General features: G+C 65.5%; 112 protein-coding genes, 1 tRNA gene and 2 pseudogenes (2 of these 115 running past the window's edge). 57 read left to right on the plus strand and 58 right to left on the minus strand.

Annotation, left to right across the window (positions count from 1 at the left end):
• From NED97_RS17190 to NED97_RS17205, 4 genes are all read right to left on the minus strand, one after another.
• Positions 1-450 carry the 5' portion of a response regulator gene (locus tag NED97_RS17190; RefSeq protein ID WP_252488242.1) on the minus strand. Its footprint begins 6 nt before the window's first position, so the window shows 450 of its 456 coding nt (coding positions 1-450); its start codon is at positions 448-450; the stop codon falls past the left edge of the window.
• A 147-nt stretch (positions 451-597) separates the two neighbouring features.
• Complete coding sequence (locus NED97_RS17195; protein ID WP_252488243.1) at positions 598-1,650, minus strand: M24 family metallopeptidase; 1,053 nt, start codon at positions 1,648-1,650, stop codon at positions 598-600.
• Positions 1,647-3,512: a UvrD-helicase domain-containing protein gene (locus NED97_RS17200; RefSeq protein WP_252488244.1), complete on the minus strand. Its 1,866-nt coding sequence runs from the start codon at positions 3,510-3,512 to the stop codon at positions 1,647-1,649. The genes NED97_RS17195 and NED97_RS17200 overlap by 4 nt, the downstream gene beginning before the upstream one ends.
• Before the next feature lie 140 nt (positions 3,513-3,652).
• Positions 3,653-3,838, minus strand: a complete 186-nt coding sequence (locus tag NED97_RS17205) for an HVO_0416 family zinc finger protein (protein ID WP_252488245.1) — start codon at positions 3,836-3,838, stop codon at positions 3,653-3,655.
• A gap of 161 nt (positions 3,839-3,999) precedes the next feature.
• Between NED97_RS17205 and ubaA the strand changes: the two genes are divergently transcribed.
• Positions 4,000-4,857: an SAMP-activating enzyme E1 gene (gene ubaA, locus NED97_RS17210; protein WP_252488246.1), complete on the plus strand. Its 858-nt coding sequence runs from the start codon at positions 4,000-4,002 to the stop codon at positions 4,855-4,857.
• Positions 4,858-5,166: 309 nt separating this feature from the next.
• Here ubaA and NED97_RS17215 read toward each other — a convergent pair whose 3' ends face one another.
• The 4 genes from NED97_RS17215 to NED97_RS17230 all read right to left on the minus strand — a co-directional run bounded on the left by NED97_RS17215 (position 5,167) and on the right by NED97_RS17230 (position 8,229).
• Complete coding sequence (locus NED97_RS17215; RefSeq protein ID WP_252488247.1) at positions 5,167-5,706, minus strand: GNAT family N-acetyltransferase; 540 nt, start codon at positions 5,704-5,706, stop codon at positions 5,167-5,169.
• 413 nt (positions 5,707-6,119) lie between these two features.
• Entirely contained in the window at positions 6,120-6,905 is a 786-nt protein-coding gene (locus NED97_RS17220; RefSeq protein WP_252488248.1) for an SDR family oxidoreductase, read from the minus strand.
• A gap of 162 nt (positions 6,906-7,067) precedes the next feature.
• Positions 7,068-7,526 (minus strand): Tfx family DNA-binding protein, encoded by a 459-nt coding sequence (locus NED97_RS17225; RefSeq protein ID WP_252488249.1) that lies wholly within the window; start codon positions 7,524-7,526, stop codon positions 7,068-7,070.
• A gap of 181 nt (positions 7,527-7,707) precedes the next feature.
• Positions 7,708-8,229, minus strand: coding sequence for a TRAM domain-containing protein (locus tag NED97_RS17230; protein ID WP_252488250.1), 522 nt, complete (start codon positions 8,227-8,229; stop codon positions 7,708-7,710).
• A gap of 201 nt (positions 8,230-8,430) precedes the next feature.
• Here NED97_RS17230 and NED97_RS17235 point away from each other — a divergent pair, with 201 nt between their 5' ends.
• From NED97_RS17235 to NED97_RS17255, 5 genes are all read left to right on the plus strand, one after another.
• Positions 8,431-9,222: an electron transfer flavoprotein subunit beta/FixA family protein gene (locus tag NED97_RS17235; RefSeq protein WP_252488251.1), complete on the plus strand. Its 792-nt coding sequence runs from the start codon at positions 8,431-8,433 to the stop codon at positions 9,220-9,222.
• Positions 9,219-10,172 (plus strand): electron transfer flavoprotein subunit alpha/FixB family protein, encoded by a 954-nt coding sequence (locus NED97_RS17240; RefSeq protein ID WP_252488252.1) that lies wholly within the window; start codon positions 9,219-9,221, stop codon positions 10,170-10,172. Before NED97_RS17235 ends, NED97_RS17240 begins: the two co-directional genes overlap by 4 nt.
• Positions 10,173-10,376: 204 nt before the next feature.
• Complete coding sequence (locus tag NED97_RS17245) at positions 10,377-11,645, plus strand: ABC transporter substrate-binding protein (RefSeq protein WP_252488253.1); 1,269 nt, start codon at positions 10,377-10,379, stop codon at positions 11,643-11,645.
• Entirely contained in the window at positions 11,645-14,119 is a 2,475-nt protein-coding gene (locus tag NED97_RS17250; protein WP_252488254.1) for a methyl-accepting chemotaxis protein, read from the plus strand. Before NED97_RS17245 ends, NED97_RS17250 begins: the two co-directional genes overlap by 1 nt.
• A 49-nt stretch (positions 14,120-14,168) precedes the next feature.
• Entirely contained in the window at positions 14,169-15,011 is an 843-nt protein-coding gene (locus tag NED97_RS17255) for a polyprenyl synthetase family protein (RefSeq protein WP_252488255.1), read from the plus strand.
• Between the two features lie 14 nt (positions 15,012-15,025).
• Here NED97_RS17255 and NED97_RS17260 read toward each other — a convergent pair whose 3' ends face one another.
• Complete coding sequence (locus NED97_RS17260; protein ID WP_252488256.1) at positions 15,026-16,129, minus strand: DUF373 family protein; 1,104 nt, start codon at positions 16,127-16,129, stop codon at positions 15,026-15,028.
• 179 nt (positions 16,130-16,308) lie between these two features.
• On the opposite strand from NED97_RS17260, the gene NED97_RS17265 reads away from it, so the two are divergent.
• Both NED97_RS17265 and NED97_RS17270 read left to right on the plus strand, forming a co-directional pair.
• Positions 16,309-17,304 (plus strand): radical SAM protein, encoded by a 996-nt coding sequence (locus NED97_RS17265; RefSeq protein ID WP_252488257.1) that lies wholly within the window; start codon positions 16,309-16,311, stop codon positions 17,302-17,304.
• Positions 17,305-17,609: 305 nt separating this feature from the next.
• Entirely contained in the window at positions 17,610-18,341 is a 732-nt protein-coding gene (locus NED97_RS17270) for a hypothetical protein (RefSeq protein ID WP_252488258.1), read from the plus strand.
• A 32-nt stretch (positions 18,342-18,373) separates the two neighbouring features.
• Here NED97_RS17270 and NED97_RS17275 read toward each other — a convergent pair whose 3' ends face one another.
• A complete protein-coding gene (locus NED97_RS17275; protein ID WP_252488259.1) occupies positions 18,374-19,687 on the minus strand; it encodes a helix-turn-helix transcriptional regulator in 1,314 nt (437 codons plus the stop codon).
• A 156-nt stretch (positions 19,688-19,843) separates the two neighbouring features.
• Between NED97_RS17275 and NED97_RS17280 the strand changes: the two genes are divergently transcribed.
• Positions 19,844-21,127, plus strand: coding sequence for a DUF7096 domain-containing protein (locus NED97_RS17280; protein WP_252488260.1), 1,284 nt, complete (start codon positions 19,844-19,846; stop codon positions 21,125-21,127).
• 76 nt (positions 21,128-21,203) lie between these two features.
• The gene (locus NED97_RS17285; protein ID WP_252488261.1) at positions 21,204-21,710 is read left to right on the plus strand and encodes a type IV pilin N-terminal domain-containing protein; all 507 of its coding nucleotides are present in this window, start codon (positions 21,204-21,206) and stop codon (positions 21,708-21,710) included.
• A 27-nt stretch (positions 21,711-21,737) separates the two neighbouring features.
• On the opposite strand, the gene NED97_RS17290 is transcribed toward NED97_RS17285, so the two are convergent.
• The gene (locus NED97_RS17290) at positions 21,738-22,361 is read right to left on the minus strand and encodes a methyltransferase domain-containing protein (RefSeq protein ID WP_252488262.1); all 624 of its coding nucleotides are present in this window, start codon (positions 22,359-22,361) and stop codon (positions 21,738-21,740) included.
• Positions 22,362-22,600: 239 nt separating this feature from the next.
• Between NED97_RS17290 and ahaH the strand changes: the two genes are divergently transcribed.
• From ahaH to NED97_RS17330, 8 genes are all read left to right on the plus strand, one after another.
• Positions 22,601-22,933, plus strand: coding sequence for an ATP synthase archaeal subunit H (gene ahaH, locus NED97_RS17295; protein WP_252488263.1), 333 nt, complete (start codon positions 22,601-22,603; stop codon positions 22,931-22,933).
• Positions 22,920-25,166, plus strand: a complete 2,247-nt coding sequence (locus NED97_RS17300) for a V-type ATP synthase subunit I (RefSeq protein ID WP_252488264.1) — start codon at positions 22,920-22,922, stop codon at positions 25,164-25,166. Before ahaH ends, NED97_RS17300 begins: the two co-directional genes overlap by 14 nt.
• Positions 25,167-25,430: 264 nt before the next feature.
• A complete protein-coding gene (locus tag NED97_RS17305; RefSeq protein WP_382207340.1) occupies positions 25,431-25,685 on the plus strand; it encodes a hypothetical protein in 255 nt (84 codons plus the stop codon).
• Positions 25,686-25,705: 20 nt separating this feature from the next.
• Positions 25,706-26,287: a V-type ATP synthase subunit E gene (locus NED97_RS17310; protein WP_252488265.1), complete on the plus strand. Its 582-nt coding sequence runs from the start codon at positions 25,706-25,708 to the stop codon at positions 26,285-26,287.
• Positions 26,284-27,351: a V-type ATP synthase subunit C gene (locus NED97_RS17315; protein WP_252488266.1), complete on the plus strand. Its 1,068-nt coding sequence runs from the start codon at positions 26,284-26,286 to the stop codon at positions 27,349-27,351. Before NED97_RS17310 ends, NED97_RS17315 begins: the two co-directional genes overlap by 4 nt.
• On the plus strand, positions 27,348-27,683 hold the full coding sequence (locus NED97_RS17320; protein WP_252488267.1) for a V-type ATP synthase subunit F: 336 nt from the start codon (positions 27,348-27,350) through the stop codon (positions 27,681-27,683). Before NED97_RS17315 ends, NED97_RS17320 begins: the two co-directional genes overlap by 4 nt.
• Before the next feature lie 2 nt (positions 27,684-27,685).
• A complete protein-coding gene (locus tag NED97_RS17325; protein ID WP_252488268.1) occupies positions 27,686-29,449 on the plus strand; it encodes an ATP synthase subunit A in 1,764 nt (587 codons plus the stop codon).
• A 2-nt stretch (positions 29,450-29,451) separates the two neighbouring features.
• A complete protein-coding gene (locus tag NED97_RS17330) occupies positions 29,452-30,864 on the plus strand; it encodes an ATP synthase subunit B (RefSeq protein WP_252488269.1) in 1,413 nt (470 codons plus the stop codon).
• Between the two features lie 87 nt (positions 30,865-30,951).
• Here the strand turns inward: NED97_RS17330 and NED97_RS17335 are convergent, their stop codons facing one another.
• Complete coding sequence (locus NED97_RS17335) at positions 30,952-31,224, minus strand: hypothetical protein (protein WP_252488270.1); 273 nt, start codon at positions 31,222-31,224, stop codon at positions 30,952-30,954.
• A gap of 70 nt (positions 31,225-31,294) precedes the next feature.
• Between NED97_RS17335 and NED97_RS17340 the strand changes: the two genes are divergently transcribed.
• From NED97_RS17340 to NED97_RS17355, 4 genes are all read left to right on the plus strand, one after another.
• On the plus strand, positions 31,295-31,516 hold the full coding sequence (locus tag NED97_RS17340; RefSeq protein ID WP_345781210.1) for a zinc ribbon domain-containing protein: 222 nt from the start codon (positions 31,295-31,297) through the stop codon (positions 31,514-31,516).
• Between the two features lie 107 nt (positions 31,517-31,623).
• Positions 31,624-32,400 (plus strand): endonuclease/exonuclease/phosphatase family protein, encoded by a 777-nt coding sequence (locus NED97_RS17345; RefSeq protein ID WP_252488271.1) that lies wholly within the window; start codon positions 31,624-31,626, stop codon positions 32,398-32,400.
• Positions 32,401-32,515: 115 nt separating this feature from the next.
• Positions 32,516-33,271, plus strand: coding sequence for a V-type ATP synthase subunit D (locus NED97_RS17350; protein ID WP_252488272.1), 756 nt, complete (start codon positions 32,516-32,518; stop codon positions 33,269-33,271).
• A gap of 7 nt (positions 33,272-33,278) precedes the next feature.
• Complete coding sequence (locus tag NED97_RS17355) at positions 33,279-33,698, plus strand: DUF6276 family protein (protein WP_252488273.1); 420 nt, start codon at positions 33,279-33,281, stop codon at positions 33,696-33,698.
• A 47-nt stretch (positions 33,699-33,745) separates the two neighbouring features.
• Here NED97_RS17355 and NED97_RS17360 read toward each other — a convergent pair whose 3' ends face one another.
• The 4 genes from NED97_RS17360 to pepF all read right to left on the minus strand — a co-directional run bounded on the left by NED97_RS17360 (position 33,746) and on the right by pepF (position 38,147).
• Positions 33,746-34,138 carry a DUF5811 family protein gene (locus NED97_RS17360; protein ID WP_252488274.1) on the minus strand — a complete coding sequence of 131 codons (393 nt, stop codon included), beginning with the start codon at positions 34,136-34,138 and terminating at the stop codon, positions 33,746-33,748.
• 58 nt (positions 34,139-34,196) lie between these two features.
• Positions 34,197-34,676, minus strand: coding sequence for a pyruvoyl-dependent arginine decarboxylase (locus NED97_RS17365; RefSeq protein WP_252488275.1), 480 nt, complete (start codon positions 34,674-34,676; stop codon positions 34,197-34,199).
• 306 nt (positions 34,677-34,982) lie between these two features.
• Positions 34,983-36,212, minus strand: coding sequence for a proteasome-activating nucleotidase Pan2 (gene pan2, locus NED97_RS17370; RefSeq protein WP_252488276.1), 1,230 nt, complete (start codon positions 36,210-36,212; stop codon positions 34,983-34,985).
• A 141-nt stretch (positions 36,213-36,353) separates the two neighbouring features.
• Complete coding sequence (gene pepF, locus NED97_RS17375; protein WP_252488277.1) at positions 36,354-38,147, minus strand: oligoendopeptidase F; 1,794 nt, start codon at positions 38,145-38,147, stop codon at positions 36,354-36,356.
• A 95-nt stretch (positions 38,148-38,242) separates the two neighbouring features.
• Between pepF and NED97_RS17380 the strand changes: the two genes are divergently transcribed.
• Together NED97_RS17380 and NED97_RS17385 are read left to right on the plus strand one after the other, a co-directional pair.
• Positions 38,243-39,637, plus strand: a complete 1,395-nt coding sequence (locus tag NED97_RS17380) for a M28 family peptidase (RefSeq protein WP_252488278.1) — start codon at positions 38,243-38,245, stop codon at positions 39,635-39,637.
• Positions 39,638-39,716: 79 nt separating this feature from the next.
• Positions 39,717-39,878: a hypothetical protein gene (locus tag NED97_RS17385; protein ID WP_252488279.1), complete on the plus strand. Its 162-nt coding sequence runs from the start codon at positions 39,717-39,719 to the stop codon at positions 39,876-39,878.
• A 24-nt stretch (positions 39,879-39,902) separates the two neighbouring features.
• On the opposite strand, the gene NED97_RS17390 is transcribed toward NED97_RS17385, so the two are convergent.
• Entirely contained in the window at positions 39,903-40,148 is a 246-nt protein-coding gene (locus tag NED97_RS17390; protein WP_252488280.1) for a hypothetical protein, read from the minus strand.
• Between the two features lie 70 nt (positions 40,149-40,218).
• Positions 40,219-41,073: a tRNA pseudouridine(38-40) synthase TruA gene (gene truA / locus NED97_RS17395; protein WP_252488281.1), complete on the minus strand. Its 855-nt coding sequence runs from the start codon at positions 41,071-41,073 to the stop codon at positions 40,219-40,221.
• A gap of 149 nt (positions 41,074-41,222) precedes the next feature.
• Here truA and NED97_RS17400 point away from each other — a divergent pair, with 149 nt between their 5' ends.
• Entirely contained in the window at positions 41,223-41,486 is a 264-nt protein-coding gene (locus NED97_RS17400) for a glutathione S-transferase N-terminal domain-containing protein (RefSeq protein ID WP_252488282.1), read from the plus strand.
• 18 nt (positions 41,487-41,504) lie between these two features.
• Here NED97_RS17400 and NED97_RS17405 read toward each other — a convergent pair whose 3' ends face one another.
• Both NED97_RS17405 and NED97_RS17410 read right to left on the minus strand, forming a co-directional pair.
• Positions 41,505-42,308 carry a creatininase family protein gene (locus tag NED97_RS17405; protein WP_252488283.1) on the minus strand — a complete coding sequence of 268 codons (804 nt, stop codon included), beginning with the start codon at positions 42,306-42,308 and terminating at the stop codon, positions 41,505-41,507.
• Positions 42,309-42,393: 85 nt separating this feature from the next.
• On the minus strand, positions 42,394-43,764 hold the full coding sequence (locus NED97_RS17410; RefSeq protein WP_252488284.1) for a sulfatase family protein: 1,371 nt from the start codon (positions 43,762-43,764) through the stop codon (positions 42,394-42,396).
• Positions 43,765-43,928: 164 nt separating this feature from the next.
• Here NED97_RS17410 and NED97_RS17415 point away from each other — a divergent pair, with 164 nt between their 5' ends.
• From NED97_RS17415 to NED97_RS17425, 3 genes are all read left to right on the plus strand, one after another.
• Positions 43,929-45,416: a sulfatase gene (locus NED97_RS17415; RefSeq protein WP_252488285.1), complete on the plus strand. Its 1,488-nt coding sequence runs from the start codon at positions 43,929-43,931 to the stop codon at positions 45,414-45,416.
• 103 nt (positions 45,417-45,519) lie between these two features.
• Positions 45,520-48,075, plus strand: a complete 2,556-nt coding sequence (locus NED97_RS17420) for a heavy metal translocating P-type ATPase (protein WP_252488286.1) — start codon at positions 45,520-45,522, stop codon at positions 48,073-48,075.
• An 88-nt stretch (positions 48,076-48,163) separates the two neighbouring features.
• Positions 48,164-49,411, plus strand: a complete 1,248-nt coding sequence (locus NED97_RS17425; RefSeq protein WP_252488287.1) for an MFS transporter — start codon at positions 48,164-48,166, stop codon at positions 49,409-49,411.
• A 27-nt stretch (positions 49,412-49,438) separates the two neighbouring features.
• Here NED97_RS17425 and NED97_RS17430 read toward each other — a convergent pair whose 3' ends face one another.
• A complete protein-coding gene (locus tag NED97_RS17430) occupies positions 49,439-49,927 on the minus strand; it encodes a cupin domain-containing protein (RefSeq protein WP_252488288.1) in 489 nt (162 codons plus the stop codon).
• Positions 49,928-50,022: 95 nt separating this feature from the next.
• Between NED97_RS17430 and NED97_RS17435 the strand changes: the two genes are divergently transcribed.
• From NED97_RS17435 to NED97_RS17445, 3 genes are all read left to right on the plus strand, one after another.
• The gene (locus NED97_RS17435) at positions 50,023-50,814 is read left to right on the plus strand and encodes an HpcH/HpaI aldolase family protein (RefSeq protein WP_252488289.1); all 792 of its coding nucleotides are present in this window, start codon (positions 50,023-50,025) and stop codon (positions 50,812-50,814) included.
• A gap of 495 nt (positions 50,815-51,309) precedes the next feature.
• Complete coding sequence (locus NED97_RS17440) at positions 51,310-51,756, plus strand: response regulator (protein WP_252488290.1); 447 nt, start codon at positions 51,310-51,312, stop codon at positions 51,754-51,756.
• 83 nt (positions 51,757-51,839) lie between these two features.
• Positions 51,840-53,303, plus strand: coding sequence for a lipase maturation factor family protein (locus NED97_RS17445; protein ID WP_252488291.1), 1,464 nt, complete (start codon positions 51,840-51,842; stop codon positions 53,301-53,303).
• 217 nt (positions 53,304-53,520) lie between these two features.
• Here the strand turns inward: NED97_RS17445 and NED97_RS17450 are convergent, their stop codons facing one another.
• Both NED97_RS17450 and NED97_RS17455 read right to left on the minus strand, forming a co-directional pair.
• A complete protein-coding gene (locus NED97_RS17450; protein ID WP_252488292.1) occupies positions 53,521-54,198 on the minus strand; it encodes a hypothetical protein in 678 nt (225 codons plus the stop codon).
• A 392-nt stretch (positions 54,199-54,590) separates the two neighbouring features.
• Entirely contained in the window at positions 54,591-54,968 is a 378-nt protein-coding gene (locus tag NED97_RS17455; protein WP_252488293.1) for a DCC1-like thiol-disulfide oxidoreductase family protein, read from the minus strand.
• Positions 54,969-55,136: 168 nt separating this feature from the next.
• Here NED97_RS17455 and NED97_RS17460 point away from each other — a divergent pair, with 168 nt between their 5' ends.
• The gene (locus NED97_RS17460) at positions 55,137-55,316 is read left to right on the plus strand and encodes a hypothetical protein (protein WP_252488294.1); all 180 of its coding nucleotides are present in this window, start codon (positions 55,137-55,139) and stop codon (positions 55,314-55,316) included.
• Between the two features lie 20 nt (positions 55,317-55,336).
• On the opposite strand, the gene NED97_RS17465 is transcribed toward NED97_RS17460, so the two are convergent.
• Positions 55,337-56,656 carry an aminotransferase family protein gene (locus NED97_RS17465; protein WP_252488295.1) on the minus strand — a complete coding sequence of 440 codons (1,320 nt, stop codon included), beginning with the start codon at positions 56,654-56,656 and terminating at the stop codon, positions 55,337-55,339.
• A 113-nt stretch (positions 56,657-56,769) separates the two neighbouring features.
• On the opposite strand from NED97_RS17465, the gene NED97_RS17470 reads away from it, so the two are divergent.
• Both NED97_RS17470 and NED97_RS17475 read left to right on the plus strand, forming a co-directional pair.
• Entirely contained in the window at positions 56,770-58,014 is a 1,245-nt protein-coding gene (locus tag NED97_RS17470) for a hypothetical protein (protein ID WP_252488296.1), read from the plus strand.
• A 423-nt stretch (positions 58,015-58,437) separates the two neighbouring features.
• Positions 58,438-59,595 (plus strand): DegT/DnrJ/EryC1/StrS family aminotransferase, encoded by a 1,158-nt coding sequence (locus NED97_RS17475; RefSeq protein WP_252488297.1) that lies wholly within the window; start codon positions 58,438-58,440, stop codon positions 59,593-59,595.
• Between the two features lie 75 nt (positions 59,596-59,670).
• Here the strand turns inward: NED97_RS17475 and NED97_RS17480 are convergent, their stop codons facing one another.
• Positions 59,671-60,099, minus strand: a complete 429-nt coding sequence (locus NED97_RS17480) for a universal stress protein (RefSeq protein WP_252488298.1) — start codon at positions 60,097-60,099, stop codon at positions 59,671-59,673.
• Positions 60,100-60,238: 139 nt separating this feature from the next.
• Between NED97_RS17480 and NED97_RS17485 the strand changes: the two genes are divergently transcribed.
• Entirely contained in the window at positions 60,239-61,606 is a 1,368-nt protein-coding gene (locus NED97_RS17485) for a GntP family permease (RefSeq protein ID WP_252488299.1), read from the plus strand.
• 90 nt (positions 61,607-61,696) lie between these two features.
• On the opposite strand, the gene NED97_RS17490 is transcribed toward NED97_RS17485, so the two are convergent.
• The 4 genes from NED97_RS17490 to NED97_RS17505 all read right to left on the minus strand — a co-directional run bounded on the left by NED97_RS17490 (position 61,697) and on the right by NED97_RS17505 (position 65,630).
• Complete coding sequence (locus tag NED97_RS17490; RefSeq protein ID WP_252488300.1) at positions 61,697-63,007, minus strand: nickel pincer cofactor-dependent isomerase, group 22; 1,311 nt, start codon at positions 63,005-63,007, stop codon at positions 61,697-61,699.
• Positions 63,004-64,035 carry a 4-hydroxythreonine-4-phosphate dehydrogenase PdxA gene (gene pdxA, locus NED97_RS17495; RefSeq protein WP_252488301.1) on the minus strand — a complete coding sequence of 344 codons (1,032 nt, stop codon included), beginning with the start codon at positions 64,033-64,035 and terminating at the stop codon, positions 63,004-63,006. Before pdxA ends, NED97_RS17490 begins: the two co-directional genes overlap by 4 nt.
• Complete coding sequence (locus NED97_RS17500) at positions 64,028-65,281, minus strand: four-carbon acid sugar kinase family protein (protein ID WP_252488302.1); 1,254 nt, start codon at positions 65,279-65,281, stop codon at positions 64,028-64,030. Before NED97_RS17500 ends, pdxA begins: the two co-directional genes overlap by 8 nt.
• A gap of 208 nt (positions 65,282-65,489) precedes the next feature.
• Positions 65,490-65,630, minus strand: a complete 141-nt coding sequence (locus NED97_RS17505) for a hypothetical protein (RefSeq protein WP_252488303.1) — start codon at positions 65,628-65,630, stop codon at positions 65,490-65,492.
• A gap of 323 nt (positions 65,631-65,953) precedes the next feature.
• On the opposite strand from NED97_RS17505, the gene NED97_RS17510 reads away from it, so the two are divergent.
• On the plus strand, positions 65,954-67,726 hold the full coding sequence (locus tag NED97_RS17510) for a Na+/H+ antiporter NhaC family protein (protein WP_252488304.1): 1,773 nt from the start codon (positions 65,954-65,956) through the stop codon (positions 67,724-67,726).
• Positions 67,727-67,967: 241 nt separating this feature from the next.
• Positions 67,968-68,195, plus strand: a complete 228-nt coding sequence (locus NED97_RS17515) for a hypothetical protein (protein ID WP_252488305.1) — start codon at positions 67,968-67,970, stop codon at positions 68,193-68,195.
• An 830-nt stretch (positions 68,196-69,025) separates the two neighbouring features.
• Here the strand turns inward: NED97_RS17515 and NED97_RS17530 are convergent.
• From NED97_RS17530 to NED97_RS17560, 7 genes and pseudogenes are all read right to left on the minus strand, one after another.
• Positions 69,026-69,288 (minus strand): annotated as a pseudogene (locus NED97_RS17530) (DUF7563 family protein); the annotation flags it as partial.
• 356 nt (positions 69,289-69,644) lie between these two features.
• Positions 69,645-69,717 (minus strand) — tRNA-Arg (locus NED97_RS17535).
• Positions 69,718-69,809: 92 nt separating this feature from the next.
• Complete coding sequence (locus NED97_RS17540; RefSeq protein ID WP_252488307.1) at positions 69,810-70,097, minus strand: HalOD1 output domain-containing protein; 288 nt, start codon at positions 70,095-70,097, stop codon at positions 69,810-69,812.
• 215 nt (positions 70,098-70,312) lie between these two features.
• Positions 70,313-71,215 (minus strand): phosphogluconate dehydrogenase (NAD(+)-dependent, decarboxylating), encoded by a 903-nt coding sequence (gene gnd / locus NED97_RS17545; RefSeq protein WP_252488308.1) that lies wholly within the window; start codon positions 71,213-71,215, stop codon positions 70,313-70,315.
• 138 nt (positions 71,216-71,353) lie between these two features.
• Positions 71,354-71,782 (minus strand): hypothetical protein, encoded by a 429-nt coding sequence (locus NED97_RS17550; RefSeq protein WP_252490648.1) that lies wholly within the window; start codon positions 71,780-71,782, stop codon positions 71,354-71,356.
• A 90-nt stretch (positions 71,783-71,872) separates the two neighbouring features.
• Positions 71,873-72,337 carry a CopD family protein gene (locus tag NED97_RS17555; protein ID WP_252488309.1) on the minus strand — a complete coding sequence of 155 codons (465 nt, stop codon included), beginning with the start codon at positions 72,335-72,337 and terminating at the stop codon, positions 71,873-71,875.
• A gap of 135 nt (positions 72,338-72,472) precedes the next feature.
• Entirely contained in the window at positions 72,473-73,027 is a 555-nt protein-coding gene (locus tag NED97_RS17560) for a metal-dependent hydrolase (RefSeq protein ID WP_252488310.1), read from the minus strand.
• 145 nt (positions 73,028-73,172) lie between these two features.
• On the opposite strand from NED97_RS17560, the gene NED97_RS17565 reads away from it, so the two are divergent.
• Complete coding sequence (locus NED97_RS17565; protein WP_252488311.1) at positions 73,173-73,712, plus strand: hypothetical protein; 540 nt, start codon at positions 73,173-73,175, stop codon at positions 73,710-73,712.
• 9 nt (positions 73,713-73,721) lie between these two features.
• On the opposite strand, the gene NED97_RS17570 is transcribed toward NED97_RS17565, so the two are convergent.
• The 3 genes from NED97_RS17570 to NED97_RS17580 all read right to left on the minus strand — a co-directional run bounded on the left by NED97_RS17570 (position 73,722) and on the right by NED97_RS17580 (position 75,106).
• On the minus strand, positions 73,722-74,222 hold the full coding sequence (locus NED97_RS17570; protein ID WP_252488312.1) for a VOC family protein: 501 nt from the start codon (positions 74,220-74,222) through the stop codon (positions 73,722-73,724).
• A 112-nt stretch (positions 74,223-74,334) separates the two neighbouring features.
• Positions 74,335-74,556: a hypothetical protein gene (locus NED97_RS17575; protein WP_252488313.1), complete on the minus strand. Its 222-nt coding sequence runs from the start codon at positions 74,554-74,556 to the stop codon at positions 74,335-74,337.
• Positions 74,557-74,623: 67 nt separating this feature from the next.
• Positions 74,624-75,106: a deoxyuridine 5'-triphosphate nucleotidohydrolase gene (locus tag NED97_RS17580; RefSeq protein WP_252488314.1), complete on the minus strand. Its 483-nt coding sequence runs from the start codon at positions 75,104-75,106 to the stop codon at positions 74,624-74,626.
• A gap of 243 nt (positions 75,107-75,349) precedes the next feature.
• On the opposite strand from NED97_RS17580, the gene NED97_RS17585 reads away from it, so the two are divergent.
• Positions 75,350-77,317, plus strand: a complete 1,968-nt coding sequence (locus tag NED97_RS17585; protein WP_252488315.1) for an aconitate hydratase — start codon at positions 75,350-75,352, stop codon at positions 77,315-77,317.
• 191 nt (positions 77,318-77,508) lie between these two features.
• Here the strand turns inward: NED97_RS17585 and NED97_RS17590 are convergent, their stop codons facing one another.
• Positions 77,509-77,841: a DUF7344 domain-containing protein gene (locus NED97_RS17590; RefSeq protein WP_252488316.1), complete on the minus strand. Its 333-nt coding sequence runs from the start codon at positions 77,839-77,841 to the stop codon at positions 77,509-77,511.
• Between the two features lie 300 nt (positions 77,842-78,141).
• Positions 78,142-81,066: a bacterio-opsin activator domain-containing protein gene (locus NED97_RS17595; RefSeq protein WP_252490649.1), complete on the minus strand. Its 2,925-nt coding sequence runs from the start codon at positions 81,064-81,066 to the stop codon at positions 78,142-78,144.
• Between the two features lie 524 nt (positions 81,067-81,590).
• On the opposite strand from NED97_RS17595, the gene NED97_RS17600 reads away from it, so the two are divergent.
• Complete coding sequence (locus NED97_RS17600; RefSeq protein WP_252488317.1) at positions 81,591-82,511, plus strand: LLM class oxidoreductase; 921 nt, start codon at positions 81,591-81,593, stop codon at positions 82,509-82,511.
• A 25-nt stretch (positions 82,512-82,536) separates the two neighbouring features.
• Here the strand turns inward: NED97_RS17600 and solA are convergent, their stop codons facing one another.
• From solA to NED97_RS17620, 4 genes are all read right to left on the minus strand, one after another.
• Positions 82,537-83,667 (minus strand): N-methyl-L-tryptophan oxidase, encoded by a 1,131-nt coding sequence (gene solA / locus NED97_RS17605; protein WP_252488318.1) that lies wholly within the window; start codon positions 83,665-83,667, stop codon positions 82,537-82,539.
• Between the two features lie 35 nt (positions 83,668-83,702).
• Positions 83,703-84,104: a hypothetical protein gene (locus NED97_RS17610; RefSeq protein WP_252488319.1), complete on the minus strand. Its 402-nt coding sequence runs from the start codon at positions 84,102-84,104 to the stop codon at positions 83,703-83,705.
• Between the two features lie 276 nt (positions 84,105-84,380).
• Positions 84,381-84,839, minus strand: a complete 459-nt coding sequence (locus NED97_RS17615) for a hypothetical protein (protein WP_252488320.1) — start codon at positions 84,837-84,839, stop codon at positions 84,381-84,383.
• A 152-nt stretch (positions 84,840-84,991) separates the two neighbouring features.
• Positions 84,992-86,230: an MBL fold metallo-hydrolase gene (locus NED97_RS17620; RefSeq protein WP_252488321.1), complete on the minus strand. Its 1,239-nt coding sequence runs from the start codon at positions 86,228-86,230 to the stop codon at positions 84,992-84,994.
• A gap of 180 nt (positions 86,231-86,410) precedes the next feature.
• Between NED97_RS17620 and NED97_RS17625 the strand changes: the two genes are divergently transcribed.
• On the plus strand, positions 86,411-87,346 hold the full coding sequence (locus NED97_RS17625; RefSeq protein WP_252488322.1) for an NAD-dependent epimerase/dehydratase family protein: 936 nt from the start codon (positions 86,411-86,413) through the stop codon (positions 87,344-87,346).
• A gap of 9 nt (positions 87,347-87,355) precedes the next feature.
• Here the strand turns inward: NED97_RS17625 and NED97_RS17630 are convergent, their stop codons facing one another.
• The 4 genes from NED97_RS17630 to NED97_RS17645 all read right to left on the minus strand — a co-directional run bounded on the left by NED97_RS17630 (position 87,356) and on the right by NED97_RS17645 (position 90,355).
• Positions 87,356-87,706, minus strand: a complete 351-nt coding sequence (locus tag NED97_RS17630; RefSeq protein WP_252488323.1) for a hypothetical protein — start codon at positions 87,704-87,706, stop codon at positions 87,356-87,358.
• Between the two features lie 95 nt (positions 87,707-87,801).
• Positions 87,802-89,289 carry an MATE family efflux transporter gene (locus NED97_RS17635; RefSeq protein ID WP_252488324.1) on the minus strand — a complete coding sequence of 496 codons (1,488 nt, stop codon included), beginning with the start codon at positions 89,287-89,289 and terminating at the stop codon, positions 87,802-87,804.
• Entirely contained in the window at positions 89,286-90,008 is a 723-nt protein-coding gene (locus NED97_RS17640) for a TetR/AcrR family transcriptional regulator (protein ID WP_252488325.1), read from the minus strand. Before NED97_RS17640 ends, NED97_RS17635 begins: the two co-directional genes overlap by 4 nt.
• A 68-nt stretch (positions 90,009-90,076) precedes the next feature.
• On the minus strand, positions 90,077-90,355 hold the full coding sequence (locus NED97_RS17645; protein ID WP_252488326.1) for a hypothetical protein: 279 nt from the start codon (positions 90,353-90,355) through the stop codon (positions 90,077-90,079).
• Between the two features lie 117 nt (positions 90,356-90,472).
• Here NED97_RS17645 and NED97_RS17650 point away from each other — a divergent pair, with 117 nt between their 5' ends.
• Together NED97_RS17650 and NED97_RS17655 are read left to right on the plus strand one after the other, a co-directional pair.
• Complete coding sequence (locus NED97_RS17650) at positions 90,473-90,865, plus strand: 30S ribosomal protein S6e (protein WP_252488327.1); 393 nt, start codon at positions 90,473-90,475, stop codon at positions 90,863-90,865.
• Positions 90,866-90,888: 23 nt separating this feature from the next.
• Positions 90,889-91,323: a DUF7112 family protein gene (locus NED97_RS17655; RefSeq protein WP_252488328.1), complete on the plus strand. Its 435-nt coding sequence runs from the start codon at positions 90,889-90,891 to the stop codon at positions 91,321-91,323.
• Between the two features lie 43 nt (positions 91,324-91,366).
• Here the strand turns inward: NED97_RS17655 and NED97_RS17660 are convergent.
• Positions 91,367-91,881 (minus strand): annotated as a pseudogene (locus tag NED97_RS17660) (PadR family transcriptional regulator).
• Positions 91,882-92,303: 422 nt separating this feature from the next.
• Here NED97_RS17660 and NED97_RS17665 point away from each other — a divergent pair.
• Together NED97_RS17665 and NED97_RS17670 are read left to right on the plus strand one after the other, a co-directional pair.
• A complete protein-coding gene (locus tag NED97_RS17665) occupies positions 92,304-92,732 on the plus strand; it encodes a DUF5807 family protein (protein WP_252488329.1) in 429 nt (142 codons plus the stop codon).
• A gap of 97 nt (positions 92,733-92,829) precedes the next feature.
• Entirely contained in the window at positions 92,830-93,528 is a 699-nt protein-coding gene (locus NED97_RS17670) for a hypothetical protein (RefSeq protein ID WP_252488330.1), read from the plus strand.
• 43 nt (positions 93,529-93,571) lie between these two features.
• Here NED97_RS17670 and NED97_RS17675 read toward each other — a convergent pair whose 3' ends face one another.
• Both NED97_RS17675 and NED97_RS17680 read right to left on the minus strand, forming a co-directional pair.
• Entirely contained in the window at positions 93,572-94,873 is a 1,302-nt protein-coding gene (locus NED97_RS17675) for a DHH family phosphoesterase (protein WP_252488331.1), read from the minus strand.
• Positions 94,874-94,943: 70 nt separating this feature from the next.
• A complete protein-coding gene (locus tag NED97_RS17680) occupies positions 94,944-95,393 on the minus strand; it encodes a universal stress protein (RefSeq protein ID WP_252488332.1) in 450 nt (149 codons plus the stop codon).
• A 100-nt stretch (positions 95,394-95,493) separates the two neighbouring features.
• On the opposite strand from NED97_RS17680, the gene NED97_RS17685 reads away from it, so the two are divergent.
• Positions 95,494-95,952: a universal stress protein gene (locus tag NED97_RS17685; protein WP_252488333.1), complete on the plus strand. Its 459-nt coding sequence runs from the start codon at positions 95,494-95,496 to the stop codon at positions 95,950-95,952.
• 6 nt (positions 95,953-95,958) lie between these two features.
• Here the strand turns inward: NED97_RS17685 and NED97_RS17690 are convergent, their stop codons facing one another.
• Positions 95,959-96,522, minus strand: coding sequence for a GNAT family N-acetyltransferase (locus tag NED97_RS17690; protein WP_252488334.1), 564 nt, complete (start codon positions 96,520-96,522; stop codon positions 95,959-95,961).
• 2 nt (positions 96,523-96,524) lie between these two features.
• Entirely contained in the window at positions 96,525-96,893 is a 369-nt protein-coding gene (locus NED97_RS17695; RefSeq protein WP_252488335.1) for a universal stress protein, read from the minus strand.
• Between the two features lie 152 nt (positions 96,894-97,045).
• On the opposite strand from NED97_RS17695, the gene NED97_RS17700 reads away from it, so the two are divergent.
• The 8 genes from NED97_RS17700 (at position 97,046) to NED97_RS17735 (ending at position 104,971) form a co-directional block, all read left to right on the plus strand.
• Positions 97,046-98,443, plus strand: coding sequence for an ATP-binding protein (locus NED97_RS17700; protein WP_252488336.1), 1,398 nt, complete (start codon positions 97,046-97,048; stop codon positions 98,441-98,443).
• A gap of 56 nt (positions 98,444-98,499) precedes the next feature.
• Positions 98,500-99,276, plus strand: a complete 777-nt coding sequence (locus NED97_RS17705) for a PHP domain-containing protein (RefSeq protein ID WP_252488337.1) — start codon at positions 98,500-98,502, stop codon at positions 99,274-99,276.
• Between the two features lie 62 nt (positions 99,277-99,338).
• Complete coding sequence (locus NED97_RS17710; protein WP_252488338.1) at positions 99,339-99,764, plus strand: DUF2237 family protein; 426 nt, start codon at positions 99,339-99,341, stop codon at positions 99,762-99,764.
• 451 nt (positions 99,765-100,215) lie between these two features.
• Positions 100,216-100,539 (plus strand): hypothetical protein, encoded by a 324-nt coding sequence (locus tag NED97_RS17715; protein WP_252488339.1) that lies wholly within the window; start codon positions 100,216-100,218, stop codon positions 100,537-100,539.
• A gap of 78 nt (positions 100,540-100,617) precedes the next feature.
• Complete coding sequence (locus tag NED97_RS17720) at positions 100,618-101,442, plus strand: MBL fold metallo-hydrolase (protein WP_252490650.1); 825 nt, start codon at positions 100,618-100,620, stop codon at positions 101,440-101,442.
• 57 nt (positions 101,443-101,499) lie between these two features.
• The gene (locus NED97_RS17725) at positions 101,500-102,222 is read left to right on the plus strand and encodes a helix-turn-helix domain-containing protein (protein ID WP_252488340.1); all 723 of its coding nucleotides are present in this window, start codon (positions 101,500-101,502) and stop codon (positions 102,220-102,222) included.
• A gap of 86 nt (positions 102,223-102,308) precedes the next feature.
• Positions 102,309-103,754 (plus strand): APC family permease, encoded by a 1,446-nt coding sequence (locus tag NED97_RS17730; RefSeq protein ID WP_252488341.1) that lies wholly within the window; start codon positions 102,309-102,311, stop codon positions 103,752-103,754.
• 8 nt (positions 103,755-103,762) lie between these two features.
• Positions 103,763-104,971, plus strand: a complete 1,209-nt coding sequence (locus NED97_RS17735; RefSeq protein WP_252488342.1) for a M20 family metallopeptidase — start codon at positions 103,763-103,765, stop codon at positions 104,969-104,971.
• 90 nt (positions 104,972-105,061) lie between these two features.
• Here NED97_RS17735 and NED97_RS17740 read toward each other — a convergent pair whose 3' ends face one another.
• The 4 genes from NED97_RS17740 to NED97_RS17755 form a co-directional block, all read right to left on the minus strand.
• Positions 105,062-106,333 (minus strand): NRAMP family divalent metal transporter, encoded by a 1,272-nt coding sequence (locus tag NED97_RS17740; RefSeq protein WP_252488343.1) that lies wholly within the window; start codon positions 106,331-106,333, stop codon positions 105,062-105,064.
• 140 nt (positions 106,334-106,473) lie between these two features.
• Entirely contained in the window at positions 106,474-107,451 is a 978-nt protein-coding gene (locus NED97_RS17745) for a DUF5787 family protein (protein ID WP_252488344.1), read from the minus strand.
• Between the two features lie 40 nt (positions 107,452-107,491).
• Positions 107,492-107,812, minus strand: coding sequence for a DUF677 domain-containing protein (locus tag NED97_RS17750; RefSeq protein WP_252488345.1), 321 nt, complete (start codon positions 107,810-107,812; stop codon positions 107,492-107,494).
• A 487-nt stretch (positions 107,813-108,299) separates the two neighbouring features.
• Positions 108,300-109,253, minus strand: coding sequence for a winged helix-turn-helix domain-containing protein (locus NED97_RS17755; RefSeq protein WP_252488346.1), 954 nt, complete (start codon positions 109,251-109,253; stop codon positions 108,300-108,302).
• Between the two features lie 135 nt (positions 109,254-109,388).
• Between NED97_RS17755 and NED97_RS17760 the strand changes: the two genes are divergently transcribed.
• The 3 genes from NED97_RS17760 to NED97_RS17770 all read left to right on the plus strand — a co-directional run.
• Positions 109,389-109,934 carry a hypothetical protein gene (locus NED97_RS17760; RefSeq protein WP_252488347.1) on the plus strand — a complete coding sequence of 182 codons (546 nt, stop codon included), beginning with the start codon at positions 109,389-109,391 and terminating at the stop codon, positions 109,932-109,934.
• 115 nt (positions 109,935-110,049) lie between these two features.
• Positions 110,050-111,279 carry a translation initiation factor IF-2 subunit gamma gene (locus NED97_RS17765; protein ID WP_252488348.1) on the plus strand — a complete coding sequence of 410 codons (1,230 nt, stop codon included), beginning with the start codon at positions 110,050-110,052 and terminating at the stop codon, positions 111,277-111,279.
• A 16-nt stretch (positions 111,280-111,295) separates the two neighbouring features.
• Positions 111,296-111,469: the start of a PIN domain-containing protein gene (locus NED97_RS17770; protein ID WP_252488349.1), read on the plus strand. It continues 213 nt past the right edge of the window; the window shows 174 of its 387 coding nt (coding positions 1-174); the start codon lies at positions 111,296-111,298; the stop codon falls past the right edge of the window.

Below are 111,469 nucleotides of genomic sequence, written 5' to 3' on the forward strand. Positions count from 1 at the left end.
CGCCGGAACGGGCGGTAACTTCGCGGCCTTGACCCAGAACTCCTCGACTGACCGAGCGAGCGAGACGAACTCGTCCTGGCTGTCGGGCTTGGTGAGATAGGCGTTCGCGCACAGGTCGTAGCTCTCGCTGATATCCGTCTCGTCGTCCGAACTCGTGAGTACGATCACCGGAAGCATTGTCAGCGCCGGATCGTCCCGAATCTCCTCGAGCACCTCGAATCCGTTCGTTCGGGGGACGTTCAGATCGAGCAACAGCAGATCTGGGAAGGGAGTAGCGTCGGCATCTTTTTTATCTGATAAAAACTCCAGCGCCTCGGTGCCGTCGGCGACGGAATGGAGCCGAATTTCGTCGGACACCACCTCGAACGCCTCCTCAACGAGTCGGACGTCCCCGGGGTTATCCTCGACGAGAAGAACGTCGATTGGTTTGGACGGGGTCGTAGTTCTCATACGTATGCTTACCCGGACGTTGCAATAAGAACGGTTACTATACACGTTGGATATGGCTGTATCTGCGACCCTGCGATATACACGGAGTTCGAATACGTTCCCGGAAGAACGTACGGTCTGACCGAAAGAGGTCGCCGAACGAGTTTCTCACTCGAGCGTGTTCGACGGATCGAGCGACCGGGACGGCGCCTCCGGCCAATTGACCCCGTCGGGACCGATTTCGAGGAGATCCGCCACGTGAACGCGGCCGTCGTCGAGTCGAACGCCGGCGTCGAGACGCACTACGGTCCCGGAAGTAACCTCGTGGCTCCCTCGAGACGGTCGTTCGTGAGGTTCGAGACCGACGCCGGCGACGCGCGTCTCGATGCCGTCGTCGTCGTCGAACCCGAACGCCCTGACTTCGGCCTCGAGGTCGGCTTCGACGGCGGTGACCGACTGCGGGTCGGCCGTAAGCAGGGCCGCCGCGGAGCGAAGCGCGCGGGTAACGCCGATGTGGGCGCGTCGCTCCCGCCCCCCGTCGCCGTCGACGACGAAGGTGCGAACGAGTCCGCCGTGGTACCCTCCCGGTTCTCGAGGTGCGACCTCGAGGACGATCGAGTCGTCGGGTCGGATCGCGTCCGCTGTGGCGGTCGAAACGGCAGTGTTGCCGGCCGGAAGCGCGCCGGCCGAGACGACGGCTTCGTCGACCGCCGTCCGCAGGCGAGAGTCCGTCAGCCTCTCGCCGTCGACCGTCAGCCGCCCGTCGACGACCGTCGCATTCGTGAGCATCGACGCCGCCCGCCGAACTCCCGCACTCGCAGCCGCCTGCGCGGTCTCGATCCGCTCGCGCTCGGAATCCGTCTTCGTCGCTCGAGTCCGGGCGACGACGTCCGACGAAGCGAGGGAAAACTCGGCTTTCTCGAGGTAGAGTGCGGCGTCGTGGGGAATTCGCGCCGGCGTCAGCAGCGTCCCCGCGAGGCCGCCGTCGGTCAGCCGCTCGGCCAGCGCGTCGGCCGGATGCGTCGAGACCGCGTCCGCCGAGCAGACGTGCCACTCGCGGCCGTCGAACGCGATCGCGAGATAATCCGAGTCGAGCGCCGGCCGGCAGTAGTGGATCGTCGGGTCGCGAACCGCGCCGGCGTGGACGAACGCCGTCGCACTGCGACGCTCGAGGACGCCAGCCAGCGCGTCCTCGAGGTGATGCGTACCGCCGCCAGTCACGGCGCTTCGGCTTCGATCTCGTCGGCTTCGGGTTCGGGAGCCTGGGCCTGCTCGAGCAGTTCCTCGAGGGTCATATCGGTCAGGCGGTTGTTGAGCAGGACGTCGATCGGCAGCGTCGGCGCGCCGTCGACGAGGTTCTCGAGGACGAAGAGCTGTTCGCGGGCCCGGGACATGCCGACGTAGAAGACGCGGCGTTCGTTGTCCGTGAGCACGGGAACGGGCGAGGTCGTCTTGGTGAACTCCTCACAGCCGGGGACGTCCTCGGGGTCGTCGACGGTCGCGACCATCTGTTCGACGACCTTCTCGGTGAGGTCGGTCCCGATGAAGACGTGGTCGGCCTCGCGACCCTTCGCGGAGTGGATAGTGCCGACGCGGACCCGATCGGTGGCCATCCCCTGGTACTCGCCGATGCCGAAGTACGAACGGATGCTCTTCTTCTGGAAGTTGGTGACCTTCCGGACCATGTCGGCCGCCGAGGCGGGATCGGGCATGAAGGGGGCGTGGTCCTCGATGACGTCGCCGGGGATCATGAGCTCCTCGAGGTCCTCGATACCGGTCTCCTCCTGTCGCTCGTCGATGGTATCGAAGAGGTCGTCGCGCTCGTTGGTGCCGAACGCCGACTCCTGGAGCATGTCCGCGAGTCGACGGGCCTGGAGCCCGTCGACGTCGTCGCCGCGGTCGATCGCCTCGACGGCGCGGACGTACTGGGTGAGCCGGTCGGTCCACATCCGCTGGTCGGTCAGCGACCGGAACGGCACGCCCTCGGTGATGAACTCGTCGATGAACTGGAACATCTGGTAGCGCGCGCGGAACAGCACCATGATCGTTCCGTCGCCCTCGACGAGCGCGCGCCGGACCATCCGAACGACGTCGAGCATCGACGCGTTCGCACGGGCGTCGACCGAGCCGCCCTCTTTGCGGGGCTTCAAGTCCTTGTCCTGGCGCTGGTCGATGTGGCGGATCTCACGGTTGACCGCGTTGAGAACGTTCGAGGGGAGTCGGTAGGAGTTGGGGAGGATGACGTCCTCGTCGACCTCCTCCTCGAGCAGGAGCGCGGGGTCGGCGCCCTGCCAGGAGTAGACGACCTGGTCGTCGTCGCCGGCGATCAGGACCTGCTCCATGTGCGGTTTCCACTCCTCGTAGACGTCGTACTGTAGCGTGGTGATGTCCTGGAACTCGTCGATCACCAGGTAGTCGACGCTCGGCAGCAGGGAGCGCTGTTTGACGCGCTCGAGCATGTCGGCGAAGCCGATCTTTCCCTGCTCGCCCTTGTAGCTGCGCCAGGCGCGGATCGCCTCGGGAACGTCGATCCGGTCGTCGTCGGAGGGCCAGGTCGGCGTGTACTTGTTGCCCTCCTGTGCGTTCGGATCGATTTCGGGTGGGAGTCGTACCTCCTCCTGGTCCCACTGGAAGGGAACGTCGTACCAGTCCGTGACCTCGCGTCGGGTTCGCTGGAGCCACTGGCTCGTGGCGATGACCTTGTTCCCGATCGTCGTCGAGCGAGCGGTCCGCCGACCGGCACCGCTGTACTCGTCTTCGTACTCGATGCCGTACTCGTCGCAGAACTCTTCCTTGTCGGACTCGCCGATAACGTCGCTTCGAGAGAGATCGAGCAACTCGTAGGCCTTGGCGTGCATCGTACAGACGTTGCCCTGCAGCGCACGCGGACTCTCGTCGAGTCGCTCGGCCAGTCGTTCGCGAACTTCCTGTGCAGCCGCCCGTGTGTACGAGACGACGAGAATGTCCCGGAACGTGACCCCCTCTTGCTCGAGGATCTCTTCGACGTGATCGAGGAGGGCGGTCGTCTTCCCGCTCCCCGGACCACCGAACAGCCGGGTGACCTTCGTCTCCGTAGTAGCCATTGTAGCTGTTCAAGAGCGCAATACCCATAAGTGACGTGGGTTACGGTCAAAAAATCGCGTTCCGGATCGGTGACCAACGTGAACCGATCGGGACTCTCTCGAGTCCGACTCGTTCCGGACGTCCGTGGCAGTTCGGACGGTTACGGCGACGGTTCCCATCCACAGACGGTACAGGAGCTGGCGGACTGCTCGTGAAGTCCGCCGCAGTCCGGACACTGCTTCTTGTTATACTCCTCTTCCCACCCGATTCGTTCTACCGTGTGACCGCGGTCTGCGAGGAATTCGTCGAAGACATCGTCACCGGCACCATTGGGTGAGGTTGCCATAGCTATGTCAATGCACACCACGCTATTAAAACACCCGATTCACACAGAGATCTGCCGGATCTTTGCGGAGACCGGCAGCCTGTATCGGGTTCCAGCGGGTAATCCGGTACGCGAGTCGATCGACCCGCGAACTTTTCTCGCTCTCGCCCCAACGGTCGACCATGAGCGAGCTGCGCCTCGACGCGACTCAACTGGATCGCTACTCGAGACACGTAATCATGGACGAGATCGGGCCGGACGGACAGCAGCGCCTGCTCGACGGAAGCGTCCTCGTCGTCGGCGCGGGCGGACTGGGCTCGCCGGCGATCCAGTACCTCGCGGCCGCGGGCATCGGACGGCTGGGGATCGTCGACGACGACGTCGTCGAGCGCTCGAACCTGCAGCGCCAGATCGTCCACGGCGACGACGACGTCGGCCGCCCGAAGGTCGACAGCGCGGCCGACTACGTCCGTGCGCTGAACCCCGACGTCGAGGTCGAGCCCCACGAGACTCGCATCACCGCGGACAACGTCGGCGAACTGGTGAGCGACTACGGCGTCGTTCTCGACGCCAGCGACAACTTCGGAACCCGGTACCTGCTCAACGACCACTGCGTTCTCACCGGGACGCCGCTGTCCCACGGCGCGATCTACCGCTTCGAGGGGCAGGTCACGACGTTCACGAACGAGCGCGGCGAGGCCGAGACCGGGTCGGAGGACGGCGACTCGCCGCCGTGTTACCGCTGCATCTTCCCCGAGGCGCCCGAGCCCGGCACCGTTCCCGACTGCGCCACGACCGGCGTGCTGGGCGTCCTCCCCGGAGCCGTCGGCTGCATCCAGGCCACCGAGGTCGTCAAGTACCTGCTCGAGAAGGGCGACCTGCTCGAGGGACGCCTCCTGATGTACGACGCGATGGGCATGACCTTCGAGACGGTCGACGTGCTCGCGAACCCCGAGTGTCCGGTCTGCGGGGACGATCCCGAGATCGAGTCGGTCGAGGACGTCGCCTACGAGGGGAACTGCGGAATTTCGGCGGACTGAACGGCTCGGTCGGTTGGCATCGGACAGCTTCGATCGCTAAACGATCGGACGCGATCAGCGGTGTTTCGACGTTCCGTTTCGGAGGGTCGTGGCGCGCCCGTGATGGGCGTTATGCGGAGAGTGCGAGTCGTACGAGCGGACTTCTGTCAGCTATCCACGGTACGGGTAGAGCCGTGCTGAATAGAAGGCGCATATCTCGCACGAAGCGGTGACGACGAGGATCAACCGGCTCGATTGGACAGCAGCTGATCCGAAGAGACCAAATTGAACACGACGGCGTACACCGGAATCGAACCGACGGGCCGAATTTTACCGACGCTGTTGTTGCCACTCGGAGGAGAGTAATCCATACAAGATACAGTCGTGGTACTCTCCTTTGACGAAATCTTGCTCTCGTCGCCTCCCCTCCTTGACGAAGCCAATCTTCTCCACGAGATGTTGGGCTGGCTCGTTGAACTCGATCACCTCTGCCACGAACTTGTGAAGCCGACAGTGGTCAAACCCATACTCGACGAGTAGCTCGACCGCCTCGGTTCCGTAGCCTTCGCGGGAGTAGTCTGGATGTATCCAACAACTTAGTTCCGCAACGCCTGCGGTCTCATTCACTTCCGAAAATCCGACTAAGCCAACAGGCTCCGTCTCGGTGGCGACGAGGAAGCGAACGGCGGACGATGATTTCGAATCCGAAGAGAAGACGGAGCGAATTTCGTTCAGGGGATATGGTCTGGACGGCTGCATCGTCTTCCATATCTCGGGAGAATTGACGGTCTCATGGATGAACTCCGTGTCTTCCTCTTCAACCGTACAGAGCGACACTGAATTACCGATAAGAAAGGCTGGCCCAGACATGAACTACATCGACTGTAGCTTCACTTAGCGATTGTGAATTGGTGGTTGACGTCGGTCAGAACGGGGCGTGTCGCTGCGAGATGCACCTTCTGTATTCAGCACGCAGCCTCTGGCACATACCTGCTCGTCCCGAACGGAATGCACTTACGGTGACGACAGGGATTTCCACACCCTCCCCGACCGATTCGTTCGGTCGCTCCGCTCCCTCACTCATCCACCGGAAGACGCTTTGCGTCTTTTAGGCCTTCGTTCGTTTCACTCACGAAGACCTCGCACAGTGTCGCCGATCGACAGCGCGCCACCTCATAGGGTCGGTTGTAACTGTTTACCGGTCATTCGCCGGAGCGGGTGTCGAATGACCGGAAATGACTTACGACCGATCCTATCAGTGCGGATCGTCGGCTCCCTGTGATCTAACTCCGCAGCAGGCCGCCGTCGATCGGCACCTCGACGCCGTTGACGAAGCTCGCACGCGGACTCGAGAGGAAAGTAACGACCTCGCCGAGTTCCCGCGGGTCGCCGATTCTATTCATCGGGATCTCGGTCGCGAGGTCGGCCAGCCCCTCCTCGTAGTCGCCGTAGTTGCCGCGGTCGATTCGGGCCTCGACGAGTTCCTCGATACGCGGCGTCTCGATCGTCCCCGGCAGCACCGCGTTGGCCCGGATCTCGGGGGCGAACTCTCGGGAGACCGTCTTGACCAGTCCGATGACGCCGCGCCGGACGGCGTTCGACAGCAGGAGGCCGTCGGCGACCTCCCTGACCGTCCGGGAGGTGATACAGGTGATCGTCCCGTGGTCCGAATCGAGTAAGTGCGGATGGGCCTCCTCGATCGTCCAGACGACGCTCATCACCAGCAGATCGTACGCCTGGTACCAGTCCTGCTCGCTGGTCTCGAGGAAGGTCGTACTCGGCGGCCCGCCGGCGGAGGTGACGAGGTGATCGAGTCCGCCGAACTCGTCGACCGTCTCGCTCACGAGCCGAGAGACGTCGTCGGGATCCGTGATGTCGGTCTCGACGGCGAGCACCTCGCCCGCCGCCGTCTCGGCGATCTCCTCGCGTGCCGCCGCGAGCCGCTCTTCGTCGCGGCCGCAGATCGTTACGTTTGCGCCCTCCTCGGCGAGCGCCCGGGCGCTCGCGAAGCCTAGCCCGCTCGAAGAGGCGGTCACCAGTGCGACGTTGCCGTCGAGATCGAGGTCCATACGGCGACAGACGGCTGCCGGATACAAATACTGTCGGAGAGAACTGTTCGAAGAGCGGTCGCAACTGGTCGGACACCGTCTCACCGACTTCTGTCCGACAGTAACGCCCACCGTGCTCTGGCAAGCGCCCGCGGCCGATGACAGCTCGAGGTTGTTGGGGCGCTACTCCTGGTGACGAACCTGGACGACTCCCTCCGAGGTGACGCTCACGGTCAGCGACGCCGCGACCTGTCGTCCGGAGATGGCGTTGCCAGCGGCGTCGCTGACGACCTTCATCAGGTCCGGGGCACTGTGGTCGACCTTGACGCCGGCTTCGTCACAGGCGTCGTAGACGAGCTGTGGAACGTCGTAGAGGTCCGTCCCCTCCGGGACGCGAACGCGAACCGGGGCTCGCAGCGCTTCCGCGAACGCGACCGTCTCGCGCGCCTTCGCGACGTTTTCCCGGGCGCTCGCCTCGATCGACGAGACGTTCGCGCGGGAGGTCCCGAGCGCGTCGGCGATGTCGGCCTGGGAGACGTCGCGTTCGCGCAGCGCGAGCACCTGTGCCTGCCGGTGGGTCAACACGCTGGTTTCGGGCTCGAAGCCGATCTCCTCGAGCAGTTTCTCGACGTCATCGATCACGGGAATCGCCTCCACCGGAACCCGGGGCTCGCGTCAACATATCAGTTGCTAGCCGTCGGTAGGATCAAAGCTTCCACGGTCGCGGCCGACGATCCCGGCTCGAGACGTCGTTGCAGAGAAGAAAAGCGACGCTGCGTTCCAGATCGGAGCTGTCCACTCCTGTCCGTTCGAGGGCGGTCGATCAGGAACCCCAGAAGTTCTCGCGACTGCCGAGACGTTCGCGGGAGTAGGGGCGACTGCTATCGCGTTCGTCCTCAGCCTCATCCGCATCCTCGTCCTCCGCTTCGGATTCGCTGTCGGCTTCGTCCCCGTCAGCGTCGTCCGTTTCGTCTTCGAGTTCGTCTTCTTCCTCGTCGGCGTCCTCCGGGTCCATCGGAAGCAACTCGAGTTTCTCCGCGCGTGCGTGATTGCTGTGGACGCGCGTGATCTCGACGCGAGCGCGTGCCTCCGGGAGGATACCGTCGACCATCACGATGAAGCCGTCGTCGGTCCGGCCGACGCCGGCACCGCTCTCGTGCATGTCGACGACGTCGACGATGACCTCCTCACCGGACTTGACAGGCTGGGTTTTGAGGTCGTCGATCGGCTGATTGTAGTGGTTGCACCACTCCTTACCACCCCGGTCACCGTAGTGCTGACAACCCATTCCCGAGATGCGTTCGGAGAAGCTCGGACAGTCGTCAGCGAGTGGACAGTCTGCCATAAGACGTAGTACCGGTGGCGTCGTTAAACCGTTTCCGTCTTGAAAGCGCCGGTTAGCCCCGTACATCCGACGCGCTGACGACACGATCCGACACGAACGCGGCCCGAAGCCGGATTTCCTCGCGGAGATGTCGAATCAACTGGGACTGCGTGACACGGTGTTTCGAAAACGTTTACGGGAGGGGCGTGTGAGCAATAGATGATGAAGATCCTCGTTACGGTCAAAGAGGTCTCGACCGTCGAAGACGAGTTCGAGATCGAGGGTACCAGCATCGCCGAGCAGTATCTCGGCGCCGATCTCAACGAATGGGACGATTACGCGATCGAAGAAGCCGTCCAGATTCAGGAAGCCGGGATCGCCGACGAAGTCGTCACGGTGACGATCGGACCCGAAGATTGCGAGCAGACGATCCGGCAGGCGCTCGCGAAAGGCGCCGACCGCGCCATCCGCGTCTGGGACGACTCTCTCGAGGGCGTCGACCTGCTCGACGTCGGCGCGAAGACGGAGATCCTCCGGGCGGTCGTCGAGGCCGAGGATCCCGACCTCGTGCTGACCGGCGTTCAGTCCGGCGACGACACCTGGGGTGCGACCGGCGTCTCGCTCGCCGAAGACCTCGGTTTCGAGTGGGCCGCCGTCGTCAACCACCTCGAACACGACTTCGAGGACGGCCGCGCCTCCGTCCGCCGTGAACTCGAGGGCGGGGTCGAGGAACTCACCGAAGTCGAGATTCCCGCCGCGCTCACGATCCAGACGGGGATCAACGAACCCCGCTACGCCAGCCTGCGCGGTATTCGTCAGGCCCAGCGCAAGGAACTCGACGTCCAGTCACTGGCCGATCTCGGCGTCGACGAGAGCGCCGTCGAGGCCGAGGTCACGGTGACCGAGATGTACGAGCCCGAAAGCGAAACCGACGCGACGGTCTGGGAGGGAAGCGCGGAGGAGACCGCCGCCGAACTCGGAGAACTGCTCCGCGAGAAGGGGGTGGCACCATGACGGACGTCCTCGCAGTCGCGGACCACCGCCGCGGCGAACTGCGCGACGTCAGCTACGAGGTCATTACCGCTGGCCGCCAGCTGGCGGACGACACCGGCGGCGAACTCCACGTCGCGGTCATCAGCGGCACCGTCGACGAGTTCGGCGACAAACTCAACCGGGAGGGTGTCGACGCCGTCCACACCGTCGACTACGGCGAGGAGTTCAATCACGACGTCTACACGCAGGTCCTCACGCAGCTCTACGACGAACTCGCGCCGCAGTACGTCCTCGCACCCAACAGCGTCAACGGCCTCGACTACGCCCCCGCGGTCGCGAACGCGCTCGAGCTCCCGATCGTCACCGACACGGTCGGCCTCGAAGCGGACGGCGACACCCTGGTCGCGAATCGAGAGATGTACGGCGGCAAAGTCGAGGTAACGACCGAGCTCGAAGGAACGGCCGTCGCGACGATCCGCGGCGCCGAGTGGTCGGGCGCGGAGGGAACCGGCGACGCCTCGATCGAAGCCTTCGACGCGGAGATCGACGAGGACGCCGTCGGTTCCACGGTGACGGGATTCGAGGAGGTCGGCGGCGGCGACGTCGACATCAGCGAGGCGGAAGTGCTCGTCTCCGTGGGCCGGGGCATCGAAGAGGAGGAGAACCTCGAGATCATCCGCGACCTCGCGGACGCGCTCGACGCGACGGTCTCGTCCTCGCGACCGATCGTCGACAACGGCTGGCTGCCGAAGAACCGGCAGGTCGGCCAGTCCGGGAAGGTCGTCACTCCGGACGTTTACGTCGCGATCGGCATCTCGGGCGCCGTCCAGCACGTCGCCGGGATGAAGGGGTCGGACACGATCGTCGCGATCAACACGGACCCCAACGCGCCGATCATGGACATCGCCGACTACGCGATCCACGACGACCTGTTCGACGTCGTTCCGGCGCTCACGGAAGAGTTCCAGTAAGTCACACCGCGTACAGTCGCCATCCGGGGGTCACTCCGAGTGGTACCTCGTCGGTTATCTACCAGAGATTTCTCCATCCACACCGCGCATTTGTCGTGTAGCTCGCCAATAAGGGCGAGAACCGCGCCGTAGATGTAGAATATCCAATATATGTTTTGGCGATTGTCCAGTAAAACTATATATTAGTGATTAGATACGGATCCTATGTCAGTCCGACCGAAGCGCCGGGAGCTCCTGTCGGCCGTCGGCGTCGCCGGGTTCAGCGGCCTCGCCGGCTGTCTCAGTAGCGTCTCCGGGCTCGACGTCCGTGACGGCGACGACGGAGACGGCGGCGGCACCGATCGAACACTCAAACTGGGGATAATGCAACCGATCAGCGGCGATCTCGGCTCTGTGGGGGAACCGATTCGAGACGCCGCGTTGCTTCCGATCAGTCAGGTCGAAGCCGAGATCGACCTCGAGATCGAGTACGAAGTCGTGGATACGGAGACGTCTCCCTCGGCGGGCGTTCAGGGCGCCGCTCGCCTCGTCAGGGACGGCTATCCGATGGTCAACGGACCGGCAGCCTCGGACGTGACGCTGCAGGCGACACAACAGGTACTCATTCCGCACCGGGTCGTCAGCTGTTCGCCGTCGGCGACGACGCCGACGATCACGGCGTTGAACGACGCCGGCCTCGTCTTCCGAACGGCGCTGTCGGACTCGTTACAGGCCGTCGTCCTCGCGGAGCAGGCGGTGACGGATCTCGGCCGCGAGACGGCGGCCACGATGTACGTGAACAACGACTACGGCTGGCAGTTGAGTCAGGCGTTTACGCAAGCGTTCCAGGCGACTCACGACGGGACGGTCACGGCACAGGTTCCGGTGAACGAGGAGAGCGACTCCTACGCCGCGGAACTCGACGAAGCTAGAGCGGACGATCCGAGCCTATTGGTCGTGATCGGCTACCCCGAGACGGGCGCGCAGTTGTTTACCGACTTGGGTGACGACAAAGACGAGATCGACGTGCTCGTCACCGACGGACTACGAGACGGGGAGCTTCACGAAGAAGTCGACCGCTCGATCGACGGAATCCGTGGAACGGCACCGCTGGTCGGCGGTCCCGGCGAGGGGTTCTTCACCGAACTGTACGAGGACGCGTACGACGACGAACCGGGTATCTTCACGGCTCACGCCTACGATTCGACGGCCGTCCTCTTGCTCGCCAACGCCTACGCCGGGCAGAACGACGGAACGGCGATCAGAAACGCCATGCAGACGGTCACTAACGGACCCGGCGAGGTGATCGACCCGGAGAGACTCGCCGAGGGCATCGAGCTCGCGGCGCAGGGGGAGAACGTCGAGTATCAGGGCGCCTCGAGTTCGCTGTCGTTCGACCAGAACGGTGACGCGACGGATGCGACCTTCGAGTACTGGGAATTCGACCGGAACGCGGACGGCGGAATCGCCGAGATTGACAGGGTGAATACGTGATGTCGATACTCGCAAAACTGGTACCGTCGTTCGTCAGACGGCGATACCTCGCGAAGTTCGTGATATCGATTCTGGCGGTCGTCCTGGTTATCGGCTCGGTCGGCGCCGTCAGTTACGTCGCGATCGACGAGACGGTGAGAGCCGATTCGAACGAGCAGATCGAGTCGACCGCCGAGTTGCAGGCGGGCGGGATCGGCGACTGGACCGAGTCGATGCGCGTCCAGACGCGGACCGCGTCGGCCTCACCGGTGTTACAGGCGGGAGATCCGCAGGAAGTTCAGGGTGAGATCGTCGAGGCGCAAGCGGGGATGTCCGTCGACGTGCGGGCGATTCACTACGTCGACACCGAGAGCGGCGAGGTCGTCACGAGCACGGACGCGAAACTTCGCGGCGAATCGCTCGACGGCGTCGAAGATCCGTGGGCGACGACCGACTTCGAGAGCGAACTCGCGTTCGACGGCGCGGTCTGGAACTCCGACGCGGCCTACGAGTCGCCGTCGCTCGACGACCAGGTAATGGCCTTCGCCAGTCCGGTGTCCGAACGCGACGATCGCGTCGTCGTCGTCATCGGCACGCTCGAGTACCGCGTCCAGCAGCTCCAGCAGGAAGGGGCGTCGTCGTCGACGGCCATCGTCGACGCCGATGGAACGCCGGTCCTGCAGGCCGCGGACGCGTCGATCGACGAAACGTCGGTCGACGAGGAGGCGCTCGAGGCCGCTCTCGGCGGCCGGCCGACGCGCGTCGAGGACGGAGAATTCGTTCGAGCGTACACGCCGGTCGGCGACACGCAGTGGGTCGCCGTCACGAGCGTTCCGATCGAGCAGGCTTACGGCGTCGCGACCGACGTCGGCACCAACGTCATCGCGATGGTACTCGTGAGTCTGGTCGCGCTCGGACTCGTCGGAATCGTTCTCGGTCGACAGACCGTCGTCCCGCTAGCCGAGTTGCACGATCGGACGAAAGAGATGGAGGAAGGGAACCTCGACGTCGATCTCGAGACCTCCCGTGCCGACGAGATCGGCCGGTTGTACGACGGCTTCGACAGCATGCGCACCTCGCTGCAGAATCAGATTCAGGAGGCCGAAGCGGCGCGCCAGGACGCCGAGCACGCTCGCACCGAGACCGAGACGATAAACCGCCACCTCGAGGCGAAAGCCGACGAGTACCGCGACGTGATGGAGCAGTGCGCCGCCGGCGATCTGACCCGGCGGCTCGATCCCGAGAGCGAGAGCGAAGCGATGGCCGACATCGCCCACTCGTTCAACTCGATGGTCGACGAACTCGAGGAGACGACCGCACACGTCAAGACGTTCGCCACCGAGGTCGCGACGGCGAGCGAAGAGGTGACGACGAGCGCCGAGGAGGTGAGATCGGCGTCCGAGCAGGTGACGGAGTCCGTTCAGGAGATCTCCGACGGTGCGGATCGGCAGAATCAACACTTGCAGGCGGTCTCGACCGAAATGGGAGGGCTCTCGACGACGACCGAACAGATCGCGGCGTCGTCGAACGAAGTCGCCGATATCGCCGAGCGGACGGCCGAAACGGGCCGACTCGGCCGCGAAGCGGCGCAGGAGGCGATCGACGGAATGCACGAGATCGAGGCGGAATCGACCGAGGCCGTCGAGGCGATCGAGGCGCTCGAGGCGGAGATGGAACAGATCGACGACCTGGTCGAGTTCATCTCCGACATCGCTCGCGAAACGAACATGCTCGCGCTGAACGCCAACATCGAGGCATCACGCGGTAGCGCCGGTGGCGAGGATGGTAGCGGGTTCGCCGTCGTCGCATCCCAGGTCAAAGAGCTCGCGGAAGATACGAGAGAGACCGCCGAAGACATCGAGAAGCGACTGGAGCGAATCAACGAGCGGACCGACCGCACGGCGACGGAAGTCCAGAAAACAGCCGATCGCATCGCGACGCACGTCGACTCCGTCGAGAACGCGGCGGCAGCGCTCGACGAGATCGCGGACTACGCGAGTCAGACCAACGACGGCGTGCAGGAGATCTCCGCGGCGTCCGAAGAGCAGGCCGCGTCGACCCAGGAAGTCGTCGCGATGGCGTCGGCGGCGACCGACATCTCCGAGACGACGGCACAGGAGGCCCAACACGTGGCGGCCGCCGCGGAGGAGCAGACGTCTGCCCTCACCGAAGTGTCGGAGAACGCGAACTCCCTGGCCGGACAGTCCGCACACCTGAGCGAGGCGCTCGACCGCTTCGAAACCGATCGAGGGGCGCAGTCCTGGGCATCGGGCGCCAACGTCGAACTGGCCTACGAAGAGGAGGCGTCGACGTCCGACGCAACCCTCGAGGGACTCGAGACGGAGGACCGAACGGTTGACGACGAGTCCGACGGCGAAAACGCCGACTCGGGTGGCGCAGACGACGCGGATCCCGGCGCGGAGACGGAAGTTGATACGTCGGCGTCCGCGCGAACCGAGCAGTCGTTCTCGTTCGATCGGGTCGACGAGACGTAGGTTCGGCGGAACCGTCACCTACTTTGTAACCCTGTCCTAAGCGCTGGCAATGGAACGGCTGGAGCGTCGTCGGGCGCTGATCGAGGAGCGTCTCGTCGAAGTAATCGACGGCGTCGAACCGGACGCACTCAGAGACGAAGTCCGACACACGGCGCTCTCGGGCGGCAAACGCGTCCGCCCGATGGTCACCCTGCTCGCCTGTGAAACCGTCGGCGGACGGCCGGAAGATGCTGTCGGCTTCGGCGTCGGCATCGAACTCGTTCACAACGCCTCGCTGGTCGTCGACGACATCATCGACCGTTCGGACCTGCGTCGCGGGACGACGAGTGCGTGGGCCAAGTTCGGTTACGGGCCGGCGATCATCACGAGCGACGGCTTGCTCGGCGAGGCGTTCGCCCTGTTTTCGGCGGATCCGAACGCCACCCAGGTCGTCGCCGAGGCGATGGTCGAACTCGGGATCGGCGAGGCGACCGAACTCTCCGCCCAGCCGACCAACGAAGAGGAGTACATGACGCTCGCCAGACGAAAGACCGGCGCGCTGTTCCGGGCCGCCGCCGAACTCGGCGCGATCGCCGCGGACTCGGACCCGTTCACCGTGGAGGCACTCGGCGAGTACGCCGAACGCGTCGGCGTCGCCTTCCAGATCAGGGACGACGTCCTCGACGCGGTCGCGGCACCCGAAGACCTCGGCAAGCCGACCGGACACGACGCCGCCTTAGAGCGGCCCTCGGTCGTCCAGGTGACCGATCTCGGACCCGAGGAGGCGAACGCTCGCGCCAGAGCGGAGGCCGACCGGGCGATCGACGCCCTCGAGCGCGTCGACGTCGTGGATAACGGGGCGCGAGACTACCTGCTCGAACTCGCGGAGTTCGTCGTCGAACGCGAGCAGTAATCGCCGGATTCGGGTCAGGCGCTGTCGGTCCGGCGCGTCTCTTCTTCCGAGAAGTGTGATTCCGCGACCGCGAAGGCGAGCGTGCTCACGATTCCGAGCAGCGTCCCTGCCGTAAGGGCCGTCGCGAGGACGGTGATACCGACCACGTCGAGGAAGAACGCGCTCACCGCGTAGAGGACGAGCGCGATCGAGACGACGTAAAACGGCGCGTTGAGGTAGCGCCACTCGAGTCTCCCCGCGATGTACTCGTCGGTGATCTGTCCCAGACTCGTGGTAACACCGGCGGCGGCGAACCACTGGATCGAGCCGTACAGCAGCGCGGAGAGCATGACGGGGACGCCGACCTCGCCGGCCGCCTCGGCCTGGACGCGCTCAAGTTCGTTCACACCGCTGACCCCGCCGAGCACGAGCAACGCGGCGGCGACCACGTAGGCGAGCAGCGTCGTACGGCCGGCGTACAGCGATCGGCGGGCGCGCTCGACGCTGTCGTCGAGTCGCTCGCCGAGGCCGAGTCCTCTCGAGATGAGATAGAGACCGAGCAGCGTCGAGGTCATACCGAGGACGACGGCGGGCATCTCGAGCACCGTTCCGGCCAGCGCGAGCGGGTAGATGAGCAGGAGGATTCCGAGCGGGATGAGCACCGTCCCGCGGGTCTCGGGATCGTTCAGCACCTGTTTGAACGTGTAGTACATCGACTCCAGATTCTGGGCCTGCCTGACGACCACCCGACGGACGCCGTCGATGGGGACCCGCGACCGGATCACCGGAATGACGGACTCGTCCTGCGCACCGTCGGTGACCACGAGTGCGGTGACGTCCTCGGCCGTCGAGAGACTCGCCAGGACGGTGTCGACCTCCTCGCCGACCTCGCGGTTGGCGTTGACGTCGCCGTCCTCGTTGCCGGTGACGACGGCGACCTCGACGCTCTCGCCGCGGTCCGCCAGGTCGTCGTAGATGTGCACCCCCTGGAACGCGACGTTGACGTCGGAGTCTTCGGGGTCCGCTGTCGCGAGCGCGACGGCTGCCTCCTCGACGGCGTCACGGCCGATAACCGGGGTCGTGAAGTCGGTCTTCCGACCGAGGTCGTCGTCGAGGTCGACACACAGGACCAGCAGCATCGTTTCGTGGTTGCACGCCGCGGTATTTCCATCTTCTGGGACCCGCCGGCGGCGACTTCGGCGGAATCGCAAGCGAACCTGTCTGATCCGCAACCGACGCCAATCGTGTGAACACCACACAGCATTCAGCGGCGGCGTTTCGCACAGTTTTTGAGGCTCGGCCGGCTACGTCCCATCGAATGATCTCGAAGGGCTGTGAGCAGTGCGCGAAAGGCGGCAAGATGGTGCTGTTCGTCTACGGTTACTGCGACCAGCGCGACTGCTTCTACTGCCCGCTCGGCGAGAACCGCAAGAACGTCACCGACGTCTACGCCAACGAACGGCAGGTCGAATCCGACGAGGACGTCCTCACCGAAGCCCACCGGATGGACGCGCTCGGCACCTCGATCACGGGCGGCGAGCCCCAGGAGGCCCTCGAGCGGACCTGTCACTACCTCGAACTGCTGAAAGACGAGTTCGGCGAGGACCACCACACCCACCTCTACACGGGTATCACCGGCGGCCGCGAGAACATGCGCCGCCTCTCCGAGGCCGGCCTCGACGAGATTCGCTTCCACCCGCCGCTCGAACTGTGGGGCGAGATGCACGGTACCGAGTGGGAAGAGATCCTCCACATCGCCCGCGAGGAAGGGCTCACGCCCGCGTTCGAGATTCCCGGCATCCGCGCCGAAGAGGAGTTCCTCGAGTTCTTAGACGAGGGCGCGGCCGACTTCTGTAACATCAACGAGTTCGAGATGTCCGACGGGAACTACCGCCGGATGCAGGAGAAGGGATTCGAACTCAAGGAAGGGCACATGAGCGCCGTCGACAACGACCGCGACGATATTCTCGACGTCATGGGCGACCACGAGAAGGTCTACTTCTGTACGTCCGTGTTCAAGGACGCCGCCCAGCACCGTCGTCGCCTGAAACGGGCCGCCCGGAACGTCCGTCGGGAGTTCGACGACGTCACCGACGACGGGACGCTCGTCTACGGGAAGACCCGCGCCGACCCCGAGCGGTTCGCCGACCTCGGCGTCCCCGAGGAGTTCTACACCGTCAAGTCGAACCACGTCGAGGTCGCCTGGTGGCTCTTAGAGGAGATGATCGACGAAGGCGATCTCGAGGAGGGCGAAATCGTCGAGCAGTATCCGACCTACGACGGACAGGTGGTAGAGCGGACACCGCTGGCGTAGTAACCGTACCGCGAACGAGCAGCGCGAGTGAGCGGCTTTTAACGTAAATTTTTAGAGGGGCGGTGTGCGGTGGGAGGGGCGAACGGCAACCGAAGGGAGCCGTGAGCAGCACGAACGAACTCGACGAGTAAAGCGGTCGCGACGCAGCGTTCGGGTCAATTGTGTACCGCTTAAATTCGTTTCACTGCGCTGAAATCCGATAGAACGGGCGTCTCGAGGCCGTGTTGGCTGGATTCTCGTCGAACCCGGTATCGGCGCTTATCGAAGCTGTAATAATGAGAGTCGTCCCGGTACGACCGGCCACGATGCAATTTCGAAAACTCGCCGTGGTGGCGGTTGCACTGCTCGTGGCCCTGTCTGGGTGTGCTGCCCTCGACGGGGCGATGACCGACGATCAGTCGAACGAGACGGACGACGAGACGGAACTCGAGGACGTGGACGACGACGAGACGAACGAGAGTAGCGATGACGACGACGGACTGGAAGAGGCTGACGACATCGACGAAGGAACGGCGGAACCTGACGACGAAGACGGAACGGCGGAGGCGGAGTGGGAACCGCCGAAGGAACCGAATCGACCGATGGAGGACGAGCGCGAAGATCGGATCGAATCCGTCGAGTTCGTCGACAAGGAGCCCGCCGAGGACGGCGAAGGCTACTCGAACTTCAACCTCGAGGTCGTCGCCAACACCAGCATGGAGAACGTCGACCCGCCGGAGCACGGTGACGTGGTCGGCGAACCCTACTTCTTCGTCAAGATCAACGAGGGTGCCAACGACCAGAAGATCGTCGAACGGACGGGGCACGTCGACATGGACGAAAACGGGACGTTCCACATCGACGTGCGGCCGGCCGGCATCGAAGAGTTCGGCGAAGGTTCGCTGACCGTCGAAGTCTTCCTGATGGACGAGGACAAGGACTGGGACGACATCTACGACGCCGTCGAGACGCAGATCCACTTCAACCCGGAACCCGAGGCGGACGGTAGCGATACCGACGACAACGCTGACGACGATTCGGAGTCGAACGAGAACTGATCGCGCCGGAACGGTCGGATCCGACGACGAGGTCAATCGATTTCGGTCGGGTCGATCTCGGGCAGCGTGATGAGGTTCTCGCGGCCGATTCGGAGCTTCTTGATGTCCTCGTCGTCGTCCATCTTCGAGAGGAGCTGTGACACCTTGGCGTTCGACCAGCCCGTCTCCGAGACGATCGAGGCCTGCTTCATTCGGCCACCGTTCTTCCTGAGCAGTCGAAGGACGCGCTCTTCGTCGCTCAACAGTTCGGGATCGACCTCATCGTCCTCCTCGGCATACGCGAACTCCTGGCTCGTATCGTCGGGCTGGTCCACGGCTTCGGGGGCGGGCTCCGGCGACGAGCGTGTCGCCGATTCGACACCGGTTTCGTCCGGCGGATCGCTTCTGCTCGAGGTCTCGGGGGTATCCTCCGTGTCCGACCACGGCGTCCGCTCGAGCGGGGGGATCGCCGGCCATTCGTGGTCGGACGACCGGCGTGCGAGGGCGTAACTCGTGGTGCCGACGGCCACGACGAGTAGAAAAACCCCGCCAACGAGCCAGCCCGTACTGGGAAGCAGGACGCCGCTGCCGGGACCGGAACCGCCATTGCCGCCGGCACCACGGAGGAAGACGACCTCGAGTTCGTCCTCGCTGAACTGGTACGGTCCGTCGATGATCAGTGCGCCGTTTTGCGGACTGACCGGGAGGTTGTAGTCGTGGAAGCCGTAGTTCGGCGGCGACTGAACGACGAGACGCTGTTCGTCGGCGAGTTTCGAGAGCCAGAGGCCGTCGTCGGTCTGGAACGCATCGCCGAAGTAGATCCGATTCTCGTCCATCGTCGCGAAGTTAGTCCAGGTGAACGAGTAGGCGAGAACGCCCACCCGCGTATCGTCTTCGAACTCGTCGCCCTCGGGGGACTCGAGGCGCGGCTCCTCCCAGCCGTCGTCCTCGATCGACATCTCGCGGTCGGTCGCCTCCTCGGCAGTTTGGACGTGGGGCTCGAACAGCTCGCGGTCGTAGGCCGCGTCACGGTCGCCGGATTCGATCGCGTCGGCGTACTCGAGGAACGCCTCGACGTCCTCGTCGTCGGTCAGGAGGAATCGACTTTCGATCGTCCACTCGGCGTCGCCGCTCGTGGTCACGTTGATCCGGATTATCTGCGCCGGATCGGCGGCGGGTGGGGATTGCTCGTTGACTGTAGCCTGGCTTCCAGCCGCGGCCGCGGCCGTCGATTCCAGCTGTGATTCCGCCGGAGCGTGAGTCGTCGCTGCTGGTGCGGACGCCAACGATTCGGCGGCCACTGCCCCCGTGAGGGAACCGACGAGAAGGGCCACCAGCGCGAATGTTACCGCGGCGGATAACCGCATGTGTATGACCCGGTGGTCTCTCAGAGGAAAAAACACTTTCCATACGAAAATAAAACGTTACAGATAAGACTGAACGATTTCCGCCACTCTCTAACGTTCACGCGCCCCCGGAATTGGCCGACCATATTTTATATCAGGAGTGTTTACAGTGGAGCGATGAACAGCGCGACAGCCGTCCTCCTCGCGTTGCTACTCGTCGTCTCGCTTCCTGCGATGGCCGTTACTGCGGCCGATTCTGGAGCGGGAAGCGAGGGGGACGATCTGGCCGGTGTCGGCGAATCTCCGCAACAGGAGAATTCCCAGCGCGTTACCTCGGTCCAATCCAATAACACGACGAACTACGCCGCTCCCGTCGAAGCCAACAATACGACGAACCGCCTCCAGCTCGACGGCGAAATCAGAAGCGAACACACCGATCACAGCAACGACCTGGGTACTGCACTCGCCAGCAGCGATGACGAGCTCCGGGTCGATCACGAACAGTACCGCCTGCTCGACAGCGAGTTCGACGACGCCTCGAACGAAGAACGGGCAGAGATGATTCAGGCGGCCTACGATCAGCTCAGAGAGCGAGCCGACGGACTCGAGTCTCGTGAGCGCCAGGCCGTTCGGGAACACGCCGACGGCGACCGCTCGACCGCCGAGCTGATACAGACACTGATCCGAAATCACAACGAGGCAGCGCTGCTTTCGAGCGTTCTCAGCGATCTACGGGAACGAAGCAGCCGAGTGCCCGGCTATTCGATCTCGACGCAGCAGGCGCGTGCGGTCGACAAGGTGTTCGACTTCCACCAGACGTCGATCCGCAGCGACCTCGAGTCGACGATGCGAACGAATCAGCGGACGGAGCTGCTGATCCGGACGTCGGAGAACGGATACAGCGTCTCGACCGTCGACAGCAGAAACTACCTCGTCGAGACGACTCGGTTCGATCACCGAGACACCGACGAACCGGACCAGTTCGCAAACATCGAAACGTCCGAGGCGCTCGACCGAACGATGGAGTTCTATCCGTGGGCAGATACGCACGGCTCACCGCACTTCCAGGACCACAGCTCCGAGAACCTCTACTGGCTCGACGTCGGACACACCCAGGGAGCGCTCGAGGTGTACGTCGACGGCGGAACCGCGAGCGTCCACCGCGAGGTTCAGCAGTTGCGCGTCGCGGCTTTGCCCGTCACTGACGAGACGAACTGGATCGAGAACGACCTCGAGATATCGGTCGCCGAGACGCCCGCAGGCGGACCGGCGAAGGTGACGGTAACCGGCGCAGACGACGACGACCCGCAAAACGCGACGGTTACGATCGACGGAACCGAAGTCGGGGAGACCGGCGCCGACGGCACGCTGTGGATCTTGCCGCCCGCGAGCGAGTACGACGTCGAAGTGGAGTCGGCGGGCGAAACCGTCGAAGTGACGGTTTCGGGCGACGAGGACTGAACAGGACGAGTTCGGACAGCGTACGAACTGCGGAATCGGCCGGGAATTTATGTACGAAGGCGCGGCCAGACGAGCCGTGTCTCCGACGTCGGTCGACCGATCCGAACGGGCAAGCAGAATCAGCGGGCGTGGAATCGCCCCTCTGATCGGTATCCTTCTGCTCGTCGGCATTACCGTCGCGCTGGCGACCGTCGTCGTGATCGGCGCCAGTACGTGGACCATCGAGCCGGTACGCGTGACCGCGGCGTTCGAACTCGCGGTCGACGGCGATTCGGGGACGGTCACGATCGAATACGTCGCCGGGGACCCGATCGACGTCGGCGAACTCTCGGTCACCGTCGTCGTGAACGGAGAGTCGCTATCGGAACAGCCGCCCGTTCCCTTCGTCGGGGCGGACGGGTTCGCCGGAACCCCGCGCGGGCCGTTCAACGCGGCGAGCGATCAGACGTGGACGACGAGAGAACGAGCGGCGTTCACCGTCGCCGGAACGAACGAGCCACAGATCGAGTCGGGTGATTCGATCACGGTCACGGTCACCCTCGACGGTCAGCGCGTCGGCTCCTCCGAAACGACGGCGACCTAACGGTCGACTCGCAACGCGGGCCTTCGACTACTCCGGAGCGCGTCCGATCGTCGTGATCGCGACCTCCGGCTCGTACTCCGGCCCCATGAACGCGTGTTTAACTTCCTCGAAGCCGGCGGTCTTGAACATTCGGTCGGCCTCGTACTCGTCGTAAAAGAGCATTATCGCGTCCGCCAGTTTCTGCGTCACGGGGTTGTCGGGATAGTTCGGCCCGACGACCAGTACCTGTCCGCCGGGTTTCAGCACGCGTCGGAACTCGCGCAGGGCGAGAATCGGATTCGGCCAGTACTCGATCGAGCCCGACGACCAGACGACGTCGAACGTGTCCGTCGCGAACGGCAGCCGTTCGGCGTCGCCGCGGTGGAACTGTACCGGCGGCGCCCGCTTCCCGAACTTGGCGTACGCCTGCTCGAGCTGGTGTTCGCTCTGGTCGATGGCGTACACCTCGTCGACGTGCTCGAGCAGCCCCTCGGTCGCGAAACCGGTGCCACAGCCGACGTCGAGGACCGTCATTTCGGGGTCGATGTCGAGTAGTTCGAGAGCGTCGTTTCGCATCTCCTCGGTCCAGACGAAGGGGTTCACCCGGTCGTAGACCTTCGAGAGGTACTTGTAGAACAGCCGGGCACGGGCCTTGTTCTCGAGAACTCCCATCGGGAGTGGCTTTCGATCCGACTGGCATATGTCTGCTGTTCCCGGACGAACAGCGGCGTTCGGAGAGACTATCGCCTGTGAGCCGGCGCGTTGGATTCGCCGGCCGCTCTCGCCGAATTCCACGAACAGTTACAGCGGACGGGATAATCACCGACTACTGGCGACTGAGGCCGCGATCGGCTGGGATACTTTCGCAACTACCATATACGCGTTGCCGCAAACGTTCCCTTGCTTAGAGTATGCCGAGGCCAGAGGTTCTCGAACGAATTAAGTCGGCGGAGGAAGAGGCCGACGAGATCGTCGCATTGGCAGAGAACGACCGCGACGAGCGGATAGCCGAGGCCCGGGAACGTGCCGAGGAGATTCGCACGGAAGCGGAACAAGAAGCGCGGGATCTCACGGAGCGCCGCCTCGAGGCGGCGCGCGCGGAGATCGACGAAGAGTGTGAGCAGGTCCTTCGCGAGGGCGAACAGGAGCGCGAGGCGCTCGCCGAGCGTGCCCGAGACCGGGTCGACGAAGTGACCGAATACGTCGTCGAACTGTTCCAGGAGGACGTCCATGCTCAGACCTGAGCGGATGAGCAAGGTTTCGGTGACCGGCTCCAAGGGCGTGATGCCCGCGGTCATCGAACGAATCCACGAACTGAACCTGGTTCATCTCTCGGACTACGACGGCTCCTGGCAGGGGTTCGACAACGGAAACCCGATCGAAGGGGCGGAGAACGCCTCCGAGAAGCTGGTGACCGTCCGAGCGCTCGAGAGCGCCCTGGAACTGTCCGAGGAGGACACCGCTCCGGGGACGATCGACGACGACTGGGAGCAGCGGCTCGAGCGGATCCGCACGAAGATCAACGGGCTCGACGACCGGCGCAGCGAGGTCCGCGACGACCTCCGTCAGGTCAACGAGCGCATCGACCGGGTCGCCCCGTTCGCGGAACTGGGGATCGACCTCGACCTCCTGTCGGGGTACGAGTCGGTCGACGTCCTGGTCGGCGAAGGGCCGGTAGCGGACGTCGAGGACGCGCTCGAAGCGTCGGACGAGATCCGATCCTTCGAGACGTTCACCGGCGGTGACGTCGTTGCCGTTGTCGCCGCACCGACCGAGGACGCGACGGAGGAAAACGTCGTCGACGACGCGCTCGTCGGCGTCGAGTTCACCCGCTACGCGGTGCCCGAAACCGAGCAGGGCCCCGACGCGTACGTCGCCGACCTCGAGGAGCAAAAGCGCGACCTCGAGTCGGAACTCGAGGAGATCGACGCCGAACTCGAGGCCATCAAGGCCAACGAGGGGTCGTTCCTCCTGCGCGTCGAGGAGGAGTTAACGATCGAAGTCCAGCGCGCGGAAGCGCCGCTGCAGTTCGCGACCAGCGACCGGGCGTTCATCGCCGAGGGCTGGATTCCCGCGGACAAGTACGACGCGTTCGTCTCCGCGCTGCGAGACACCGTCGGCGAGAGCGTCGAGATCGAAGAGCTCGAGACCGCCGACTACGAGGAGCACGAACACGGTGCGGAAGCCCACACCGGCAGCGGCGGAGACGGTGACGGCAACGGCGGCGAGCCGAGTGCCGAGACCGAGAGCGCCGACCAGCCGGCACAGCGGAAGGCCGCGACCGACGGCGGGACGCGACAGTCCGACGGACACGGCGGCGCCGTGACGATGGACGACGAACCGCCGGTCATCCTCAACAACATCACGCCGGCGAGGCCGTTCGAACTGCTGGTCAAGATGGTGAGCCAGCCCAGGTACAGCGAACTCGATCCCACGGTGCTGGTGTTCCTGACCTACCCGTTCGCGTTCGGGTACATGATCGGGGACATCGGCTACGGGCTCATCTACATGCTGATGGGCTGGGGCTGCTGGAAGGTCTTCGACTCCGACGCCGGCAAGGCGCTCGGTACCATCGGGATCTGGGCCGGTGGGTTCACGGTGCTGTTCGGCTGGCTGTACGACGACATCTTCGGTATCCACATGCACGACTTCGTGCCCGAGGATATCCACCACGTCATGTCGGAGTACCTCTTCGCGGCGAGCCTCGACAAGGGCCTGCAGGCGGTAGACTGGGCGATCTTCTGGATCATGTTCAGCGTCGTCTTCGGCCTCATCCACCTGAACATGGGGCTCATCCTGGGCTTCATCAACGAGCTTAGCCACGGGCTCAAGGCCGCGGTCTACGAGCGCCTGTCGTGGATCCTCGCGATGAACGGGCTGTTCGTCTGGATCTTCAGCCTCCACCAGGTCGACGCGAAGCCCGACTTCCTCGTCGGCACCGGCGAGGAGGCCGTGCTCTACGAGTTCTTCGGCTTCGCCGGTTTGCCGGAGATCGTCGGCCTCGTCGGCCTCGGTGCGTTCCTTGTCGGTGCCGTGATGGTCGGCGTCGGAGAGGGAATCGCCGGCGTCTTCGAGGTGCCGGCGTGGGCGTTCGGTCACGTCCTCTCGTACCTGCGGATGGTCGCCGTCCTGCTCGCGAAGGGCGGGATGGCGTTCGCGGTGAACCTGCTGGTGTTCGGCGGCTACACGGACCACGGCTACACCGCGTTCAACCTCCCGACGTACGACGTGACCGGCTACGAGCAGGACTTCGTCGGACTCCTCTGGATGGACCCGGCCTGGATCGGCGTGCCGCTCGCGATCCTCGTGTTCGTCTTCGGGCACATCGTCGTGCTCCTGCTGGGGATCACCGCCGCTGGTATCCAGATGCTCCGCCTCGAGTACGTGGAGTTCTTCCAGAAGTTCTACGAGGGCGGCGGCGAGGAGTACGAGCCGTTCGGGCACGAGGAGCAGTCGGCACAGCCGCAGGCTGACTGAGGACCGATCGCCCGCCGACCCGTATTCTCTTTTCGACCGGTCGCGGCTGACCGGTCGCTCACTCGCTTCGCGTTCCGAGCGCGTGCCACAGCGACGAGGGGGTCGCGAGACCGAGCGAAGAGCAGCGAGTCCTGTCACAACGTACCAAACTCCACGAAAACCGGTGATCCAGTTTAGCTATGTCGAATTTTTTCGAGAGTTTTATGAGGAGGGCAGAGCCAGATACGGCTGTTCGGAGCAATCGAACTCACAGTGAGTATTACCATGATCGAAGGACTCGAACTCGCCACTACCCTTGCACAGCAAGCTGAAGAAGCCCCAATGCTCGAGCCGACCGCCGCTGCCGCGCTCGCAGTCGGTCTCTCCGCGCTCGCCGCGGGATACGCCGAGCGGGGTATCGGTGCTGCTGCTGTCGGTGCAATCGCCGAAGACGACGATATGTTCGTTCCCGGTATCGTCATGACCGTTCTGCCGGAAACGCTCGTCATTTTCGCGATCGTCGCCATTTTCCTGGTCTAGCGACCACCCTCCCTCTTACAATGAGTTTGGACACAGTCGTAGAAGACATTCGGGAAGAAGCCCGCGCGCGTGCGGAGAAAATCCGTAACGAGGGCGAGGCTCGCGCCGAGGAGATCGAATCGGCCGCCGAAGCCGACGCCGACGAGATTCTCGAGAACGCGGAGCAGGAGGCCGAGCGCGAGACCGAGCAGCTACGTGAACAGCGACTCTCCAGTGCGAAGCTGGAGGCGAAACAGAAGCGACTGGAGGCCCGCCGCGACGTCCTCGGCGACGTCCGAGAACAGGTCGAAGACGAACTCATCGCTCTCGAGGGGGAGACCCGCGAGGAGCTCACCCGCGAACTCCTCGATGCTGCGAGCGCGGAGTTCGACGAGGACGACGACGTCAGCGTCTACGGTCGTGCGGACGACCGGGAGCTGATCGAGTCGATCCTCGACGACTACGACGGCTACGAGTACGCCGGCGAGCGCGACTGTCTCGGCGGCGTCGTCGTCGAGAGCGACCAGTCTCGAGTTCGAGTCAACAACGCGTTTGACTCGGTGCTCGAGGACGTGTGGGAAGACAACCTCCGGGAGATCAGCAACCGACTCTTCGAGCAATGAGTGCAGGTGCCTCAAATCCGGAATACGTGAACGCTCGCGTTCGGTCGCGCCGAGCCTCGTTGTTCGCGGACGAAGATTACCGCAAGCTGATCCGGATGGGGCCGAGCGAGATCGCACGGTTCATGGAGGAGACGGAGTACGAACGCGAGATCAACGCGCTCGGAGCACGCTTTTCGGGAGTCGACCTGATCGAGTACGCGCTGAACCGCAACCTCGCGAAGCACTTCGACGACCTGCTGGACTGGTCGGAGGGACGACTCTACGACCTCATCGCCCGGTACCTCCGGAAGTTCGACGTCTGGAACCTCAAAACGATCATCCGCGGTATCTACACCGATTCGACCGCCGAGGAGATCCAGACGGACCTCATCCGCGCCGGCGACCTCGACGACCGGACGATCGATCGGCTGCTCGAGGTCGACGAAATCGAGGACGCGATCGACGTGCTGTACGGCACGATCTACTACGAACCCCTCAGCGTGGCGTACGAGGAGTTCGAGGAGACGGGCGCGCTCGTTTCGCTCGAGAACGCGCTGGACCGGGAGTTCTTCGAGCACCTGCTCGAGGGAGTTAGCCCGCGGAACGTCAGTGAACCCCAGGAGGGGCCGGAAGCCCTCTACGTCGAGTTCCTGCAGGCCGAGATCGACTTTCGGAACGCACGGAACGCGTTGCGGCTGGCCCGCAGCGGCGCCGACCTCGATCCCGCGGCCTACTACATCGAGGGTGGCGTCCTGTTCGACCGGTCAGAGCTGAATCGACTCGTCGCGAACTACGACGAACTCGTCGACCACATCGCCGAGAACAAACGCTACGGCGACCGTCTGTCGGGTGCACTGGATCGCCTTCGCGATGCTGACAGCCTTATCCAGTTCGAGCACGCACTAGACGCTGCGTTGCTCGAGTACGCGGATACGCTCTCGAGCATCTACCCGACCTCGGTCTCGGCGGTGCTGTCGTACATCCTCGCGAAGGAGCGCGAGGTCGAGAACATCCGTGCAATCGCACGCGGCCGAGAGGTCGGTCTCACCGAAAGTGAGATCGAAGAGGAACTGGTGATCCTATGAGTCAGGAGATCGCAGTCGTCGGCAGTCCGGAGTTTACGACCGGGTTCCGACTCGCGGGCGTTCGACGCTTCGAGAACGTCCCGGAGGAGGAGAAAGACGCGTCGCTCGACGACGCCGCGACGGCCGCCCTCGAAGACGAGGGGATCGGCATCGTCGTCATGCACGACGACGACCTCGAGTATCTCTCCCGGTCCGTTCGCCAGGACGTCGAAACGAGCGTCGAACCGGTCGTCGTCACCATCGGGAGCGGTACCGGTGGCGGCGGACTGCGCGATCAGATCAAGCGCGCGATCGGGATCGACCTAATGGAAGAGGACGAAGACAGCGAGTAACTATGAGCCAGGCAGAAGACATCGAATCCGTCGACGAAGACGGTGTAATCGAAAGCGTGAGCGGTCCGGTCGTGACCGCCACGGACCTCGACGCCCGGATGAACGACGTCGTCTACGTCGGCGACGAAGGACTGATGGGCGAGGTCATCGAGATCGAAGGGAACCTGACCACGATTCAGGTGTACGAGGAAACCTCCGGCGTCGGCCCGGGCGAACCCGTCGAGAACACGGGCGAGCCCCTGAGCGTCGACCTCGGTCCGGGCGTGCTGAACGCCATCTACGACGGCGTCCAGCGTCCGCTGGACGAACTCGAGGAGAAGATGGGATCGGCGTTCCTCGACCGCGGAGTCGACGCACCCGGCATCGACTTCGAGACGGAGTGGGAGTTTACGCCCACCGTCGCGGAAGGCGAGATCGTCGAAGCCGGCGACGTCGTCGGCGAAGTTCCCGAGACCGCGAGCATCACCCACAAGGTGATGGTTCCGCCGGATTACGAGGGCGGTGAGGTCACCTCGATCGAGGCGGGCGAGTTCACGGTCGACGAAGTCGTCGCCGAACTGGACTCCGACGAGGAGATCACGATGCACCAGGAGTGGCCGGTTCGAGAGGCTCGGCCCTCCGCGGAGAAGGAGACGCCGACGATTCCGCTCGTCTCGGGACAGCGAATCCTCGACGGACTCTTCCCGATCGCCAAGGGCGGGACCGCGGCGATTCCCGGTCCGTTCGGTTCGGGGAAGACGGTCACCCAGCACCAGCTCGCCAAGTGGGCCGACGCGGACATCGTCGTCTACGTCGGCTGCGGCGAGCGCGGCAACGAGATGACCGAGGTCATCGAGGACTTCCCGGAGCTCGAGGACCCGAAGACGGGCAAGCCGCTCATGTCCCGGACGTGCCTCATCGCGAACACGTCCAACATGCCCGTCGCGGCCCGCGAATCCTGTATCTACACGGGGATCACCATCGCGGAGTACTTCCGCGACACGGGGTACGACGTCGCGCTGATGGCCGACTCCACCTCCCGGTGGGCCGAGGCCATGCGCGAAATCTCGAGCCGGCTCGAGGAGATGCCCGGCGAAGAGGGGTATCCCGCATATCTGGCGGCGGCGCTCTCCGAGTTCTACGAGCGCGCCGGCCTGTTCCAGAACATCAACGGGACGCAGGGATCGGTGTCGGTCATCGGCGCCGTCTCGCCGCCCGGCGGAGACTTCTCCGAGCCGGTTACCCAGAACACGCTGCGTATCGTCAAGACGTTCTGGGCGCTGGACGCCGACCTCGCCGAGCGACGACACTTCCCGTCGATCAACTGGAACGAGTCGTACTCGCTGTACCGCCAGCAGCTCGACCCGTGGTTCCGAGAGAACGTCGCGGAAGACTGGCCGGAGGTGCGCCAGTGGGCGGTCGACGTGCTCGACGAGGAGGACGAACTGCAGGAGATCGTCCAGCTCGTCGGCAAGGACGCCCTGCCGGAAGACCAGCAGCTCACACTCGAGATCGCTCGATACCTGCGTGAGGCCTGGCTCCAGCAGAACGCGTTCCACGACGTCGACACCTACTGCGATCCGAAGAAAACCTACCGGATGCTTCAGGCGATCAGGACGTTCAACGACGAGGCCTTCGAGGCGCTCGAGGCCGGCATCCCGGTCGAAGAGATCACCGACGTCGACGCCGCGCCCCGTCTCAACCGGATGAGCACCGCGGAGGAGTGGAACGAGTTCATCGACGAACTCGAATCGGATCTGGAAGAGCAGATCAGAGCACTGTACTAACGATGAAAGAGTACCAGACAATCACGGAAATCAGCGGTCCGCTGGTGTTCGCCGAGGTCGACGAACCCGTCGGCTACAACGAGATCGTCGAGATCGAGACGCCGGACGGCAGAACCCTGCGCGGGCAGGTGCTGGAATCGAGCGAGGGTCTCGTCTCGATCCAGGTCTTCGAGGGGACGGGCGGTATCGACCGCAACGCGTCCGTTCGATTCCTGGGCGAGACGATGAAGATGCCCGTCACCGAGGACCTCCTCGGACGGGTGCTCGACGGCTCCGGGAACCCGATCGACGACGGTCCCGAGATCGTCCCGGACGACCGCATCGACATCGTCGGTGAAGCGATCAACCCCTACTCGCGGGAGTACCCCGAGGAGTTCATTCAGACGGGTGTCTCCGCCATCGACGGCATGAACACCCTCGTTCGCGGTCAGAAGCTGCCGATCTTCTCCGGATCCGGCCTGCCACACAACGAACTCGCGCTCCAGATCGCCCGCCAGGCGACGGTGCCGGAGGAAGAGGAAGGCGACGACGAGGAGGGCTCCGAGTTCGCAGTCATCTTCGGCGCGATGGGGATCACCCAGGAGGAGGCGAACGAGTTCATGCAGGACTTCGAGCGCACGGGCGCACTCGAGCGCTCGGTCGTCTTCATGAACCTCGCGGACGACCCCGCAGTCGAGCGGACGGTCACGCCGCGACTCGCCCTGACGACGGCGGAGTACCTCGCCTTCGAGAAGGGGTACCACGTGCTGGTCATCCTGACGGACATTACCAACTACTGCGAGGCGCTGCGCGAGATCGGTGCTGCACGCGAGGAGGTTCCGGGTCGCCGCGGCTACCCCGGATACATGTACACGGACCTGGCGCAGCTCTACGAGCGCGCCGGCCGTATCGAGGGCCGCGAGGGCTCGGTGACGCAGATTCCGATCCTCACGATGCCCGGCGACGACGACACGCACCCGATCCCGGACCTGACCGGCTACATCACCGAGGGGCAGATCGTGATGGATCGGGACCTGAACAGCCAGGGTATCGAGCCGCCGATCAACGTCCTGCCGAGCCTGTCCCGACTGATGGACGACGGGATCGGCGAGGGGCTCACCCGCGGGGACCACGCCGACGTCTCCGACCAGATGTACGCCGCCTACGCCGAGGGTGAGGACCTTCGCGACCTCGTGAACATCGTCGGCCGCGAGGCGCTGTCCGAGCGCGACAACAAGTTCCTCGACTTCGCCGATCGGTTCGAGTCCGAGTTCGTCCAGCAGGGGTACGAGACCGACCGCTCGATCGACGACACGCTCGAGCTCGGTTGGGACCTGCTCTCGATGCTTCCGAAGGAGGCCCTCAACCGGATCGACGAGGATCTCATCGAGGTGCACTACCGCGAGGAAGAAGCCGAAGCCGTTCAGGCCGACTGATCGCCACTCGCTTCACGCCGCTTTCCCGTTCTTTCGCTTTTTCGACGCCGTAGTGCGGACCCAGGCACCGCTCCGGTAGTTCGACGGCTACCGGTCGTCCCATCCGAACTCCGGATCGTCCTCGTCCGACGGCGATGGTCTCTCCTCCCAACCCGTCGTCGCCCGATCGGATCCCTCGTCGCGCTCCGGTCCGTTATCGCCGCGTCGCCGAAGCCCGCCGCGTTCTTTCGCCTCCCGTTCGGCCGTCCGTCGGTCGACGACGGTCGGATTCGACGTTTCGCTCTCGATGAGCAGGTAGAGCCCGATCGCGAACGCGATTCCGAACAACAAGAACAGAACGACGAGTGCACCTTCGGCCACGAGTATCCCTTCTATTTCCGGTAGACCGGTCGATCACAAAACACTTACTCACCGGACGTGATCGTTCCGCATGAACGATCACAGCCGCGTGGATGCGGAAGAGACGGGGTGTCCGAAGTGCGGACATACCGAGACGGAAGTCGACGATATCTCGACGACGGGAACCGGACTCTCGAAATTTTTCGACGTTCAGAACCGTCGGTTCCGGGTCGTTTCCTGTACCAACTGTGGCTACGCGGAGCTCTACAAGGGTGGCCGGACGAGCGATATGGTCGACCTGTTTCTCGGCTGAGCGGGAGCCGCGACCCGGCGTGCAACCGCTGACTCCGTGACAGGAGTTTCTCTCAGTGACTGAATCGAATCCGCAATCGTTATTCGACGGATCGTCAGTTACGGAGTATGTCATCACGTACCGTTCGGGCGTGCACGTTCAACCTCCGGTACGACGAGCCGGCGGACGAGCACCCGTGGGACGAACGCGAGTCCCGGGTCCTCGAGGAACTCGAGCGGATCGATCCGGACCTGATCGGCTGTCAGGAAGCGCTCCCCCACCAGTACGACGACCTGCGAGCGGGTCTCGAAACGTACGATTGGCACGGCGTCGGCCGCCGGGACGGCGAGCGCGAGGGCGAGTTCGTCCCCGTCGGCTGGCGATCGGATCGGTTCGATCGCCTCGAGTCGGGCGCGTTCTGGCTCTCGGAGACGCCGACCGAACCGAGCGTCGGCTGGGACGCGGCCCTGCCGCGGGTCGCCACGTGGGTTCGCCTCCGGGATCGGCGGTCGGCGGGCACGCTCTGGTTTTGCAACACGCACTTCGACCACCGCGGGGAGCGGGCGCGACTCGAGTCCGCCGGGCTCCTGCGCCGACGTGCGAACGAGCGCCTCGAGAACGGTGACGTCGCGGTGCTAACGGGAGACGCGAACTGTACGGGCGGCTCTCCGCCGTATCGGACGCTGACCGCGGGACCGCTCGAGGATGCCCGCCGCGCTGCGAACGAGGTTACGGGTCCCGCCGGAACGTTTCACGGGTTCGACGGGGGCGTCGGTGATCGGATCGACTACGTGTTCGTTCCGTCCGCGGTCGCGGTGACTAGCTACCGGGCGGTAGAACCGGACGAGGACGCGCCTCGATCGGATCATCTCCCGGTGTACACCGTGTTCGAGGTCGGTGACTGAGACGGGAGCCGGCATCGGAGACCGTCCCGAGCCGAGTGTGAGAGCGAGAAGGCGGTTATCGGCCCGAACAAAACTGTAAACAGTTATCCGACTGGGAGCGCAACCACCCCACAAGATGGCCAAGGACGTCAAACCGACCCGCAAGAACCTGATGGAGATCGAGGATCGGATCGAACTCTCCGAACGCGGGCACGGGACGCTCGAGAAGAAACGGGACGGGCTGATCATGGAGTTCATGGACATTCTGGACAAGGCACAGGACGTCCGCGGGGAGCTCTCCGACGACTACGAGGACGCCCAGAAGAAGATCAACATGGCGCGAGCGATGGAGGGTGACGTCGCCGTTCGCGGGGCCGCCGCCGCGCTGCAGGAACACCCCGAGATCACGACCGAGTCCAAGAACATCATGGGCGTCGTCGTCCCGCAGATCGAGTCCTCGCGCGTCTCGAAGAGCCTCGATCAGCGCGGCTACGGGATCATGGGCACCTCCGCGCGCATCGACGAGGCCGCAGAGGCCTACGAGGACCTCCTCGAGAGCATCATCCTCGCCGCCGAGGTCGAGACGGCGATGAAGAAGATGCTCCGCGAGATCGAGACCACCAAGCGCCGCGTCAACGCTCTCGAGTTCAAACTGCTGCCCGATCTCTACGACAGCCAGGAGTACATCGAGCAGAAACTCGAGGAACAGGAGCGCGAGGAGACGTTCCGCCTCAAGAAGATTAAGGACAAGAAGGAAGAAGAGGAGAAGGCCGAGCGCGAGGCCCAGGACGACGTAGAGGAAACCGAAGAAGCCGCGACCGGCGACACCGCGGGGACCGACTCCGACGAGATGGAACAGTCGACCGCTGGCGGACTCCCCGGCGGCGACTGAACGTCCGATGGCCTGTTCGGCGTGTGGTTCCGACTCGGCGATCGTTTGCTCCCTCTCTGACGAGTATCGCGACTACGCGCCGGCGGACGCCGCGGCAATCAGCGTTTGTACGCACTGTCTCACCGTCGATCCCGTCGAAAACGACGCTGCGGCCGTGGGTACCGAACGCGACGAGGAACCCGACTTCTCCCGTCTCAGCGACGCCTTCCCGACCCGTCCGTCGCGAGCGATCCCGCTCGTGCTCGCGATCGGCCTCTGTTCCTCGCTCGCGACCAACCGGTCCGCGATCGAATCACTCCTCGAGGAGGTCGAGCGTGCCGGTACGGATCCGCTGCTGGCGATCGATCGACTGTGCGCGGATCCGGGCGTCGAGCCGGCGGTCGACCTCGAGCGGCGACGCCACCAGCTCGAGCAGTTACTGTACTGACCGGCCAGCGGAACGAGCCGGCGCGGAGAGGAAAGGGTGGACGAGCGCTACTTCGCGGTCGGCGTAACGTTGTTGCTGACCGCCTGTTTCACCTGAAGTGCCGCGCTCGCGGCTAGTCCGCGCGCGACCTCGTCGCACTCGTCGGCCGTGATGAGTTCCTCGGCCGCGTCCTCGAGGTCGGGAGTGAAGCCGGCGCTGACGGTGTGGCCGACCGGCGGCTGGACGGCGACGGTCACCTGGGGACCGGTGTGCCCGCTCGAGATATCGGCGTCGACGATGTACTCGTTCGGAAGAAACTCGCGGGTGCGGGCAGCGATCCGCGAGACGTCGCGGTTGAGCCGCCGTTTCTGGGTGCTCGAGAGATCCGGGAGATCCGCCGCTGCACGCTGACCAGCGCCCGTCTCGCCCGGCAACCCTGCGTACGGCGTATTTCCGTTCATGAGAAGTCGTATCGGTGGTATCGGCCCGACCGGTTAAAAGGGTTCGCCTTCAGGAATTCTACAGGATCGGTTCGCTCTCGCCGTACACCGCGAGAACGAGCGCCGTCGTGTACGTTCCCGACTCCGCCCGGCTGCTCTCGACGACGACGTTCGGGTCGTCGAACGTCCAGTCCCGAAGCTCCTGACCCGCCTCCAGCCCCTCGCGAACGCGTCGCTCGACGTCCTCGCGATCCATCTCGCCGGCCGTTTCGTAGAACAGTCCGGGTCCCTCGTCGACCGACTGCGACCACGCGAGCGCCGCACTCGCTCGAGCCGGGCCAGCGGTGGTGGCTCGAGCCTCGACGACCGTCAGGCGCTCCCCGATGGGTCCGAGATCGGGCGCGGTTCCGACGGCTTCGACGTCGACGCCGGCGGGAACGACGGACGAAACGGATACCAGGTTGTAGTTCTCGACCCCGGCGGCGGCGAGCGCGGCGTCGTACGACGCCATCGCCGTCGGTGCGGAGCCGGTTCCCCAGACGACGCGGATCATGCTCATGGTCGGGTTTGGGGTCGCGCGGCGTAAGGCGTTGCGATCCGGAGTCGATCTACTCCGATCACTGACCGAACGACAGTTCAGTGGCCGGGAGCGCGGCTCGAGCAAGTGCGAGAGTCGCGCGATCCGGGGGAAGGCAGGCGCCCGCGCTCACCGCGAGCGAAGCGAGCGGGCCGACGACCGATGTGGAGAGCGCGGAGCGCTCGGAACGGAGAGAGGAGTGCTTTTGATCAACCTTTTATCGAGTGACGGGGCGCTATACGGCAGCAACGCTGCCGTTAGCGCAACAGAACGCAGAATAAAAGGTTGTTATTGGTAGAAGTAGCCCGCCGAGGCGATCACGTCGCTCGAGTCGTCGTCTTCGATCTTCTCTAAGGCCTCGAGGAAGTCCCCGTGGTGGACCTCGTCGCGGTCGTTTCGAATGGCGAACATGCCGGCTTCGGTAGTGAGACTCTCTATTTCGGCACCGGAGTAGCCGTCGGTCTCGTCGGCCAGCAGTTCGAAGTCGACGTCGTCGGCGACGTTCATCCCGCGGGTGTGGATCGCGAGGATCTGCTCGCGACCCTCGTGGCCGGGTTCGGGAACCTCGATGAGGCGGTCGAACCGGCCGGGGCGGAGGATGGCGCGGTCGAGCATGTCGAAGCGGTTGGTCGCGGCGATGATGCGGATGTCGCCGCGGGCCTCGAAGCCGTCCATCTCGGAGAGCAGTTGCATCATCGTCCGCTGGACCTCGGCGTCGCCGGAGGTCTTGGACTCCGTTCGAGTAGTGGCGACGGCGTCGATCTCGTCGATGAAGATGATGGCGGGCTCGCGCTCGCGGGCCATCTCGAAGAGGTCGCGCACGAGTCGGGAGCCTTCACCGATGAACTTGCGGACGAGTTCCGAGCCGGCCATCTTGATGAAGGTGGCGTCGGTCTCGTTGGCGACGGCCTTCGCGAGCATCGTCTTCCCGGTGCCCGGCGGACCGTGAAGGAGGACTCCGCTCGGGGGATCGATGCCGACCTCCTCGAACAGTTCGGGGTTCGTGAGCGGTTGCTCGACGGCCTCTCGAACCTCCTGGACCTGCTCGTCGATCCCGCCGATGTCCGCGTACGTAACCTCGGGTCGCTCGGTGATCTCCATCGCCTGCGCGCGGGCGTCGGTCTCGGACTCGAGAACGCTCTGGATGGCGAACGAATCGTTGACGGCGACGCGGTCGCCGGCGTCGACGCGCTCCTGGAGTCGCGGGGAGACGTCCGTGAGGACCTCCTGGTTGTTGCCGTGCTGTTTGACGATGACTTCGTCGTCGATCACGTCCTCGACGGTCGCGATGTACAGCGACGAACTCTTGAGCGTCTCGTTCTCGCGTTCGACGCGATCTGCCTTTTCGTGGAGGCGCTGGCGGCGGTCCTCGGCGTCGTCGAGCTGCTCGGACAGCTGTTCGTTGACTTCGGCGAGGTCTTCGAAGTGACCGCGAAGCGCCTCGAGCCGTTCGTCGTCGGGGAGATCGGGGTCGATCTCGCGGTGGGGTCGGTCGGGGATGGACGGGCTTCGAGACATCTGCTGTACGCCGATTAGTTTTCCACGATAAATGTGCCTTTGGGTCGCGGGCGCATTTTGACGCCACCGCTGTTCCGGTCAAATATCGGCCTCACGTCGACAGTCGGCACTCGAGGGCGGCGTTCCTGACCTCGAGGTCGGTTACGCGACGAGCGATTCCATTTCCTCGAGGCGCTCGCCGTAGGTCGCGAGTGCGCGGTCGATCGGTTCGGAGGAACTCATGTCGACGCCGGCGATCCGCAGCAACTCGAGGGGGTACTCCCGGGAGCCCCGCCGGAGGAACTCGAGGTAGTCCTCGGCGGCGGACTCGCCGTTCTCGGCGATGTTGTCGACGATCGCTAGCGCGGCGGAGATCCCCGTCGAGTACTGATAGACGTAGAACGCGCGGTAGAAGTGCGGAATGCGCATCCACTCGCGGGGGATCCGGTCGTCGATCGCGGCCGGTTCGTAGTAGGTCTCCTTGAGCCCGCCGTAGATCTCGTCGAGTCGGTCGGCGGTGAGCGGCTCGCCCTCCTCCTCGAGTCGGTGCGCCTCGTGTTCGAACTCCGCGAACAGCGTCTGGCGGTAGAGCGTCGAGCGGACGCGTTCGAGGAACTCGTTGAGAACGTGCTTTCGGAACTCGGGGTCCTCGACCGTCCCGAGCAAGTGGTTCGTCAGCAGCGCCTCGTTGACGGTGCTGGCGACCTCGGCCACGAAGATCTCGTAGTCCGAGTAGACGTAGGGCTGTTCCTCCTTCGTGAGTTCGGAGTGCATCGAGTGGCCGAGTTCGTGGGCCAGGGTGTACATCGAGGCGATGTCGTCCTGGTAGTTCATCAGGATGAACGGCTGCGTGTCGTAGGTGCCACCCGAATACGCACCCGACTGTTTGCCCTCGTTCTCGTAGACGTCGACCCACCGGGACTCGAGGCCCTCGGCGACGCTCGACTGGTACTCCTCGCCGAGCGGCTCGAGCGCGTCGACGATGTACTCGGTCGCCCGGTCGTACTCGACGTCCGGCCCCTCGTCGGCCGTCAGGGGCATGTAGAGGTCCCACATCTGCAGCTCGTCGACCTCGAGCGCCTCGCGTTTGAGTTCGGCGTGGCGGTGTAGTTTGTCGAGATTGTCGTTGACGCTGTCGACGAGATTGTCGTAGACGTCGACGGGAACGTTCGGCCCGTCGAGGGCGGCCTCGCGTGCGGTGTCGTAGTTGCGAGCCTGGGCCATCTTGACGTCGGCCTTGACGCTGTTCTTGTAGGAGGCGGCGACCGTGTTGCGGACGTCGCTCCACTCGTCGAAGTAGCCCTCGTAGACCTCCCGGCGGAACTCGCGGTCGGATCGCTTGAGCAGGTTCGTAACGTTGCTCTGGGTGATCTCGACGGGCTCACCGTCGGGATCCTCGACCGTCGGGAACGACATGTCCGCGTTCGAGAGCATGTTGTACACCTCGCCCGTTGCCCCCGTTACTTCGCTCAGATCGGCGAGCAGCGCCTCGACCTCCGCGGAACGCGTGTGGAGTTTCATCCGCAACACGTCGTCGACGTAGTGTTCGTAGGTCTCGAGTTCGGGTTCCTCGTCGACCATCGCCTCGAACTCCTCGCGGGTCAACTCCTGGAGTTCGGGCTCGATAAAGGAAGCTGCCGACTGGGCGTCCGCCGCGAGCGACTGTGCGCGGGCGGACATGGCCTGGTACTCCTGGTCGGTCGTGTCCTCGTCGCTTCGCATCCGGGCGTAGGAGAAGACGGTCGACACCTCGCGCATGATCTCGTCGCGAAGTTCGAGGACGGTCTGCAGCGTCTCGGCGTCGTGGGTCGCCTGCCCCTCGTACGCTTCGAGTTCGGCGACGCGCTCGGCGACCGCCTCGTAGGCTGCCTCCCAGTCGTCGTCGGTCGCGTAGATGCTCTCGAGATCCCAGGTGTATTCCTCGTCGATCTCGGAGCGCTCTGGAACGGAACTCATAGCCAGGAGTTGCGAACGAAGGTGGTAAAGGGTATCGAAGCACACGTCGACGGCCGGCCCGACGGCTTTTGCCAGTCGAGACGAAACGAAGAATCATGAACGAGAACGGGGCGGCGGAGCGCAGTTCGACGCTCGAGTCCGCGCTCGGTCGGGCGTGGTCGGACGATCGCTCGTGGAACTTGCTGACGCGACTGACCGAACTTCCCGACCGGATGGGCGGCTCGGCGGGCGAACGGGAAGGCGCCGAAATCGTCCGCGATAGCCTTTCGGCGGCGGGAGTCGCGGACGTTCGGATCGACGAGTTCCCTATGCAGCACTGGCAACGAGGGCAGACCGAGTTCGCCGTCGTCGGGAGCGAGACGGCGGCCGACGACGACATCGACGAGGCGAGCGGAGTCGACCGCTCGTTCGACGCGATCGCGCTCCCCTACTCGCCGGCGGGCAACGTCGAAGGCCCGCTGGTCGACGTCGGCTACGGGACCCCCGAAGAGATCGACGAGGCCGACCTGCGAGGTGGAATCGCGGTCGCGAGTACGACGACGCCTCCGGGACAGCGATTCGTCCACCGAATGGAGAAGTTCGGTCACGCGGTCGCCGCGGGCGCGGAAGCGTTCGTCTTCGCCAACCACGTCCCCGGCCAGCTGCCGCCGACGGGTGCGTTGAAGTTCAACGCCGAAGCCGCGGTGCCGGGCGCGGGCGTGAGCGCCGAAACGCACGACTGGCTCACGGAGTACGCCGAACGCGGCGCTCGAGGGCGCCTTCGCGTGGACGCCTCGACGGAGGACGGCTCGAGCCAGAACGTCCACGGCGCAGTAGGGCCAGAGACGAACGAGGAAGTGATCGTCCTCGCCCACTACGACGCCCACGACATCGCGGAGGGAGCGCTCGATAACGGCTGCGGCATCGCGACCGCGGTCGGTGCGGCGTCGATCCTCGCGGCGATCGAGGACGACCTCGAGTGCCAGGTGCGAATCGCCGGCGTCGGCTGCGAAGAGATCGGACTGCTCGGCGCCGAGGCGATGGCGGAGGAGACGAATCTCGAGTCAGTTCGCGCGGTCGTCAACGTCGACGGCGCCGGCCGGTTCCGCAACCTGAAGGCGCTCTCGCACGCCTCGGAGCCGCTCGCGGAGCTAACCGACGAGGTGGCTGAGGCGTTCGGACAGCCGGTCGTCCACGATCCGGATCCGCACCCGTTCAGCGATCACTGGCCGTTCCTGCGCGCCGGCGTCCCCTCGCTTCAGCTTCACAGCGAGCCGGCCGACGGCGGCGAGCGGGGGCGCGGCTGGGGACACACGGCGGCGGACACTCGCGACAAGGTCGAGCCGCGGAACCTGCGCGAACACGCCATGCTGACGGCGCTGCTGGTCCGCGAACTGACGCGGACGTCCGCGGCGCGCGTTTCGACGGAGGAACTCCGCGAGCGGTTCGAGGAGCAGGATTACGTGCCGGGGATGCGCGCGGCCGAAGTCTGGCCGACGGCGTGGGAGTAGGTCCTCGGCGGCACCGCGCGACCGAGCACACGCAAGGTGTAGCGGTTTGCCTTCGGTAGGCGAACCTTACCGTCATAACATGACATTCGATCCGCCAGTCACGTGTCCGGTTTGCCGGGAGACCCTGGAGCCGGACCGGGGGCTCGAGGATCACCTCGTCGGAAAACACACGCAGCGGGAGGTGGTTCGGTACGTTATTTCGAATCAGGAGCGAGCCGGGATCGGCTCGCTCGCCGACTGAACGGTTCTTCGAGGAGTGCTCTTTTCAGCCGCGCGTCTCGGCGTCGACCGCAGTTCGGACGACGCGAGCGACGCCGAGCATCACGAGGAACGCTCCCGCGAAGGTGAGCGTGGCGAACAGGAAGAGGCCGATCGCGATCGGGCCGGCCTCGGACTGTGAGAACAGCGTCGAGATGACGAACCGATAACTCAGGAAGACGAGAACTACCCCCGCAGCGACGCGAACCGAAGCGCGCCAGTAGGCGCCGTACTCCTCGGGCGAGAGCTTCATGCTCCGTCGATCGAACGCGGGGGGCAAAAACGCTCCCCCGCGCGGCGGGGAGCGGACCGATCGGCTCGCTTCACTCCATTCCGTCTCTCAACTGCCCGGCCACCCGCGCGCCCGTCCGTCGCTCGAGACGGCGCTCGTCGAACACCGACCGCGCGCTCGCCGCGGCCCGCTCGTCGATCTCGAACGCGAGAGCGGGGTAGTCGACGTCGGTCAGGACGAGCGGTTCGGGAGGAGCGGGTGCGATCCCCTCGTGACCGGGCAGCGGCTCGGGATCCAGCGCTCGCTCGAGTTTGTCGAACGATTCCGCACCGGCGCCGACCGCCAGCGCGAGCGAGACGAGTCGTCGGACGAGTTCGCGGGCGAAGCCGCCCGCCGTGACGGTGACGGCGAGGTAGTCCCCGTCGCGCGTCGCCTCGAGCGTCGGCGACCGCTCGGTGTTGTGGTCGTCGGGCGTGAGGTTGTGGAAGTCGTGTCTGCCGGAGAGGGCGTCGCAGGCGTCGCGGAACCGGTCGTCGTCGACGGTATCGCGAGTCGACGGCGTCTTCGTTCCATCGCGGCGTTTTGCAGGCGGCGCGTACAGGTGATACGTGTACTCGCGACGAGCCGCGTGGTGCGTCGCGTGGAACGACGCGGGCGCGTCGTCGGCCGCCCACGACCGGATTCCGGCGGGAAGTTCCCCGTTGAACGCCCGCGGCGTGAGCCAGTCGGGCGCCTCGAGTCCGATCGTCTGGGCGAGCGCGGAGACGCCGGCGTCGGTTCGGCCGGCCGCGGCGTAGCCGGCGGGTTTGTCCGCGTCGGGAGCGAGGACCTCGAGCGCCCGGAGCGCGTCGAAAATCGCGTCCTCGACGGTCGGGACGTCGGGCTGGCGCTGGAAGCCGCGGTAGTCGGTCCCGTCGTAGGCGATCCGGAACGCGCGCGTCGGCATACGAGTGGACTGAGCGGGGCTCGCGTGTTAGACCCGTCGACCGACGCGAGCGGGCGGACGCCGTCGCTCGATTCGCGGTGAAACGCCGCCCTCGGCCTCCATGCTCCGGCTCAACGCTTACCGCGCTCGGTTTCGAACCCGATCGTACGATGCTCGAACTGTACCAGGCCGAGAGCTGTCCGCACAGCACCGAGGTCCGCGAGAAGCTCACCGGACTCGGCTGCTCGTACGTCGTCCACAACCCGCGACTGCCCGGCGACGAGGGCGGCGACGTACTCAACGAGCAGACGCACCGTGCGCTGACCGACCTCGGCGGGGAGGACTCGATCCCGTTTCTCGTCGACACGGATCGGGAAGAACAGCTGTACGAGAGCGAGGATATCGTCGACTATCTCGAGGAACACTACGGCTGATCGACCGGGCCCGACCCCTCAGTCAGTGTCCTCGAGCGCGTCGACGAGCCGACGCAGCTCCGAGACCGCGGCGGCGACGAGCGCCTCGCCTTTCTCCGCGGTCGCGACGGTCGGATCGCCGACGTTCCCGGTGTGAGTCAGTTCGTCCATAGCCTCCGCGGTGAGCGCCCAGCCGACCTTGTTGTCGCCGAGCGCGTCGTAGTCGGTGAGCGGAAGCGATTCCTCGGGCGGATCCACCCGCTCGGCGCGGTCCATGTGGACGAGTTCCGGCAGCAGTTCGAGCATGATGCTGGTCTCGAACTCGGAGGCGTGAAAGGAGACGTCGCCGGTGCGGATCTCCTCGGCGACCTCCGCGAAGAGGTTCACGAGCGGCGCGTGGAACGCCTCGATGCCGTGTTCGGTCCGCAGTTTGCGGACGACGACCTCGAGTTCGGGATCCTGCGCGAGGTAGTGACCGTTGAGCAGGACGACGTTCTCGATCCCCCACCGGCCGGCGGACGCGCAGACGTCCGCGACGTAGCGCTGAAACGTCTCCGAGGAGAGCGTAAACGTCCCCGGTTTGAACGTGTGGTGGGGACTGACGCCGTACCAGATCGGCGGCGCGAGCAGCGCGGGACTGCGCTCGGCGACGCGCTCGGCGAGCGCGTCGGGCATGTAGACGTCGACGCCGAGCGGGAGGTGGTGGCCGTGCTGTTCGGTGTTGCCGACCGGGACGAGCAGCGTCGAGGTGCGCTCGAGGGCCGCCTCGATCTCCTGCCAGGTCATCTCCGCGACGCGGTACGGCTCGTCGGGCGTCGCACCGTCGATCGAGTCGTCGGTCATACGATCGCTTCGCCGCCCGACGACTAAACCGGTACGGGAGTGGCCGACGCGCCGAGTCGATACCGATCCACAGACGTCGGCAACCCTAGTCGCGATCGGCGCCCATCCGCGGGTAAATCTCCTCCCAGTCGCTGGGGACGACGGGACCCTCGAGCAGCGGATCGTCCGTTTCGAGCATCCACTCCACGAGGTCGTCCCGTAGCCGGGTCCGGATCGCGTCGTGGTCGGGGTCGTCGGCGAGGTTCTCACGCTCGTCGGGATCGTTCTCGAGATCGTACAGTTCCTCGTACGGTCGCTGCTCGCAGTAGTACTCCTCGCGGACCTCGCGACCGGCGTCGCTCTCGTAGATGTCCCGCGTCAGGTAGATCTCGGGCAGGTGCCAGAAGTTTCGAATGTACTTGTAGCGATCGGTCCGGACCACCCGTATCGGGTTGTACCGATCGTGCCAGGTCATCCCGGCGAACACTCGCTCTCGAGGCGCGTACTCGCCGCGGTCGTCGGAGGCGACCGTGGTCTCGTGGGTCAGGAGGGGACCGAGACTTCGTCCGGCGAGGTTCTCGGGAATTTCGGCGCCCGCGAACTCGAGCAGCGTCGGGAAGACGTCGACGTTGCTCACCAGGTCGTCGACGACGCGGCCGTTCTCGAGGACGTTCGGATAGCGCATCAGCAGGGCGGCCTCGATACCGGGATCGTAACAGCACCCCTTCGCCCGCGGGAACGCTACCCCGTGTTCGGTCGTGAAGACGACGAGCGTCTCGTCGGCGATTCCGGCGGTCTCGAGCGCATCGAGGATCGTCCCGACGGCGTCGTCGAGCGCCTCGAGCATCCCCTGAGCTTCGGCGATGTCGCTGCGAATGCCGGGACGATCGGGGAGAAATGGGAGGGGTTCGACCGTGTCCGGATCGGGCGGATCGTAGCGGTCGGGTTCGAACCCGAAGCCGTCCCCGTCCTCGACCCGGTGAAGTTCGAAGAAGCCGACGGACGCGAAGAACGGATCGTCGTAGTCGCCCGCGGAGAGCACCGTCGAGACGTCGTCGGCCACCGCTCGAGCGCGGGCCGTCTCGTGGACCGACGGCGGCGTGTTCACCCGCAGGGACTCTTCGACGTGTTCCCGGTCGTAGCCGAGCCTGTCGGGGTGCTCCGTAACGTGCTGGAGCCCGAACCGGTGGGTCTCGTAGCCGGCCTCGCCGAGGCACACCGGAAGCAGCGACTCGTCCGGTCCGATCTCCCAGTTGCCGTGTGCGAGTCCCAGCATCCCGTTCTGGTGGGGGTGACGCCCGGTCACGAGACTCGAACGGCTGGGCGAGCACTGGGGCGCCGTGACGAAGTGGCGGTCGAACCGAACGCCATCTCCGGCGAGTTCGTCGATCCGGGGTGTGTCAACGGCCGCGCCGTAACAGCCCAGATACTGCCCCAGATCGTGGCAGTGAACGAGAACCACGTTTGGCGATGCCATGACCACGACCGACGAGAACGGCGAGGGTAAGCGTTCGGCTGGAATCAACAGGCGCGTTCTCTCGAGAAGAAAAGTATTCGACTCGGAACGGTCGTTGATACCGTGACCACCCTGCATTCTCCGGGCTTGTGGCCTTGCCTACGAGAGACGGAGGTGAGTCAACCATGGACGAATCCAACGGGCGTGATGACGAATCACACACTTCTGTGCGGAACGTCGTTTTCGTGGTCTTCGACACGGCTCGAGCGAAAAGTGCGAGTGACGAAACGACGCCGGCGTTGACGGCGCTCGCTGACGAGGGGACGGTTTTCGAGAACGCGTTCGCGACCGCGCCGTGGACGTTGCCCTCGCACGCCTCGTTGTTCACCGGGCTGTACCCATCCGAGCACGGCGCCCACGGCGGACACACGTATCTGGACGAAAATCTCCGAACGCTCTCGGAATCCTTCGCGGACTCGGGATACGAGACGATCGGCATCTCGAACAACACCTGGATCACCGAGGAGTTCGGCTTCGACCGCGGATTCGACGACCTCCGGAAGGGGTGGCAGTACATTCAGTCCGACGCCGACATGGGTGCGGTCGTCCGGGGCGAGGACTTGAACGAGAAGCTCCAGGCCACCCGCAACCGGCTCTTCGACGGCAATCCGCTCGTCAACGCCGCGAACATCCTCTACAGCGAGGTGTTCCAGCCGGCCGGCGACGACGGCGCCGATCGCTCGACCACGTGGATTCGGAACTGGCTCGAGAGCCGGAGCGACGACCGACCGTTCTTCCTGTTCTGTAACTTCATCGAACCCCACGTCGAGTACGATCCGCCGCGGGAGTACGCGGAGCGGTTCCTGCCCGACGACGCGAGCTACGAGGACGCGACCGCGGTCAGGCAGGACCCGCGGGCCTACGACTGCGAGGACTACGACATCACCGAACGGGAGTTCCGCCTCCTCCGCGGCCTCTACCGGGCCGAACTCGCGTACGTCGACGACCAGCTCGCACAGCTCCGGGAGGCGCTGACGGCGGCCGGCGAGTGGGAGGACACGCTACTGGTCGTCTGCGGCGACCACGGCGAGAACATCGGCGAACACGGCTTCTTCGGCCACCAGTACAACCTCTACGACACGCTAACCAACGTTCCCCTGGTGCTTCACGGCGGCCCCTTCACCGACGGCGGGCGTCGGCAGGATCTCGTGCAACTGCTCGATATCCCTGCGACGCTGCTCGAGACGGTCGGCATCGACGATCCGAAACTGATCGAGCAGGGACACGGCCGATCGATGCACCCCGACAGCGACGCTGCCGAGCGGGACGCCGTCTTCTCCGAGTACGTCGCACCGCAGCCCTCGATCGAGCGGCTCGAGGCCCGCTTCGGCGAGATTCCCGACCGAGTCCGCGCGTTCGACCGTCGCCTCCGGGCCGTCCGCACGAGCGACTACAAGTACGTCCGCGGCGACGACGGCTTCGAACGGCTGCACGACGTCGAACGCGATCCGTCCGAGCGAAACGACGTCACGGCCGAGCGGCCGGAGCAGGTTCGAACCCTGCGCGAGCGACTCGAGGAGCAGTTCGATCCGCTCGCGGAGGCCGACGCGGGCGAGAAGGTCGCGATGCGCGAGGGAACGAAGGATCGTCTGGCGGACCTCGGTTACCTCTGAGGGGGAAATCGAGGGCGACGCGGACGGACGAGAAGGGGCCGGCCGAGAGCCGGCTCCGGCGCCACGGAGACCGTTATTGTGTTCGGGCGTGTAGGAGCAGGACGTGAGTGACCCTCACGCAGCGGAAGGTCGGTGTCGGCTCTGCGGGGCACCACTCTCCGAGACCGCCGTCACTGCGTTCGGCGACGCGTTCTGCTCGAGCGGCTGTCGAGACGTTCACGACGCCCTCGGGGAACCGGCTGATAGCGACCGAGAGAGAGCGGACGACGGAACCGATCGGCAGCGTTCGAACGGTGAGCGCGCACGGAACGGTCCGAACGATGAGACCGAGACCGAACCCAGCAGCGCGTTCTTCCGTATCGACGGGATGCACTCCGCCCTGTGTGAGTCGTACCTGGAGGCGGTCGCCGGCGCACGCGACGGCGTCGTCGACGCCACGGCGAGCTACGTGACGGAAACCGTTCGGGTCGACTACGAACCGGAGCGCGTCTCGACGGACGAGCTTCGAGACGCGCTCAGCACGGTCGGCTACACCGCGTACCGCCGCGACGAGGCCGATGCGGACGAAGAGACGACGGGCGGAACCCAGCGATCGCGCGAGATGACCGGACTCCGGAAGCGGCGGACGGACGACGTCCTCGAGCTTCGGTACATCGTCGGCGTCGTCTTCGGATCCTTTCTGCTGGTTCCGTACGTCACGGTCTTCTACCCGGTCTATCTCTCGTCGTTTCTCCAGTGGGAGTTCTTCCGGCGTTACGAGGAAGTGTTCGCGACGTTCGACGCGGTGCTGTTTCTGCCGCTGTTTCTCACCCTGGCGGGCGCCGTCCTCTATCTGACCGGGATGCCGCTCCTGCGCGGCGCGTACGTCGGGCTGAAACTGCGACGGGCGAACACGCACCTGCTGGCCACCCTCACGATCGTCAGCGCCTACGCCTACGGCACGCTCGCGTTCGTCCTCGAGCGAAACGACGTCTACTACGACCTGACGATCGTCGTCGCGGCGACCGTGATGGCCGCGGTCTTCTACGAGGCGACGATCAAGCGGCGCGCGCTCGACCGGCTCACCGAACTCACGGTGTCGCAGGTCGACGAGGCCCGTCGGCTGGGAGCAGACGGGACGACGAGCGACGTACCGGTCGAGGAGCTGACGGCCGGCGACCGCGTTCTCGTCCGGCAGGGCGAGCGGATTCCGGTCGACGGCGTCCTCGCGGAGAGCACGTGTACCGTCGACGAGGCGGTCGTCACCGGCGAGTCGCTCCCGGTCTCGAAGCGGGCGGGAGACGACGTCGTCGGCGGCTCGCTCGTCACCGGCGGCGCCGCGATCGTCGAGACCGGGACCGAGACGAGAAGCAGTATCGAGCAACTCACCGAGAGCGTCTGGAACCTGCAGAGCGCGACGCACGGCGTCCAGCGGCGGGCGGACCGGTTCGCCGCGGCGCTCGTGCCGCTCGTCGTCGTCGCCGCCGTCGCCGTCGGCGCCGTCCGGTTCGCGCTCGAGGGAGACGCGACCAGCACCGCGATGGCCGTCCTCCTGACCGTGATCGTCGCGAGTCCGTGGGCGCTCGGCCTCGCCGCTCCGGTGTCGGTCGCCTCGAGCGTCCGGGACGCGATGGCCCACGGAGTCGTCGTCTTCGACGAGACCGTCTTCGAACGGCTCCGCGGCGTCGACGTGGTCGTCTTCGACAAGACCGGGACGCTGACGACGGGCGAGATGCGCGTCCTCGAGGCCGACGCGCCCGCGGCGCTGATTCGGGCCGCGAGCGCGCTCGAAGCGCACGCGTCACATCCCGCGGCGACGGCCATCGCGAACGCGAACACGAACGCGGCCGCTCGCGAGGATGACGGTCACGAAGGTGACGACCGCGGTCGATCACGGACGGACGGCGGCTCCGTCAGCGGCGTCTCCGACGACCCGCCGAACGTTCGCGAGTTCCGGAGTCACGCGACCGGTGCGGAGGGCGTCGTCGACGGCCAGCGACTCCTCGTCGGCCACCCCGATCTCTTCCGGGAGCGCGGCTGGACGCTCGAGCCGTCCCTCGAATCGCGGGTCGCGGAGGCGCGAAGTCGCGGTCGGCTTCCCGTCGTCGTCGGGCGAGACGGGCGCGCGGCCGGCGCGATCGTCGTCGGCGACGAGCCACGGAGGGAGTGGACGGAAACCGTCTCGGGACTGCGCGACGCCGGGATGGACGTCGTCGTGCTCACCGGCGACCACGCGGCGGCGAGCGAGTTCGTCGAGCGCCACACCGACGTCACGCACGTCTTCGCCGACGTGCCACCGACGGGGAAGACCGCGGCGATCCGCCGGCTGGCCGCCGACCAGCGGGTGGCGATGGTCGGCGACGGAACGAACGACGCGCCGGCGCTCGCCGCGGCGGACCTGGGAATCTCGCTCGGCGGCGGAACCGCGCTGGCCGCCGACGCGGCCGACCTCGCGATCCTCGAGGACGATCTCGCCGCCGTCGAGCGCGCGTTCGCATTATCGACCGCCGCCGACCGGCGCGTCACGCAGAACCTCGGGCTGGCGTTCGTCTACAACGCGATCGCGATTCCGGTCGCACTGCTGGGGATTCTGAACCCGCTGGTCACGGCCGCGGGCCTCGCCGTGACCGTGTTACTGATCGTCGCGAACGTCTCGCGGCCACTGATCGGGAACCGCTGAGGCCGCGCTCGTAGAGATCAGGGACCGTCGACCGGGCTCGAGAGCGGACAGCAACCTACTCGGAGCTTCGGCGGCATCTCACGGACGAATGCGTAGACGTGTCGCCGAGCGAAAAAAGGCGTACGGGCTGGTCACCGTCGCGACGCTCAGCTACACCTGTCTGATGTTCGTCTGGTTCTCGCTGCCGGCATACCTCTCGACGATCATCGCGGAACTCGGCCTGTCGGGGACGCAGGCCGGCGTGGTCGCGGGGGCGGTGCCGCTGACCTACATCCCGCTCGCGCTGTTCTCGGGGCTCGCAGTGGATCGGATCGGCCCCGGTCGGAGCCTCGCGATCGGCGTAGTGGTGTACGGCCTCGCGCAGGTCGGTCGGAGCGTCGCGACCGGATTTCCGTCGCTGCTCGCGTTCACGCTCCTGATCGGCGTCGGCGCGACCGCCGTCACGTTCGGGCTACCGAAGCTCGTCTCGGTGCTCTTTTCGGCGGATCGGACCGGGCTCCCGTCCTCGATCTACCTGGTCGGCGCGTCGGCCGGAACGGCGGCCGTCTTCACGATCGGCAGACCGACGCTCGGTCCGTGGCTCGGCGGCTGGCGGCCGCTCTTCCTCTGGAGCGGAGTCGTCGCGGTCGGCTACGGCCTCGCCTGGCTTCTCGTCGCACTGCGGCTGGGGATAGACGAGCGGGCCGCAGCAAACGACGAGGAGGAGAGAGTGGGCGAGGACGAGTCTGAATCAGCGCTCGAGTCGGTTCGACGGGATCTTCGGCTGATCCTTACCCACCGAGAGCTCCAGTTCGTGGTCGTCGTCGGCACGATGTACCTGCTGGCGAGCCACGGGATCCAGGGCTGGCTTCCGACGGTGCTCGAGTCGCGCGGGTTCTCGTCCGACCGCGCGGGCCAGACGACGGGGCTATTCGTCGCCGCCTACGCCGTCGGCATCTTCGTCGTCCCCGCGCTCGCCGACCGGTACGGGGCGCGACCGACCGCCCTGATGATCTGCGGCGGCGTGTTCTGCGTCGGGGTGACGGGAATGCTGGCCGCGGAGACGCTCGGGGTCGTGCTGTTCGGGAGCGTCGTCGTCGCCGGAATCGGCGTCGGCGGACTCTCGCCGCTGATCCGGGCGATTCCGCCCGCACTCGAGGGGATCGGCGCGCGGCTGACCGGGACCGCCGTCGGGTTCATTTTCGCGGTCGGCGAGATCGGCGGCTTTCTCGGTCCGGTCCTCGTCGGGACCCTGCACGACGCGACGGGGTCGTACGTTCCGGGAATGGGACTGATCGCGACGGCGGGAATCGTCGTGGTACTCGCCGGCGGTGCGCTGCGTCGGATCGCCGCGTAACTGCCGTCGCCGGACTCGGCGTCGCGCTCACTCGACTTCCAGCGTCGCATCGCACACCTGACAGACCAGACCCGATCGTCCGTCGGTCGGAATCCGCATGCTGTCGCGTTCGCACTCCGGGCACGAGACGTTCCTGTCGTCGAGTACCGGAATCCGGTCGATCCGGATATCGTCGGTCTCGCGGGGCGCACCCAGCGCCAGGGCGACGAGCGTCTCGTCGGCGGCGTTTCGCCCGGACTGGAACTCGCCGGGGGCGAACCTGATAACCTCGTCCTCCTCGACGGCGACCTCTCCCGCCCTCGTCTCGAACGTCGCCTCCCCCTCGAGGACGACGAACACTTCCTCCTGATCCGCGTGCGCGTGAACGGAGCCGCTGAATCGTTCGCCCGGTTCGAGCGCGTAGCGCGTGACCGCGAGGTGGGCCGTGTTCAGGGCGTCCGACAGCACGCGCCGATCCGACTGGTACGCCTCGTCGTACGGTTCGGACTCGAGGTCGTCGATCGAGACTCGCTCCATGCGGCCGGGTTCGCGGGTTCGGACCAAAGTTCTACTTCCGGTTCGGGGCCGGGTTCCGCCAAGGTTTATCCCGCCGCTGCTGGTGGAGGAACGCCATGTCTTCGTCACCGCGATCGAACGCGCTTCGCCGAACGCTCGAGACCGACGACGTCGCGCTGGGCGTCCTCGAGAGCACCTACAGTCCCGCGCTCGTCGAACTCTACGGCGACCTCGGGCTGGACTTCGTCTGGATCGACCTCGAGCACGCCGGCCCGAGTCCGTGGGACGGCGACCGCACGGAGAACCTCCTCCGTGCGGCGGACGTGACCGACACGGAACTGCTCGTTCGACTGCCGGAACCCGATCCGGGCATGGTTCGGAAGGCGCTCGACGCGGGCGTCCGGAACCTGTTCGTCTCCCGGATCGAGACGGGAGAACAGGCTCGACGGGCGGTCGAAGCGTCGCGGTTCCGGTACGACGGAGCGGCCGGAAAGCGCGGGTTCGCCAACCCCCGCGCGAGTCGGTGGGGGACGGCCGAGGAGTACGTCAAGACGGAGGACGAGGAGGTCGTCGTCGGGGTGACGATCGAGAACGAGACGGCGATCGACAACCTCGAGGAGATCCTCGCGGTGCCCGAACTGGGGTTCGTCTTCGCCGGACCGCTCGATCTCGCGGTCGCTCTCGACCACCCCGGCGAACCGACTCACGAGGACGTTCAGGCGGCAGTCGAGACGATTCGGGAGGCGGCTCTCGAGGCCGACGTTCCCCTCGGCGGACTGGGATTCGGGATGGACGACGTCAACGAGAAAGCCGACGCGGGATACCAGATACTGAACCTCGGAAGTACTACCGGTGCGTTACAGAGCGCGGTCACGTCGTGGTTCGACGACTACGGCGGGGAGCGGTAGTTATCGAACGTCGCCGTACGCTCGTTCGCGACCGTTCGGACCTCAGAGGGGGATCGGAGGCGACTCTCGCAGACGAGTTCAGGGCTACCGACGATCGGTGACCGTCGACCCCGGTCACAACGCGGTACTCTACAACTGTCACGAATGCACTCCGTAGCCAGGACGGGCACCTGTTTTACTGTATAAAAGTATCCTGCGTAAGCAATGGCCAGGGTAAACCGTCTGAAACAGCTGTGATATACCGATGGAAGATGGACTCGAGAACGCCACCGTCGGAACCACCGGTGTAACCCGACGGTCGAACGGAGAGCGGCAGTCGCGTTTACCGGACGAAGAAGTAAGGAGTGAAGCGGCGTTTTACGAGCTATTTTCGAGGAGTTCGAACGAGGGGACTCGAGAAGGTCACCGGAGATCGTTTCGACACGGCGTCGGTGAGGGAGCGGTCTGGAGTGAGAGAACGGGCGAACGCGGACCGCAACCGAATCGGTGCCCTCGATGACGGCCTCGGGTGACGTGGTACTCGTCGAGGATAATCCCGGTGACGTCCGCCTCATTCAGGAAGCGTTCGGCGAGTCCGAGGGCGACCACACGCTTCACGTCGCGACGACCGCCGACGACGCGCTGGAGTTGTTGAACGAGCGAGCGCGGGATCCGGATAAGTCCGCGCCGGATCTCGTCCTCCTGGACCTGAATCTGCCCGGTAAGGACGGCTACGACGTGCTCGAGACGATCAGAGACGACGCGGCGCTCCGGCGGCTGCCGGTCATCGTCCTCACGAGTTCGAAGGCCACCGACGACATCGTGCGGTGTTATCGCGCGCAGGCCAACGCCTACCTGACGAAACCGATCGAGACCAGCAAACTCGTCTCCATGGTGCACGCGATCGAACGCTTCTGGTTCGACCACGCGAGCCTGCCGCCGGAGTCCGCGGAGCCGTCGTAGCCGAGCGACGATCGGTCGGTTCGCCGGCGACCCGAGCACACGTCGGCGACATCCTTTCGTCGGTCACGAACCCACGAGAACGTATGTGGCACGGCGAGGAGTTCTGGCTCGTTCGCTTCTTCTTCCAGCGGGGGCTCGCCCTGCTGTATTTGCTCGCGTTTCTCGTCGCCGCCTTCCAGTTCCGACCGCTGGCCGGCGAGGACGGGCTATTGCCGCTCGAGTGGTACGTCGACGGCGCCTCGTTCAGGGAGCGGCCGAGTCTGTTCTATCTGTTCCCGAGCGATCGGCTGATCGGGATCGCGGCCTGGACCGGCGTCGGACTCTCCGCGCTGGCGTTGCTGGCGGTTCCGTACCAGCTTCCGGACGCCTCCGCGACGCCGGCGTCGATGGCGCTCTGGGCCGCGCTCTGGCTGCTCTACCTCTCGTTCGTGAACGCCGGACAGCTCTTCTACGGCTACGGATGGGAGTCGATGCTGCTCGAGACGGGCTTTCTGGCGATCTTCCTCGGCGCCGGCAGCGTCTCCCCGCCGGTCGTCGTCCTCCTGTTGCTCCAGTGGCTGCTCTTCCGGAACATGTTCGGTGCGGGGCTGATCAAGATCCGCGGCGACGAGTGCTGGCGCGACCTGCGCTGTATGGACTACCACTACGAGACCCAGCCGATCCCGAACCCGGTGAGCTGGTTCGCCCACCACCGCTCGAATCGGTTCCACCGGACCGAGACGCTCGGCAACCACGTTTTCGAACTCGCGAGTCCGTTTCTCTACTTCGCCCCCCAGCCCGCGTCGGCGCTGGCCGGCCTCGCGACGATCGGGTTCCAGGGCTGGCTGATGGTCACCGGGAACTTCGCCTGGCTGAACGCGCTGACCATCGTGCTGGCGGTCGCCACGTTCAGCGACGGCGTTCTCGAGGCCGCCCTGCCGATCACCGCCCCGGCGACCACTGCGACGCCGATCTACCTCGAGGCCGCGGCGATCCTCGTCGCCGTCCTCGTCCTCGCGTTGAGCATCCGGCCGGTCCGAAACATGCTCTCCGAACGGCAGCTGATGAACACCGCCTTCGACCCGCTGCACCTCGTCAACACCTACGGCGCGTTCGGCTCGGTGACCAGGGATCGCTACGAGATCGTGATCCAGGGGACGAGCGACGAGCGAGTCACCGACGAGACGGAGTGGAAACCGTACCGGTTCGAGGGGAAGCCGACGGATCCGGAGCGGCGACCGCCCCAGGTCGCCCCCTACCACCTGCGGCTGGACTGGCAGCTGTGGTTCGCCGCCATGTCGCCGACGCCGCGCCGTCACCCGTGGTTCCTGCGACTGTTACGACGGCTGCTCGAGGAAGACGAGGCCACGCGCTCGCTGCTGGCCGAGGACCCCTTCGCGGGGACCGACGAGTCGCCCGAACACGTCCGTGCGGTCCGCTACCGGTACCGGTTTACGACACCCGAGGAACGCGCGGAGACGGGTGACTGGTGGGACAGGGAACGCGTCGGCACGTACGTCAGTCCGGCGTCCCTCGAGGAGATGCGCCTCCGCGAGCCTCGAGCGTAACCTCGGACGAGCCGGGACGTACAGAATTCGAGCGTCCGACCGGGCGTTCTACCGAGGCTAAACGTCGTCGGAAGCGCAACGCGACGCGCGTCTCTCTCACTCGAGCCGTCGTTATTCGAGTCGTTCCGGCCTCCATCTCGGTTTCGTGCTGGAAGCCGCTATCCGCCGGTTCGGCGCCGGTCGCCGTCGGTTTCCAGACGGTCGAAACTGATCCGAGTTAGGTGATCCTCGCCCGTCGCGTTCCCGCCTCCTCGGGTTCCGTCCTCGAACTCTCGGACCGTGCCAGTCCGGCACCGAACCAGAAGGTCCAGAGGCTCATTACGATCGCGGAGGCGAGCCAGATCGGCCCGCCGATGGCTACTCCGAGCACCAGTCCCAGGACGACGTAGCCGATAAAGGCCGCGACTGCCGCTACGGCCCCGATCCACGCCGCCCACGCGGGCGTGATCGAAAGCGCACTCCGCGCCTCGTTGACGGCGATCACGGCAACCGCTGCGGCCAAGAACCCGAATCCGACCGCCTTTCCCTCTGCAAAGATCTGCCAGGCTTCGAACGTCGCGGTGTCTCCGGCCACGGTGGCCTCTGCGACGGCGGTCGTCGTTACCCACAGCGCGCCGACGACGAGCACGGCCCACGCGGACATCGTCCACCAGGCCCGCGTGAGACGCGATCCGGCCGTCAGCATGAGTAGCCCCGCGATCGCGAGCACGGTGAGAGCGAGTGCAGCCGCCCAGTGAACCGCCACCCACAGAGTGGAGCTCTCGGCGATACTCGCCATGAACTCACCCAGGTCCGGGGAGGGCGGTGGATGGAGGGCGAGGCTCACCGCGAGAAGAAGCGATCCGAGGGCGAGCCAGGCTCCCGCTACCTGTACACCCGTCTCTGCGTCCGACACCCCTCCGCTGATGATCGCCTCGTCCGTTTTGTCAGCGTCTTCTACGCTACTCGTGGTTCCTCGGTGAAGGTACGCCTTCGAATGATACAAGCTAGCAATTAGCAGCTTCGGCTGTTCTATATACCCGAGAGCATCGATCTGTGATTATGGGCCTCGGAACGGCGGCTAATCCCTCGTAGCGGGGTGGATTGCTTCCCCAGCGATCCACCGTTCGGCTACCCGTAGCGACCGTTTCGGGAGCGGTCGCGAGTACCGACTCACACTATTCCCGACCGAGGAGGATCCGCCACCGGATCGAGATCAGCGGTCGTGATCCGACTCCCGTCGCGCTCGTAAGATGAACGAAGCGAGTCGAACGGGCGCGACGGAGTTCGCGAACGCGTTGTCTTCGCTCACTCCCGCCGAACCGGCGGCGTCTTCGAGAGGAACTGCCCCCAGAAGTCGCGGTTGTCCGCGACCCAGCGGTAGCCGTGCTCGCGGAGTCGCTCGTAGTCCTCGAAGTTCCGAAAGAAGTCGACCGTCTCTCGAGTCACGCCCCCGTCGCCCTCGAGCCGGGTGAGCCCCTCCTCGATCGACGCGCCACAGGAGTAGACCGCCTCGTCGGTCACCAGGTGCGAGCACTCCTCGTAGTGCTCGGGCAGTCGCTCGCGCAGTTCGGGCGTGAGGTCGCTGAAGCCGACGATGCGGACGTCCGTCCGGTCGTCGAAGAACTCGGCCCACCACGTACAGAAGCCGCAGTCGTCGTCGAAGACGAGCGTCGGTTCGGACATCTCTCGTCAGAGAGCGTCGACGCGCGAGTACTTATACTGTCGGCCGGGAGGCAGGAGTAAGTGGCGCCCGGAGATCTCTGCGAATCCGATACTCGGTCGCGGCCGACGAGATCGTACCCCGGACGTTCCAACCCGAGATACTTGTTTTCGGCCCCGAAATCGGTCAGCATGGAGCGATTCGTCCGATTGATCGTCGCCGGCGGCGTCGTCCTCGTCGGCGGCCTCTGGCTCGTCGCGCTCTTTGAGCGGGCGTCGCCGCCCTGGCTGCTCGGTCTCGCGCTCGCACTGCTCGGAACGGTGAGTCTCGTCGCGGGAATGGTGAGCGAACTCGAGATCGGATCGCGATAACGAGCGCGATCGATCCGAGACTACTCGTCTTCGAAGACGGCTTCGATCGACGCCTCGAGCGCGTCGATCGCCTCGTCGATCTCCTCACGGGTGACGCACAGCGGCGGTGCCACGATGATCTGGACGTCGGGCCGACCGCTGCCGAAGAGCGCGCCGCGGTCCTGGGCTTCGGAGCGAACGTCGGCGACGGGGTTGTCCGCCTTGTCGTCCACCCACGGGTGGACGAACGGTTCGCCCGTCTTCGGATCGGCGAAGACGACGCTCCACAGGAGGCCGCGTCCGCGGGCGGTGTCGACGACGTCGAACCGCTCCTCGAGGTCTCGCAGCCGCGATTCCAGGTGTGGGGCGACCTGCCGCCCCTGGTCGATGAGGTCGTCCCGATAGACGTCGATCGCGGCCTCGCCCGCGGCGCACGCGACCGGGTGGCCGGCGAACGTCTGCCCGAGGTCGTAGGAGCCGCCGCGGATCTCCTCGCCGATCCAGGCGTCCGCGATCACGCCGGCGAGCGGGGCGTACGCGCTCGTCACGCCCTTGGCGAAGGTCAGCAGATCGGGCTGGACGTCCTCGGTCTCGATGCCGAACCACTCGCCGCACCGACCGAAGCCGGTGATCACCTCGTCGGAGATCAACAGCACGTCGTACTCGTCGCAGATCTCGCGGATCCGCTCGAAGTAGCCCGGCGGGGCGGGGTACGCGCCGCTGGTCCCGCCGATCGGTTCGGTCACGATGGCGGCCACGGAGTCGGGACCCTCGTTCCGGAGGACGAACTCCACGTGGTTCGCGGCCTGCTCCGCGAGTTCCTCCGGCGTCTCGGCGTCGAAGGCACCCGGGAGCGGCGGGAGGAACTTCCCGACGCCGGTCGTCGCCGCGCGTCGCTCGAGCGTCTTTCGCGTCCCCGGATCGCCGGTGAGCGCGCCCGAGCCGTACGTCCCGCCGTGGTACGACTGCCAGCGGGTGAGTATCGTCGGGGCGTCCTGCACCGTCCGCGCGATCTGGACTGCCGTCTCGTTGGCTTCGCTGCCGGAGATGGCGAAGAACACGTCGGAGAGCGAGCCCGGCGCGATCTCCGCGAGATCGGCGGCGAGTCGAGAACGGGTATCGTTGTGCTTCGCGGAGGAGACGTACGGGATGCGATCCGCCTGCTCCGCGATAGCCGAGACGATGTGCCGGTTGCTGTGGCCGGCGTTACAGCAGTACAGTTGCGAGAGGAAGTCGAGATACGCGGTCTCTTCGTCGTCGTAGACTGTCGCGTCGTCGCCCTCCACGATCGTGATCGGATCGGCGGCGGCGGCGTACCAGTGCTGGATGACCCCACCCGCATCCAATCGGTCGTTTGCCATGTCGTCTCATCTCGCACTGCTGATCCTTAGCGTCTGGGATCATCCGGCGAGAAGCGTCGCGGCATCCGTCGGATCGTCGAAACATTAGTAGTGGCGGTGGCGAATGCGGACCCATGAGCAGTACGGTCCGGTCGCTCACCGAACCGCAGGTCCTCGCCCACACGAAGCGCCGGCTCTTTCCGGACGATGATCCCGAGCGCGCCTACGCGGTCGCCGACACCCAGTTCTCGCGGGAGGAGTGGCTCCCCGGTCGTCCCGTCGATCCCGACGTCCGCGAGCGTCTGTCGCCGTTCAACCACGTCCGGATCGGCGGCGGCTATCCGGACCTCGTCGGCGTCCGCGCGCTCGAGGCGGAGCTACTGGCCGTCGAACGCTTCGGCGACGAACCGCCGCTGATTGCCGTCGAGGCGAAGGGTCACACGAGCGGCGGCGTCGATACGCACCTCGGGATCGTCCGGGCCTACGACCGGCTCCACGAGGCGAACGCGGCCTACTTCGCCGCGCCCGCGGCGGTTATTTCGGAGACCGACCGAACGCTCGCACGAGAGCTGAACGTCGGCGTTCTCGGCGTCGAACCCGACGGTTCGGTGACGGCGCTCGAGGTGCCGCGAATCGTCGGTAACCGGACGACCACCGAGGCGACGGCGCTGCGGTTTCAAGCGAGCACACAGGGCGTCGCGGAGAAGTCCTTCGGACTGAACCACCCGAAGAACTACCTCGGCTATCCGCTGGCTCACCACGCCGACGGCGACACCGAGACGCTGCTCTCGGAGTACGAGGTCGTCGGCGCGACGACGGAGGCGCGACGCGGTGCCGCGTTCCTGGGATTGATCGACGACGGACCGCGAGAGCCCACGCTGACCTCGCTCGGGAAGGAGGTGGTGCGGTTCGCGCTGGCCCGCCGTGGCTCCGTCGAGGCGGCCCTCGCGGAGTTCGAGGAGTGGTACCGCTCGCGAAAGCGGTTCGTCGACCTGGCGCCGGCGTGGGGCCAGCTCGCCCGCCGGGTCGTGTTCGCGTACCCGGCGACGGAGCTGCTCGTAACCGAGCTGCAGCGGCTCCACGAGGACGGAACCCGAGAACCGTCGCTCGTGGAGTTCGTCGAGTACCTTCACGAGTTGCACCCCTCGTTCACCGTGGAACTGTTCGTCCGCGGCGACGAGGCCGTCCGGCGGCGCGTCCTGACCGCGGACGGCGAACTTCGGCGGGCGGCGCTCGAGGACGGATCGATCTACCACTCGCCGACGGTCTTTCAGCTGAAGGCGATGCTGTACCACACCGGGATCCTCACCGAGCGCGGGTGTGAGCCGCACCGACTCGAGCCGACCGCCGACGTCTGGGCGCTCCGCGACGCGGTCTGATGGTGGGGCCCGATTCGGTGGGCGGTAGCAGCGGAACTTATCGGTAAGCCTTCCATAGCACGGCTCAGCGAGGCCCTGTCGAGCGCTGGATTCGAGCCCTCGTCGCGGCGCGTCGGGTTTCGACAACTGTTCTCGTCCCCCCGAACTGAGCAGCGATCGGCGGCGGTAGGCGCCCGTTTCCGAACGATCGATCTCGACACAATCGGTCGGTACCGCTGACGTTCACTCGAGAAACAGTACGCTATCGAACGTTTCGCGGCGGATACTTATGATACCGAGAGTGACAGGTCGGGGTATGCGATCAGCCAGGCGCAACGGTGGGCGGCTGCGCGGTGAAGGGCTCTCGATTCAGCCGTCGAGGGTCACCACATCGAATAGTACTGCATCGAACTCTCGAGTACGCGGCGACACGGGCGAACGAGCATGACTGCGGAGTACCCGATCGCGACGGGCGGCACGTTCCCCGAAAAGGAGTGGGTGCTGACGGAGATCGAGCGGATGCTCGACGGCGACGCGCGGCTGACGATGGGCGATCACTGCTCGGCGTTCGAGCGAGAGTTCGCCGCGTACGTCGGCCGAGAGCACGGCATCGTGACGAACTCGTGTACGTCGGCTCTCGAGACGGTCTTCCGGACGCTCGACGTCCGCGGCGAGGAGGTGATCGTCCCGCCCCAGACGTTCGCCGCGAACGCCTCGTCGGTGCTGTCGACGGGCGGCGAACTTCGGTTCGCGGACATCGAGCCCTCCGATCACAACATCTCGCTCGAGTCGGTCGAGGAGCTGATCAGCGACGACACGGCCGCCGTCGTCGTCGTTCACTTCGCCGGCAACGTCTGCGAGCGAACGCCGGAACTGCGGGCGCTCTGCGAGGAACGCGACGCCCTCCTGATCGAGGACTGTTCGCACGCCCACGGCGCCTCGATCGACGGCAAACCGGCCGGAAGCATGGGTCACGTGGCGTGTTTCTCGTTCTACGCGACCAAGGTCATGACGGCGGGAGAGGGCGGGATGATACTGACCGACGACGAGGCGTTCGCCAGGGAGGCGGCGGCGATCCGGAACCGAGGGCTCGACCCGGAAACCGACGATTCGCGGTTCGAGTTCCTCGGCAGCAACTACCGGCTCTCCGAGTTCGCGGCCGTGCTCGGCCGCAGCCAGCTCGAGCACGTCGACGCCTTCGTCGACCACCGCAACGAGATCGCCCGAGTCTACGACGACGCCCTCTCGGAGCTCGCCGATCAGGGGATCGCCCGTCCCGTCTCGCCGCCGTCGGCCGTCCGCTCGAGTTACTGGCGGTACCCCGTCGCGCTCGAACCGGACCGAGACCGAACCCGAATTCGGGAGTTCCTCGAGCGGGACGGGATCACGATCGACTGGGCCTACCATCCGCCCCTGCACCGTCAGCCGTTCGTGACCGAGCGGTACGACACCGACGGCATCGTTCCGAACGCGGAGGCGGCGATGAATCGGCACATCTGCCTGCCCATCCACAGAGACCTGTCGGTCGAGGACGCGGAGTACGTCGGCGAGCGGGCCGTCCGCGCGATCCGCACGGCGGAGTCCGCGACGGTGAACCGGTAACGAGGTTACGAAAGCGGCGAAGACACGCCTCGTGCGGCCGAACGACGACGTTCCGAACTCAGACGCTTTCGGCGATCACTGCTTCTCCATAACGGCGACGACCGGTCTGTCCGCCTCGAGGAGCACCGACTGCGTGACGCTTCCGAACAGCGCCTTTCCGACCGGCGACCGGGAGCGACCGCCGATAACCACGTACCGAGCGTCGACCTGGTCCGCGTACTCGAGGATCTCTTCTGCAGGTTCGCCTCGACGGCCGACCACCTCGTACTCGTCGGTGACGGGTTCGGCCGCCTCGTCGATCACGTCGTGAGCGATCTTCTCTACCTGAACCTCCGAGTCGGGTTCTCGCTCCTCGAGGTGCTGATACGCGAGGTGACTGTGCTCCGATCGTTCGTACACGAACACGGCGTGAAGCGGCTCGTCGAAGCGATTCGCGAGCGTTGCCGCCTCGTCAAGTACGGCCGTCGATCCCGCAGAACCGTCGACCGCTGCAACGATAGCCATAGCGTTACGTATCACAAATGTAGGTAAAAAAGTTCTCGCTACTGACCGAACCCGCTCGAACGTCGCCGTGCGCCCGAGTGCGTGCTCGAGATTTTCCGCCAAAACTGCTAATAAGTATTGACATAGTGGGTAATCACGCATGGTATTCACTAACCCACTCGTTCCGTTTCTGATCGGCGTAATAGCGGTCGTGGCGCTACTGGTGTGGCTGCGGCTTCCGGCGTTCGTCGGCCTCGTTATCGCCGCGATGGTGATCGGGGTCGTCACGCCGGAGATCCCCTTCGAGGAGGTCCCCGCGGCGGTGGCGGAATCCTTCGGCGACGTGATGGTGTCGATCGGGATTCCGATCCTGATGGCGGCGATCATCGGGAAAACGCTGATGGACAGCGGCGCCGCGGAGCGTATCGTTCGCGGCTTTCGGTCCCTGACCGGCGAAGGGCAGTCGGAGTGGGCGCTGATGGGAAGCAGCTACGTGCTGTCGATCCCGGTGTTCTTCGACAACGTGTTCTACCTCCTGGCGCCCCTCGGGCGATCGATGAAGGCGAAAACGGGGATCAAGTTCTCGCTGTACGTCTCCGTCCTCTGTGCGGGTGCGCTGGCGACCCACATGCTCGTCCCGCCGACGCCCGGTCCGCTGGCGATGTCCGAGGAACTCGGCGTCGACGTCGGACTCGCGCTGATCGTCGGCGCCGCGCTCGCGCTTCCGACGTCGCTGCTCGGCGGAATCGTCTACGGACGGTTCCTGAACAGGCGGGAGGACTTCCCGCTCCGCGAGGCGATGGGATCGACCCCCGAGAGCCTCGAGGAGAAGGCGGAGACGCCGGTCGACGAACTGCCGGGACTGTTCGAATCCTCGCTGCCGATCGCCGTTCCGGTCGTGTTCATCGCGTCGGCGACGATCACCGGCGTCCTGCTCGCGGAAGGTGCCCTGCTCCAGCGGATCGCGACCTTCATCGGCGATCCGAACTTCGCGCTTACCGCGGCCGCGATGGTCTCGGCGTTCACCTACTTCCGCATGGAGATGGGCGGCGACCGGTCGCTGTTCAGCGAGGAACTGACGGAGGCGATCAAGTCCGGCGGGAACATCATCGCGATCACCGCGGCCGGCGGGACCTTCGGCGCGATGCTGGCCGAGGCGGGCGTCGGCGAGTACATCGCGGACGGACTCGTCGAGTTCGGACTGCCGCTCATCTTCGCCGGTTGGCTCGTGGCGGCCGTCATCCGCGTCGCTCAGGGGTCGGGAACCGTCGCGATCCTCACCGGCGCCGCCATGATGGCCCCGCTGACGGGCGACCTGGGGCCCCACCCGGTCTACATGATGATGGCGGTCGGCTTCGGCGGGATGATCGCCCCCTGGTACAACGACAGCGGGTTCTGGGTCGTCAGCGAGGTTGCCGGCATCAACCAGATGGAGACGTTCAAGTCATACTCCGCGGTGGCGACGGTGATGTCCGTCTCCGGACTGGTGCTCGTGCTCGCGATGTCGCTGATCGCGCCGATGGGGTGATCCCCTCTCGAGCGACTGCTCGAGGATTTCGTACACCGTACCCGACCACCGGCTGCGTCGAACCCGACGCTCCGCCGGCTCGAACGCTCGTCAGTACGGATCGGCCGGAAGTTCGCCGTCGTCGAACGCGAGCGGTTCCAGCGGGCCGACCGTGACGTCCTCGCGTTCGCGGAGCTCCGCCGCGACGGGCCCGGATACCACGAGTTCGTCCGGGTTCATCGTGCTCGGGATCCGGGCGACGCGCAGGTCGTCGGGCTCGGCGACCCCGGTCATCGAACACGAGAGCAACAGCGCCGTGGCGTCGTCGGGGACGACGAACGGGAGCTTCGCTCGCCGGGGTTCGCCGCTGGTGACGATGTTGACGTAGGTGTCCTCGAAGTCGATGTCGGCGACGAACTCCCGGTGGACGAAGTCGGCGAGTCCGACGCCGAGCGCGTTGCCGTGCGAGGGATCGGTCAGCGACCGGGCGTACACCCTGGTGACCGACGGCGACTCGGGTTCGGCCTCGCCGTGGAAGTAGTACCTGCCGAGGACGTTGGTGTCCATCCCGGTTCCGGACTTCTCCTTTCCAGCTTCGTCGACGACGAGCAGGTCGAGGTCGTCGACCGGAAGCGAGGGAAACTCCTCGGCGGCCAGCTCCAGCAGTTCGGGTTCGCGCTCCGGGATGTCGGCGGCGTTCACACCTTCGACGTGGGCGGCCCGCTCGTCGGCGTTCTCGACGACCGCGATGCCGCCGACGATCGGTGTTTCCTCGAGCAGGACGCCCGCTCGGTCCTGGATGACGTCGGCGAAATCGGTGGCGATCGCGGCGTTGTGCAGCGACTCGGCGCCGCGATGTTTGCCGAGGCCGATCACCGCCATCTTCGAGAGGCCGCTCTCGACCGCGCCCCGGAAGTCCGTGTGGAGCTTCACGCGGTTGGCGAGGAGGACGGCGTCGGCCTCGAGCGCGTCCGCGGCGGCGTACACCGGACGGCCGAGGTCGTCGGTCCCGACCGACTCGACCGCCATCGACGATCGGATCTCGCAGCCCATCGACTCCTCGGTGATGCCGAGCGCGGCGAGCGTCTCGACCTGTCCTTCGGCGGTCGCGCCGCCGTGGCTTCCCATCGCGGGGAGGACGAACGGCTCGTATCCGCGCCCGGCGAGTTCGTCGACGGCCGCCGAAAGCACCGCGGGCATGTCGTGGATGCCGCGGCTGCCGGCCGTGATCGCGATCTCGGCGCCCTCGGGGAGCGTCTCGAACGCGTCAACGTCGGCGACGGCGCTCCGGGCGACGGCCTCGACGTCCTCGATCGAGGAGACGTCCCGCTCGCGGCGCGCGACGGCGAACGTCGGGAGGTCGTCGATCGCGTGATCGTTGGTCTCCCGCAGCGTCTCGGCGTCGGGTAGTTCCAGTTTCATGGCTCCGTGGGCGGGGCTTCGTTCGCGCGACGGGTCGCCATCTCGGCGGCGACCTCGACGGCGTCGACCAGACTCGTTTCCGACGCGATGCCGTCGCCGGCGATGTCGAAGGCCGTCCCGTGATCGACGCTCGTGCGGACGATCGGAAGCCCGATCGTCACGTTGACGCCGGAGACCTCCTCGCCGCTCGAGAAACCGAACATCTTGATCGGGATGTGTCCCTGATCGTGGTACATCGACACGACGCAGTCGGAGGCGCCCGACGCGGCCTGGACGTAGACGGTGTCCGGCGACTCGGGCCCGACCGCGTCGATCCCCTCCTCGCGAGCGCGCTCGACGGCCGGTTCGATCTCCTCGGCCTCGGCGTCGCCGAGCAGTCCGCCGTCGCTGGCGTGCGGGTTGAGTCCCGCGACCGCGACGGTCGGCTCCTCGAGGCCGAGTTCGCGTAACGCCTCGTCGGTGACCCGAACGGTGTCGAGAACGCTCTCCGTCGTGACGCGCTCGCAGGCCTCCGGCAGCGGAACGTGCGTGCTGACGTGCGTGACCCGAAGTTCGTCCTCGACGAGCATCATCGAGTAGTTCTCCGTGTCGGTGTAGTCCGCGAGCATCCCGGTGTGGCCGGCGTACTCGCTGCCCGCCAGGCGGGTCGCCTGCTTGTTGATAGGGGCGGTCGCGATAGCGTCGACGCGTCCGTCCGTAGCGAGTTCGATCGCTCGCTCGACGTACTCGAGGCTCGCCGCGCCGAACTCCTCGCGGACGACGCCGTACTCGAGGTCGTCGACGTTGTCGAGGTCGAGCACCGGAACGGTCTCGGGGTCGAACTCGGCCTCAGGTATCTCGTCGACGGCGGCAACCTCGAGGGCGCTCTCGCGGACGTCGAGCGCCGCTCGCATCGCGCTCGCGTCGCCGACGACGATCGGCCGCGCGACCGATAGCAGTCGCGGATAGCCGGCGAGAACGACTTCGCTGCCGATGCCGGCCGGATCGCCCATCGTCACCGCGACGACGGGACGGTCTGCATCACTCATTGCTCGCGTGTATCCGATCCAGACAGTTAACGATAGCTCCCGTTCCGCCGAATCCGCCGGCCTTGGTGACGACGCGCGTTCCCGGGGCCCGGCCGTCGACGAGCCGTCCTTCGGGGATGCCCTCGGCGACCGCGGCACCGGTGAGTTCGATCTCCCCGACGGACAACTCGTCCAGGCAGGCGCGGGCGACGTCGCCGCCCGTGAGAAACAGCCCGGCGGGATCGGCGTCTGTTACCGCGTCGCCCGTCGCACGCGCGAGCGCTCTCGAGATTCGATCGCCGGCCGATGGTTCGCTTTCGAGCGCCGCAGCGGCATCTCTCGCGCGGGTTACGTCCGACTCGTCGGTCGCGGCCGTCAGGACCACCCGACCCCGTTCGTCGATGCGATCGACGAGCTCGGGAGCCACCTCTCGAGCCGCCGTCTCGGGGTCCCGAACCGCGGTCGACGGATCTACCCGCACGACGTCGCGATCGGGGACTGCAGCCAGCTGTGACAGCGTCCGGTCGTTGACGCTGCCGACGACCGCGAGCACGCCGTCGCCGCGTCGCTCCGGTGTCGGGGAACGCCGGGGGGTTCCGGGAACGGCGACGTGTTCGGCGAGCCCGCCGCTACCGACGTACAGGATCTCGGCCCCGGTCGTCGCGCTTCCGTCGGCGACGGCGGCGAGGTGCGCCGGCTCGACGGCGTCACAGAGGACGACGCTCGAACCGGCCGTCTCGAGTCGATCCAGGAGCGCGTCCTCGACGGCGTCGCTTCCGGCCGAGACCACCTCGAGTTCGAGGGAGTCGACGTCGTACCGAGAGTCCGCGAAGCGCTCGAGCAGCGACGACTCGTCGACCCCGTAGTCGGCGTCGGCGAGCGGAACCCCTTCGACGAAATGGACCCCGTCGCGCGTCGTTCGTCCCGTCGCCGGAAACGCCGGCGCGACGACCGCGAGGTCGGCGTCGGTCGCGTCGATCGCGGCGTCTACCTCCGGGACGACGTTCCCGCGGAGCGTCGAGTCGACCTTCTTGTACGCCAGCGGCGGCGATGCCTCGAGTGCGGTCCGAACCGCGGCGGCGGCCGTGTCGGCATCGACGTCGCGGCTGTCGGTGTCGATTACGAGCACGTCGGCGTCGGCCGAGCGAGACCGTTCGGCGTGCGGTCCGGAGAGGACGATCCGAACGCCGCGTCCTCGCCTCGCGAACCCGTGGCCGGTGTCGATCGCCCCCGTGAGATCGTCGGCGACGACCAGCGCGTTGGTCATGGCTCACCCATCCCGGCGAAGATACAAAACGACTCGGCGGTGACGAACGGTTCCCTCGCCCCGCCGGATCGAACGGCTGCGCCCTCCGCGCGACGGCCGCGTACGACGGGTTCGGCTCGCGGCGAACTGATCGACCGAAAATCACCCGGCGGAAGTGGGATCGACGTTCGAGCCGCTCGAGCCAGCCCCTCGCGTTCGTCGCCCCGTCCTACGTCTCGTCCGAGGACTCGTCGTCGGCATCGTCGTCCGATGGTTCTGCGTCAGGATCGGTTTCGTCCTGGCGCATCTCGTCTTCGGAAATGGTTTCGTTATTCTCCTGTTCGTCCTCCTCGTCGTCGTTTTCGGTCATTTCGACACCTCCGTCCGAACGTCGCTCGTGTCGGTCGGCCGGTCGCTACTTCCCGATAGCGGGGCTGTTTCGGTGCCACCGTTTCGGGCGTCTCGTCTCCGATCGGCGGTCAGCCGCCCGGTGCGAGCGGGCCGATCGCTACCGATTTCGCACATGGCAGCCGAAACACACCCTCGAGCGGATTGAACCTTTGCCCGTCATTCGACGATCACGGACTCGAGAAGGCGAGAACGACCACGGACAGCGGACATCTCGACCCCTCAACTCGAAAACAGATGTCTCATAGGAAGTTTAAAAATGGATAGTTCAGAAATTGTGAGGGTATGTCATACGAATCACTCCCGGTTGGTGTCCTGGCGCTGGCGCCGCCGCTTCTCGCGATCGTTCTCGCGATGTACACGCGGCAGGTGCTGGTATCACTGTTCGCTGGTATCTGGATCGGCGCGCTGATGATCGCCGACTGGAGCCCCGTCGCGGCGACGGCACTTTCGATGGATTGGATCGTCGAAGTAGTCCGATCACCGTTCAACACCCGGTTCCTCCTTCTGATCATGTTTATGGGGGCCGGCGCCGCGTTTATCTACAAATCGGGCGGGATCATCGCGCTTCAGAACTGGATCGGACACCGGGTGAACACGGCCCGGGACTCCCAGATTCTGACCTGGCTCATCGGCGTGTTCATTTTCTTCGACTCGTATACGAGTACGATCGTCACGGGAAACGCGACTCGGGAGCTCTCCGAGGAGAACGATAGCTCGCGCGAGATGCACGCCTACGTGCTGGACTCGACGACCTCGCCGGTTACGACCTTCGGCCCGGTCTCGAACTGGATCGGGTATCAGGTGTCGATGATCATCGTCGGCTTCGAAGCCGCTCGATTCACCGCCGACGAGGTGGGAATTACCGCGTTCGGACTCTTTCTCCAGAGTATCCCGTGGAACATCTACTGCTTCATGGCGTTCTTCATGGTCGGCTTCATTTCGATTACCCAGCGGTTCTACGGTCCGATGCTCGACGCCGAGTGGCGCTCGCGCAAGGAGAAGCAATCGCTCCGCGAGGACGCAACGCCGCTCTCGGACATCACCACCGACGTCGGCGAACCGAGCGAAAAGAATCCGACGCTGTTCAATTTCTTCGCTCCGATCCTGACGCTACTGATCGTCGGACTCGTTTCGATGTGGTGGCTCGGCGGCGGATACGAACCCGGCGTCGACATCGCGACGGCGTTCCAGGAGACCGACGTCGCTCTCGGCCTACTCTACGGGGCGTTCGCGTTCATGATCGTCGGGATGGTCGGCGCACTCGGTTTCGGAACGATGGATCTCGACGAGGCGAGCGACGTCGTTATCAACGGGTTCAAGACGATGATGATCGCGGCCGCGATCATCGTCCTCGCCTGGGGTATCGGCCACGCCGCCGAACAGGTCGGGACCGCCGAGTTCATCGTCGACGTGATGGTCGGCAGCGGCGTCCCGGGATCGTTCCTCCCACTCATCATCTTCGCCGCTGCGATGTTTATCGCGTTCACGACCGGAACGTCGTGGGGAACCATGGCGATCGTGACGCCGCTGGCGATCCCGCTGGGCTACGAACTGGTCGGCCTCTCGATTCTCCCCGTTCTCATGGGTGCGCTGTTCGGTGGGGCCATCTGGGGCGACCACGTGTCACCGATCAGCGATACGACCGTCATGTCCTCGATCTTCGCCGGATCGGATCACATCGACCACGTGAACACGCAGATCCCGTTCGCGATGACCGCAGCCGGCGTCACCGTCGTCGCGCTGCTCCTGTACGCCGCCGGAATCACCTCGGCCGGAATCCTGCTTCCGCTCTCGTTCGTGCTCACCGTCGTTGCAGTCATCGCACTGAACAAAATCGATGCCCGCCGCAAGAATCTCCCCGAAGTCATGCCGAGCGCTCGAGCGATCGATAACGGTGACGTCGACGTCAACGCGATCGAACGAGACGACGTCCAGACCGGAACGACGGCCGTCAACGGAGCCTACGATCACTTCGAGGTCGTTCCCGTAACCGCCGTCATCATCGTTCTCGGATATCTCGCGCTCGTCTTCGGATTCGCGATGCTCGCCACCTGAATGGGTTCTTGTAAGCGATTCAAAACAAAATCAGGGGATCAACGCACGGTCAGCGTGATCGAGTGGGTCCGGAACCGGTCACTCGTCCGGATCAGACGCGTTCCGTCAGTTCTTTTTCTACTCCTCGTACTCGCGTTTCTTTCGTTCGTCGGCGCGCTTGTTCTTCTCTTCGACCTCGTGAGTCGTCGTCTCGACCTGGGACGTAGCTACTCCTCCCGCTCGCGGTCAGTGTCCGCGTGCGATGACCGACCGACACGATATCTTTGTGATTGCAGGGAGAGCGCTCCTTGTCGCGCCTCTCGACTCTTCCAGAAGGTGCATTCACACGGAAAAGCGCCCCGTCTGTGGTGAGGAACTCCACGAGGGCGAGGAAGAACGGATCGGAACTCTGTCTCAAGGGAAAAATCATCACTTCTGTTCGACCGATCATCGGGACGAGTTCGAAGAACAGCCCGGGACGTACATGTAACCGATCGAGTACGGAATACTCCTCCCCAGCTGGTAGCCGGATACCGAACCAGTCGCTCAGTACCGTTCGCAGACGTGCTGTCGTTCACGCCGACTCACCTCCGGCCTCAGGTAGACCCGAGAGCACCGCTACCGGATTCCACCGTGTCGCACCCTCTCGCGGGCGGACGTGCTCGAGCGACGTGAGATCCGGCGCCTCGAGCGTCGTTGAATTGACGCCCGGGTTCTGGTCGTGTTCCTCGAAATTCGCACGGTTGACTCGGATCCGCCACAGCTCACGCAGATCGCTTCGACGAGGATTTCGGCCTGACCGGCGGCCGGACTCGCGAGTTCACGCTCGAGGTCGCGATCATCCCACTCGGTGTTGGCGCTCATCACGACCCTCCGTCCTGACTGGGAGTGCGCCCGGCTCCGGAACGTTCGTCTGTTGTTACTGTTGTAACAAGCAGACTGTTACTCCTGCCGTACTCACGACAGTTTCTTTAACAATCTCTCTACTTTCCGAACGATGGGAGATAGGAGCGGAGAGTCCAATCTAATGGCAGCCTGCAAAGAGTGCGGTTCGGTGTACGCGGCTATGAAGCTATCAAAGGAGCGAATAGTTCCGATTGGAAGTCGAGACGGGTGTGGTTCCTGCGGGAGTACGGAATTTAAGCCCCTCTCGAAATTGGCCGATACTCCCGACTCTATTGAAGAGGATACTGGGGACTGACAGTACCGTTCTCCGTGATAGTATTCTCGTCGCCTACGCCGATCCGCTCCTACAGTACCAACTGAAACGATTTACACACCGATCACAGGACGGCTGTGCGATGGGGTGTGCACAGATTTTCAGTGGCTACGATAGTTCTCGAGCGCACGGCGAACCCGCTCGTCGGTCGCCTGCTCCTCACCTCCGTGACGGTCGGGCGACGTCTCCGGATCCGGGATCGGGACGTCGACGCCAGCGGCGGAGCCGCGGGTCGGACGCACGTACGTATCGCACTCACCGCAGCGGTGGACGCGATCGGCGCGTTACCGAAAGCGCGACGAAACCGGTCCGAAACGCGGGCACCGCAGTTGCGACAGGTCGAGTGATCGACCGACGGCCAGGGGGGCGATCGTCACCGTCTCTCACTTCCGTTTGCGCAGACGATCGCCGGACGTGGCGGGGCCGCAGTCCGATCCGTGTTGATAGCGGGTTTCGACCCTCGTCGATTGGATGTTGAATCTGCCGGAATCGGACAGATGAATCGATCTACGGAACGGTCTGTATGAACGTGAAACGAGACGATTACGAACGCAGCGCGTTCGCGAGCTGCGTCGCGTTCGTGAGACGAGCGGAGCGAGTCGAACGGGCGCGACGGGATTGTGAACTACGCCCGAGAACCTGCGCGAAGCGCAGAACCTCGGTCTAATTCAAATCCCGCGCGGTTCGCTATTCGTGTTCGCTGTCACTCGCACAGAATAGCGGGCGCGACGGGATTTGAACCCGCGACATCTTGGTCCGGAACCAAGAACTCTGTCCACTGAGCTACACGCCCTCGAGGGCGAAGCTAGTCTGAGCGACCGTATAATGGTTCCCTTTCATCACCGCACCGCCACCACCGTTCAATAGTACCCGGTGATAGACGAGTTATAGCGAGGATTCGATATCGGCGGTTTCGGCGGATTCGGTGCCCGGATACTCCGCGTCTGCGAGCGATATCTCGAGGCCCTCTTCGAACGTTTCGACGGTGACTGTCCGTCCTTCGTAGGAGAACGAGAGCTGCTGGAATCCGGAACTCGAGTCACAGATCGAATCGAGTTTATCGGGATCGATCGCGTTGTAGAGCGGCTCGAGAGCGATCGGGTCGACGCCGTCGACGCGAGCGACCAGATCGATAATCGCCGTACTCGGTCGTCGATTCTCCGCGTCGGTCACTCTTGCCGTCGGTCGTTGAGAGTTCACTATTAGTGGTGTGCAGGGCAGGAGTAAAGAAAATAACCCAATATTTCGGCCCGAAGTCGATGGAGGAAATGAGTGTCACTCGCAGGGTTCAATCGAGCGTGACGTGCGGAGCGCGACCGGAGTCAGGTATTCCGGAGACCCTAACACGCGTTATGATGTGCGGTGTACGCCGGCGGCGGAGACGAGCGCTATTCCTCCCGGCGCGGTACCTCGTGGCGTCCGAAGCCGTACCGGAGACGGTTCGCCAGTCGTCGCGAGAAGCGGCCGTCGTCGGCCCGCGAGCCGAACCGTTCGGAGAGCGCGGTGTAAATCAGCGGCAGGGGGACCTCCTGCTCGAGCGCCTCCTGGACCGTCCAGGTTCCCGTCGAGCCGCCCTCGATGCGGTCCGCGACGGTGCCCAGATCCGTGCCCTCCTCGCGGAACGCCTCCTCGCAGAGTTCGAGCAGCCACGAGCGGATCACCGCGCCGTTGTTCCAGACCGACGCCACGTTCTCGAGGTCGAGATCGTACCGCCCCTCGTGGAGCAACTCGAAGCCCTCGCCGTAGGTCTGCATCAGCGCGTACTCGACGCCGTTGTGGACCATCTTGACGTAGTGACCCGAACCCGCGTCACCCATGCGTTCGTGTCCGTCGGGGCCGGTCGCGACGGCGTCGAAGACGGGCGTCAGTTCGTCGTAGGCCCACTCGGGACCGCCGACCATGAGCGAGAAGCCGAGCTTCGCACCCGCCGGGCCGCCCGAGGTCCCGCAGTCGAGGTACGCCGCGGAACAGGCCTCGGCCCGGCGCACGGAGTCCTCGAAGTAGGAGTTGCCGCCGTCGACGACGACGTCGTTCGAATCGAGATGCGGATCGAGGTCCTCGAGCGTCGCGTCGACCGCGTCACCCGCGGGGACCATCAACCAGATGCGCTTCCCGTCGCCGAGTCGGTCCGCGAGATCGGAAACCGATTCGGCGGGTTCGGCCCCCGCGTCGGCGGCGGTCGCGACCGCTTCCGGATCGAGGTCGAAGGCGACGACCTCGTGGCCCGCCTCGAGCACCCGATCGACGACGATCTGTCCCATGCGTCCGAGTCCGATTACGCCCAGTTGCATGAGCGTGGATGGGCGGGGCTGTGAGGTAGTGGTTGTGATTCGTCGTGGAGTCCACCGACCGTCGAAACGGGAAAACGAGAGCGTATCCGCCCGCGACGCCTGGGAGAGGGCGAGGGCGTACGAAGTTCGCCGCCGAGATTACTGGATGGGCTCCTCGAGTCGCGCCCAGCCGATCGCGTCGAGGACGATGACGCGGTCGTCGTATCGGACGTAGACGCCGTTGTACTCGCCCCGGTCGGCGTCGTAGTACGGCAGCGAGTCGCGGATCGCGTCGACGATCGACCACGCACCGTCGCGCTCGAGCGTCACGTGTTCCCACTCGTCGCGCGCGTTGTTGTGGATCGCACGCTCCAGTGCCGTTCGAGCGCCCGGGATCTCGGCCAGTCGACGCGTCGAGGCGTCGATAACGGTCGCACCGTCGGGAACCTCCCCGACGATTCTGGCGCCGAGATTCGCCTTCGAGCGCGCCGTGCCGTTCCGTGAGCGTTCAGACTGGAGGACGTAGCCGGCGGCCGCAGCCGTTCCCACCGCGAGTAGCGACAGGGCCATTCCCTTGCCCCTGAACATCATGAGAGTACCTTACAGTAACTGACTAAGTATCTTTCGTAACAATCTTGTTTTCTGAAATGTATCGGAACAAAACAGAGTCGTGGCGAGCTAGATAATCGCAGTCACGTCGGTCGTGATCGCGCCGGCGACGACGAGCAACAGGATGCCGACGACCGCCCCAGCGCGGTACAGCGGCAACGCGTCGGCCGCGGGTTCGCGGAGTTTTTTGCCGTTGAGACCGGTCTCGAAGCGCTTCGCGCCGACCTCGACGAGGCCGGCCAGCGCGAGCCAGAGCGCGACCATCGCCAGGACCAGTTGCCCGTTCGTCGTCTCGACGAGTCCGTCCGCGGTGTATCGCGTCCCCGCGAGGTGACCGCCGGTGAGCAGCAAGACGAGCGCGCTCACGCGCGATATCGTCGTGAGTCGGCCGGAGATCGCCTCGAGCGGTTTCGTCGTGTTGAACGCACCGTCTCGAGCGAGCGGCAGGACGACGAACGCGACGTAAAAGACGCTGCCGGCCCAGAGCGCGGCGAAGACGAGATGGGCCGTCCGAGCGAGAAACGTATCAACCATACCGAAGGGCTTCGTGAGGGATGGTATCAGCGTTCCGACTTTCCGCCGAGTCCAGTCCCTCGGAGCGTGTCACTCGTTCGGACGTGGACTCGCCGAACGTCGTAAAACCCGTCGAGGGTGCTCGCCCCCGCCCGCTCACTCGAGCCACTCCGGCAACCACGCGACCAGCCGGCGACGAAGGAGGACGTAGACGATCGAGACGGCGATGCCTCCGACGACCAGCGCAGCGATCCACCCCTCGAAGACCAGGAGTGGCGGCACTGCGAGGACGACCGCAGCGACGCCGTCCTCGGGTGCGCCGTCGTAGCGGATCCACCGCCGGGGGCGAATCCACCGGCTGCGGGCGTGGTCGTAAACCGCACGGTCGCCGCGGCTGGTCCAGGGATCCATCTCGGGCCCGTCACCGAGCGCATCGCTCGCCGCGTGAAGCCACGCGACGACGGCGACGGCGGCGAACGTAACGGTCGCGCTCGAGGTCGCGAAGACGGCGAGTCCGACCGCGAGGACAGCCACCGGGAGACCGACGACCGGAAAGTGAAAGCTCCGACGGTGCTCGAACGGGAGGTCGAGATCGGGCGCGAGACCGCCGACGATCGCGCCGACGGCGAGCGGAGCGGCGAACTCCGGGGAGACGTAGGCGACGGGAGCGACGACTGCGAGGCCGGCGAACACGTGAGTCGTCGCCATCATACTCCGCTATAGATGGGCGAGCGAGAAAACGGTAGGCGAATCGTCACGGCGGACAGCCTTCCCGTTCCACGACCGCGTGCGCTCGGGCGAACGACTGCGCGAGTGCTGGCTGGCGGCTTATCCGCGTCGATAGCCAACGGCACGCATGGATCAGGACGACCCTCGGCGACGGCGCATCCTTCGGGTCGCAGCCGTAACGGTGACAGGGTCGACGGCCGCGGTTGCAGGTTGTACCGACCAAGAAGATGCCGAGGACGAGCCGGAGGCCGAAGAAGGAACCGGAAACGGACAGGAACAGGACGGCGAAGAACCGGAGGAGGTCGAAGACGACGACGGCCTCGGCGAAGCCGAGGGGGCCGAACAGAACGGAGAGGGCGGCGAGCAAATTCTGCTCGCGGCCGACGAGGACGAGGTCTGGATCGGAGAGGAACCGTCGGAGATCGAGGGCGAGGAGAACCCCACCCTCGAACTCGTCGCGGGCTGGCAGTACGAGATCGGTTACGTGAACCGCGGCGGCGACAGTCACAACCTCGCGCTCTGGGCGGACGACGAGGAGCGCGACGCGACGGACGTCAACGAGGAGGAGGAACAGTGGCTCACCGTCGAGGCGAGCGACGACCTGACGTCGTACCGCTGTGAGGTCCACCCCGAGACGATGGAAGGAGATATCGAGGTCGACGAGTAGCCCGCCGCTTCAGTCCTCGTCGCCGCTCGCCGCGCGATCCGGAGCGAGTCCCTTCCCGGCGAGTTCGGAGAGCGCCTCCTCGGTCTTCTCGAGTCCGTCGAGCCCCATCCCCTCGAGCACGTGGTCGGCCTTCGTGAACTGAATCTCAGAGTACTCGACGAGCTGGACGCGGTTGCCCCAGGGATCGTGAAATTCGAGACCCGGCACGTCGAGTCGGTCGACGCCGACCGCGTCCAGTCGCCGCGAAGCGGCATCGGTATCGTCGACGACGAGTCCGAAGTGGCGCTGCTCGTCGCGGTCGCGCTCCCCGCTCTCCGCGAGCGCGATGAACTGATCTCCCACGTCGACGAACGCCTTCGACTCCGATCGGCTCCGGAGTTCGAATTCGAAGAGGTCGCCGTAGAACTCGAGCGCGTCGTCGATGTCGCCGACCTCGAGCGCGACGTGGTTGATTCCGACCAGCGTCGCTCGGGTGGTTTCGGCGGCGGTGCCGTCGTTTCGTCCGGACATACGGTCACGTACCACGCTGGGAGCCGTGAAAGGCGGGCCGGCGACCGCGGCTGCGTTTCTCGCCGGGTGCTCGACGCCGCCTCTGGATCGACTCTACGTTTCCGCTCGGGGATCAGCACCGCTCGCCGAAATCCCGCCACTCGTGGGAATCGCGAACGGTGATTTCGAGCTCGTATCCACACCCCGCACAGTAGAACGGAACCGTCTGGTACCCCGGTTCGAACACCTCGAACTCACCGTGTTCGTCACACTCGACACGGATCCCTCGTTCCGGTGCGTCGGGAAGCTCGACGGTGAAGGCGGTCAGCGGCGCGTTCGCTCGCTCGCGATCCATAACCGGTGTTTGCACGACCGACCCCGTAAGTGTACGCACCCGGCCGCCTGCTAAAACGAGTTCGTCGTCAATCGAGGTTCTCGCCCTGGTAGCTGCCGTCGTAGACGTCCTCGTGGTCGGCTTCCGCGAACACGAGCTGGGCGATGCGAGCGCCGCGGGCGATTTCGACGTCGTGGTGGACCTGCAACAGCCCCTCGCCGCGACCTTCGTAGCCCGCATCCCAGACGGCGGTGTTGAGCATACACGAGTTGCGCATCAGCGACGAGCGCGGGTAGACGAATCCGATGTGGCCGTCGGGGATCTCGATGCGTTCGCTGTAGCGGGCGACGTAGACGCCCTGGGGCAGGTAGTACGTGTCGGGAGCCTTCTGCTCGAGTTCCTCGAGCGGGCGGGCAACGCGGTCACCGATCTGTTTGCCGTCCCGACCGATACGACCCGGCTCCAGTTGTTCGAAGACGACGTCGAGGGTGAGGTCGACGCCGTTGGGCTGGATCTGGTCGTCGGTCGTCGGGGAGACGTGGTCGGCGACGAATGCGCCGGAACGGAACATGAACTCGATACGTGTCGGCACCGAGAAAAACGTGTTCGTTCACACCGATCGTGAGAGGCCGTCTCGGCATACCCCCGGGGCCGCCGTAACGAGTCGACGAGTCGAGTCGACGCGCGAACTCACGAACGTCCACTCGAACGGCAATACTTACGCGAAACACCACCGAGTGTGCGGAAATGACACGGTCGATCCCGATAGAAACACGCTGGATTTATCAGGACGGACGGCCGAGATTCGAATGCTATGGGACAAACTCTCACCGAAAAGATTCTCGACGATCACCTCGTCGAGGGTGAACTCGAGACCGGCGAGGAGATCGGGATCGAGATCGATCAGGTCCTTACCCAGGACACCACCGGAACGATGGTCTGGCTCCAGTTCGAAGCGATGGGACTGGACGAAGTCCAGACCGAGATTGCAGCCCAGTACTGTGATCACCAGACCTACCAGTTCGACTTTAAGAACACCGACGATCACCGTTTCCTCCGCTCTGCGGCCGGCACATATGGCGCTCACTTCTCTCGCCCCGGTAACGGTATCTGTCACAACGTTCACCGCGAGAACTTCGCAGCACCCGGCAAGACGCTGCTCGGCTCCGACAGCCACACGCCGACGCCCGGCGGGCTCGGCGAGCTCGCCATCGGCGCTGGCGGGATCGACGTCACCGTCGCGATGGGTGGCGCACCGTACTACATCGAGATGCCCGAGATCGTCAGCGTACGCCTCGAAGGCGAGCTCCCCGAGTGGGCCACCGCGAAGGACGTCATCCTCGAGATGCTGCGTCGCCTCTCCGTGAAGGGCGGCGTCGGCAAGATCCTCGAGTACACCGGCCCCGGCGTCGAGACGCTCACCGCACCCGAGCGCATGACCATCACCAACATGGGTACCGAGCTCGGCGCGACGACGTCGATCTTCCCGACCGACGAGCAGACCGAGGACTACCTCGAGCGCGTCAACCGCGGCGACGAGTACGTCGAACTCCAGCCCGACGACGACGCCGAGTACGACGACGAGATCGTCGTCGACCTCTCCGACCTCGAGCCGCTGATCGCCACGCCCTCGATGCCGGACAACGTCGTTCCCGTCAGCGAAGTCGAAGGCGAATCCGTCGAGCAGGTCATCGTCGGCTCCTGTACGAACGGTGGCTACGAGGACATCCTCCCCGTCGCCAAGATGCTCGAGGGTCGCGAGACCTCGATGGAAACCGAGACGATCGTCGCACCCGGCTCCAAGCAGGCCTCCGAGATGCTCGCCCGCGAGGGCTGGGTCGCGGAGATGATGGCCGCCGGCGTCAATTTCTCCGAGGCGACGTGCGGTGCCTGTATCGGCATCGGTCACGTTCCGTCTTCGGACTCCGTCTCCCTGCGAACCTTCAACCGCAACTTCGAGGGTCGCTCGGGTATCGAAGACGACAACGTCTACCTCTGTTCGCCGGAGGTCGCCGCCGCCGCGGCGCTCAAAGGCGAGATCGTCGACCCGCGCAACCTCGCCGACGAACTCGGCGACCTCGAGGCACCCGGCGTCGAACTCCCCGACGAGTACGACGGCTCCAAGACGGACCTCATCGCACCCGACGAGGCCGTCGACGACGAACTCATCAAGGGCCCGAACATCGGCGACGTCCCGCTGAAGGACCAGCTCGGCTCCGAGATCGAGGGCGAGGCCCTGCTCAAGATGGAGGACAACATCACGACCGACCACATCATCCCTGCGACGCAGGACATCCTGATGTACCGGTCGAACGTCCCCAAGCTCTCCGAGTTCACGCTCTCGCGCGTCGACGACACGTTCGCTCAGCGCGCACTGGACGCCGACGGCGGCTTCCTCGTCGCCGGTGAGAACTACGGTCAGGGCTCCTCGCGCGAGCACGCCGCCCTCTGTCCGATGTACCTCGGTATCGAGGGCGTTCTCGCACAGAGCTTCGCCCGGATCCACCGCGCGAACCTCTTCAACTTCGGGATCGTCCCGCTGACGATCGACGAGGACACCTACGAGGACATCGACCAGGGCGACGAGATCGAGATCGTCGACGACGTCTACGACGCCGTCACCAGCGGACAGGAGGAGTTCACCGTCCGCGTCAACGGCGACGAGTACACGGCGACGCTGGACGCCTCCGAACGCGAGCGCGCAATCCTCGCGGCCGGCGGCAAACTCTCCTGGACGAAAGATCAGGCTGAAGAGAGCGGCGCCGCGACGGCCGACGACTGATCGAGACGCGACGCGTCGATACTCCGTTTTTTTGCGGCGTCGAAACCGGTAGCGGACTGTATCCTACCGAGAGCGGGTGAAGCGTGTTACGGAGAGTCAAAGCTAAAGCCGTGGGCTTTAGCCTTGGGGGAGAAGCCACCGGACAGAAACGCAACGTGATAACGGGAGTATCGAGCGACCGCGACTCGGATTCACTCCTCGAGAACGCCTTCGATCTGATCGCGTATCGGGGCTAACAGCGGACGGACCTCCTCGAACTGCGGACCTCGTTGGACCTCGTTCGTCGCTCGGTCCCACTCGATGAGTCCCGCTTCTTCGAGTTTCGGGAGGTGCACGTGGTGCATCCGCACGTCGAGGGATTCCAGTTGCTCCTCCTCGAGCGCGATGTCATCGGGGAGTTGCAGACTCGGACGGTCCTGAGAGTTGCGCTCCAGTAGCGCGACGAGCAGTCTGCGTCGGTCCCCATCCGTCAAGACGTCGAGAATCGCGTCCAGCGACGATTTCGAGGACTGTCGCTGTCTCATGCACGCCCACCCGCTACGCTCCGTTCCGAGTTCTGCCTGTCGAAATCCGAAATCACACCTGTAGCTTCAGCGGCGGTGAGGGAAAGAATGATTACGAATATGTCGGAGGTAGACGACGGAGGCCCCGAACTATCTAGAGTGTGCACCCGCGTTGTCGACACGAGAGAGTGACGTTCGTGCCCAATTCCGGCGTGTAACCCGTCGATTTCGATGCAACGGAGATCATCCGAACGAGCGACCGAGAACAGTCCTCGAACGGAATAGTTAGACGAGCGTATGGACACGACGGATGTCACACGATCAGGGATGGTCGAACGTTAGCTCACAGAGTTTCCGTTCTGCTTCCCGGAGGTGATGGGAGAACGTCGACTGAGAGATGTCTAGCGCGTCGGAGAGTTCACTGCCCGTTTGGGCGCGAGGCGACTCGAAAAATCCGCTCCGATAGGCCGTGTGGAGGACTTCCTCCTGCCGGGGTGTGAGACGATCCACGCAGGCCGTCCGGAACGTGTGCTGCGTCTCGAGCGGCCGGCTACGGGTGTGGCGTGCGAGCAGTTCCAGGTCAGTGACGGTTTCTCGAAGACGCTCGATGAACTCCCGGACCTCTGCAGTCTGGTGAAGTTCGACGACGGCGGTCGCGACTTCCTCCTCGATGGTGAGCGAGCGAACCACTACGTCCTGCTCCAGAAACTGCGATGCGAGCGTCGGGTCGGTCAGCTGTGCCTTGATCAGCGTGCCTTCCTCGTGTTCGGAGAGACAGGTCAGCTCCTCGATAGCGATGGACTGCTCGCCGACGGTCGAGAGCTCGTCCGGCGAGACGCCCGCCGCGATAAAGAAGATGGCTGCGACGTCACCCTCCGATTGGAGAACGAATCCCTCGAACTCGATCGTACATCCCGCCTGCCGTGCGAACCGACACAGCGGCGTGTCCGCCTGCCGGGACCGGACCGTGAGTTCGACGACGCTGTCCGCCTGGAGCGTCTCTCTGGTTTCGACGGCGTTGATCGCGTGGGCGATCGTGCTGCCGAGTTCCGCCAGCACCTCGTGATCGCGCTCGTCGGGTTGTGGGGTCCTGCCATAGACGGTCACGACGCCGTACAGTGACTCCTCGTAAACCAGCGGGATGCTGATACACGAGCGGGCACCCCGCTTGAGGGTGGCCTCTCGCCACGAGCCGGCTCGCGGGTCGGTGGCGATATCCGCGACGACGTGGGTTTCCCGCGTCCGAACCGCGGCAGCGATGGGATCCTCGCCGTTCGAACTCCCGTCCGTCGTGATCGTGAGCCCGTCCACGTAGCTGCCGTCGATACCGGCCCACTCTCGCGGTTCGATCGCGTCGGTGACCGCGTCGTACTCGCCGATCCAGGCGAACTCGAACCGGTCAGAGTCCGCCAATCGCTCGCAGACGGCCCGGTCGATCGCCTCGAGCGTGTCGGCCTGCACTAGCGCCTGGTCGATGTCCCGAATGAGGCCGTTGAGTCGGTCGAGACGCGTCAGTTCCTCGTTTTGCTGCTCCAGTCGCCGTTCGCCTTCGGCGCAGTCCAGCGCCGTTTCGATGGTTCCGACCATGGTCCCCGCGATGTCGACGATCGTCTCGTCGAACATCCCGGTGCGAGTCGAGGCGAGACAGATAACACCGTGTCTGCCGAGCGGAATGAGTACGCTACTCCGGAGCAGCGACGCCGACGGCCGACTCTCGGACGTCGGGATATCGTTGTCGACGGCGATATCGTGGCTGATGAACGTTTGCCAGATCCGATCCGAGAGTCCGTCCGGGAGGCGAATCGAATCGACGTTTGCTTCCGGATCGATCCGACTGATGCCCTGCTGGAGTTCTCCGGACGTCTCATCGTACCGCCACAGCGCGGCGTACTCGACGCCGAGTACGTCCCGGGCGATGTCGGCGACCCGGTCGCGGATCTCCAGTGCCTCAGCTTCCATCAACTCCCGACTCACCTCGTTGAGCCGTTCGATGGCGTTCTGGGTCCGCTTGCGGTCGGTGATATCCTGGAAGATCACCCCGACTTGCTCCTTCGACCCGTCCTCGACCCGAAACGCGTACAGTTCGAGGATCCGTCCCTGCGCCTCGAGTTCGTGTTCGAATCTGACCGGCTCTCCGGTCCGAAGAACGGTATCGTACGGCTCGAACCACTCCTCGGACGCTCCCGGAATCGCTTCTCGAATGGTCTTCCCGACCGCGTCGTCGAACCCGGAGTGCGCTTCGAACGCGGGATTCGTCTCCACGTACCGGTAGTCGGTCGGCTCCCCCGGATCGGTGTCGAGCCTTTCGAGGACGCAAAAGCCCTCGTCGATCGATTCGAACAGCGTCCGGTAGCGCTCCTCGCTCTCGCGCAGTCGTTCGTACGCTCGCTCTTTCATCCGGTGTAACTCCTGTCCGCGTAGGATGACGTCCGTCGTGAGGTGTGAGTTATCGACGTCGAGACCTCGAAGTGCGTCTTCCCTGTCGTCTTTTCGGAGTTGCTGAACGACCGGGGTGACGTCCTCGACGCGGTGAATGATGTAGTCGATCTCGTTCGTGGCGCTGAACACGGGCGAGTTGACGGGACTCCACCACCGATCCTCGAATCCGCCGCCTTCGGATTCGGGCTGCGGAATCGGATAGTACGTTACCGGAATCATGTCGGCCTGTCGCTCGGCTTCGACCCTGGCGAGCGACTCCCGTAATCTGGAAACGCCCACGGAGTCCGCATCGTCGGGATCGGGCGGGAAGACCTCGAACAGCGTCTTTCCGATGATCTCCTCCCGTTCCGTCATCGTCGCCTCCAGGTACGCGTCGCTCACCGCCACGATCTCGTAGTTTTCCGGCGTCACGACGAGGTAGAGGCCGGGCGCCTTTTCGAACAACTGGCGGAAGGTCGATTCGGCGGCGTTCGCTTCCGCCCGCCTTCGCTCGGTGGTGTCGCGGGAGATGCCGGCGACGAACTCGACGCTGCCGTCCTGGCTGCAGATCGGGCTGAAGATGTAATCGTAGTAGCCGCTCGTCCCGGACGGATCGGTGTGGGAAATCTCGCCGGACGTGGATTCCCCGCTCTCGAGAACCCGCTCGAAGCGATCGCACAGTTCGGGCGGAAGTCCCAGTTCTCGATTGGTTTTCCCGACGTATTCGTCGCGACTCATCCCCCAAAACGCTTCCAGACGCTCGTTCGCGTAGACGTACTCCTTCTCGCTGTTCCAGACGTAGACGTAATCGTCGACGTTGGAGAGTATCGCGTCGAGAAAACTCGCCCGGCGTTCGAACGCAACGCGGTTCTCGTTCGCGTCTCCGCTCGCTCGCTCGCTCGCGCTGCGCGATACCGTCGTCCTCGGCTATCGGTTCTGACGCGCCGGCATAGTCGCGCGGCCGAACCGGCTTCCACCAGACGCGTCCGCGAGCGCCGACCTTCTTGGTCTCGAGTACCCCGTCGTCGACGAGCGCGTCCAGTTTGTTGTAGACGGTCCGGGGCGTACAGTCGAATTCGGCGGCAACCTCGGGCGTCGTCAACGGCGTTCCGGGCGGAGCGAGATCGTCGACCACCTCGAGGACCGCAGTCGGTGACGGTGCGGACGAACCCATACCTCCGGATAGAGACGAACGAGTAAAAGAATTCTGTCGACGGAAAATCGAATCGAGCGGCTCCGCCCTGGCAATCGACGACGGCGGCGTTCGGTTCGAACCCGCAGACGAGCGCGAGGGTCCGGATGACGGTCCGGAACGAACAGCGTCATGTAGACGGAACCGATAGCTCGAGCGAATGCCCTCCGGACACGCAAACGCGGGCTATCGGCGGTTATTCGATCAGGACGGACTGACCTTCGGCGCCGGCTTTCCGTTGACGGGAACGAACCGTTCGACTCCGGACCCCACCGCGGAGATCCGGCTCGCGAAACGCGCCGAGTCGGTCGGCTTCGACGGCCTCTGGGCGCGAGACGTCCCTACCTACTGGCCGAAGTTCGGCGACGCCGGCCAGACGTTCGACACCTGGCCGTGGCTCTCGCACGTCGCCGCCCACACCGACGACGTCGCGCTCGGCACCTCGAGCGTCGTTCTCCCGCTTCGCCACCCGTTACACGTCGCGAAGTCGGCCGCGACCGTCGACCGACTCTCCGACGGTCGGCTCGTCCTCGGGGTCGCCTCGGGCGACCGCGATCCGGAGTACCCCGCTTTCGACGTCGATGCCGAGAATCGGGGCGAACTGTTCCGCGAGAGCGTCGAGACCCTGCGGACCGTCTGGCGCGAGGACTATCCCGAACTCGAGGGCCGATGGGGCCGTCTCAAGGGCGACCTCGACGTGGTTCCGACGCCGACCGAAGAGACGATACCGTTGCTGCCGACGGGGAACGCCCGTCAGTCCGACGACTGGATCGCCGAGCACGGCGACGGCTGGCTGTTCTACCACCTTCCGGAGCCCACGCTCGAGTCCTACATCGGGCAGTGGCGCGAGGCGACGAACGACAAACCGTTCGCGATCGCGATCCGTGTCGAACTCGCCGACGATCCGGCGGCCGAACCGGAGCCGCTGCACCTCGGCTTCCGCGCCGGCGTCGAGTGGTACCGCGACTACTTCCGGCGACTCGAGGGGTACGGACTCGACCACGCGATCGTCGGCCTGCAGAACGACGACCGGGAGCGGGCGCTGTCGGCGTTCGCCGAGGAGATCATCGACCAGGTGTAGCCGGACTCGCCGGCTCGAAGGTTCGTCAGAAGCGATCCAGCGAGAACATCTCGGTCGGGTGGTCGGTCTCGCCGTCGAGGGCGAGGTCCGCGAGAATCTCGCCGATCACGCTCGCGAACTTGAAGCCGTGGCCGGAGAAACCGGCGCCGACCGCCACCTGCGGATGCTCGGGCAGCGTGTCGAGAACGAAGCGGTCGTCCGGCGTGTTCGTGAACAGGCAGGTCTTCAGCCGCATCGTCGGCCCGGCGCCGTCCGGGAAGTACTGCTCGGCGAACGAGCGGAGAATGCGCTCGTCCTCCTGGGTCGGTTCGCGCTCGAACGCGTCGGGATCGACGGTCTCCTCCCGGTGGTTGTAGCGACCGAACTTGAACCCCGGCACGCCGTGGATCGGGAAACCGTAGAACCGCCCCTCCGGGACATGCAGGTTCCAGACCGGGAACCGGTCGGGCGCGAAGTAGTCCGGTTCCGCGGGCTGGAGCCAGGCGAGCACCTGCCGCTCGGGAACGGCGACGCTCTCGAGTTCGTCGACGAACCGCGCGGCCCACGCGCCGGCCGTGACGACGAGCCGATCGGCCTCGTACGTGTCGTAGTCGGTCTCGACGCGGACGCCACCGTCGGCGGTCGGCTGCCAGTCGACGACGCGCTCTCGGGCGCGGATCGTCGCGCCCGCACGGTGGGCCCGGTCGACGTGTGCGACGATGCACTGCTCGGGAACGAGGTAGCCGCCGTCGGGCTGGTAAACCGCCTCGTAGTCGTCGGGCAGCCGGTAGCCGGGGTAGCGGTCCGTGAGCTCCGCACTCGAGAGCAGTTCGTACTCGAGGTCGTGTTCCTCACAGGAGCGCCTCGAGCCCTCGACCAGCGGGTGGCCGGCCGGCCCGGCGTCGATCGAGCCGGTCTGGTACAGCAGCTGTTCGTCGTGCTCGGCCTCGAGATCCCGCCACAGGTCGTACGCCCGCCGCAGGAGCGGGACGTAGGCGGGGTGCTCGCAGTAGGCGAGTCGAATAATTCGGGTGATTCCGTGCGAGGAGCCGTAGCCGTGCGGGATATCGTAGCGCTCGAGGCCGAGCACGTCGGCGCCGCGCTCAGCGAGGTGGGCGGTCGCGGCGCTCCCCATTCCGCCGACGCCGATGACGATGGCGTCGTACCGATCACTCATGGGCGAGCGTACGGTGCGGGGTTCGAAAACGCTTTTCAGTCGTCGCGTCGCGCGCGGTCGCGCAACTGCCGTTTCTGTCGTCGCTCGGTAACGTGTTCGATCCCGTCCGCGAGTTCGTCTCTGACCTCGTCTTCGAACTCGTCGACCTCCTCGAGAAACGCCGTCGAGAACTCCTCGACGAGTTCGAACGTCCACTGGTCGCTGACCGCTCCCGCGGGGAGGTGGTCGTCCCGGAGCTGGTTCGCCCACTCCTCGTGACCGGCCTCGCGCAACTCGTCCTCGGCGTTGCCCATCCGATCCATCGCGTGGCCGAGTTCGTGGTGGAACTGGAGCAGGGTTCCGTAGGCCCGGTGGACGTACTCGATGCCGAGCTGGAGTTCGTGCAGGGCGTCCTCTTCGACATCGGTGAGCTCGAGATCGTCATGGTCAGCGGTCATACGTCCTCGTTCCGAGGACGAACGCCTCAAAAGAGGTTTCAGGGCCGGCAACCGGTGCCGGTTCTCGCAGGCGGGCTCGGTTACGAACGGTTATCGGAGGTCCGCCTCGCAAGAGTCGGCAGTCGCGACGGTGCTACACGTTCGGCTGTAACTGGTTGTGGGAGTCGCCGCGACAGTCCGGCGACTTCCACCACACAGAGGTCCAGTCGAACGTGTACTCGACGGAATCGTCCCGTAGAAGCCGCCGCGGTTCTGTCCGAGCTGGACGAGCCGCTGTCAGACCTCGTCGGGCGGTGCGTCGATCTCGATCGCGTGGGTGACCCGGCTCGCAGGCTCCTGGACGAACTCGTCGCCCGGCAGCGAGCCGACGACCTCCCGCGGGGTCGTCACCCACCGACGGTGCCACGGCCGGACGCGGGTGTGGTACACCGCGGTCATCGAGAGGGCAGCGATGATCCACCACCGCGGTCGGCGCGGCCCGACGGCCGACTCCCGGTCCGATTCGCCGTCCGCGTCGTCCGCCGACCCGTCTCGATCACGACGACGGTGTAGCGCGTGTATGAGCGGTCCGAGCACAGCCGACCGGTCTACGACAGCGAACCGTACAGAGGAGCGGGTCCCTCGAGTCCTCGTCAGCCCGATGAGTGCGCACGAGACACGGGCGTCGCCCATCCGCTCGGCGATCGTCGCCGTCTGTCCCTCGCTCGTCCCGTAGCAGAGCAGGACCCGCGCCATCAGCGGCCACCCCGCGGGGCAGGCTGCGGACCGTCGTAGGGGAGTTTGTCGCGCACGGCTATCAAGGGACGCCCGTCGAGGAGGGATGAGAATCTCGTCGAGGAGGGATGAGAATCCCGTCGAGGAGAGATGATGGTCGGCGAAGCCCCGCGTCAGACCGTCCGCCGATCGCCGAGCGGCGGCGCACTGGCGTCGAACCCGTCCGCCCGGAGTTCCGCCGCGAACGCCTCGCAGCGGTCGCCGTGATTGACGAGGATGGAGGCGTCCGCGTAGGACTCGAGGAACGCGCGGACCCCCTCGCGATCCGCGTGTGCGGAGAAGTCGTACTGTTCGACCTGGGCGCTGACCCGCATCGCCCGTCCGTCGATCACCGCGCTGCCGCTCTCGTACAGTTCGTGGCCGGGCGTCCCCTCGACCTGGTAGCCCGTCATGGCGATCTTGTTCGTCGGGTGCGTGCGAATCGCCGGCACGTACGTCATCGCGGGGCCGCCGTGGAGCATCCCGCTGGTGGTGACGATTACCGTGTTCTGTTCGGCGATTCGCTCCCGTTGCCCGTCGCGGCCGTCGACGAACCGGGCGTTGCCCTTCGCTCGGCGGAGGAGGTCGGGATCGCGCAGGAACTCGCGGTTTCGATCGCGAAGGAACAGGTCCGTAACGCGCTTGCCCATTCCGTCGACGTAGCACTCGAGGTCGTGCTCCTCGCAGATGCAGAGCACCTCCTGGGTACGACCGATGGCGAACGCGGGGACGACGACGGTGCCGCCCTCCCAGAGGGTCGTCTCGAGGCTGTCGACGAACGACGCTTCGATCTCGGCTCGCGGCGGCCGGGTGGTGTCGGAGTAGGTGCTCTCGCAGATCACGGCGTCGGCGTCGGGGCGAGCCGTCGTTCCGGAGAGCAGCTGCTGGTTCTCCGCGTGGAAGTCGCCGGTGTAGAGCAGTCGCGTCTCCCCATCGCTGACGAGGACGTGCGCGCTGCCGGGAACGTGGCCGGCGTCGAAGAAGGTGATCTCGTATCCCGCGGCGCGGAAGGGCTCGCGGTAGCCGTGGGTCTCCGAAACCTGGGTGACGCGAGCCACTTCGGCCTCGGTGAACGGGCAGTCGTACGTTCCCCCGTGAAGCTCGATGGTATCTCGTGCGAGCACCATCGTGAGGTCGTAGGTCGGCGGCGTCCAGTGAATCGTCGGGCGGGTGTCGCCCGACAGCAGGGTGGGGACTGAGCCGACGTGGTCGAGGTGGCCGTGGCTGACGACGACCGCGTCGGGGTCGACGTCGTCGATCGGAAACGACGGCGGGTTCCCCGAGTCCATGCCGAAATCCAGCAGCAGCGAGTCGTCGATCAGCACCGCGCTCCGACCGATCTCGCGGGCCCCACCCAGGAACTGAACGTCCATGGCGGCTCGTTCTCGCTCGAGCGGTTTGCCTCCGTTGGTTCACCGCCTCCGCGCGGTTCCGACTGCACCCGTCAGCCTCTGACGAACAGTGTACTGTCCGACCGACGGCCCGACACGCCCGAGCGGCGGCCGGGAAGAGACTGCCGCACGCTTAGGTGGATCTATGCTAACGGGACACTCATGACGGCTGATCAAGACGCAACGGGCGACCGCAGCGAGGAATTCGACCGCGACGTCGAGACGGCGATCGTCACGGGGGCGATCGGCGGCGTCGGCTCGTGGATCGTCGATCGACTCGCGGACCAGGGCGTCGAGGTCGTCGGGATCGACCTCGAGCGACCCGAGGGGACGCGAGCGAACGCGACGTTCCGCGCCGTCGACCTGCGCGAACAGGCGCCGACCTGGGAGTCGATCCACGAGATCGACCCGGACGCGATCGTCCACTGTGCCGGCATCGCCGACCCGTTCGAGAACCCGTCGACGCGGATCTTCGAGAACAACACGATGAGTACGTACAACGTGCTGGTCGCTGCCGGCCGCCTCGGCGTCGACGTCGTCTGGACCTCCTCGCAGGCGAGCTACGGTGCCCTCTTCGGCGAGGAGTGGATCCCGGACGCCCTGCCGATCGACGAGGACCACGAGCGGCGGCCGGCCGACGCCTACGGCCTCTCGAAACGGTGCGGTGAGGAGATCGCGAAATCCGTCGCCCGCCGGGACGGCGCGTCGGTGACGACGATCCAGCCCGCCACGATCTTCGCCCCGGACAGCCACCGGACCCGACCGCCCCAGGAGACCGACGAGCTCTCGGCCGACGACGTCGGCGGCAACTTCGGCTCGTACGTCGATGTGCGGGACGTGAGTCGGCTGGTCGAGGCGGCACTCGCGACCGGCGTCGAGGGCCACGAGACCGTTCTCTGCGTCGCCGACGAGAACTACCTCGGCCGACCGACGACCGAACTCGTCGAGACCGTCTGCGGCGAGGTTCCGGAACGGTGCGACCTCGAGGGACGGCAGGCTGCGCTCTCGAACGCGAAGGCCGAGCGGCTCTTCGACTGGACTCCTGCGTACGAGTGGCACGATATCGAGGAGGAGGCCGCGGCTCCGGACTGGACCTGACGATCGCGGTCAGGACGGGCCGTTCGAACGGGGCTCGCCCGTCGGCGGATCGCTCGATGCGCCCGCCCGACGCGTGAGTCCGATGAGATAGATATCGAGCAGACAGACGATCAGCACCGCGAGCGGAACGGCGACGTCGGTGTAGCTGACCGTCTCGAACTGGAGGGCGGCGAGGACGAACGGCTCGCCCGGCTCGAGCGCTCCCGACACCGTCCGCGCGCTGAGAAACGCGAGCGCGAGCGCGTAGAGCGCGAACCAGGCCACGCCGCGTTTCCACTGGCCGAGATACCAGTGGCCGAGGCCGGCGACGAGAGCGGACAGCGGGTACGCCGGCCAGAGTGATCGAGTTCGATCGGTCATGGCCGTGCGTTCACCGCGGAAGACAATCCGTGTTTTCCTCGAACCGATCTCGGCGTGCCGGGAGCCGGGAATCCGGATGACCCGTACTCGAGCGTTCAGTCACCCGGTTCCGGCGTCGGGCCGGCCGGTTCGTCGCTCACGACGTTCTCGGTCCAGGTGCCGCGCAGGAACCACGCCGCGGTGACAATCGCCGAGAGGACGTACGAGATCGCGACGGCGTACCAGACGCCGACGACGCCCATGTTGAAGACGACGATCGCGACCGCCGCGATCGGAATGCGGTACAGCCAGAGCTCCTGGATCGATAACAGCATGGCTGCACGGGTCGAGCCGCTGCCGCGAAGCCCGCCGAGCAGGATCTGGAAGACCCCGAGGAACAGATAGGAGGGGCCGGCGATCACGATGTAGGCGGCGCCGTACTCGATCACCTGCGCGGACTCCTCGCCCTCGATAAAGACCGCCGTGATGGGTTCGGCGAGCGGGTACGCGATCGCAACGACGACGGCGAAGATCGAGACGATCACTACCGAACTGAGTTTCACCGCTCGCCTGGCCCGGTCGATCTGCTCGGCGCCGAGGTTCTGGCCGACGACGGTCTCGGTCCCGCGGGCGAGCCCGAGCGCGGGCAGGAACATCAGCGACGAGAGCCGGTTGATGATCCCGTAAGCGGCGACCGCGTCCGTTCCGGCGAGCGCGATCACCGCCGTGAGCACGGTGATACCGAAGGCGCGAAAGCCCTGCTCGGTCGCCGTCGGCGCGCCGATGTCGAGGATCTTTCGGACCGTTTCTCCCTTGAGCCACAGATCCGACAGCGACGGCTCGAGCCCCACCCGACCCGAAAAGAGCAGGTAGAGGCCGATGCTGGCGGCGATACCCCGGGAGAACACCGTCGCAACCGCGGCGCCCGCGACGCCGTACCCCTCGAAGCCGGTGGCGCCGTAGAGGGCGGTCTCGAGTCCGGTCGCCCCGATCCAAGCGAACATCGGGTTCTCGGTGAAGCCGAGGATGAGGAGCGGATCGATGACGACGTTGATGACGACGCTGACCAGCATCAGGTACAGCGGCGTACGCGTGTCACCCCAGCCGCGGGAGAGGGCGTCGAAGATGAAGAACCAGAACATGAAACAGACCCCGACGAAGATGATCCGGGTGTAGGTAACGGCGTAGACGTACGCGTCGCTGCCCGGCTCCGCCCCGATCAGCCGCATCATCCACGGCGAGAGCGCGTAGCCGACGATCGCGAACGCGATCGCGACGAGCGTGACGAAAGAGAGCGTCTGGCCGGCGACGTGCGAGGACTGCGTGAAGTTGCCCGCGCCCTTGTGCTGGGAGACGAGGACGGTCCCCGCGACGGTCAGCCCGCCGCCGACGCTGACCATCAGGAAGACGATCGCCCACGAGTACGAGAGGGCGGCGACGGCGTCGCCGCCGAGTCGCCCGACCCAGAAGGTGTCCGCGAGATTGTATCCCACGTGCAGAAGCTGACCGGCCACGATCGGCGCCGAGAGGACCACCAGCGGTTTGAACAGCGCGCCGTCGGTGACGTTGACCGAGCGATCGGTCCCACCGTCTGCGTCGCTCACTCTCGGTCACCCGTGTTGCCGGCGTCGGGGCCGTCGCCGTCAGCCTCGTTGTTGGTAGTCTCGCCGGCGGCGACTCGGTTCTCCCCGTTGCCCTCGGGAAGCGTTCTCGGGTGTCGCTCCGCCGGGAACGACGCGTCCTCGGCGAGCAGGTCGTCGAACACCCACGTTACGGTCGCCGACCGGACCTGCTCTAAGTACTCGTCGCGGTCGAGGGTTAGCTGGCGGATGCGCGCCCCGTCGAAGGTCGCGATCAACAGCGACGCCGTCTCCTCGGGATCGTGTTCCGTGAACTCGCCCGACTCGAGCCCCTCGCGGAGGATCTCCTCAAGCGTATCGCAAAGCTGGTCGTCGCTCTTGCGGAGCTTCTCGCGGTACTGTTCGTTGTACGGCGCCTGCGTTCGAAGTTCGAGCATCGCGACGTGGAACGACTGGCGGTCGTCCTCGCCCGGTCCGTAGAGGAACCAGTCGACGAACGTCGCCAGCCGCTCGACCGGCGGCAGGTCGCGGGTTTCCTCGACGCGGTCGTCGAACCGCTCGAGGAGGAACTCGACGAAGTCGGCGAGCAGATCCTCCTTGGAGTCGTAGTGGTAGAACAGCAGCGACTTGCTCTTGTCCGTCCTGTCAGCGATATCCTGTGCCGTCAGCTCTGTGTATCCGTGCTCGCAGAGGGCCTCGTAGGTTGCGCGCATAATCGACGCGCGAACGTCCGGATCGGTCACTAACTGACTAGTTAGTCAGGGGCGATAAAGGGTATTTCGGTTCGAAAGGGTGCGCGAGAGTACCACGCTCACTCCCGGTACCGGCGAACGGCGAACTCCTCGTAGCCGCCGAAGGCGATCTCGAGCGAGCCGATCCACCAGTTCCACCGCTCCGGCGGCCCGCCGTCGGGCGCATCTTCGAGCTCCTCGATCACGACCTCGACGGCAAGCTCGGCGCCGATGTCCGCCTCGTACTGCCCGGCGTCAGCGAGGTCGGCGGCCTGGCGGGCGACGACGCGGGCTGGGCCGCCCGTTCCGCCGAACTCCTCGCGCAGCCGGCTCTCGAGTCGGTCGCGATCGATGGACACGGGCAGTGATACGCTCCGAAGGCGCTAAACGGCAACGACCGAGAGGGCGGTGGGCTCCTCGCTCTGGTCTGCTCACGTTTCGATGTGTTTTTGAGCGCTCGCCGTTTTTTGCCGGGCATGGCAAGTTTCACAGTCGTCGTTGGCGACCCGGACTCCGGGTCGACCTACCAGCTCGAGGCGGAGGAACAGGACGCGAACCGGTTCATCGGCAAGTCGATCGGCGAGGAAGTCGACGGCGGCGCCGTCGGTCTCGACGGCTACACGCTCGAGATCACCGGTGGCTCCGACGACGCCGGCCGACCGCTCAACCCCGACATCGGCGGCTCGGGCCTGGAGGAAGTCCTGATGAACGAACAGCAGGTCGGCTACCGACCGAACCGAGACGGCGAGCGACGCCGAATCACGGTTCGCGGCCGCGAGCTCTCCGACGCCGTCGCCCAGGTTAACGCCTCGATCGTCGAGCACGGCAGCACCGGCGTCGACGAACTCCTGAGCAGCGACGACGAGTAACGACCCCGTTCTTTCTACTCACGATGGCAGACAGAGTTTCGAGCGACCACCCGTCAGTTCGGACCGTCCGCTCGACGTGTGCCGAGACCGCGACAGGCAGTAAACTCGAGATCCCCGCAGACGACCGCGACGCGTTCGCCACCGGCGAGGTCGTCCGAATCGTCCTCAACGGAACGGAACGGTTCGCGACGGTCGAACGAGCGCTGACGGGCGAGGAGCTGTCGGTTCCCGGCATCTACGATACGCCCGACCAGGTCCGAAATCCCGGAGACGGTCCCGATAGGCTCCGGGAGTGGATCGACGACCAGAACGTCCGTACCGGCGGCTCGGTGTTGATCGACGTCGTCGAACCGGAGTTCCTCTACGGGCTTCGATCCCCCGGTGAAACGGTCTACTACGACGCTCGCGAGCCGCCAAACAGCAGTCTGAGCGATATCGCGAAAAATCTCGAGGAGTAGGTGACCAAACCCCGCCGCGGTTCCCCGTCCAGAGTCGGGGCCGTTACTGGTCGTCCGCCCGGAGCTGCGGCAGGAACTCGTACAGCAGCAGCCCGAACGCCAGATGCTGCACCATCGCTCGTTCGACGGTCGTGCGAACGTACTCCTCGTCTTCGATGGAGTACTCTCTCGTCTGGACTTTCGCGTGCATCGCCAGGACGTCTCGTTCCTCCAGGTCGTGGAGACGGGGGGAACCGTTCCGGGGCTCAGTTGCGTTTCGAAGATCCGAGAGAGGTCGGAGAGGAGTTCCGTGCCGCGTGTCCCGTCGTGAAGCGCGACGAACAGGAGGAGAATCTCCTCGAGGAGATTCTCCTTGACGAGCGCCTCGTCGAACCGGACACCGCCGACCGACAGCGCATCGTCTAGCCGTTTCCACAGTTCGTCGAACGTCTGGTCGACATCGTCGGTCGACTCGAGATCGGCGTCGAACCGCCTATCGTGTGACACCCGTTTTGCGTCCGCCAGTGTTTCTGATAGCGCTCCGAATACCGATTCGGGGTCAGGGGGAGTCTTGCGCATTAGTGGTCAGTAGTACGGCTGTGTTTACGCGTCGCCTCTCAGAGGCATCCATCGTGCGTCGACCGTTGGTAGATAGTAGCCACTGAGAATCAGTGCACACCCGATCGCAGGACGGCTGTGAGATCGGTGTGGAAACCGTTTCAGTTGGTACTATAGAGCGAATCCCGCGTCACTGTTACATTCTCGAACTGGCGGATAACAAACATCATCTACAGACGCATTCGCAAGTCACGTTCACGAGTTCGTTAACCGCGTCCTGAAAGTAGCGAAGAAATGGCGTCAGAAGGGGCGCGTGATACTCGCCGCGTCCGATCTCGAGCTTCGAGCCGGGTTGCGTGGACCTTCCTGGCACGACGTTCGGCGGCCCGTCCGCGCCGACGAATGACGCGCCCTTTTTCCCACTCGAGCGACGAACAGGGCCCATGAGCAATCCACGTGCGGAGTTTCTCGCCGGCGAACGGCCGGACGACGTCGCGCTGTTCCTGGCCGACTCCTACGTCTCCGACGAGCGCTTCGAGAAGTTCGGCGATCCAGTCGAGAACGGCATCGTGATGGTCGTCGACGGTGAGAGCGGCCGGAACGCGTTCGAGGCCGCGACCGGCACCGACGCGATGGGCTTCGCGAAGACCGCGATGCAACGGGAGGGAGCGATCGTCGAGGACCTCACCGATGGCACCTGTCCTAACGCGGACGACGACGAGAGACACGAGCCACAGTTCATCTTCGCCTTCGCGGAGGAACAGAACGAGGACGTCGGCGGCATCTACGCCGAAGGCGCCGTCGTCCACGCCTACGCGCAGTGCACCTGTGAGACGGCGTACTCCGACCGCTGGAACGCCACCGACGAGTGAGCTCCGAGTCGGCCGCAATCGAGCGCGATCGGCTCCGAGCGAGCGTGAGCAACCGTAAGGAGCAGCCTTTTCCTGTCAGCCCGGATAGTAACGGACAATGAGTTCCTTCGAAACTCCACACGAGACCGAGCGCGGCTTCGGGCTCTCGAGTCGCGAGGTGCAGGTGATCGGCGGTGCGAGCGGGCTGATGGCGATCACCGTCGCGCTGATGTACGTCTTCGCGATGACGCCGCTCGCGGTCGTCAACAGCTACCTGTTCGCGGCCCCGATCGTCGGCGTCCTCGTCTACGGTGCCGCGATCATGGGCGGCGAGATCGTCGCCGAACGCGGCGTCACGAACGGCGACATGGGAATCGCGTTCATCGGAATGGTGATTCTCCAGCTCGCCTTCGGGATCTTCGGTGCGGGAGTCATCTCGTTCGCACCGCCGGACGCTCGACTCACGATCCTCGGCGTGACGGCGATCGTCACCGCGATCCTGACCGCCCTGATCTCGGGCTACGTCTACGCGCGCTCGACGACGTTCGAGCACTGGGGGAAGTTCGCGAACTTCGCGTTCCTCGGCGGGATCGGCGTGATCCTCGTCGGAACGTTCATCCTTCAGGAGCTGTTGCTGGTCGGCTTCGTCCTGATCTTCCTCGGCTTCATGCTCCGGCTCGGGTACGAGATCTGGCAGGTCCGGGACAAGCGCGACGCCTCGGTCGCCCTGCAGACGATCGGCGTCTACATCGCCGTCGCCGGTGTGTTCGTCCACGTCCTGCAGCTGGTGATGCGGTACTTCCTCTCGCAGAATTGATCCCGAAGGCGTCTCGAGACGCCCCCTGGCGACGAACGCGGCGTTACGCCGACTCCGACTCTTCGTCCGCCGCGGACGCTTCACCGGACTCCGACCGCTCGTCCCGTTCGTCCGCCGCCTCTTCTGCTTCCTCCGCTTCGGCGACGTCCCGGAACGCGTCGAGCAGGACCTGCTTCGCGACCGCGCCGCGGGAGGTCCAGTGCATCGCGTAGTCGAGCATGTCGTCGTAGATGTCGGGCTTGCAGCCCGCGGCCTTCGGGTGGCCGCCGCCGTTGACCTGCCCCGCGACGTCGTGGCAGCGCTGGAACGCCTCGGTTCCGCGGATCGAGGCCGAGCCGGCGGGTTTGACGATGATCGAAGCGTCGGCACCGCGCTCGCGCATCGCCTCGGCGACCTCGTTCTGCGAACAGCGGCCGTAGGTGATACCGACGGTGTAGCCGCCGATCTCGCGGAACTCCGAGCGGCCCACGGCCTGTTCGATGAGCGCCTCCTTCTCGACGCGCCGGTCGCCGAGGAACTCCTGGACCCACTCGGGCAGGTCGACGCCGTACTCGCGGACGACCTCGACGTACTCGGCGGGGTCGGTCCAGTAGGCGTAGTCGGCGAGGTCGTCGCTGCGCGGATCCTGGCGCAGCCAGAGGTCGTGATCCCGCGTCACGGCGGCCAGTTCCTCGTACATCGGGGAGAACTCGTACTCGAGCGAGCGGTAGACGACGTCGGCCGTACACTCCTCGTCGGAGTCGCCGACGACGAGGTCGACGCCGGCCTCCCGGACCGCCTCGGCGACGTCGTCGCCCCACTGGTGGTGGTCGTACCACGAAACCCGGTCCGCGGTCTCGACGGCCGCGTCGAGTTCGTCCTCGACGTACTCGTACCGGTCCGGGCAGAGGTCACAGACGAAGAGATCGATGCCGTCGTCGCCGTACTCGGCGACCCGCGCCAGGGCGTCCTCGACGTCGTGGGGGCTCGCCGGGATGAGCGCGACGCCGTGTGGCGTCGGTTCGGGCTCCTCGAGCGGGTCGTCGGCGCTTCCGGCGGCGAGGACGACGTTCTCCTCGTCGGCGTCGTTCGCCGCGTCGGTCACGCCGTCCGACTCGTCGCCGTCGTCTGCCGGTTCCGGGACGTTCCGAACGTCGTCGTACGCCTCGCGGAGCAGCGCGACGCAGGCCAGTCCGTCCGCGTCCGGATCGGCGACGACCGCGACCTCGGCACCCTCGAGGGCCGCTTCGGTCTGCTCGTCCTCGAGATCCTCCTCGACGTCGTCGGGAAGGAAGAAGCCGGTTCCCGGGAGCACCGATTTCCGGGCGAGCGGGAGGTCGCCGCTGTCGATGAGTTCGTCGTACATGTCCCGGAATGAGGGATCCGGTGGGAAGTAACCGCCGGTCTCGGCCCCGAAAGGGTCCGAGTCGTGGTTCTCAGGCGTCCGCGGCGGCGTCGTCGGTCGTCTCGAGCTGTCTGACTGTCAGTACGGGGACGGGCGAACGGCGGACGACGCGCTCGGCGACGCTGCCCAGCAGCAGGCGATTCTCTCCGTGGCGGCCGCGGGTCCCGGTCGCGAGGACGTCGGCGTCGACTTCGCGCGCGTACTCGCAGATCTCGGCGGCGGGGCGTCCCTCGCGGACGGCGGTCGTCACCTCGGCGTTCGTCCGGCTTGCGACGGTGGCGATGGCGGCGTCGGCGGTCGTCTCGAGAGCGGTGCGCAGTTCCTCGCGGAGCTGTTCCGGCGAGGCGTCGACCTCGCTCGCGTCGATCACCGAGAGGGCGTGAACGTCGGCGTCGAACCGGTCCGCGAGATCGAGAGCGACGTCGACGGCGCGGTTCACGCTGTCGGAGCCGTCAGTCGCGACGACGACCGTGTCGAACATACCTCAATCTACGAGCGAGGCGGCTTAAACACTCACCATCGCACCCGACCGTCGGCGACGGTGGGGAGTCTTTTTGACGCCGGGCCACACACTGCCGCGTATGGACGACAGCGAGCCGTTTACCGTCGACACGGTTCTCGCCCCGGTCGACGGCAGCGAGGAATCCGCGACTGCCGTCGAGTACGCCGTCGCCGTCGCCGACCGATACGACGCATCCGTTCACGCGCTGTTCGTGCTCGGACGTGGCGTCGTCCGCGGGTTGGACGCCGGAACGGTCGAGGAGGCCGCCGTCGCCGACAGCACGCAGGGATTTCTCGACGATATCGGCCGCATCGCCGCCGACAACGGCGTCTCACTATCGACGTCGGTCGATCACGGGTTCTCGACGACGCAAAAGACTCGCCATCCCGGTAACGTCATCCTCGACATCGCCGATACCGTCGACGCCGACTGCATCGTTCTGCCGCGAGAGCCCGTGACCGGGACGTCCGCGGAGGTCCTCGAAAAGGCCGCCGAGTACGTTCTCTCGTACGCGAGCCAGCCCGTCCTGTCGGTGTAGCCGCGCTCACTCGAGTCGGATCCCCATCTCCTGCTCGAAGCTCTCGGTCCCGGTCGGCTCGAAGCCGACGCGCTCGTAAAGTGCGATCGCCGGCGTGTTCCAGCGTTCGACCGTCAGCCACACGTGTTCGATGCCGCGCTCGCTCGCGTGCCCGAGCAGGTGGTTCAGAAGCGTCGTACCGATCCCCGCGCGCTGGTAGTCCTGCAGGACGAAGATCGCGAGTTCCCACTCGGTGTCGCCCGCTTCGGCGATCGTCGACGGATCGTCGACGTCGGGAACGAGCACCGCGTGGGCGACGACGTTCTCGCCGTGATAGGCGACGACGTTGACGCTGTTCTCCGCGATCGTCTCGAGCCAGTCACGGATCCGTTCCTCGCCGGTCGGCGGGATCCCCTGGGCCCGGTCGGCGGGGTCGAACTCCGCGTACATCTCGACGGTATCGTCGAGGGCCTCCCCCTCGATGCCGTCGACGGATCGAATCTCGATCTGCCGGCCGGACTGATCCTCGGCGGTCCTCGGCGGGGCGGGAAACGGACCGGATCGTTCGTCCGGGTACACTCGTTCGACCATCGTTATCGCACCAGTTTGACCGTCGTCGGCGCGTTCAGCAGGACGAACTCGGTGACCGAGCCGAGCTGGATCTTCCCCATCGGGCTCTGGGTGCCGCCGCCGATCACCAGCTGATCGAACTCGCCCTGTTCGGCGTAATCGACCAGCGAGCTTCCCGGATCGCCCTCGAGCCGTTCGATGGGTGCGTCGAGACCGGCTTCCGACAGGAGTTTCTCGGCCTGGCGGTACATCTCCTCCTGTGTCCGATCCGTTTCGGATTTCTCGACGACCGCAACGGTGAGTTCGTCGCCGGTCTGACCGGTTCGCTCGATCGTCCGGCGCAGCGCCTTGACCGACTCGTCGCTTCCCGCGAGACCCAGCAGCACGTTCATGCGTACGTGTGTGAGCCGGTGGACGAAAACCGTTGTGCCGATCGACCGGTTGCAAGGGAGTTGATGGAAGCGGAAACTGAACGCTCCAGTGGCTGTCGCAGATGACGCGGATGACGACGACGTTAAGAGTGCGTGGAGAATACGTTGACCGAATGAGTGACGCAGCGCTCGATGTCGTCGAGTTCGTGCTCACGACGAGCGTGTATTCGGACGACAGGACGCTGGACGAGAACGATCTCCCGCCGTCGTATCGTCGGGTCTTCTGGACCGGCGGGAGCGAAGGCAGCGACGACGACGACGACCGGACGCGCACCGGAATTAGCCGTCCGCTCTCGGCGACGAACAGCACCGCGCGCGAGGCGACCGGCGTCGACCGCCCCTGGGAAGCCATCTCGGGCCTGATGTTCACCGACCGCGACGAGTTCTCGGGGACGATCACGCTCACGCAGGAGGAGATGGCCGAGCAGTGGTACGTGGATCGAGTCGACACCGAGCGCATGCTCGAGAACCCGACGCTCGCGAAGTACTTCGCGGCACACGACGAGTACGACGTCGACGTGAGCCACGAGGAAGCCCGCGAACAGAACCGCCCGATCCAGGCGGATCGAGTCTGGATCGACGGCCTGCTCGAGGAGTACTTCGACGAGGAGGACGACGAGGAGATGCTCGATCTCGTCGACGTTCGCGCGCCCGAAGAGCTCGACGTTACGCTCGACGATCTCGTCCTCACGGAGGGCCAGGAGGCCGAGATCGACAAGATCGCGAAGGCGATCGAACACCGCGACTACCTCGCGAATATCGGGCTGCGCGAGATCGGCAAGCTCCTGTTCGTCGGTCCGCCGGGGACCGGGAAGACCTCCACGGCGCAGGCGCTAGCCCAGGACATGGACCTGCCGTTCGTCGAGGTCAAACTCTCGATGATCACGAGCCAATACCTCGGGGAGACGGCAAAGAACGTCGACAAGACCTTCGAGGTCGCAAAGCGGCTCTCGCCGTGTATCCTCTTCATCGACGAGTTCGACTTCGTCGCCAAGACCCGCCGCAGCGACGAGCACGCCGCGCTCAAGCGAGCCGTCAACACCCTGCTCAAGAGCATCGACAACATCTCGCTCATCCAGGACGACGTCCTGCTCATTGGCGCGACGAACCACCCCGATCAGCTCGACGCCGCCGCCTGGCGGCGGTTCGACGAGATCGTCAACTTCCCCAAGCCCGACTACAACATGCGGGCGGACATCCTGCGGGTGATCACCCGACAGATGCGGATCGACGAGTTCGATCCGGAACTCATCGCCGAGGCTACCGAGGGGCTGACCGGCAGCGACCTCCGGATGGTCCTTCGCGAGGCCGTCCTCGAGGCGCTGACCGAGGACCGGACGATGCTGACCCAGGACGACCTGTTAAACGCCGTCGAGGAGTTCGAGGAGCGGGACAACCTGAAAAACATGGACATGATCGAGGGCGATCACGACGCGCTCGTCGCCGGCGGCGACGTCGGAAAGGCGAGCGACGGGAGCGGCCACTCCCACGACCACGACCACGATCACTGAGCGGTCGAGCGAGCGCAACGATCAACTGGTCGGCCGGTGTCGAGCGCACATAACGCATGTACGACTTCCACGCGCACACGAGCTACTCCGACGGGACGTTTCTCCCCAGCATGGTTCGAGCGGCCGAGTCAGCGGGTCTCGAGGGAATCGGCTTCACGGATCACTGTTCGATCAGCGCGCGTACGGAGGCTAACGCCGTCCGTAACCGATACGGCTTCAATCTCGACATCACCTACGAGCGGCGTCTAGATGCCATCGAACAGGTCCGCGAGGGGACCGAGATCGACGTCTACGACGCCGTCGAGATGGACTACGACCCCCGCGACGCGGCCGAGATAGAGGCCTTTCTCGAGGAGGCCGACTTCGACTACACGATCGGGAGCGTTCACTCCGTCGAGGACGAGAACGTCCAAGTCGTCTCGAACTTCGAGGAGCTGACCGAGTCGGACCGCGATGCGGTCGTCGACGACTACGTCGAACAGCTGATCGCGCTCGTCGAATCGGAACTGTTCGACGTCGCGGCCCACCTCGACCTGATCGAGCGGACGCCCCCGTTGCGCGGGCTGGCAACGGTGGACCACTACGAGGAGGTCGCGCGAGCGTTCGCCGACTCGCGGACGATCCCCGAGATCAACGCCGGGCGGGCGACGACGGCGGCCGAGATCGTCCACCCCGACGAGGAGTTTCTCGAGGCGTTGCGCGAGTACGACGTCCCGATCACGCTCGGCACGGACTCCCATCGGCCCGGCGAGATCGGCGAACGGGCGACGTTTCTCGAGGAATTCGTCGCGACCCACGACCTCGAGCCGGTCGAACCGCCGGCTCTCCAGTAACCGCGTGAGCGGGCGGACGTCGGCGACGCCATCCTTTTCCGCTCCCCGTCCGACGTCCCGGTATGACCACCGATCGGAACGTCTTCGGGGGCGAACTCGAGCCCTGTAGCACCGACCCGACGACCGGCTTCCTGCGGGACGGTTGCTGTCGCCGCGTCGAGTCGGACCGCGGCCGTCACGAGCTCTGTGCCGTCCTCACCGAGGAGTTCCTCCAGTTCAGCGCGGCCCAGGGGAACGATCTCACGACGTCCCGACCCGAACTCGAGTTCCCCGGTCTCGAGCCGGGCGACCGCTGGTGTCTCTGTCTCGCGCGCTGGCTCGAGGCCGAGGAAGAGGGCTGTGCGCCGCCGGTGGTGCTCGAGTCGACCCACGAGGCCGTCCTCCGGGACGTGGAGCCGGACCTCCTCCGCGAACACGAGTACGACCGGCGAGCGAGCGACGATCGAACGGGGACGGACTCCGACTCCGGGATGAAGTCGTCGAAGTGAATCGACGAGACGGCCTCGCGGACGACGTCTTCGGAGCGTATCGGACGAACGGCCGTTACGCGTCGGGTGACCACAAAGTATATTCTACCTACCACTGACCGTCCTGGTAGAAGGGTGGACAGCGGGTAGGGGTACTCGAAATTTCTGTCCACCGATTTATCGACCGCTGAGAGACGTCTCTCCCTCCGTCCAGTCCGTCATACGAGTCTTCCGACGTCGCCACCGTCGCTCACGGAGCGGATCGGCGCAGCGGTTCGTTCGGACTCCGTATTCGGGACCGTGGTCTCGACGGCTATCGGTGAACTCGAGCGAGAAGCGCGGACGATGCGATCGGTGTGGAACTCGTTTCAGTTGGTACGAGAGCACTGCCAACGGATGACAGGAGTCGATACCACCGATCCCGGAGCGAGCGGGGAACACCCTTTATACGACGGCTCCGAATGATCGCCCAATGAGCGATGGAACGGAACAGACGGACGCCCCGGCGGCGTTCGCCGAGCGAGCGCAGGCGGAACACGGCGAGTCGATCCGTCACCTCGTCGCGTTCGGGAGCGCCGTTCGCGGCGACGACCGCGGCGTCCACGCCGAGGTGGAGATCCTGCTGGTGCTCGAGGAGACCGACTGCGAGCGCGAACTCGAGGCGCTCGCCCGCGACGTCGGGCTCGAGCACGGCGTCGTGTTCTCGGTTCACGTCCTGCCGGTCGAACGGTACGAGGCCCGCGAGGAGCACTCGTTCATCCGAACGGCCTTCGAGGAAGGGCAGGTGTATGTGTAGCCGCCGGCGGTTCGACGACGTATCCGAGCCGACGCGTGAGCGCGATGCGACAGGCGACGAGGACGAGTAGCGATGTCGATGCGCGTCACCCTGCTCGGAACCGGCGACACGACCGGGACGCCGACGGTCGGCTGTGACTGCGAGACCTGTCGACTCGCTCGCGATCGCGACGTCGAACGCACCCGGTTCTCGGTTCACGTCGAAAACGAGCGCACCGGCGAGTCGCTGCTGGTCGACTTCAGCCCGGACTTTCGCTACCAGTTCCTGCGCGACGACGTTCCCCTGCCCGACGCCGGGATCATCACCCACGTCCACTTCGACCACCTCGACGGACTCGGGAACGTCTTCCGGGTGTTCGACTCGCTGGACGTCTACGCGGCGGACGAGACCGATCCCGAGACCGGTCAGAGCGTCGCGGAGACGGTCGACGACGACTACCACTACCTCAGGACGATCTCGGTTCAGCCGACGACGCCGCTCGAGACGGTCCGCATCTGCGGTCTCGACGTGACGCTCGTCCCGGTCGACCACCCGCCGCTCGTCTGTTACGGCGTCGCGATCGAGGATCCGGAAACGGGCGCGAAGCTGTCGATCACGGGCGATACGACGTACGACGTTCCCGAACGCTCCCGAGAGGTGCTCGCCGGTCCCGACCTCCTGCTGGCCGACGGAATCGTGCCGGCGAGTCTCTGTTCGTCCCACCCGATCGGCGGGCGACACGAGGGTCCCGACGGCGTCCCGAGAACGTTCGGCACGAAACACACGACCCGCGAGGGGGCGCTCGCGCTGGCCGAGGAACTGGACGCGAGCCGAACGCGGCTCGTCCACGTCGCACACTTTTATCCCGCGAGCGAGGCGTTCGAGGATCCGCTCGCGATCGACGGCGAGGAGTACGTGATCTGACGACGCCCCGTACCGACGAATAGGTTTATGTCGACCCCCTCCGAAATCCGGACTATATTGCCGCCACCGAACGCTACTGATCGAGTCGACGTCGGGTCGCGACTGCAACTCGACATCTGGCATCCCGACTGCTGGACGCTCGAGGTCACGGCGAACGCTCCCGGCGGATTGCTCGGCCACGGCGTCCACCGGATCGACGACATGGCGACCGGTCGGTTCACGGCTTACGCCCGGTCGACCGGGGAACTCGAGGAACTCGTCGACGCGGTCGGCGCGTCGTCGCTGGTGGATTCGGTCCGGACGGTCGACCAGAACCACGCGACGGAAGCCGTGACGTCCGGAACCGAGAACGCGACGACCGGACTCATCGTGCAGTACGACCTCGCCAACAGCATCAACGACGCGCTCGTCTCGCGCGGCTTCATCCCCGACGAACCCGTTCGGATCGCCGACGGGCGCGAGTACTGGACGGTCGTGACGCACGAAGACCGGGAGACGGTCGCGAAAAAACTGGACGAAGTTCGCGAGGAGCACTCGGCGGACGTGACCGTCGAGTCGATGACGACGCTTCGCGACGACGTTGCGGACGGCATGTTCCGAACCGACCGACTCTCGGAGCGCCAGCGGGAGGTGTTCGAACTCGCCCGAAACAGGCACTACTACCGCTGGCCGCGCGAGGTGTCGGCCGCGGAACTCGCCGCGGACCTCGACATCGCGGAGTCGACGTTTCTCGAGCACCTGCGGAAGGCGGAGGCGAAACTCCTCGATCCCTCACAGTAGGAGGTTCGCCGTCGCTGCACCACCGTGCTTCGATCCCGGTGTATCTAGGGAGGGGACATAATCCGCTCCCCGATCCATGTCACCACATGGCAGAGAACGACTCGAAGTCCGGACGGAGTCTCTCGCGCGACGTCGGTCCGTTCGCCGCGATCGCGACCGTCGTCGCCGGGACGCTCGGTGCCGGACTGTTCGTGACGATCGGCACGGCCAGTTCGACTACCGGACCCAGCGTGATCCTCATCATCGCGCTCTCGGGGCTGATCGCGATGGCCATCGCAATCAACTACAGCTGGCTCGCGACGATTTTCCCGGCGGCGGGATCGACGTACTCCTACGTCTCGCGGGCGTTCCGGAACCGCCTCGGCGGGTTCGTCGCGACGTGGTCGCTCTGGCTCGGGTACATGGCCGCCGTCGCCGTGCTGGCCATCGGATTCGGAAGCTACCTGCAGGTGTTCTATCCCGGCGTCGATCCGCGGTTCGCCGGCGCCGGGCTGATCGCGGTCCTGTTTCTGGTCAACATGCTCGGAATCCGTCGATACGGAGTCTCACAGAACGCCATCTTCATCCTCCTGCTCGTCTCGATTCTGGTGCTCGTGGTCCCGGGATCGTTCACCGTCGAGGCCGGAAACTACGCCCCGTTTTTCACGGGCGGATTCGAGGGCGCTCTCGCGGCCGCAGTGCCGCTGTTTTACGCCTACATCGGGATCGCCGTCGCGGGTGAAATCGGTGCGGAGGTGAAAAACCCCTCCCGAAACCTGCCGCTGGCGATGGTCGGCGGGACGGTGATTCTCGTCGCCCTGTACATGTGGACCGCCGCCGTCATCTACGGCGTCGTCGGCGACTACACGATCCTCGCGAACTCCGATCGGCCCCTGTCGACCGCGGCCGAGACGTTCCTCCCCCTGAACGCGACCGCAGTCGTCGGTTTCGGCGGCCTGCTGGCGACCGCCTCGAGCGTCCACGCCGTGATGGCCGCGGGTATCAAGCTCCCGTACTGCTGGGGATGGGACGAAGTGTTTCCGGCGCAGTTTTCGGCGGTCAACGACCGCTGGCGGACGCCCCACTGGTCGTTGCTCACCCTCTTTCTGGTCTCGACCGGACTCACCTTCTGGACCAGCGGACTCGATCAGGTGATCGCGATCGCGACGTTCAGCTACCTGATCGCCTACGGCGCGACGTCGTTGACTGCGATGTACGTCTACGTCACGAAACCGACGCTGCGGTCGAAAGCGGCGTTCGACCCGGGTAACTGGATCTTCGTTCCGGGCGTGGTCGGACTCGGTGGCTGTCTCGTCTTGCTATCCCAGGCCTACGAGGGATCGCTCACGGTATTCGTGCCGTGGCTCGCCGTCGGCCTCGTCATCTTCGGGATCTACTGGTATCTGGGCCAGCGGTCCGGGACCGACGTCAACTCGATTCTCGATACGCTCCCCGGCGTCCCGACCGACGAGTACGATCCGAACATCCGCGGCGATCACGAGCCATCCGACGAGTCGAACGTCCCTGACGGCCGCGAACCGGCCGACGACTGAGAGCGACGATGACACCAGAGACAATCGAAGACGCCATCGATGCGACGGAGACGATCGACCTGCTCCAGGCGCTGGTCCGAATCGAGAGCCCCTACTTCGAGGAGGAAGAAATCGTCACGTTCGTCTCCGAGTGGCTCGCGGATAACGGACTCGAGCCCGAGTTCCACCCGGTGTCGGAGCCGGACCTCACCGGCTACGAGGGCGCCAACGTCGTGGCGCGTCTCGAGGGCACCGATCCGGACGCTCCGACGCTGCTGTTGAACGCCCACGTCGACACGGTCCAGATAGTCGACGGCTGGGATGAAGACCCCCTGTCGGGGCGGCTCGAGAACGGGAAGTGCTACGGGCAGGGCGCCTGCGACATGAAAGGCGGACTCGCGGCGGCGATGGTCGCGTTTCGGGCGCTTTCCGGCGCCGACCTGCGGGGCGACGTGATCTTCACCGCAGTCGTCGACGAGGAAGGACCCTACGGGCTCGGGACGAACCAGCTCCTCCGGGACGGGATTACCGACGAGTGCGACGCCGCGATCGTCACGGAACCCGGTCCCGTCCTCGCCCAGTCGGATCTCGAGAACCCGGCGCTCCTGCTCGGCGCCCGCGGACGATTCCTCTACGAGATCACCGTCCGCGGCCGCGCGGCGCACGGTTCACAGCCGCGGAAGGGAACCAACGCCGTCGTCGACGCCGGCAAACTGGCCGCCGCACTGTCGGAGATGGACGTCGGCTCTCACCCGAAACTGGGCGAGGGATCGGTCTGTCCGCTGCTGCTCGAGGGCGGCGGCGAGACGATCTCGGTTCCCGACGAGTGCCGGCTACTCGTCGATCGGCACGTCGTTATCGGCGAAGATCCCGAAGACGTCCTCGAAGACGCCAGACGGATCGCCGACGACCTCGACCTCGACTCGGAGATCGAGATCGGATTCCGCGACGCACCGGCGTCGGACGTCTACTACGGCCCGTACCTCACCGACGAGGACCACCCGCTCGTTCGCTCGCTCGAGGCCGGAACCGAGTCGGTTACCGGCACGAGCCCGGCGATCGGCTACTTCGCGAGTATCGGGGATTTCAACTACCTCGGTCATCGCGCGGACCTTCCGACGGTGATCGTCGGACCGGACGGGGAGAACATCCACGGGGCCGGGGAGTTCGTTCACACCGACGAAGTCGTCGACGTGGCTCGAATTCTCGTCGCCTCCGCGACGGAGTTTCTCGAGTGAGCCGCGGCCGGGCAAACTCGCACGGCGCTCACGGGACGGCCGCCGACGCTCGGGATCCGACCGGAGAACGATTCGCCGCGAGGGCGGACGCTAGAAGCCGCCGCCGAAGAGCAGATCGAGGAAGTCCTGCATCGCGAGGGCGGCGAGAACGATCGCGAGCAGGACGAGCGCCGCGTTGACGGCGTTCAGCTTCAGGGTGTTGCGGTACTTACCCATCGTCTCGCGGTCGTTGACCGCCCAGAACAGCAGCGTCGCCGCCACCGGCAGCGCGAAGATGCCGTTGTAAGTCGGGAAGAGGATAACCATGTCGACGACCGACAGGTCGAGCGCGGCGCTGATCAGCGGCGAGGCGAATCCTGACGCCGTCAGGCCGACGAACGTGAGTTTGAAGAGGCGGTCGCTCTGATCGACCTCGATCCCCATCGCCTCCGGAATGATGTACGCCGGCGCCCACATGATCGGGATGATGCTGTTGAACGCCGCGGTGATGACGCCGACGATGAACAGCACCATCGCCCACGTGCCGAGCACCTCGACCAGCGCCTCGCCCGGCGTGATGAACGTCTCGAGTTCGGTGAACCCCATCGGCCGGAGCAACGCGGCCGCCACGATCAGGATCGCGATCGTCGTGATCCCGCCGACGGCGTAGCCGACCGCCAGATCCCGGCGCGCGGCGGGCAGATCGCTCTCGCCGGTCCAGCCCTTCTCCTCGACGAGGATCGACTCGAGGAAGAAGTTGGGCCAGAGCGCTGTCGTGCCGAGCAGGCCGGCGGCTATCGTGAGCGCTCCGAGCGCGTCCCCGGTCGGAACGAATCCGAGGGCGACCGCCCCGAGATCGGGGTTGCTCGGCCCCGCGACGACGAGGTAGATGACCATCAGCGACAGCATCATCACGATCATCAACTGTTCGACCTTCTGGTAGTTCAGCAGGCCGACGGCGATGGCGATTACCGTGACGACCAGCGAGACCGGCTGCCAGGCGACGGCGCCGCCCGTCAGAAAGGAGACGCCGGCGCCGACGGCGGCGACGAGGCCGAGCGTCCAGGCGACGCAACCGATCGAAAGGAAGAGGGCGATACCTACCGCGGGGCCGCGGCCCAGTTTCTTCCGAACGAACGACATCAGCGGAACGCCGTGGATGCCGAGGCGGGCGCTCATGTCCTGGGCCATCACGCCCAGCAGCGCCGCTCCGACGACGGCCCACAGCAGCGTGTAGCCGTGCATCACGCCGGCCTGGCTCGCGATGAACACGGATCCCGAGCCGAAGTAGCTGGCGACCATGACGAACGCCAGTCCGTACTCCTTCACCGCGACCGACAGTTCGCGAGCGATTCGTGTCGTAACGCTTTCATTTACACCCATGGAAACAAAGCAGACTGCCCGTCAGTTCGCGAGCGATCCGATCAACTCACAGAGATAGTACTGCGAATTCATTCGAATATAGAAGGTCGACACGGAAAAGGGGCGTCTTTTCAGCTTCTTGGTGAATTTAGGGTCGTCGGTCACCCGAATCGGTCGAGGCCGGACTGCCGACGTCGCCTGCCGTCGGGATCGGCGACCCAGGACGTCCGACGGTCGCGCTCGATAGCGAGGTCGACGTCGGGTGCGGACGCCGCCTCGTACCCCGGACAGGACGCACCGCAGTCGGAGCCGGCGTCGACGACGCGGCCCGCCCACTCACAGGAGGGAAGCGTCGTACCGTTCGAGTCGTCGGCTCGGCAGGCCGCACAGTCGGGGAACGCGTAGGTCCGCCAGCCCTTGCCGTACGCTCGCTCCGCGATCCGCCGTCGCACCCGTGTCTTCTTCGCGGGCGGGACGATCGCGACGTCGGTACGGCCGGGGTGGGTCTCGAGCGGTTCGATCCCCGGTTCGTCGACCGCGAGCGCCGTCGACCCCCGGATCACCTCGATGTTCTGCACTGCGCCGTCGTCGCGGTGGACGCGCCAGATCCCGACCTCGTCGGGGATCCGGTTGCGGTGTGCCCCCGTCACGTAGCTCTCGGTCGCCAGGACGACCTCGTCGACCAGTCCGAGACTGACGTCCGTCCGCAACTGCGCCTCGAGGTCGCCCGGTCGCCCGAGGTCGGGCTTGTTCTCGATTCCGACGATACGGCCGTACCAGTCCGGATAGCGGGCGACCTGTCGGACGTAGTCGCGGCCGTTGCGTCGGTCGCGTTCGAAGAAGCCGATCTCGAGGGCGCGTTCGGTCGCCCGCCGTGCTCGCTCCGGATGGCAGTCGAACGCGTCCTTCCAGTATCGCGCCCGGCCGGTGCCGACGGCGGCGTCGATGGCGGCGTCCGGGATCGATTCGGGCGTGATCGCGGCCCGGTCGTCGAACTCGGGACCCAGCTCGACGCAGACGACGTCGAGGATTCGCCCGCCGGGGTCAGCCACGCTCGCGCCGAGCTGTCGGGCGAGGAGGTCTTCCTGACGGGACTCGAGATGGGCACACAACTCGAGTTCGAACGCGAACTCGCTCACGGACGCGAAAAGGGCCGGAAGCGAGAAAAGGAATCGGATTTCAGCCGCACCCGGGCAGGGGTTTGGATCGCTCTGACGGCGCAGTCGCCGGCCACCGGCCGCGTCGTCGGAGAGACTCGAGGAATCGGCAAGCGAGGGCGGACACGCCGATCGGAACGGCGAGGGCGGTCGCGAACCCGACGACGAGGGCGACCGAGGCGGTGACCAGCGGCGGGCCGCCGACGAACGTTGCGGCGGTGACCGCGGTCAGGAACGCCGCCCCGAACGCGACGACCGTGAGTGCGCTCGAGACGAGCGTCGAGCGGAGGCTGCGGTCGGCGGTGAGCGGTGCAGTCGAACGGTGGGGGTCTGGTGGATGCATCGTTCTTCAAACGAAGAGACGGGCCGCGTCGGCGTAAGTGTAATCTGAAATTCATTTCTGTAGCGCCGATTACTGAAAACGATTTCAGGAAACGGACAGTCAGAACCGGTCGACCGTGGTCAGCGGCGAACGAGTCGAGAACTCGGAGACGCGGCGGGGTTGTGGACGATTGCCACGACGGTCCTCGAGAGCAGGATTAATCACGCCGTATCCGAAAGTCGTAGTGAGCATGGGGGTAATCGAATCGCTGCGGGAACGGGCGTCCAGCACCACCACGCTGTACGAGTGTCGAAACTGTGGCGAGAAGTTCGCGGAGGGCGTAGACGAGTGCCCTTGTTGCGGTTCAGGGGAGATCGCACACTACGAACTGTAGGCGCCCTGGCGGACGGGTGAGGGGGTGACAGCAGTCGTTGCGCGCCGTTTCGAGACGGATCACTCGTCGAACTCGGTGCGGTCGTGATCGCTCGAGGTGCGACCGGGTTCCGTCTCAGCGGTCCGTCCGCAGTCGCGTCTCGAGCACCGCCAGGTCTTCGTCCATCCGGACTCGAAGTTCGTCGCCGGCCAGCGGCATTCGAACCTCGAGGCGGTAGGGGTCGCGCTCGAGAACGCGCGTGTACTCGGGAGAGACACACCACGGGAGGGTCCAGTAGGGACGCTCGTCGAGCGAGACGCCCCGTTCGTCGTGGAAGGAGACGACCGCCGAGTGGTCGAGCAGTCGGAGTCCGGCGGCCGAGCAGAGGGCGTGGCCGCACTGGGCGCACTCGTGGTCGACGCGCACGTCGACGCCGAGACAGCACTCGCCCGTCTCGACGATCCGGGTCGCCATCCGCCCGTTACACTCCGGACAGACGCCGTCGGCCGCCAGACAGTGGAGGTGACGGACCCGCTGGTCGAAAGCGTCGGCGATCTCGTCGTGCGTCCGGTCGTTCAGTCCGCCCGGCGGGAACGCGTACTCGCCGTGGCACTGGCCGCAGTCGGCACAGTCGATCGCGAGCCGTTCGTCCTCGTAGACGGCCTCGAGCGAGCCGCCGCAGTCGAAACACTCCCCCTCGACCGGAAACGGCTCGAGCGTGGGGTGCTGGTTGAACGAGCCCGCGATCACCGACCGGACGACCTTCTCGCCGGCGTGTTTGAACGCGTAGCCGCCGTCGGACCGTCGGTCCGACGAGCCGCCGCTCGCGGAGACCGCCTCGCGCTGCGTGACGAAGTGACCGGTCAGCTTCTGGAGGTGGTAGTTGAACTGCGCCGAGTCGCGCATACCGACTTCGCGTCGCAGATCCGAAAACGAGACCGGTCGCTCGTCGGCCGCCCACAGCGCCTCGAGGATCGCGAGTCGGGTCTCGTTCCCGATCAGCGCGAACGCGTCGGCCGGTTCGAGACAGTCCGTACACTCGAGGACCGACTCGCGGTCGGACTCGTTCGAGACGGATGAGTTGCTCATGCGAGCGGCTACCACGCGCGTTCGCTAAAACGTTCGCTCGAGAGGATTTTTGTAATTCGTGCGATACGATCTGCGAGCGAGAGCGAACCGGCGGGATCGCAACCGCTTTATCGCGGTCACCGTTTCGTGGGATCGATGACGGCAGCTTCGGGCTCGTCGGCGCGTCGACGGCTACTGCTCGGTTCGGGTTCGCTCGCGACGCTCTGTCTCGGCGACGACGGCTCGGACGAGAGCGAATCGGTGGACGAGGACGGACTCGACGGCGACACCGAGGAAGCGGACTTCGGCGACGCCCTGGCGAACGAGTTCGACGAGGCCGATCACGAGGTGGACGTCTCCGAGCCCCCCGTCTACGACCGGGAGAGCAACGAGCCGATCGCGAACTCGCACACCGGCCGCTGGCACTGCGAGACGGAAACCGGCGGGCTTCCGGCGATCGAACTCGAGACCGTCTTCACGAAAGACGGCGACGAACTGCCCCTCGGCGCCGACGAGACGTATCGGCTCGATGTGGTGGTCGCCGACGAGGCGGACGACGCCGTCGTGGATATCGATGCCGAACCGGCTCACGTCTCCCTTTCGGGCGAGGAAGCCGGCGAAACGGCCGTCCTCTTCCGGCTCCCCGAGGGCGGAAAGATCGTCCGGGAGGCACCGCTGAGCGACACCCTCGTCAAGGAGTGAACCGCGTCTCGTCACCGCCTGCCGTCAGCGAGTATTCGTTTCCGTGATACGCCCCGAGAACAGTAGGTTTATCAGGCGCACGGCGGAACTTCTACCTAAGATTACTCATCGTCTTATGGAAGGAAATCGACAACCGGAGGTGAACATCGGACTCGTCGGCCACGTCGACCACGGCAAGACGACGCTGGTGCAGGCGCTCAGTGGCTCGTGGACGGACCAGCACAGCGAGGAGATGAAGCGCGGAATCTCCATTCGTCTCGGCTACGCGGACGCGACGTTCCGCCACTGTCCCGGCGTGGACGAACCCGAATGTTACACCGTTGAGGAGGAGTGTCCGGACGGCTCGGAAAGCGAGCCGCTGCGGACCGTCTCGTTCGTCGACGCCCCGGGTCACGAGACCCTGATGGCGACGATGCTCTCGGGCGCCTCGCTGATGGACGGCGCGGTGCTGGTCGTCAGCGCCAACGAACCCGTCCCCCAGCCCCAGACGGAAGAGCACCTGATGGCGCTCGATATCATCGGCATCGAGAACATCGTCATCGCTCAGAACAAGATCGACCTGGTCGATTCCGAGACCGCTCGAGACAACTACGAGCAGATCCAGGAGTTCGTCGAGGGAACGGTCGCGGAGGACGCTCCCGTCGTCCCGATCTCCGCGGGCCAGGAGGTCAACGTCGACCTGCTGATCCAGGCGATCCAGGAGGAGATCCCGACGCCCGAGCAGGATCCCGACACCGACGCGCGGATGCACGTCGCCCGGAGTTTCGACATCAACAAGCCCGGGACGACCTACGAGAACCTCACCGGGGGCGTCCTCGGAGGGAGTCTCATCCGGGGCGAACTCGAACTCGACGACGAGATCGAGATTCGTCCCGGCCGCGAGGTCGAGGAGGGCGGCCAGACCGAGTACGTTCCGATCCAGACGACGATCCGATCGCTCCAGGCCGGCGGCGAGAACGTCGACTCCGTCACGCCGGGTGGATTGCTCGGCGTCGGGACGGGGCTCGACCCGTCGCTGACGAAGGGTGACGCGCTCGCCGGCCGGATCGCCGGCCCGCCGGGTTCGCTCCCGCCGACGTGGGAGGAGTTCACGATGAGCGTCGACCTGCTGGATCGCATCGTCGGCACCGACGCCGGCGACGTCGAGGAGATCAGTACCGGTGAGCCGCTGATGATGACCGTCGGCACGGCGACGACCGTCGGCGCAGTCACGAGCGCGCGAAGCGGCGAGTGCGAGGTCCGACTCAAACGTCCGGTCTCGGCCGAACCGGGCGCCAAGATCGCGATCAACCGTCGGATCGGCGCTCGCTGGCGACTGATCGGACTCGGAACGCTCCAGGAATAACACGACGACAGCGATCATGAGTACCCCGGTCGCTCTCGATACGAGTGCGCTGATGATGCCGGTCGAACTCAACGTTCGGCTGTTCGACGAACTCGACAGGCTGCTCGGCGTCTACGAACCGACGACGCCACAGCCCGTCGTCGAGGAGCTTCGGCGGCTGTCGGAGAAGGGCGGCGCCGAGGGGACGGCG

The organism is Natronococcus sp. CG52, assembly GCF_023913515.1.
In the GTDB taxonomy this organism is placed as follows: Archaea; Halobacteriota; Halobacteria; order Halobacteriales; family Natrialbaceae; genus Natronococcus; species Natronococcus zhouii.

Coding starts and splice junctions, on each gene's coding strand:
- NED97_RS17200 (WP_252488244.1), bottom strand. CDS start 3,512: ATGGCTACTACGGAGACGAAGGTCACCCGGCTGTTCGGTGGTCCGGGG.
- NED97_RS17205 (WP_252488245.1), bottom strand. CDS start 3,838: ATGGCAACCTCACCCAATGGTGCCGGTGACGATGTCTTCGACGAATTC.
- ubaA (WP_252488246.1), top strand. CDS start 4,000: ATGAGCGAGCTGCGCCTCGACGCGACTCAACTGGATCGCTACTCGAGA.
- NED97_RS17215 (WP_252488247.1), bottom strand. CDS start 5,706: ATGTCTGGGCCAGCCTTTCTTATCGGTAATTCAGTGTCGCTCTGTACG.
- NED97_RS17220 (WP_252488248.1), bottom strand. CDS start 6,905: ATGGACCTCGATCTCGACGGCAACGTCGCACTGGTGACCGCCTCTTCG.
- NED97_RS17230 (WP_252488250.1), bottom strand. CDS start 8,229: ATGGCAGACTGTCCACTCGCTGACGACTGTCCGAGCTTCTCCGAACGC.
- NED97_RS17235 (WP_252488251.1), top strand. CDS start 8,431: ATGAAGATCCTCGTTACGGTCAAAGAGGTCTCGACCGTCGAAGACGAG.
- NED97_RS17240 (WP_252488252.1), top strand. CDS start 9,219: ATGACGGACGTCCTCGCAGTCGCGGACCACCGCCGCGGCGAACTGCGC.
- NED97_RS17245 (WP_252488253.1), top strand. CDS start 10,377: ATGTCAGTCCGACCGAAGCGCCGGGAGCTCCTGTCGGCCGTCGGCGTC.
- NED97_RS17250 (WP_252488254.1), top strand. CDS start 11,645: ATGTCGATACTCGCAAAACTGGTACCGTCGTTCGTCAGACGGCGATAC.
- NED97_RS17255 (WP_252488255.1), top strand. CDS start 14,169: ATGGAACGGCTGGAGCGTCGTCGGGCGCTGATCGAGGAGCGTCTCGTC.
- NED97_RS17260 (WP_252488256.1), bottom strand. CDS start 16,129: ATGCTGCTGGTCCTGTGTGTCGACCTCGACGACGACCTCGGTCGGAAG.
- NED97_RS17265 (WP_252488257.1), top strand. CDS start 16,309: ATGATCTCGAAGGGCTGTGAGCAGTGCGCGAAAGGCGGCAAGATGGTG.
- NED97_RS17270 (WP_252488258.1), top strand. CDS start 17,610: ATGCAATTTCGAAAACTCGCCGTGGTGGCGGTTGCACTGCTCGTGGCC.
- NED97_RS17275 (WP_252488259.1), bottom strand. CDS start 19,687: ATGCGGTTATCCGCCGCGGTAACATTCGCGCTGGTGGCCCTTCTCGTC.
- NED97_RS17280 (WP_252488260.1), top strand. CDS start 19,844: ATGAACAGCGCGACAGCCGTCCTCCTCGCGTTGCTACTCGTCGTCTCG.
- NED97_RS17290 (WP_252488262.1), bottom strand. CDS start 22,361: ATGGGAGTTCTCGAGAACAAGGCCCGTGCCCGGCTGTTCTACAAGTAC.
- ahaH (WP_252488263.1), top strand. CDS start 22,601: ATGCCGAGGCCAGAGGTTCTCGAACGAATTAAGTCGGCGGAGGAAGAG.
- NED97_RS17300 (WP_252488264.1), top strand. CDS start 22,920: ATGCTCAGACCTGAGCGGATGAGCAAGGTTTCGGTGACCGGCTCCAAG.
- NED97_RS17305 (WP_382207340.1), top strand. CDS start 25,431: ATGATCGAAGGACTCGAACTCGCCACTACCCTTGCACAGCAAGCTGAA.
- NED97_RS17310 (WP_252488265.1), top strand. CDS start 25,706: ATGAGTTTGGACACAGTCGTAGAAGACATTCGGGAAGAAGCCCGCGCG.
- NED97_RS17315 (WP_252488266.1), top strand. CDS start 26,284: ATGAGTGCAGGTGCCTCAAATCCGGAATACGTGAACGCTCGCGTTCGG.
- NED97_RS17320 (WP_252488267.1), top strand. CDS start 27,348: ATGAGTCAGGAGATCGCAGTCGTCGGCAGTCCGGAGTTTACGACCGGG.
- NED97_RS17325 (WP_252488268.1), top strand. CDS start 27,686: ATGAGCCAGGCAGAAGACATCGAATCCGTCGACGAAGACGGTGTAATC.
- NED97_RS17330 (WP_252488269.1), top strand. CDS start 29,452: ATGAAAGAGTACCAGACAATCACGGAAATCAGCGGTCCGCTGGTGTTC.
- NED97_RS17340 (WP_345781210.1), top strand. CDS start 31,295: ATGAACGATCACAGCCGCGTGGATGCGGAAGAGACGGGGTGTCCGAAG.
- NED97_RS17345 (WP_252488271.1), top strand. CDS start 31,624: ATGTCATCACGTACCGTTCGGGCGTGCACGTTCAACCTCCGGTACGAC.
- NED97_RS17350 (WP_252488272.1), top strand. CDS start 32,516: ATGGCCAAGGACGTCAAACCGACCCGCAAGAACCTGATGGAGATCGAG.
- NED97_RS17355 (WP_252488273.1), top strand. CDS start 33,279: ATGGCCTGTTCGGCGTGTGGTTCCGACTCGGCGATCGTTTGCTCCCTC.
- NED97_RS17360 (WP_252488274.1), bottom strand. CDS start 34,138: ATGAACGGAAATACGCCGTACGCAGGGTTGCCGGGCGAGACGGGCGCT.
- NED97_RS17365 (WP_252488275.1), bottom strand. CDS start 34,676: ATGAGCATGATCCGCGTCGTCTGGGGAACCGGCTCCGCACCGACGGCG.
- pan2 (WP_252488276.1), bottom strand. CDS start 36,212: ATGTCTCGAAGCCCGTCCATCCCCGACCGACCCCACCGCGAGATCGAC.
- pepF (WP_252488277.1), bottom strand. CDS start 38,147: ATGAGTTCCGTTCCAGAGCGCTCCGAGATCGACGAGGAATACACCTGG.
- NED97_RS17380 (WP_252488278.1), top strand. CDS start 38,243: ATGAACGAGAACGGGGCGGCGGAGCGCAGTTCGACGCTCGAGTCCGCG.
- NED97_RS17385 (WP_252488279.1), top strand. CDS start 39,717: ATGACATTCGATCCGCCAGTCACGTGTCCGGTTTGCCGGGAGACCCTG.
- NED97_RS17390 (WP_252488280.1), bottom strand. CDS start 40,148: ATGAAGCTCTCGCCCGAGGAGTACGGCGCCTACTGGCGCGCTTCGGTT.
- truA (WP_252488281.1), bottom strand. CDS start 41,073: ATGCCGACGCGCGCGTTCCGGATCGCCTACGACGGGACCGACTACCGC.
- NED97_RS17400 (WP_252488282.1), top strand. CDS start 41,223: ATGCTCGAACTGTACCAGGCCGAGAGCTGTCCGCACAGCACCGAGGTC.
- NED97_RS17405 (WP_252488283.1), bottom strand. CDS start 42,308: ATGACCGACGACTCGATCGACGGTGCGACGCCCGACGAGCCGTACCGC.
- NED97_RS17410 (WP_252488284.1), bottom strand. CDS start 43,764: ATGGCATCGCCAAACGTGGTTCTCGTTCACTGCCACGATCTGGGGCAG.
- NED97_RS17415 (WP_252488285.1), top strand. CDS start 43,929: ATGGACGAATCCAACGGGCGTGATGACGAATCACACACTTCTGTGCGG.
- NED97_RS17425 (WP_252488287.1), top strand. CDS start 48,164: ATGCGTAGACGTGTCGCCGAGCGAAAAAAGGCGTACGGGCTGGTCACC.
- NED97_RS17430 (WP_252488288.1), bottom strand. CDS start 49,927: ATGGAGCGAGTCTCGATCGACGACCTCGAGTCCGAACCGTACGACGAG.
- NED97_RS17435 (WP_252488289.1), top strand. CDS start 50,023: ATGTCTTCGTCACCGCGATCGAACGCGCTTCGCCGAACGCTCGAGACC.
- NED97_RS17440 (WP_252488290.1), top strand. CDS start 51,310: ATGACGGCCTCGGGTGACGTGGTACTCGTCGAGGATAATCCCGGTGAC.
- NED97_RS17445 (WP_252488291.1), top strand. CDS start 51,840: ATGTGGCACGGCGAGGAGTTCTGGCTCGTTCGCTTCTTCTTCCAGCGG.
- NED97_RS17455 (WP_252488293.1), bottom strand. CDS start 54,968: ATGTCCGAACCGACGCTCGTCTTCGACGACGACTGCGGCTTCTGTACG.
- NED97_RS17460 (WP_252488294.1), top strand. CDS start 55,137: ATGGAGCGATTCGTCCGATTGATCGTCGCCGGCGGCGTCGTCCTCGTC.
- NED97_RS17465 (WP_252488295.1), bottom strand. CDS start 56,656: ATGGCAAACGACCGATTGGATGCGGGTGGGGTCATCCAGCACTGGTAC.
- NED97_RS17470 (WP_252488296.1), top strand. CDS start 56,770: ATGAGCAGTACGGTCCGGTCGCTCACCGAACCGCAGGTCCTCGCCCAC.
- NED97_RS17475 (WP_252488297.1), top strand. CDS start 58,438: ATGACTGCGGAGTACCCGATCGCGACGGGCGGCACGTTCCCCGAAAAG.
- NED97_RS17480 (WP_252488298.1), bottom strand. CDS start 60,099: ATGGCTATCGTTGCAGCGGTCGACGGTTCTGCGGGATCGACGGCCGTA.
- NED97_RS17485 (WP_252488299.1), top strand. CDS start 60,239: ATGGTATTCACTAACCCACTCGTTCCGTTTCTGATCGGCGTAATAGCG.
- NED97_RS17490 (WP_252488300.1), bottom strand. CDS start 63,007: ATGAAACTGGAACTACCCGACGCCGAGACGCTGCGGGAGACCAACGAT.
- pdxA (WP_252488301.1), bottom strand. CDS start 64,035: ATGAGTGATGCAGACCGTCCCGTCGTCGCGGTGACGATGGGCGATCCG.
- NED97_RS17500 (WP_252488302.1), bottom strand. CDS start 65,281: ATGACCAACGCGCTGGTCGTCGCCGACGATCTCACGGGGGCGATCGAC.
- NED97_RS17505 (WP_252488303.1), bottom strand. CDS start 65,630: ATGACCGAAAACGACGACGAGGAGGACGAACAGGAGAATAACGAAACC.
- NED97_RS17510 (WP_252488304.1), top strand. CDS start 65,954: ATGTCATACGAATCACTCCCGGTTGGTGTCCTGGCGCTGGCGCCGCCG.
- NED97_RS17515 (WP_252488305.1), top strand. CDS start 67,968: ATGACCGACCGACACGATATCTTTGTGATTGCAGGGAGAGCGCTCCTT.
- gnd (WP_252488308.1), bottom strand. CDS start 71,215: ATGCAACTGGGCGTAATCGGACTCGGACGCATGGGACAGATCGTCGTC.
- NED97_RS17550 (WP_252490648.1), bottom strand. CDS start 71,782: ATGTTCAGGGGCAAGGGAATGGCCCTGTCGCTACTCGCGGTGGGAACG.
- NED97_RS17555 (WP_252488309.1), bottom strand. CDS start 72,337: ATGGTTGATACGTTTCTCGCTCGGACGGCCCATCTCGTCTTCGCCGCG.
- NED97_RS17560 (WP_252488310.1), bottom strand. CDS start 73,027: ATGATGGCGACGACTCACGTGTTCGCCGGCCTCGCAGTCGTCGCTCCC.
- NED97_RS17565 (WP_252488311.1), top strand. CDS start 73,173: ATGGATCAGGACGACCCTCGGCGACGGCGCATCCTTCGGGTCGCAGCC.
- NED97_RS17570 (WP_252488312.1), bottom strand. CDS start 74,222: ATGTCCGGACGAAACGACGGCACCGCCGCCGAAACCACCCGAGCGACG.
- NED97_RS17575 (WP_252488313.1), bottom strand. CDS start 74,556: ATGGATCGCGAGCGAGCGAACGCGCCGCTGACCGCCTTCACCGTCGAG.
- NED97_RS17580 (WP_252488314.1), bottom strand. CDS start 75,106: ATGTTCCGTTCCGGCGCATTCGTCGCCGACCACGTCTCCCCGACGACC.
- NED97_RS17585 (WP_252488315.1), top strand. CDS start 75,350: ATGGGACAAACTCTCACCGAAAAGATTCTCGACGATCACCTCGTCGAG.
- NED97_RS17590 (WP_252488316.1), bottom strand. CDS start 77,841: ATGAGACAGCGACAGTCCTCGAAATCGTCGCTGGACGCGATTCTCGAC.
- NED97_RS17600 (WP_252488317.1), top strand. CDS start 81,591: ATGCCCTCCGGACACGCAAACGCGGGCTATCGGCGGTTATTCGATCAG.
- solA (WP_252488318.1), bottom strand. CDS start 83,667: ATGAGTGATCGGTACGACGCCATCGTCATCGGCGTCGGCGGAATGGGG.
- NED97_RS17610 (WP_252488319.1), bottom strand. CDS start 84,104: ATGACCGCTGACCATGACGATCTCGAGCTCACCGATGTCGAAGAGGAC.
- NED97_RS17615 (WP_252488320.1), bottom strand. CDS start 84,839: ATGGCGCGGGTCCTGCTCTGCTACGGGACGAGCGAGGGACAGACGGCG.
- NED97_RS17620 (WP_252488321.1), bottom strand. CDS start 86,230: ATGGACGTTCAGTTCCTGGGTGGGGCCCGCGAGATCGGTCGGAGCGCG.
- NED97_RS17625 (WP_252488322.1), top strand. CDS start 86,411: ATGACGGCTGATCAAGACGCAACGGGCGACCGCAGCGAGGAATTCGAC.
- NED97_RS17630 (WP_252488323.1), bottom strand. CDS start 87,706: ATGACCGATCGAACTCGATCACTCTGGCCGGCGTACCCGCTGTCCGCT.
- NED97_RS17650 (WP_252488327.1), top strand. CDS start 90,473: ATGGCAAGTTTCACAGTCGTCGTTGGCGACCCGGACTCCGGGTCGACC.
- NED97_RS17655 (WP_252488328.1), top strand. CDS start 90,889: ATGGCAGACAGAGTTTCGAGCGACCACCCGTCAGTTCGGACCGTCCGC.
- NED97_RS17665 (WP_252488329.1), top strand. CDS start 92,304: ATGAGCAATCCACGTGCGGAGTTTCTCGCCGGCGAACGGCCGGACGAC.
- NED97_RS17670 (WP_252488330.1), top strand. CDS start 92,830: ATGAGTTCCTTCGAAACTCCACACGAGACCGAGCGCGGCTTCGGGCTC.
- NED97_RS17675 (WP_252488331.1), bottom strand. CDS start 94,873: ATGTACGACGAACTCATCGACAGCGGCGACCTCCCGCTCGCCCGGAAA.
- NED97_RS17680 (WP_252488332.1), bottom strand. CDS start 95,393: ATGTTCGACACGGTCGTCGTCGCGACTGACGGCTCCGACAGCGTGAAC.
- NED97_RS17685 (WP_252488333.1), top strand. CDS start 95,494: ATGGACGACAGCGAGCCGTTTACCGTCGACACGGTTCTCGCCCCGGTC.
- NED97_RS17690 (WP_252488334.1), bottom strand. CDS start 96,522: ATGGTCGAACGAGTGTACCCGGACGAACGATCCGGTCCGTTTCCCGCC.
- NED97_RS17695 (WP_252488335.1), bottom strand. CDS start 96,893: ATGAACGTGCTGCTGGGTCTCGCGGGAAGCGACGAGTCGGTCAAGGCG.
- NED97_RS17700 (WP_252488336.1), top strand. CDS start 97,046: ATGAGTGACGCAGCGCTCGATGTCGTCGAGTTCGTGCTCACGACGAGC.
- NED97_RS17705 (WP_252488337.1), top strand. CDS start 98,500: ATGTACGACTTCCACGCGCACACGAGCTACTCCGACGGGACGTTTCTC.
- NED97_RS17710 (WP_252488338.1), top strand. CDS start 99,339: ATGACCACCGATCGGAACGTCTTCGGGGGCGAACTCGAGCCCTGTAGC.
- NED97_RS17715 (WP_252488339.1), top strand. CDS start 100,216: ATGAGCGATGGAACGGAACAGACGGACGCCCCGGCGGCGTTCGCCGAG.
- NED97_RS17720 (WP_252490650.1), top strand. CDS start 100,618: ATGCGCGTCACCCTGCTCGGAACCGGCGACACGACCGGGACGCCGACG.
- NED97_RS17730 (WP_252488341.1), top strand. CDS start 102,309: ATGGCAGAGAACGACTCGAAGTCCGGACGGAGTCTCTCGCGCGACGTC.
- NED97_RS17735 (WP_252488342.1), top strand. CDS start 103,763: ATGACACCAGAGACAATCGAAGACGCCATCGATGCGACGGAGACGATC.
- NED97_RS17740 (WP_252488343.1), bottom strand. CDS start 106,333: ATGGGTGTAAATGAAAGCGTTACGACACGAATCGCTCGCGAACTGTCG.
- NED97_RS17750 (WP_252488345.1), bottom strand. CDS start 107,812: ATGCATCCACCAGACCCCCACCGTTCGACTGCACCGCTCACCGCCGAC.
- NED97_RS17755 (WP_252488346.1), bottom strand. CDS start 109,253: ATGAGCAACTCATCCGTCTCGAACGAGTCCGACCGCGAGTCGGTCCTC.
- NED97_RS17760 (WP_252488347.1), top strand. CDS start 109,389: ATGACGGCAGCTTCGGGCTCGTCGGCGCGTCGACGGCTACTGCTCGGT.
- NED97_RS17765 (WP_252488348.1), top strand. CDS start 110,050: ATGGAAGGAAATCGACAACCGGAGGTGAACATCGGACTCGTCGGCCAC.